Here is a 93,052-nt window from a genome sequence, read left to right as displayed (position 1 = left end):
GGAGATTTCTCCCTTCGGTCGAAATGACAAATATTGCGGATAAGTATTGTTTGTCGTGCAGTTCTGTCATTTCGAGGAACGAGAAATCTTCGCAAGCAACTCCATTTCAGTGGGTATAAAACTTTGTCGAGTTTCTAACGGAGATTTCTCCTTCGTCGAAATGACAAATGCTGCAGTTGAGTATTGTTTGCAGGATGATTTTCTCTTTGGTTAAAATGACAAATGTGAAAGCATCATCAGCGAGGTTTGATAAAGAAGCGATGACGTGAAATCAGTTACCTGACTATCAAAAACAATCATCAATGGCGTTCCCCAACGTATAAGGATACGTTCGGTCAGTCGTGATTGGCATGTAAGCAGTCACGGGTAGGGTGCTGTAAAGGAAGCTTTAGGTTAGGTACGCCAAATTTGAGGTATTTTCATCATCAAACGGGTCATTAGATGTGTCTATTTGTATTGCTGAGGTATAATTTATGCGGCCATACGCCATTGATGCCTGCCGTAACCTAAATGACAGATGACAGAACCTAAAAAATAGATGATGGAATCTCATAGAAGTAACCTCATAAAAAAAACCTTCTGAAATTTAACTTCCGGAAGGTTCTTTATTGTTATTGAATTTCTTTTTCAGGAGGATTTTCTGTTTTAGCAGTACCTGATTTCTTAAAGAACTGTGCCAGTTCGTTTACCTTCACCTGAAAACCAGCGGCTTTTGTGCCGACTTTGTATTTACTGAAATCATAATCGGTAAGTGCGGCCTGATAACAATCGAAATCGTGCAGGATTTTATTGTTCTTAAGGCTGCTGGCCAGGCTTTCTAAACGTGCGATTATACTTTGAACAAATTCTCTCGAGTCCACATCGTTCTGAAATTCGACCCAGTCAATATCGGGACTGCTCAAGGCAGGCTGATTGGTTCTGAAATCTTTTACCTTGTTGATTACAAGTTTGTTTTGCTCGTTTACACTACCGTACTTCGTTCGCTCTTCGGGTGTAAGATTCTTGAATTTTGCGGCAAGAGAACCTTCAATAGTGGCCAGAGCGTTTGCTACAATAGTTTTTTCCTGTGATGTGTAGTGCAGGGAATTTAAATTTTCGATTGCCATAGTTTATGGTTTTAATTAAAAATAATTGAAACAGTAAACTAAAGGTCAATTAAGGAATTGAACAGCCTTAAAAAGGCATATTTATAATAAAATAGGACAAATTAGCAAGATTTAGCAATTATTTGAAAAAACTATCCAGTAAAATCTGGTATTTTCTTCCTACCGGAATAATTTCATTATTACACATCGTTAAGGTTTTGAAAGTGGTAGTGGTCACTTTATTGATGTTTACAATATAAGAACGATGTACCTGAAGAAAATTAGCGCTGTCTATTTCTGCCGAATGCTCGAGAGCGAACCGTAAATAATGAGTGGCAGATTGAGCCTCGCGCTATAGAGTTTCATATAATTGCCAAGGCTTTCGATATACAGAATGTCACTCAGAAGAATATCCGTCATTTGGCCGTTTACACGTTGCGAAAGTATTTTTCCGTTAGGTGTAGTCCCTTTTTTAATCGTATTTCCGGAAAAGTAAATCTTGGCTTTTTCGATGGCTTTGGCAAACTTATCAAACGAAATAGGTTTAAGTAAATAATCGATCGCATCGTTTTGGTAAGCCGAAAGAGCGTAGTCAGAGTATGCCGTCGTGACAATCGTAAGCGGGCGATTGGGCTGTAATTCCATCAATTCAACCCCCGAAATTACGGGCATATTGATATCCAGAAAAATAATATCGTAGTTGTTTTCGTTGAGCATTTTTACCGCTTCCATTCCGCTGAAGGCACTTCCGGAATGTTCCAGTTCGTCGAACTTCGAAATGTGCGATGCGAGCGCCTTGTGTGCCGGCGATTCGTCATCTATTATGAGACAGCGGTAGGTAAGTGCCATATGTTTAATTTTACAATAAAGGTATTTTTTTCTTTTTTACAGCTCAGTTCATGTTTTAGTCCGTACACTTCAAGGCGCCTTTTCAGGTTTTCGATTCCAATTCCGGTGCTTGAAAGCCGCGAACCGGAATCCAGATAATTGTTTTTTATGGTAAAAGATAAATTCTGACATTTTACCTTCAAATCAATATGGATAAAAGGTTCCGGCATTTCTGCCGAAAATTTCACGGCATTTTCTACCAAAGGCAAGAAGAACAAGGGCGGAATATCGATGCTGTCAACAGCGCCTTCAAAATTTTGGGTAATCACAAGCCTTTCATTTCTAAAAGTATAATACTCCACATATTTTTTAATAAAATCGATTTCTTCGTTTAAGAAAACATAATCTTTTTTAGTAGCTTCAATCTGATAGCGCAGCATGTCTGAGAGATTCAGTATTCTGTCCGGCACCTTATCAGGATCAGAAAGCGATTCTCCGTACAAATTATTCATGGCATTCAGCAGAAAATGCGGATTGAGCTGTTGTTTTAAAAAGGAAAGTTCCGACTTGAAGTTCATAATATCTTTGTCGGTTTGCGAAAACTTATTTATAATCAGCGCATGAAGTATGTAGAGGAACGTTCCGTTGCAGATTAACGATAAAATAGACAATGTTTTAATACGTCCAAGGCCTACGTAATCAAAATAATAGCTCATGAAAATGTAATATCCAATCCAGAACGTGAGATAAAACAGCCAAAAAAGCCTGACTCTTTTCTTAAAAAGAAATTTTTTAAGGATGAAAAGATTGCTAAATAATATTCCGAGATAGATTGGAATATATCCGATGCAGATATTCTGCAGCAAAAGAAAACTGTCTCTACCTTTATAATTAATTTCATCATAAATGCAGACAAAAATAATTCCGATAACAAGCGTACTTATGATGAGGTTCCGGATGAAAAAGTTCTGATAAATTTTAAGAATTGTCATAACGGCAAAATTAGGGTAATATTATAGTTTATAGGTATTTGTCTGGTGAAAATTATACGAACGCCATTGGTATAAATAATACGCCACTGGTATAATTATGCTGTTATAATAAAAGGATCTCCATTACTTTTGATCCAGGGTTTCAATCAGCAATCCCGGGAACAATTAAATTTTAAGCCAATTTATGAGAGCAAAAATCATTTCTGTATTATTCGTCTGTACATCGTTGCAAATTATGGCTCAGGAAAAAGAACCGGGTATGAAAACTTTTGCTAAAGCAATAACCGACAAATTCCCGACCACCCGGACTTTTGATGTACAATACGAACAATTAGGCCCGGCCAATTATGATTCGGAGCTTTTTGGGAATGATTTGGAAAGAGGCAGAATTGAAAGCCATAGCCGACTAAAAGCAGCATTTAATATGCCGTTTTACGTATCTGATTCGAAGCGCTTTATTTTAACAGCTTCGCTTCGTTATAAATATGAAACCTACAATTTCGGAACTATTTACAATTATAATACAGCGACATCCTACACCAGGAATCAGCAGGATTTTCATTACCTCGCTGCGGCTGTAAGTGCGACCTATATGTCTACACTTTTTAAGAAGCCTATTATTTACAACGCAACCGCTACGGTAGACGGAAACGAGGAGAATGTGCAACGGGTAAAAGGTTTTGCAACGGCCAGTTTGGTGCTTAAAAGAACGGCCAGTACAACTATAACCATTGGAGCGCTGGCCATGTTAGATCCTTCTGCTATTATCCCGGTTACACCGCTTTTTACGTATAACCATAAGTTCGAAAATTCGAAATGGGATATTGATTTTATTCTTCCGCAGCGTTTGCTGTTCAGGAGGGAGCTTTTAGAAAATGGAAGAATTTCCTTAGGAACGGAGTTAAATTCAGAAAATTTTTACTTAAATTTAAATACCTCAAATTTAAAAGGAATTTATGAGTTAAACCAGCTGGAACTAAAATCGGGTATTACTTATGAATATCACTTCTCACCAAAGGTAATTGGCATGATAAAAGGCGGCGTGAATAACGTTTTAAGCACCAGAATTACCGAAAAGGGAGAGCGCACCAATCGATATGTTTACGATCATAAAGAAGACACCCAGGGGTATTTTAGATTCGGAATATCGTACAACCCTTTTTAGAAAATTAGAATTACGGTTTTTTAGTACTTAAAATAATTGATTATGGCAGTTGAGGTTTTTAAAACAAATGTTCAGAGAGAACTGGACAAAAATTATATCATTGCGGTTATCCAGACTCAGTTTCCACATTATAAAGTCAATTTTGACCTGGAGGACTGTGACAAAATCTTAAGAGTTGAGGGTGTTGCATTAGAACCCAAAAACATAATAGACTATGTCAACTGCCTGGGTTATATCTGTGTGCCTTTAGAATAATATTTATAGCATACCGGAGGTATTTTTCCTGGTCAAAATCAGGGGAAAATACCCGTTTTTATATAAAAGATTAATGATACTTTTGCTGTCATAATTTCTTCACCATACGTTACATTCAAGCCAGAAAAAGGCTTCCAATAAATTATTATATGATTAGTTTTATCCTTTCGGTTGTATTGTTATTATTGAATCAGTTTTAAAAAAGAACGGTTTCTTCCGGATAATAAATTTCCGGACTTTTTCAGTATTGAGAATGTTTGTTCTGTTTATGCGCATAATTTTTTAAATTTGTGCTCTTATGAAAAAAGCGTACTCCCTCTTTGACTTTTCGCAAAAGGTTAATTATAAAAATGAAATTTTAGCAGGGCTAACCGTAGCCATGACCATGATTCCCGAATCCTTATCGTTCGCCATTCTGGCTGGTTTTCCTCCGTTGGTTGGTTTATACGCTGCTTTTATTGCCGGTTTGGTTACCGCTGTTTTTGGCGGCAGACCCGGAATGATTTCGGGTGGGGCAGGAGCAACGGTAATTGTTCTGATCGCCCTGATGAAATCGCATGGAATTGAATATGTGTTTGCAGCGGTCGCACTCGGTGGAATCGTACAAATCTGTATCGGACTTTTTAAACTCGGAAAATTTATCAGACTGGTGCCGCAGCCCGTCATGTTTGGTTTTGTAAACGGACTTGCTGTTGTTATTTTTATGTCGCAGCTGGAACAATTTAAAACGGTTGTAAACGGGCAGGTTTCCTGGCTACAGGGCACACCGCTTTACATTATGTTGGGTTTGGTTGGTTTGACAGTGGGTATTGTTCTTCTTTTTCCTAAAATTACAAAAACAGTTCCGGCTTCTTTGGTTGCCATAATGGTGGTTTTCGCTATTGTACTTTTGTTTCATATTGATACCAAAACAGTAGAAGATATTGCTTCTGTTCAGGGTGGATTTCCGCCTTTTCATATTCCCAATATTCCTTTTTCTTTTGATACGCTTAAAGTAATATTTCCGTATTCGGTAATCGTTGCAGCTGTTGGTTTAACAGAAGGGCTGCTAACCTTAAATCTGGTGGACGAAATTACGGGAACCCGCGGAAACAGCAATCGGGAATGTATTGCCCAGGGAAGTTCGAATATCTTAAACGGTTTCTTCTTTGGAATGGGCGGCTGCCCGATGATTGCACAGACACTGGTGAATCTTTCGGCAGGTTCGAGAGCCAGACTTTCCGGAATAATTGCGTCACTGACCATTTTGATCATCATACTTTTTGGTGCTCCGGTAATCGGAAAATTACCAATGGCGGCTTTGGTTGGGGTGATGATGATGGTGGCAATAACGACTTTCGAATGGGCAAGTTTCAGGATTATAAATAAGATGCCCAAACATGATATTTTTGTTGGAATATTGGTTGCCCTCATTACAATTCTGCTGCATAATCTGGCCTTGGCGGTATTAATTGGAGTTATTATTTCGGCATTGGTTTTTGCCTGGGAAAGTGCCAAAAGAATTCGCGCAAGACATTTCACGGATGAAGAAGGTGTAAAACACTATGAAATTTACGGGCCTTTATTCTTCGGTTCAATAGCTGCTTTTATGGAAAAATTCGATATTCAGAACGATCCCGGTCACGTGATTATTGATTTTAAAGAAAGCCGTATAGCCGATATGTCTGCTATTGAAGCTTTGAATAATCTGACGAAAAAATACAGTCAGTTAAACAAAACGGTCGAACTGACGCATTTGAGCCCTGATTGCATCCTGCTGCTCAAAAATGCCGAAGCAGTAATTAAGGTAAATGTAATTGAAGATCCGACTTATAAAGTGGTGAGTTAGATAATGAGATAATTTGTCAAGGAGATAATTAGAAAATTTTAAACATTATCTCATTTTCTCATTATCTAATTTCCTCATTAACCCCTCCACTTCGCTGAACTTTCCGTCCACTTCATCTATTTTCAATCCTAAGATATGGGCGATTAAAGGATAAACCGAAACGTTCTGAAAAGATCTGACTTCTTTATTCACTTTAAAAGCAGGGCCTTTTGCGTAAAAAATAGCCTGCATGTCTTTGTTTTTATTGTCGTATCCGTGTGTTCCTCCTTTTATCTTTTGGTCTTTATCATTTACTAAACTATATCCTTTCTCGGCTTCAATAACAAAATCATGCACCCGCGGATTCGTGCCATAGTGCAATCTTTTGGGCAATTTTCCGGCTCTCCATAATTTGATATGCGGTACTTTTTTTAAAGCTGCTGCGATGGAATCCTGACAACCGGGTTTGGCCTGCAAGCTCATAATCGGATTAATAACGGCTTTGTACCCTAACCATTCGGGTTTTAGATAGTCTAAAATGGCAACCTTTTTAGCATTGCTGATATCGGCCATTCCGTGATCGGAAACGATGATTAAATTGATTTGTTTCCCGATAGGCAACTGATCCAGTTTTGAAGACAATTGTCCCATAATAGAATCCATCTGAATGATTACTTTTTTGTTTTCAGCAGAAAGCGGACCAAAGTCGTGTCCGGTATGATCGGGCTGGTCAAAGTATAAAGTAATCAGATGAGGTCTTTGTTTTTCAGGAAGCTGCAGCCATTTTATTACGGTGTCCATTCGGCTTTCGTACGATACTTTATCGTCATACTTTTTGTAAATACCAGGTCTTTTCTGATCGGTATTTGATCCCGGCCAGAAAAAAGAAGCTGTTTTTACTCCTTGTTGTTCGGCAACATTCCAAATGGGGTTTCCGCCATAAAATCGGGAATCATTTTTAGCATTCGATGATAAGGAGAAGGATTCGTTAAGTTGAGCATCATAAAAAACGTTATTAATAATACCATGATGATCCGGATACAGTCCTGTTACTATAGAATAATGATTCGGAAAAGTTTTACTTGGATAGGAAGGTTTCATTGATTTTGCATGAACACCCTCTTTGGCAATTTTATCAAGATTCTGAAGTTTGAAATGTTTGGCATAATCCCAACGAAATCCATCCATTGAAACTAAGACTACGTAAGTGTCTTTATTGGTCTGGGCATGTGAAAAAGTGGTAAGAAGTAAAAATGTAAAAAGGAACAGGTGAGTAGTGAATTTTCTCATTTTGTAATTTAATAGAGCTGCAAAGATATTTAAATAGTCGCAGTTTATAGTCTCAGTCGCAGTTTTGCAATCATTAAATTTTTGTAAACAGTTACTGCGGCTGCGACTGAGACTGCAACTGATAAAAAAACGCCAAACAGCAATTTGCTATTTGGCGTTTTATAAAGTAAGAAGTGAAGAACGATTACATCATTCCCGGCATACCGCCACCCATTGGCATTCCGCCTCCGTTTTCTTCTTTAATATCAATTAAGGCACACTCTGTAGTTAAGATCATTCCCGCAACAGAAGCAGCATTTTCTAACGCTACACGAGTTACTTTTTTAGGATCGATAATTCCTGCTTTAAGCATGTCTACATATTCGTCAGTTTTGGCATTGTATCCAAAGTCACCAGAACCTTCACCTACTTTTGCTACCACTACAGAACCTTCAAGACCTGCATTTTCAACAATAGTTCTTAACGGAGATTCAACAGCACGCGCTACAATCTGGATTCCGGTTGCTTCGTCAGCGTTATCGGCTTTAAGGTCTGCTAATGCAGCTTTAGCTCTTAAAAGGGCTACACCACCACCAGCAACGATTCCTTCTTCAACAGCAGCACGAGTTGCGTGTAAAGCATCGTCAACTCTGTCTTTTTTCTCTTTCATTTCAACTTCAGAAGCAGCACCAACATAAAGAACAGCAACACCACCGGCTAATTTAGCCAAACGCTCCTGTAATTTTTCTTTATCATAATCAGATGTTGTAGTTTCCATCTGACCTTTAATTTGGTTTACTCTGTTTTTGATGATATCAGCTTCACCAGCACCACTTACAATTGTAGTGTTGTCTTTATCGATAGAAACTCTTTTTGCAGTTCCTAACATTTCAATTGTAGTGTTTTCTAAAGTGTATCCTCTTTCTTCAGAAATTACAGTACCACCCGTTAAGATGGCAATATCTTCTAACATTGCTTTTCTTCTGTCTCCAAAACCAGGAGCTTTTACAGCAGCAATTTTAAGAGCACCTCTTAATTTATTTACTACAAGAGTAGACAGCGCTTCTCCGTCAACATCTTCAGCAATAATCAATAATGGTTTTCCTGATTGTGCAACCGGCTCTAAAACTGGTAGTAATTCTTTTAAAGAAGATACTTTTTTGTCGTATAATAAGATGTATGGAGAGTCTAATTCAACTTCCATTTTCTCCGGATTTGTAACGAAATATGGGGAAAGATATCCTCTGTCAAACTGCATTCCTTCAACAACATCAACGTAAGTATCTGTTCCTTTAGCCTCTTCAACAGTAATTACCCCTTCTTTACCTACTTTAGCGAAAGCAGTAGCGATCAAATCACCAATCACTTCGTCATTGTTTGCAGAGATAGAAGCAATTTGTTTGATTTTATCAGAATCACTTCCAACAACTTTAGCTTGTTTTGCAAGGTCAGCAACGATAGCTTCAACTGCTTTATCGATACCGCGTTTCAAGTCCATTGGATTTGCTCCTGCAGCAACGTTTTTCAAACCTTCTTTTACAATCGCCTGAGCTAAAACTGTAGCAGTTGTAGTTCCGTCTCCTGCTAAGTCATTGGTTTTAGAAGCAACTTCCTTCACCATTTGTGCACCCATATTTTCTAATGGGTCTTTTAATTCGATTTCTTTTGCAACCGAAACTCCATCTTTGGTAACTGTTGGTCCACCAAATGATTTTCCGATAATTACGTTACGACCTTTTGGTCCAAGAGTTACTTTTACAGCATTTGCCAATGCATCAACACCACGTTTTAATCCGTCACGTGCTTCAATATCAAATTTTATATCTTTTGCCATTCTATTTTTGCTTTAGGCAGGAGGCTTTAAGCTTTAGGCTTTTCCTACTGCTGAATTAGTATTTGTTTTTAATTTGTAAATTTTGCTTTGAGCTTTTTCAAAAGCCTGCAGCTTATAGCTTACAGCAATTTTAGATTATCGCTAAGATATCATCCTCACGCATGATCAGATAATCAGTTCCTTCCAGTTTTAATTCTGTTCCGGCATATTTACCATATAAAACAGTATCGCCAACTTTCACGGTCATGGTGTGATCTTTAGATCCATTTCCTACGGCTACTACAGTTCCTTTTTGTGGTTTCTCTTTGGCAGTGTCCGGAATGAAAATTCCTGAAGCAGTTTTGGTTTCAGCTGCTACAGGCTCAATAAGTACGCGGTCTGAAAGCGGTTTAATATTTAAAGCCATAATTTTATATTATATTAGGTTATACTTTTTTAACGTTCATTAAACTTTCAGAAATTGTGCCATGCTCAAAAAACTGACATTATTTCCTAAAAAAAATGCCAGCTTTGACAGGCTGGCATCTTAATTTTATATCAAAAATATTATTTTGCTGCTGGAGCTGCCGGAGCAGGAGTTCCTTGTGCCGGAGCTGCAGGCGTAGTCGCAGGTGCTTCCGTTTTTTCAATAAGTTTAGAATCTGTATCACTTAATGATCCTGTAAAGCTTAAGCTTGAAAGTAAGATTAATGCAATAAGGATAGTAGCCAACGTCCAGGTACTTTTGTCTAAAAAGTCTGTTGTTTTTTGTACTCCACCTAACATTTGAGTTCCGCTGATAGTAGAAGACAATCCGCCTCCTTTAGGGTTTTGAACCATGATTACTACGATCAATAGAAAGCAAACTATTGTGATTAAAACTAAAAAAATTGAAAATGTGCTCATTGTTTAATTATTATTGTTATTTTGTTGTAAAATCTTTATATCCGAAATACGGTCTGCAAAGAAACTAATTTTTTCTGGATATTTCAAAATTAATATTTCATATGCTTGTATCGCTTTTGTATATTTTTTTTGTTCCAGATATACACGCGCCAAAGTTTCGGTCATTAAATACGAATTGTCCTCGTTTTTGTTGGGGTCCAGCATTACTGTTGGAACAATTGCAGTTGGTTTTATAGGCGGAATTTTCGGATTCGTTTGTATAAATTTATTAATAATCTCTGCTTTTTTCTTTTTTTCTTCTTCAATTGACTCCGTTTCTTCTGTTTCAGCAACAGGCTGAGTTATGGGTTCAGGAGCTTTTTCGGCTTCTTTTACCTTTTCTTTATTTTCTGCAGGACCTTCTTTTGTTCTGTCAATAGGTTCTGTTCGGGCTAGTTGCAGCCATTCCTGGAAAGAATGTTTTTCATTAACAGAAAAATCCAAAGGTTTTCCGATTTCCAGATTTTCCTCGGCATTTTTTACTGTTTCAGAAACTTCAACTTCTTTTGGTACTTCAGTTTCTTTTAAATCTTCAAAAACAACTGTTGTAGCTTGTTTTATAGAATTATATACGGATTCTTCAATCGGTTCAACACGGATATCGGGAGTTTGTTCTCTTTCTTCCTCTATAATTGGTTCTTCCGTAACAATTGGGGTTTCTTCTTCTTCAGAAGCAGACACCGGCTGTTCTACAAAAGAATCAATTGTAATCTCTTCCACTATAATTGGTTCTTCCGTAACAATTGGGGTTTCTTCTACAGAAGTTGAAGCTGGCTGTTCCACAAAAGAATCAATTGTAATCTCTTCTACTCTAATTGGTTCTTCCGTAACAGTTGGGGTTTCTTCTACAGATGTTGAAGCTGGCTGTTCCACAAAAGAATCAATTGTAATCTCTTCTACTCTAATTGGTTCTTCCGTAACAATTGGAGTTTCTTCTTCTACAGAAGTAGGTACTGACTGTTCTACGAAAGAATCGATTGTAATTTCTTCGACTGTAATGGGTTCTTCAATAACAATTGGAACTTCTTCTTTGACAGCAGGAGAAACGATTTGTTCTACAAAAGAGTCTAAAGTGATTTCTTCGATTGCTATTGGTTCTTCTATAAAAACTGGAACTTCTTCTTTTACAGGAGTCAGAACAGGTTGCTCAACAACAACATCAACTGGTTTTTCTTCTGGTTTTTTATGTTCTTCAAAAACTACTGTTGTGGCTTCTCTTATAGAAGACAAAATAGATTGTTCGATCGGATCAATTCTTATTGCAGGAACCTTCTGGATTTCAGGTATTACAACTTCACTTTCAAAAACAGTAATGTTCAAAAGGTCTTTGAGTTTTTGATCGTAATACTCATTTTGAATAGAGACAAAGGTTTCAGAAGTGATAAAGTCAAATAATACGGAACGATCTGTAGTATGAGCTGCCGTAACTTTTAAAGCATAATTATACTTAAAACTATTCTGATTGTAAAGTCCTTTTAATCGCAATGCTCTGGCACTTTGAAAATAAGGAAATTCATTCAGAACATTGCCTAATGCTTCCGTTTGCTTTTCAGTAATAGCATCGGGTTTGTTTATTAGGTGTGTATAATCAGTTACATTCATTTTTGTTTGTTTAATCGTTTATTCGTTTCATTGTTCAATCGTTTGCAAACCGCTTAACGATTTAACAAATCAACATTTTACCATTTAGCCAATGAATCGTTAAAGATATCCTGGGTAATTCTGTCGTAAATCTCTTTAATGGCAGCATTCAGGGAAGAACCTACAAGTTGTTGTGTGCCCGGATAATCTTTATAGAATTCAAATGTTTTTTCGAAATCATCAGATTCCTTGTTCTTATTGGTAAATCTCACCATAATACGGATCGTCAAACGGTTTTGAGCCGCCTGCTGATCTGCAGTCGCTGTCATTGGAGTTGTTCTGTAGTCTACGATTTCTCCTTCATAAACCAAGTCTCCGCCATTGCTGACTAAGTTTAAATTCGTTTGATTCTGAATTAAATCCTGCAGTGCCAAAGTAAAATCCCTGTCGATTCCCGGCTCGATCAAATCGGCATTATTCTGGAAAAAGTTAACCTGAAACGTTTTTGCATCAATTTTCCCTGTTCCTGTAAAGTTATAAACAGAGCAGCCACTTAGCATAAAGAGGCTTATTAAGGCTAATAAAGAATATATTTTTTTCATAAATTGTTGGGGTAATAAAAATTCCAATTTTTTAAATTGCTGCGCCAGTTCGCTAGCGCTCGGGTCCAAATTCCAATTTTAAGAATTGCATTGCAATTCTCCGGTGTTGGGTTTAGTTCCAATTTTTTTCAAATATAGCAATTTGGAATTTGGAATTTATCCCGAGGGCTTCAGGGTTGGAATTTTCTATTAGAGATCGAATTGTTTAATTTTTCGGTATAAAGTTCGTTCTGAAATCCCTAGTTCATCGGCAGCAGCTTTACGTTTTCCTTTATTTTTTTCTAATGATTTTTTGATCATTTCGATTTCTTTTTGTTCCAGGCGTAAAATTTCTTCTTCCTCGATTGTTTCGGCATCCAGATAATTGTTATCATCCTGTATGTGATAATTATCTTCGCGGGTTGCCGGGGCCATGACGGCTGTTCCTGGCTCTTCTTCAAAATCTATTTCGCTCTCATTTTCCTGTGAACCGTATATTTTCTGAATCAGGTTAGGGTTGATATCCTGTACTTTCGAAGAACCGTTTTTCATTAATTCTAAAGTCAGTTTTTTCAAATCATTCAAATCACTTTTCATGTCAAAAAGAACCTTATATAAGATGTCTCTTTCTGTGCTAAAATCGCTTTCTTTTTTCTTATCATTGATTACAGAAGGCAAACTGCTTCCTTCAGTTGGTAAATAAGATTGCAAGGTTGCCAGGGAAATATCGCGATTGGTTTCTAAAACCGAAATTTGTTCCGCCACATTTCGCAACTGACGAATATTTCCGTTCCATCTGAATTTTTGCAGGAGCAGCACCGCATTGTCGTCCAGTCTCAAGGGCGGCATTTTGTATTTGTGTGCAAAATCGGCCACAAATTTTCGAAATAACAAATGAATGTCTTCATTTCTTTCGCGCAGCGGTGGCAATGTAATTTCGACAGTAGTCAGACGATAGTACAAATCCTCACGGAATTTTCCTTTTTCGATGGCATTGAATAAATTGACATTGGTTGCGGCTACGATTCTCACATTCGTTTTCTGAACCTGAGACGAACCTACTTTTATAAATTCTCCGTTCTCCAGTACACGAAGTAAACGAACCTGGGTTGTTAAAGGCAATTCACCTACTTCATCCAGGAAAATTGTTCCGCCGTCAGCCACTTCAAAATATCCTTCGCGTGTGCTGGTTGCACCTGTAAAAGCACCTTTTTCGTGACCAAATAGTTCACTGTCAATTGTTCCTTCCGGAATGGCTCCACAGTTTACTGCAATATATTTACCATGCTTTCTGTGTGAAAGCGAATGAATGATTCTCGGAATATTTTCTTTACCAACACCACTTTCACCGGTTACCATTACCGAAATATCAGTAGGAGCAACCTGAATGGCTTTTTCTATGGCGCGGTTTAATTTCGGGTCATTCCCGATAATCTCAAAACGTTGTTTTATTGCCTGAACTGTTTCCATGTGTTTTTTGTTTCAAGTTTTTATTAAACTCTGGCTTATATTTTTGTTTCAGGTTTCAAGTTTCAGGTTCTTTGCTTAACCTGAAACTTGAAACTTGAAACAATTTTAATTCATGCTGCTCAGTCCAACAGCTTCTCCTTTTAAGGTTCCACTGGTACAGCTTGTGATTTTTACATTTACGAAATCACCAATTTTATAATGCTCCTTTGGAAAAACCACCGTAATACTTTGTGAATTTCTTCCTGAGAATTCCTCTGTTGATTTTTTAGAAACTTTCTCGACTAAAACTTCAACCGTCTGACCCACAAATTCTTCGCTTCTGAACCAGGCGTGTTTTTGTTGTAAGTCGACAATTTCCTGCAATCTTCTGGCTTTGGTTTCTTCCGGAACATCATCTTCCATTTTTCTTCCGGCCAAAGTTCCGGGACGTTCCGAATACGAATACATATAACCGAAATTATATTTCACATATTCCATCAGACTCATGGTGTCCTGGTGATCCTGCTCTGTTTCTGTTGGGAAACCGGCAATCATATCTTGTGAAATCGAAGCATTCGGAATAATAGATCTGATTTTGTCAATCAACGTCAAATATTCTTCACGAGTGTGCAGACGATTCATTTCTTTTAAAATTCGGTCACTTCCGGACTGAACAGGCAAGTGTATATGTTTACAGATATTCGGGTATTTTGCAATAACATGCAAGATGCTTTCGTGCATATCCTGCGGATTAGAAGTCGAAAATCGGATGCGCATTTTAGGAAAACCAACAGCAACCATTTCTAGTAACTGATCGAAATCAACAGCAGTTGCTTTTTGCATGTCGGAAGCATTTACAAAATCCTTTTTCAGGCCGCCTCCGTACCAAAGGTAACTGTCAACGTTTTGTCCTAAAAGTGTAATTTCCTTAAAACCTTTGTCCCATAAATCCTGAATTTCCTTCATGATACTTTGTGGCTCACGGCTGCGTTCACGACCACGTGTAAAAGGTACAACGCAAAACGTACACATATTATCGCAACCACGGGTGATGGAAACCAAAGCTGTAATTCCATTGCTCATTAAACGAACAGGCGAAATATCACCGTACGTTTCTTCTTTCGATAAAATTACGTTAATTGCGTCGCGGCCTTCTTCAACTTCCGCCAGTAAATTGGGTAAATCTTTGTACGCATCAGGTCCTACCACAAGATCGACTATTTTTTCTTCCTCCAGAAACTGACTTTTCAGACGTTCGGCCATACAGCCCAAAACGCCCACTTTCATTTTCGGATTAATACGTTTTACGGCATTATATTTCTCCAGACGCTTACGAATGGTTTGTTCAGCCTTATCGCGGATTGAACAGGTATTAACCAGCACCAGATCGGCTTCTTCTAAAACTGAAGTTGTATTGTAGCCGCCTTCGTATAAAATGGAAGCTACGACTTCACTGTCCGAAAAATTCATCGCACAGCCGTAACTTTCTATAAAAAGCTTTTTAGTATTCTCAGGTTTATTTTCTAAAACAAGATTTTCACCTTGCTTACTTTCTTCAATAATCTTTTCCATTGCGTAATTTCAAAGTGCAAAGATAACGCAAAACCTATAAAGATGACAAGATGTCAGATAAAGAATTAACAATGTTTTCAGAAATGTTGATAGATTTTTAATACAGGTAATTTTAGAGTTCAGGTTTGAGATTTGTTGGGAAAAGTTTTCTTTTCTTTCAATGTTTGTTCTTATTCTGTACTTCTAAAGTGAAGATGTAATTTAGGTTATGGGATTTTAAGTGTTAAAAAAAGCACATTTCCGGAGTATAAACCTTTAAAGGTTATACCTATATATATTATCGACAGGTTTACAGATAAATCTGTAATTTTTAGAAACATATTATCAAAATACTTCAAAAATGCATAAGCAAGGTTGATATTTAAAAAAAATAGATACTTTTGTTGCAGAAATATAGAACAATGGCAAAGAATTTAGTAATAGTGGAATCACCTGCAAAGGCGAAAACGATAGAGAAGTTTCTAGGAAGTGATTTTCAGGTTGAGTCAAGTTATGGACACATAGCCGATTTACCGTCAAAAGAAATAGGAGTAGATGTAGAAAATGGATTTAAACCTAAATATGAAGTTTCTCCGGATAAAAAAGCCTTAGTAAGTAAACTGAAAGCACTATCTAAAAATGCCGAAATGGTTTGGCTGGCAAGTGATGAGGACCGCGAGGGGGAAGCTATTTCATGGCATCTTGCGGAAGAATTAAAACTGGATACTAAAAAAACCAAAAGAATTGTTTTTCACGAAATCACCAAAAGTGCCATTCTTAAAGCAATCGAAAATCCAAGAGAAATCGATTATAATTTGGTAAATGCCCAACAGGCGCGTCGTGTTTTAGACCGTTTAGTGGGGTATGAATTATCACCTGTTTTATGGAGAAAGATTAAAGGCGGTTTGTCTGCTGGCCGTGTGCAATCTGTTTCTGTTCGTTTAATTGTGGAAAGAGAACGTGAAATTCAGAATTTTAATGCAGTTGCGAGTTATTCCGTTGTGGCAGAATTTGTTAATGAAGCCGGAAAAGCATTCAAAGCCAAATTACCAAAAAACTTTACGACTAAAAAAGAAGCCGAAGATTTCTTAACACAAAATATCGGTTCTATATATAAGGTAGCGGATTTAGAAACCAAGCCTACCAAAAAATCTCCAACAGCACCTTTTACGACGTCGACTTTGCAACAGGAAGCGGCCAGAAAATTGTATTTGCCCGTTGGAATCACGATGCAGTTAGCACAACGTTTATATGAAGCCGGACTTATCACTTATATGAGAACGGATAGTGTAAACCTTTCTAAAGATGCTATGGATGCTGCAGAAGCTGAAATTATAAAATCATACGGAAAAGAATTCTCTAAGCCCCGAACTTTTGCTACTAAAAGTAAAGGAGCACAAGAGGCTCACGAAGCAATTCGTCCGACAGACATGTCGCGTCACACTGTAAATATTGATCGTGATCAGGCACGTTTATATGATTTGATCTGGAAAAGGACATTGGCATCTCAAATGAGTGATGCGCAACTGGAAAGAACAAACGTAAAAATTGAAGCCAATAATCACGGTGAAATTTTTACTGCTTCCGGAGAAGTTTTACTTTTTGAAGGTTTCTTAAAAGTATACTTAGAAGGACATGATGATGACGAGGAAGAGCAGGAAGGGATGCTTCCGGCCTTAAAAGTAAATGAAAAATTAGCCAATAATTATATTACGGCTACCGAAAGATATTCAAGACCACCGGCACGTTATACAGAAGCTTCGCTGGTAAAAAAGTTAGAAGAATTAGGAATTGGCCGTCCGTCTACGTATGCACCAACTATTTCGACTATCATCAACAGGAATTATGTTGAAAAAGGAACTCTTGAAGGTCAGGAACGCAACTATACGCAACTTACTTTGCAAAACAGTAAGGTTGGAGAAAAGCTGTTGAAAGAAAATACAGGTTCTGATAAAGGAAAATTGGTTCCAACGGATATCGGTACTATCGTTACAGATTTCCTTGTTAAGAATTTTGGAAACATCCTTGATTATAATTTTACAGCAAAAGTAGAACAGGATTTTGATGAAATTGCAGAAGGGAATATTGACTGGGCGACCATGATGCAGGAATTCTACGATAAATTCCACCCGAATGTAAAAGAAGTTGAGGCTAATGCTGAACGTGAAAGCGGTGAAAGAATTTTAGGGAAGGATGCTGACGGAAGACAGGTTTCTGTTCGTTTAGGAAAATTCGGGCCAATGGCTCAAATTGGAGAAGCAGATGATGAAGATAAAAAATTCGCCAGCTTAATGTCGGATCAGAATATCGGAAACATCACCTTAGAAGACGCACTTAATTTGTTTTTATTGCCGAAGAGTTTAGGGGAATATAAAGGAGAAGAAGTAGAGGTAAGTAATGGTCGTTACGGCCCTTATATACGTCACGGAAGTGCTTTTATTTCTTTGCCGAAAGGAGAAGATCCTTTGGGTGTCTCTAAAGAAAGAGCACAGGAACTGATTGACGAAAAAGCACTTGCAGATGCGCCAATTGCAGTTTATAAAGGAGAAGGAGTTCAGAAAGGTGTGGGGCGTTTTGGTCCATTCATCAAATGGAACGGCCTTTTTGTAAACGTAAGTAAAAAATACAATTTTGATAATTTATCCCAATCTGATGTTGAAGAACTGATTGAGGATAAATTGCAGAAAAATATAGATAAAGTACTCCATAATTGGGAGGATGAAGGGATTTTGGTTGAAAAAGCACGTTGGGGCCGCTCGGTTATTACAAAAGGTAAAATCAAAATTGAACTGAGTAAAGATGTTGATGCTACAAAGCTGACATTGGAAGAAGTTCAGGAAATGATCGCCAAAAAAACACCGGCTAAGAAAACACCAGCGAAAAAAGCAACAACAACTAAAAAAGCCCCAGCTAAAAAAACAGCTGCTAAAAAGAAATAAAAAATGGAATTTGATTTTCTAGAACAAGTTAATGATGGAATTTTAAAATTCATTAGTTCGTTGTCTTCTCAGGAATTGGGCAGTAAAGTTGTTTTTCATACACAGGACCAGTTTCCTGATATTAGTAAAATTACGATCGCAATTGTTGGAGTTTTAGAGGATCGACGCAATACAGATGGTTTCAATGAAGTAAATCTGAATGCGGTCCGAAAGAAATTTTACGGTATGTTCCCCGGTAACTGGGATGCGTCAATTGCCGATTTGGGAGATATACTTGCAGGAGATTCAGTAGAGGATACTTATTTTGCACTTAAGAAAGTAACAGCTGCTTTGATTAAGAATAAAGTAATTCCGATAGTTCTGGGAGGTTCACAGGATCTGACCTATGCTTTGTACCGTGCCTATGATGATTTAGAGCAGATGGTAAATATGGTTTCGGTAGATAATAAATTTGATTTTGGTAAAGAGAATGAACTGGTTTCGGCTAATTCCTATTTAACAAAAATCATAATTGACGAACCTAATAACCTGTTTAACTATTGTAATATCGGTTATCAGACCTATTACAATTCTCAGGAAGAGATTGATTTAATTGAAAAGCTGTTTTTTGATGCCTACCGTTTAGGAGAGATTTCGAATAAAATTGCACTGGCGGAACCGGTTTTCAGGGATGCGGATTTGGTTAGTATTGATTTGAATTCGGTAAAGTCTTCAGATTCAGGAAATAATGTTTCTTTTGAGCCTAATGGTTTTAATGGAAAAGAGATTTGTTCTTTGGCGAGATATGCCGGTATCAGTGATAAAGTTTCCTCATTTGGGATATTTAATCATAATAGTACCGTACAGGAATCAGGTATTATTGCTCAGATCGTCTGGTATTTTATAGAGGGGTACCATTATCGTTCCAAAGAATATCCATTTGGAAGCAGGGCCAATTATTTAAAATATATTGTTCCTTTAGAAGAGGAAGAATTAATTTTTTATAAAAGTGATAAAACAGATCGTTGGTGGATAGAAATTCCTTACGAATCTAACGGCCATAATAAACTGAAAAGAAATACGTTATTACCATGTTCTTATGACGAATATTTGCTCGCTTGTAACCAAGAGCTACCGGAAAGATGGTGGAAAGCGCAGCGAAAAAATGCTTTGTAGAAGGAAATTTTAACAGAAATCAGAATTTTTCAAAATTATTAAAAAAAAGTTAAAAAATATTAGTAAGAAAAGAAGTATATATTATAAAATTTAACGTTTTACGTCGATTTTTTAAGTTAGTTTATCGACAAAATATTTTTTTTTTATTTTATTTAACATTATTTTTGAACGGTGAAATAAATTACGTGAGTAGTATTGTTTTTTAGCTAAATAATAAATACGTTTACGGACTTATAATAATGAATAGATAATCCCAAATTTATATGAAGAAGTTTATTGCATTTGCAGCAATGTTAACCCTAGTTATTGGCTGTGGAAAATCAGGTGATAAAGGTGAGTTAGTTGGTGTTACAGGAGGAAAATGGCATCCTGAAAAACCTTATGGAATGACATTGGTTCCAGGTGGATCTTTTATTATGGGTAAATCAGATGCTGATTTGGCTAATGTAGAAGATGCTCCAACTAAAACAGTAACGGTACGTTCCTTTTATATGGACGAAACTGAAATTACAAACAGCGAGTATCGTCAATTTGTGGAATGGGTAAAAGATTCTACAATGAGAGTTCGTTTGGCTATCTTAGCTGATGAGACAGGGCAAAAAGGAGCAGGTGACGCTAAAGGTAAAAAAGCAGGTAGTATTGCTGATTATGCATTTAACGATTCAGATCCTGAAAAAATGACTGCGTATGACAAATACATGTATGATAACTATTATAGTGTAGGTACTGCAGATGATCCTTATGCAGGAAGAAAATTAAACAAAAAAGTAAAGTTAATCAAAGATACTAAAGCATATCCGGATGAGTATTATACGGAAGTAATGGATTCTATGTATTTGCCAATTGAAGAATCATATAATGGTTTAAGAACAATTGATGTAAATAAATTGAAATTCCGTTATTCCTGGATGGATATTCAGGCTGCTGCAAAAGCGAAAGTTGGAAAAAGAAAAGATTTCGTTAAAACGGAGCAGGTTAGTGTTTATCCTGACACAACAGTTTGGATTAAAGATTTCGCTTACTCTTATAATGAGCCAATGCATAATGACTATTTCTGGCATAAAGCTTACGGAGATTATCCTGTAGTTGGTGTTACGTGGAAACAGGCAAAAGCATTTTGTGCCTGGAGAACTTTAAATAAAAACAGTTATATCAAATCTAAGAAAAAAGGACGTGACTTAGTAAATGCTTTCAGATTGCCAACAGAGGCAGAATGGGAGTATGCTGCAAGAGGAGGTCTGGAATCAGCTACTTACCCTTGGGGAGGTCCTTACACTAAGAGTGACAGAGGATGTTTCCTTGCCAACTTCAAACCAAGCAGAGGAGATTATGCTGCAGATGAGGCTTTATACACAGTTGAAGCAAAATCTTACGATGTAAACGGTTATGGTTTATACAACATGGCTGGTAACGTTTCAGAATGGACAGATTCAGCTTATAATCCAAATGCTTACGAATATGTTTCAACAATGAATCCAAACGTAATTGATGGAAACAATCAAAGAAAAGTAGTGCGTGGAGGATCCTGGAAAGATGTTGCTTACTTCCTTCAGGTTAGTACTCGTGATCACGAATATGCGGATTCAGCAAGAAGTTATATTGGTTTCAGAACTGTACAAGATTACATGGGAACTCAAGTAACCGGAAACAGAAAAAAGTAAATTATATTAAATTCAATAACCAAATCAAATCTATTTCAAATTAAAACCTAAAAAAAAAAGTATTATGGCATTATTAAGTAAAAAAGCAATGAATTTCGCTTATGGTATGGGAGCGGCAGTGGTAATCGTTGGAGCATTATTCAAAATTACGCACTTTGAACTTGGACCATTAACTGGTACAGTTATGCTTTCAGTGGGATTATTAACTGAGGCATTAATTTTTGCTCTTTCTGCTTTCGAACCTGTTGATGAAGAGTTGGACTGGACTCTTGTGTACCCTGAATTAGCTAACGGTCAAGCCAGAACAAAAGCTGACAAAAAAGAAACCCCTTCTGATGCTCAAGGATTATTGTCTCAAAAGTTAGACGTAATGTTAAAAGAAGCTAAAATTGACGGAGAATTAATGTCAAGTTTAGGAAACAGTATTAAAAATTTCGAATCAGCTGCTAAAGGAATTGCTCCTACTGTAGATTCTATCGCTTCTACTAAAAAATACAGCGAAGAATTATCAATGGCTGCTGCTCAAATGGAATCATTAAACAGCTTGTACAAAGTACAATTGGAAAGCGCTGCAAGAAATGCTGACGCTAACAAAGAAATCGCTGATAATGCATCTAAATTAAAAGAACAAATGCAATCAATGACTGCAAACATTGCTTCTTTGAACAATGTTTACGGTGGTATGCTTTCTGCAATGAGTAACAAAGGATAATTAGTTTTTAACTATTATAGTAAATTTATTAATAAGAACTAATTAGAAAAAAATGGCAGGAGGAAAATTAACCCCTAGACAGAAGATGATTAACCTAATGTACTTGGTTTTCATCGCAATGTTAGCAATGAATGTATCGAAAGAAGTAATTTCTGCTTTTGGTCTGATGAACGAAAAGTTTGAAAGTGCAAATACGAATTCAACTGAAACAAATGCAAGTTTATTGATGTCTTTAGATCAAAAAGCTGCTGAAGCAAAAGGAGAATTTGCTATTGCTGCAGTTACTGCTCACAAAGTTGAAACAATCTCAAAAGAATTTTATGATTATATAGCTACTCTAAAAGCTCAGTCTATCAAAGGTTTCGAAGTAGAGAAAGAAACTGGAAAATTACCTTACGAGGCAATGGACAGAGGTGATAATATCGATGACTGGTTTACAGGAGACGGTTACACTAAAAAAGGTAACGAAATTATCGCTAAAATCGAAAAGTACAAAGCAGATATGAAAACTGCTTTAACTGATCCTAAAAATAAATATGGTAATATCATTTCAGAGATTGAAAAGAAATTTGATGTTTCTGATGTAAAAAACAAAGAAGGTATAAAAGAAAAATACTTAGCTTACCACTTTAAAGGTTTCCCTGCAATTGCATCAGCTGCAAAGCTTTCAGCTTGGCAAAATGACGTTAGAAAAGCTGAAACTGATGTTTATAACAGTGCTTTAGGAAAAGCGGCTGTTGCTGCTGCATCTTACAGTAATTATCAGGCGATTGTTGTTTTAGATAAAAATGCTTATTTCCAAGGAGAAAAAGTAACTGGTAAAGTAGTTTTAGGTCGTTATGACGAAAACACAAAACCAACTTCATTCCAAGGTCCGGGGCAAATCGTAAACGGACAAGCTGTTATCTCATTAACTGCAGGTGGTGTTGGAGAGCAGGACATTAATGGTCAATTTACATTCCTTGAAGATGGAAAAAACATCCCTCTTAAATTTGCTGGGAAGTATGTTGTTGTACCAAGACCAAACTCTGCTACAATCTCTGCTGATAAAATGAATGTTGTTTACAGAGGTGTTGTTAACCCAATCTCTGTTTCATTTGCTGGTGTTGATGCTAACAAAATTGTTGCAAGTGCTCCGGGATTAGCTTCTGCTGGTAAACCAGGTAAATATAACATGAGCCCGGGTCAAGGTACTGAAGCTACTATTTCTGTAACTGGTACTTTACCAAACGGAGATAAAGTTACAGATAAGAAAACGTTCAGAATTAAAGGTATTCCTGGACCAACAGGAACAATTAGAGGTGAGATGGGTGTTGTTAAAGGGCCAAAATCGAACTTGGAAATTGCTACAATTGGTGCTAAATTACTTGATTTTGACTTTGAAGTTGGTTTAGATGTTGTTGGATTTAACCTTAAAGTTACCGGACAGCCTACAGTTGTAGTTACTGGTAACAGATTAAATGCACAATGTAAACAAATACTTTCAAGAGCAGGTAAAGGAGATCAGGTTACTATTTCTGAAATTAAAACTAAACTTGTTGGAGCTGGTAGTTACTTATTACCAAGAACTGCTCCGGTAATTTATGAAATACAATAATAAAGTAGGTAAAACTACGTTCAATATCTTATAATGATATCATGATGAAAGTAAGAAATTTTTTAATAGCTATTGTTTCTATCGCCGGAGGTTTTGCTTCTAATGCGCAATCGAATTTGCTTAATGCAAAAACACCAGAACAGATAGGACTTAAAACTCCTGCACAGCTTATCTCAGATAATGATAAACCTTTGGCTTATGGTTATGTGGATGATAGAGATGTATTGATGGGAAAAACTACTTGGGAGATCATTGATTTGAATGAAAAAATCAATTTTCCATTGTACTTTCCAGTAGACACAGCTAATATTGGTTCTGACAGACGTTCTCTTTATGATGTTTTGACGAAAGCTATGAAAAATGGCAAAATAACTGAAGTTTATTCTGATAGTTATTTCAATACTAAAAAATCTTTGAAAGACATCCAGGGATCATTATCACGTATCGATACAACAGATGCAGGTAGAGAATTAATTAACCAATACCCGGACGACTACAAAACTCACGTTGTGAAGAAAAAAGTAGTTACTGGTACTGGTAAAAAGAAAGTAGTAACTTATGTTGATGAAACTGTTGGTGCTACCAGAACTGTTCCTGCTGAATTTATTTTGAAGCAAGATCTTACTTCTGCAGATGTTACGCAGTATAAAATTAAAGGATACTGGTATTTTGACAAACGTCAAAGTGAACTGAAATATCGTTTACTTGGAATTTGTCCTGTAACTCCGGACGTTTATACAATGAACAGTGATGAAAAGGATTATATTGAGTTGTTCTGGATTTTCTATCCAAATTCAAGAGAAGCGTTGCACGAAGCAAAAGCTTTTAATGACAACAATTCAGCTCTTCCAATTTCATTCGATCAGATTTTGAACTCAAGACGTTTTAATGCTGTTGTCTACAAAGAAGAAAACTTGTACGGAGATCGTGAGATCAAAGAATACATGAAAGATAACGCGCAGAATCAGTTGTTAGAATCAGAAAGAGTAAAAGAGAAGATTCGTAACTTCGAGCAGGATATGTGGAACTACTAAGTTTCTAAATTTACATTATAACAAAAACTCTTACTACCTTTGTAGTAAGAGTTTTTTTATTTTACCTATTACTATGATTGATTATCTCATTATCGGATCCGGATTGGCCGGGATTTCTTTTGCAGAAGTTGCTCTTAAAAACAATAAAACTATTTTAGTTGTTGATAATAAATCTCAAAATTCATCGAGAGTAGCGGGAGGTTTGTACAATCCTGTTATTTTAAAACGCTTTAGTGAAGTGTGGAAAGCACAGGAACAATTGGTGCTAATGAATGATTTTTACAATCAGATTGAAGATAAATTGCAGACGAAGTTTAATTTTAAATTGCCGATTTTAAGAAAGTTCTTCTCTGTCGAAGAACAGAATAATTGGTTTGCTGCTTCCGACAAGAAAAACCTGGCGCCCTTTTTATCTACCAAACTCATTACCAAAAAATACAATAGTATTGATTCTCCTTATGATTATGGAGAAGTACTGCATACAGGATATGTCGACACTGCTTTGTTGTTAGATAAGTATACAGCATATTTAAAAGAAAATGAATTATTGCTAGAAGAGTCTTTCCATAGTGCGTTGATAGAATTTTTTGATTACGGAATTCAATATAAAAATATTCAGGCGCGTCACATTATTTTTGTCGAAGGTTTTGGCCTGCATAAAAACCCGTTTTTCAATTATTTGCCATTAGATGGTACAAAAGGAGAGCTATTTATAATAAAAGCTCCGGAGTTAGACCTGGATCTTATTGTCAATACAAGCGTCTTTATATTGCCACTGGGTGATAATCTGTTTAAAGTGGGTGCTACTTACAATTGGCAGGATAAAACAGCTGTACCTACTGAGGAAGGAAAGCAGGAGTTAACGGATCGAATTAAAGAAATTATCACTTGCGATTTCGAAATCGTAAAGCATTTTGGCGGAGTTCGTCCCACTGTTAAAGACAGAAGGCCGTTAATTGGAACACATCACGAGCGTAAATCACTTCATATTCTTAACGGATTAGGAACCCGCGGTGTAATGTTGGGACCTGCAATGGCGAAAGCCCTTTTTGATAAGATTGAAAACGAAATTCCTTTAGATCTTGAAATCGACATTTGGCGATTTCATAAAAGATATTTAAAGACCCTTATTTCTGACCGGCCGTAGGATCATAAGAAACGAACATATTAATATATAAATTTCTGGAGAGTCTTAATACAAATGGAAACAGTACAATCAGACTGATTACTATTATTAAAAACGATTTTTCGATTGTAGTTTTGAAAAAGACAAATGAAATAATGAAAGCTGCGATTCCGACAGCTACATTTAATCCATAACTCACATACATTGCTCCGTAAAAGAAGGAAGGTTCAATCTGATATTTTAATCCACAATGGCTGCAATTTTCGTTCATTTTGAGAACTTTAGTCAAATGAAGCGGATTTTTGTCTGAATACATACTTTCATTTTGACATTTTGGACAACTTCCTGTTAAAATACTATTTAGTTTGGATCCTTTTTTTAACATTTGCAAAAAATTAAATTACCCATTGAGTTGGGAGTGTAAATTTACACAATCAATTAGTTATAAAATAACAATACATGCTTAATATACATAATTTATCGGTTTCTTTTGGGGGTACATATTTATTCGAAGAAGTTACTTTTCGTTTAGGTGCGGGAGACCGTGTTGGACTTGTCGGGAAAAATGGTGCCGGAAAATCTACCATGCTTAAAATCCTTGCGGGTGATTTTAAACCGGACTCCGGGCAGATTGCTACCGAAAAAGAAGTCAGAATGGGATTCTTGCGTCAGGATATTGATTTTGAACAGGGAAGAACCGTTTTGGAAGAAGCTTATGAAGCCTTTACTGATATTAAAATTGTTGAAAAAAAATTAGCACATATCAATCATCAATTGGTCACCAGAACCGATTATGAAAGTGAAGAATACAGTCAGATCATTGAAGACCTTTCTGAGTATACCCATCGTTTTGAACTTTTAGGAGGTTATAATTATGTAGGTGATACCGAGAAAATTCTTTTAGGATTAGGTTTTAAAAGAGAAGTGTTCAATAATCAGACCGAGACCTTTTCGGGTGGCTGGAGAATGCGTATCGAATTGGCGAAACTATTATTACAGGCAAATGATGTATTGCTTCTGGATGAACCTACGAATCACTTAGATATTGAGAGTATCATTTGGCTGGAGAGTTTTCTTCGTAATTATCCCGGAGTTGTGGTAATTGTATCGCACGATAAAATGTTTTTAGATAACGTAACCAATCGTACTATCGAAATTTCATTAGGAAAAGCTTACGATTTTAATAAACCGTATTCCCAGTATTTGGAATTGCGTCATGAGATTCGCGAAAAGCAATTAGCAACTCAGAAAAATCAGGCCAAAAAGATTGAGGAAACAGAGAAATTAATCGAGAAATTCCGTGCAAAAGCGTCTAAAGCTTCGATGGCACAATCGTTAATTAAAAAATTAGATAAAGTAGAAAGAATTGAAGTTGATGAAGACGATAATTCGGTTATGAATATTTCTTTTCCAGTTTCAAAAGAGCCGGGAAGAGTAGTAGTAGAAGCTGATCATGTAACAAAATCATACGGAGATAAAACCATTCTGAAAGATATTAATCTATTGGTGGAACGTGGAAGCAAAATTGCTTTTGTGGGACAGAATGGTCAGGGTAAATCAACTTTTATCAAAGCGATTGTAAACGAATTCGAATATCAGGGAAGCATCAAACTGGGACACAATGTTCAGTTAGGGTATTTTGCCCAAAATCAGGCGGAATATCTGGATGGCGAAATTACGCTGCTTCAGACGATGGAAGATGCAGCAATGGATACCAATCGTTCAAAGGTTCGTGATATGCTTGGATCGTTTTTATTCCGCGGTGATGATGTAGAGAAAAAAGTAAAAGTATTATCCGGAGGCGAACGTAACCGTTTGGCGCTTTGTAAATTATTGCTGCAGCCGATCAATGTTTTACTGATGGATGAGCCTACGAATCACCTGGATATTAAATCTAAGAACGTTTTAAAGGCCGCTCTTCAAAAATTCGGCGGAACTTTACTATTGGTGTCGCACGACAGAGATTTCCTTCAGGGAATGTCTAATATCGTTTATGAATTCAAAGATCAGAAAATCAAAGAATATTTAGGAGATATTAATTATTTCCTGGAACAGCGCAATATGGAAAACATGCGTGAAGTCGAGAAAAAAGATGTTGCCAAAGCTGCTGCTCCAAAAGAAAGCAATAAAGTTTCTTACGAAGACCAGAAAAAAGGCAAAGCACTTCAGAACAAATTGAGCAAAATTGAAAGTCAGATCAAGCAATTAGAAAGAGACATTCAGCATGACGATAAGATGCTGGCTTCCAATTATGACAAACATATCGAAGACGCGTCATTCTTTACCGCTTACAATAAGAAAAAAGCAGATCTTGAACAATTTTTACTGGATTGGGAGATCGTTCAGGAGGAAATAGATAACGCTAATTTGTAAAAAAGTTGTCAGCCGCAGTCTCGCTTTTTACTTTTTTAAAATAATATTCATTCTATAAACCTTTGCCAAAGTTTTGGACTTTCGGCAAAGGTTTTTTTAGTCTTAAATTACTACGTTTTACAGTTTACATCCCACATTTTACAAAAAATCAAAACTACTTGATAATTCCAATCGATTTGGAGTGCATGATGGCTTCGCTGCTGTCTTTAAAGTAACAAACGGAAACATCCAGTGATTCCATGTTTTTGAGGATAGTTTTAGTCGTTTCCTTTTGACTTTTACCGGTTTGTCTGATATAGACAGCCGTTACGGTTACAGGGAATATTTTGCAAATCCGTTCGTACAGAACAGGATCGTGTTGCGAGTCATCTCCCAATAAAACATATTTAAGATTGGGATAAAATTCTAAAACATGCTTTATTTTGTCAAACTTATGATCGTGATTTCCTCTTCCGCTCATAAAAAAATCAGTAATGCCTCTCTTAATGTCTTTCAATAAGATTACCGCTCTCGGTAATTGGTGAATTTTGGTGAATTTTATAATGAAATTGTACAAATTCCATTCGCTGCTTGAGATATAAAAAAAAGCATTTTCTTCTTCCTTATTATTTCTTCCGGCAGAACTCAAAGCCTGATAATGCGGAACAACATCTTTAAAAACTTTTCTGTCGTTGACGTTTTTAAACAAAAGAATATATATTTTTTTGAAGAAATTATGCGTGTGAGAAATCAGAAAAGTATCATCAATGTCAGAGATAATGCCGAGATTTCCCTTGTGAGGCCTGATAAAACTTCCTTTTGAAATAATCACTTCAGAATTGTATTTGAGACTGACTTCATATTCCATCCATCCAAAATTAAATTCTTCTTCAAGTGGAATACAAAATTTAAAATAGCCATCGTCTAATGTTTTGGTGTGGATTTCCTTATCGCCGTATTTGAGATAAATATCAAAATTCTGAATGGTTTTTATTCGAAACTGATTAATTACGGAAGTAGCATTTTTAAAGTTTTTCTTCTGAAAATCATAATCGTACATTCTTTTAAAAACATGCCCCATTACAATTAATTCTTGTTCATTAGCATAACCGCGATATAATTGTAGGATTGGTTTCATTAATTGTGTATTTTTATAAATGTTGTAAATTAATTATTTTAATCGGTTTTAAAAATTAAATTTTGAAAAAGAATATCATTTTTGTTGTAAATCCTATTTCCGGAGATCGGGATAAATCCGATTTAATCGATGCTGTGCATGAGTTTTCGATTACCCATAATTTCAATCTGGTTGTTCATGAGACAACCGGCGAGCAGGATATAAAAGCAATTCATCGACTTTACGATGAGTTTGATCCGGAAAGAATTATTGTAGCCGGCGGGGATGGTACTATAAAAATGGTCGCCGAAGCAATGGAGCAGCATGATGTTGTTATTGGTATTCTGCCGGCTGGCTCTGCCAACGGGCTGTCTGTAGATTTAAATTTACCCGGTACCATAGAAGAGAACCTGAAAATTGCATTTTTAAATTCTTATATAGAAATGGATATGATTTGCATTAACGGCAAAAAAAGCATCCACCTGAGTGACATTGGTATTAATGCCGATCTGGTTAAAAATTATGAAGAAAGTGATCTGAGAGGATTTTGGGGTTATGCCCTGCAGGCCTATACGACGCTGGTAGATTCTAATGAGCCTTTTGTGGCAACGATCACGGCAAATAAAGAAACTATTCAGCATACGGCAAGAATGATCGTAATTGCGAACTCGCAGAAATACGGAACCGGAGTTACAATCAATCCGAATGGAGCTGTAAACGATGGGAAATTTGAATTGGTAATTTTAAAAAGCCTGGATTTATTATTACTCGGAAAAATCATTACCGGAAATATGCCAATTGATTCGGATGATATTGTGATTATCTCCACTGATAAAGCCACTATTGAAACCAATTATGCGGTTAACTTCCAGATTGACGGCGAGTATTGCGGCGCTCAGAACCTTTTAGAAATTCATATTCTGCATAAACAAATGAAGATTGCGGTTCCTTGATTGGAGTTTGTAGTCTTGGTTTACAGTCTCAGTCTCAGTCTCAGTCTCAGTCTCAGTCTCAGTTTGCAGTGACAGTTTACAGTCTCAGTTTAGAACTAACTATTGGTTACAGTTGTTCTTTGAATGGGTTTCGCTCTTTCCAGTCGGTTTTGGGTTCTAGATAATTAAACAGTTTGGCAATGTTGTGATTGATCAAGGCGTTGCTGTGCGTAATTAATCCGTACATTTTTTGTGGTTTTGCGCCTACCGAACTTTTGATTTCCAGTGCCGTTCGTGCAAAAACTATTTGGGAAAATCCCTGATTGATCGAATAGGCAATCATGTCGTACAGCATATTGAGGTATAACATTTTATCGCGCTGAATAGTTTCATCATAACCTAAAAAATAAGTATCCATTACGGTTCCGTTTTTGATGAGCGTATTGAAACCAATAAGTTTTTCATCCAGAAAATAGCCATAAAACAGGAAATCTTCTTTCATTATTTCCTTAAAAAAACTAAAGTGATTGCGCGCCAGGAAAAAAGTATTGAAAGGGGCATTTTTAGCTACATGAAAATACAAATCGTAAATAACGTCTTCATACTGTTTAATTTCAGTCAAAGACATTTTTTGTTTTTTAATCCCTTCGGCTTTTTTTCGGGCACGTTTGTACTGATCCCGATATTTTTTTGACAATGCATCAATGTAATCCTGTTCCGATTTCCAGTTTTTATTGATTTCAAAAATCATATTAGGTTGAGTCGAAAATGTATAATTGTTTTTAAATTCAGCTTGTAATGGCTCAATTTGTGAAGCAGTAAAATCTTTTATACTTGTAATGTGCACTTTCTTTCCGCTTTTTTTCAGGTCTTTCTTGAGCTGGTTAATTGCTTTATGAAGCGTCTGAATTGCTTTAGACTGCTTTACAGACGGATCAAAAGAAAAGGCATTTTGTCCCGTCAGCATATTGTTGCCAACGAATAATACATGCGAAGCGAAATTTTTAAAAGCAAAATTACGAACAGAAGTCTTTAAACACTGATCGCGCTCTCCAAAGGAATCCAGTTTCTCTGCAAATAAAAATTGAGTTACGACAATTCCGGCCAGTTTCTCTTCATTAAAAATTCCAATAAAATGACAAATCATATTTACCGGAGAAGAGTTTTCCAGTACTTCGAGATATTCCCTGGTCAGGAAAATGTTTTCTGCAGCAAGCGAATTCCATTCTAAAGGCAGTAAGGAAACGCGATTGTAAATTTGGAAAGAATAAGTTGTATTCAAAAGTGAAGCTAATTTGTTCAAAATTAGATAATATTTGTAATACTTAAGCGGGTTTAAGTTATTATTAAGAAAAACCCGTTTGAGTTTTTGTTGTCAAACGGGTTTGTAGTATGATATTTAGGCAAATCCGCAGATGATGCCGCCCATCAGAGTCAGAGTTACCATCCAGAATCCTGCATGAATAAAAATGTATTTCCATGATTTTCTTTCAAATAAGGCATTAATTCCAATTACAGGAAAAGCAAAAAACAGGCCTGAGATAAAACCGTGCAGGGCACCATGTTTAAAAGTACGGTATGCTGTTCCGTAATCTGCCATAAAAGCGGCGAAGGAAGGTTTTGCACTTTCAACTAACGGAGGTCCGCCAACCATTCCGATTGCTCCGGACTGATGAATTGTCAGCGACATTAGGGTCATCGTAATCATTAAAGAAAAAATGTACGTGAAACCGAAAATCTTAAGCATATTACCCGTTTTGAGCTGGTCCTGGGTAAGGTTGTTTTCTCTCATCCAGATGGTTCCGAAAACACTCGGATGATACCAGATAAATCCGACTACAAGTGTTACAAGTCCGGCAAGTAGTAATGCAATAAAGTTAAATTCCATAATATGAGGTTTTTAGGATTAGTTGTTCAAATTTAATCAAAAAAACAGAAACTTTCGTTTTTAGCTGTAAGTAGTATAAGTAATGTTAAATATTTACTTATCAACAGTTTATCGACATTCTGTGTATTATAGCCGTAAAATGTATAATTTTACCCTGAAAACAAATCCCCAAATCTGTTATGAAAAGTTTTATCACTCTTTTTTTAGCACTTGTTTTTTCTAATACTATTTTTGCTGATACTGTTTCTGATAAAGAAAAAGATGCCCTTATTAAATTGTACCATGCTACAAATGGATCACAATGGAAAATAAAATGGGATTTATCATCTTCAGTATCAACCTGGTATGGAGTAACAGCTGAAAATGAAAAAGTAGTCGGGCTTAATTTAGCCAACAATAATCTGCAGGGAGAATTACCCGGTGCATTTTATGATTTAGTGAATTTAGTTGCTGTCGATTTGCATAAAAATAATCTGAAAGGGCAGCTTTCTAATACGATTCACAACCTGAAGGAACTTGAAGTTTTTGATGTTTCGATTAATCAGTTATCCGGAACATTGCCGGTTTCTATCTGCGAATTAAAAAAACTCAAAGATTTAGCGCTTTTTGAGAATAAAATTTCAGGCGAATTGCCTCCGGAGATTGGCAAATTAGGAAGCTTAGAAACACTATCGCTGTTTGACAATGAAATACAAGGACAGTTGCCCGTTTCCTTATATAAAATCAGGACCCTGAGAGTACTGCTTTTGAATAATAATAAGATGTCAGGAAATCTAAGTAGTGAAGTGCTAAATTTTTCTGCTCTCGAAAATCTAAGTTTGTTTGATAATAGCTTTGAAGGTGAAATTCCCAAAGGGTTGGAGAAACTGCATCATTTATCGGAAATGAATCTTTCGTATAATAAATTTAAGGGAGTTGTTTCTAAAAATCTGGCACTATTAGATGCGCTGAATATGACTATGTTTGATGAAAACGGAAATCCGGTTTTATTGCAGATTAATACTGAAAAAGAAACTACAATTGTTACCCAAAATTAATCGTGCTTATGAATGAAAATTACTCTCGTTAACAAAGTTGATTAAATATATTTAGTTAATTACTGAAAACCGTACTTCGTTACGGTTTTTTTTATGGCTTTTTTTGAAGGGATTCCCGTTTTATTAAAAGTTGTGCATTGAAAATCCTTTTTTAAAATAATTTTTGAACTAACTTTGTGCCGATTTAATAATTATACATCAGTCTGAATAGGAATTTGATTTTTTTTCATAACTTTATTATTCAATTCAGCAGTAGCGTGCCGAAGTGCCGAAATAATTAATTTTAACTTTTTAATCCTAAAATTATGGTAGTACAGTATAAAGGAGAACAATACGGAAAGTCTACAACGTTTACGATACGAATTATTGGAAATAACCTTTCAAAAAGCAGTTCTAATTACCAGATCGATTTACTGGTAGGGGACAAACAAATCCCTACTTTTACAACAGCAATTCACCAAAGTTTGTCCAATTGCCTGAAAGAAATCTATTTGTTTAGAAAGTATAACGGAATCAAATTTGACGCTTCTTCAGAAAAGATCGCTTCTAAACTGGTGCCTTACGATCAGGTTTTATACAACTATAATAAATACGCTTTGTTTGTGGCTTAAGGCTTTTGCATCGAAAAAAATAAAAAGAGAGACTGTTTGTAAAGGCAGTCTTTTTTTATGCCTGATTTTGAAGAACAGCATCAATTTTCTACTGAAAAGAAAAGCCCCTGATTACTTCGAATAGTACTTAAATTATGAAAAGCCAAAACAAAAAAAGCTTCAGATTTCTCCGAAGCTTTAATTACTAATCCTAAAAGGACAATCTGTGAACTAATTGAAGCAGGATTTAAAAATAATTGTTGGTTGTATGGTGGTACTTATTCGTATTTTAAATGTTTCAGGATATCTGCTCTCGTTGCCTGATACGCTCTTGACAAGACAATTAATAAGGTCAGTGCCAATAAAAGGGCAAATCCGGAAACGAAGGGAAACAGCTCTATGTTGATTCTATAAGCAAAATTTTCGAGCCATTTGGTCAGCAAATAATAAACGGGGAAAGCTGCTATTAAAAACCCGATGATACAATACAAAACATATTGTCCGGAGAGTTCTTTCAGTAAAACATTCGTTTCGGCGCCCAGGGTTTTTCTGATCGCGATTTCCTTCATTCGCCTTTGGATAGAGTAAGACGCCAAAGCAAGCAATCCGAAAAGAGCAATCAGGATCACGACCACATTCAGCAGCGAAAATAAGTTCTTTTGCTTTACATAGGACTCGTAGGTTCTGGCATATTGTTTATCAATAAAATCATACTTAAACGGATATTCGGTATCGACTTTTGTTTTCCAGAATTGCTCTATATCGGCAATTGAATTTTCGATATTATCTGATTTTAGTTTTACGTATACAAGATTGATTCCGTCAGCCATATCTAAAGTCTTGATGTGATAAAAGGTCATTGGCGGAACATGAGCTTCCGGACTTAACAAATTAAAATCTTTGACTACACCAACAATTTTCATCTTTTGATTCCCAATTCTGATTTCCTGATTGATGGGGTCTTTGAGTTTCATTAGTTTTTGCGATGTTTCATTGATCAGAACAGAATTCAGGGTGTCTGAAGCCAATTTCGGACTTAGGTTCCGGCCTTTTACTATTTTTATTTTCAGCAGGTCCAGCAACCCGTAATCTAAGCCAATTGCGGTTTGTTTAAAGAGTTCTTCTTTGTACCAAACCGGCCATAAATCATCGGTAGTGCCATCAAAAGAGAGCAGGCCTGTAGCTACTTGATCTACACCTTTTATTTTTGATAATTCTTGTTTTATGGTAGTGTATCGATTGAAAATCTTTTGGCCAATTTCATCTCCTTCATAATAAGAAGAGGGAAGGTTTAATGAAATTGCCAGCACCTGATCGCCTTTAAAACCTAAATCTTTATGACTTAAATACTTTATTTGTTCATAGACAATGTTAGAACCAATGATGAAAAAGGCAGCAATTGCAAACTGAAAAATCAACATTCCGTTTCGCAGCCAGATACCATTTTTACTTCTTTCAAAATTGCCTTTCAATACTTTCATACTTTCAAAATTTGAAACATAAAACGCCGGAAAAATTCCTGCAGCTACAATAGTAAAAATGAAAATTAAGATAACCTGCAGGTAAAACTGTCCGCCAATAATCATTAGATTTTTGCCTAAAAAGTTATTGTAGCAGGGAAGGGTTAATTCTGCAATTACCAACGCCAGCAAAATGGAAAAAGAAGTAATTAAAAGGGTTTCAAAAATAAACTGGAAAATAATATCTTTTCCTGAAGCTCCCAGAATTTTACGAATACCGACTTCCTTGGCGCGTTTTATCGCATTCGCAGTAGCCATATTGATATAATTGACAATGGACAAAATGAGAATCAAAACAGACAAACCGGCCATAATGAGTAAAAACTGATAATTGCCTCTTCCTTCCGGATATCCGTCAACGATAGAATGCAATCGGGCCTGGGAAAGTGGTTCCATAAAAATTTTAAAGCGACCGATCTTTTTCTCCATTTCTGCGGGCGACATTCCGGCTTCTTTGGAGCTTTTTACAATGATTTCATCGTAGTATACTTTTTCCAGCATTCTTCTGGTGACGTCCACTTTGGAAGGATCTTTTATTTTTAGCAGTATTTTTAAAACAAAAAGGCCTCTGTTTTTATTGAGATCTACCAAATCCTTCATGTGGTTAACAATGACATTGGGAGCAATAGAGGAATTTCCCGGAATGCGATAAACGGCACGAACGGTAAACATCGTGTTCCAGCACTTTATTTGTTTGCCAATCGGATTTTCGTCATTGAATATTCTTTTGGCCATATCTTCAGAAAGCGCAATGCTTGTTCCGTCTTTTAATGCTGAAGCGGCATTTCCCTGTATGATCTGAAAAGGAAAAAGAGAAAAGAAGCCATTTTCTACATTGATGATTTTATCTGCAAATTCTTTTTTCCCTTTGTAAATAATTTTATCCTTTTGATACCAATTGTCTGCGTAAACGATGGTTGTCACATTAGGATCACTTTCCAGATGTGCTTTTAGACGTACTGAATTTTCAGCTACAGCCGGCATGTCACTTAATTGAACTACTACCTGATAAACGTTGTCTTTTTCAGGGTTCCATGCATTATAACTGTGTTCGTCATTCCAGTACAGTAAAGCAAAAATTAATCCTGTAATTCCGATGGATAATCCTAAAACATTCAAAATCGAAAAAATCTTGTTGTTTTTAATATGGTATATAAATATGTTGATCCAGTTTTTGAGCATGTTATTCGTATTTTAAATAATGTAAAACATCAACTTTTGTTACCTGATAGGCTTTTGCCAAAACGATGGTCAGTGTCAGCAATAATAAAGACACCAGGGCGATGATAAACGGCAGCAGCGGAATGTCGATTCGGAAAGCGAAATTTTCGAGCCATTTTTGTAATAACAGATAGGCCGGAATAATTCCGATCACAAAACCAATCAGACAATAGAGCACATATTGTCCGGACAATTCGCGGAGTAAAATAGAGGTTTCTGCACCTAGTGTTTTCCGAATGGCGATCTCGCGTAATCTTCTTTCCATTGAAAAAGACGCTAAAGCAAATAATCCGAAAACGGCAATCAGAATAACGATTACATTTAAGAGCGCAAATAAATCTCTCTGGTCTTCGTATTTTTTATACGTTCTGGCGAAGTTTTTATCTACAAAATTATACTCAAAAGGATAATCGGGATCTACTTTTTCGGACCAGAATTTATTCAGATCAGTAATAGTCTGAGGTACATTCCGGGACGAGATCTTGATAAAAACATGGCGTACATCATCTTTAATTTCACTCACATTTTTTGTGGTCAGATGATAGAAAATCATAGGCAATATATCACTCTCCAGTCCAAAATAATTAAAGTCCTTAACAACACCCACTATTTTGAATTTTCGATCTCTCCAGTCAATTATTTTGTTCAGCGGCTGATTTTCCCCAATTGCCTTAAGAGCGGCTTCGTTCAGTAAGACAGAAGAAATCGTATCAGAAGAAAAGGCAGGACCCAGGCCTCTTCCTTTGCTTAGTTTTATACCTAAAACATCCAGCGTTCCAAAATCAATTCCCATTTCCTGAATCATGATCGCCTTACTGCTTTTATAAGTAAAACTCGACCAGGAATTGTCACGCGTTCCCATAGAGAATAAGGCTCCCGAAACGGCTTCAATACCCTTAATTTTAAGGGCTTCCTGTTGTACTGTTTTATATCTTTCGTATGGACTGATTCCTTTTTTTGCTTTAAAAACAATGTCCAGAACCTGCGCTCCTTTAAAACCTAAGTCTTTGGCGGCCATATAATTTACCTGTTTGTAGACGATAAAAGATCCGGTGATAAAAAAGGCAGCTATTGCAAATTGTAAAATCAGCATTCCGTTGCGCAGCCAGATTCCTTTTTTACTACGGGAAAAATTTCCTTTCAGCACTTTTAAAACTTCAAAATTGGAAACATATACCGCTGGCAAAACTCCGGAAACAAAAATGACTATCAGGGAAATCAGTATTAACTCAATGTAAAACTGAGCCCCGATCAGCAATAGGTTTTTATTTAAAAAGGAATTGTAATAAGGAAGTACAATTTCGACAACTACCAAGGCCAGCAGCACAGAAAAAAAAGTAAGTAAGGCCGTTTCAAATACAAACTGAGCAATAATTTGTCCTTTTCCCGCGCCGGTAATCTTTCTTACACCTACTTCTTTAGCTCTTTTTATGGCATTGGCCGTAGCCAGATTGATATAATTTACTATAGAAAGCAATAAGATTAAGATCGATAAGCTCATTGAAATCAGGAGAAACTGCCTATTTCCGTTTTCTTCCGGGAAAACATAATTTCCGTTATAAAGTCTTGCTTCCGGTAAAGGCAATAAAACAGCTTTAATGAGATCTCCATACGTTTTTACATATTCTTCAAGGGATAATCCGGCTTCTTTTGCCTGTACTTTGGCATTCTTCTCAATATAAATGTCATCCAGGATCTTGATGATCGAGGCAGTTACTTTCGGATTTTTTATTTTTAGCATTAATCCATAACTATAGCCCCATTGCCCTTTGTTTTTTTCTAATTCATCTTCAATGGTGCTTGTAACCGCTTCGGGCATCACGGAAGATTTTTCAGTGATTTGATAGACACCCCGAACGGTAAAGAGCCGATCGAGATGTTTTACAAGTTTGCCCATCGGGTTTTCATTTCCGAATAAACGCAAAGCAGTTTCCTCAGAAAGGGCAATGCTGCTGTTATCCTGAATGGCGGTTTTTCCATTTCCGTAAATAAATTTGAAAGGGAAGAAGGAGAAAAAATTACGCTGCGCCGAAAAGATCTTATTGACTAATTCTTTTTTTCCGTTATAGATTATTGTTTCTTTAGCATAATTGGTAGTAAAGTAACAGTAACTTTCTAAATCAGAAGAAATTGCTTTTAAGGCTGGTGCCGTTGCCGCTGGATTTACCGTCCAGATGCTTCCGCCTCCCATATCATTTAAGACAGCATATACGTTGTCTTTTTCAGGATTCCATTGGTCGTAGGAGTGCTCTTCATTCCAATACAGAATGGCAAAAATTAATGTGGAAATTCCAATACTCAGCCCCAAAACATTCAAAGCGGTAAACAGCTTGTTGTTTTTGGTGTGGTAAATAAAAACGTTTATCCAATTTTTCAGCATGATCCTAGTGGTTAGAATTGGTTACCAAAACATCTACATTTCTATGATTCAGTTTTTCAGAAAGAATAATTCCGTCTTTCATTAAAATTGTTTTTTGAGAAAAAGAAGCATCATAGTCAGAGTGCGTTACCATCAAAATCGTAGCGCCGTTGGTATGCAGATTCGTTAGTAATTCCATTACTTCGTTTCCGTTTTTACTGTCCAGGTTTCCCGTAGGTTCATCGGCAAGAATTATTTTCGGATCATTGATCAGGGCTCTGGCCACCGCGACACGCTGTTGTTGTCCTCCGGAAAGTTGCTGCGGATAATGTTTCAGCCGGTGCGCAATATTTAATTTCGTCGCAATTTCATGCACTTTTGTTTTTCTTTCCGAAGAAGGAACATTATTGTAAATCAGTGGCAATTCGATATTGTCATAAACCGATAATTCATCAATTAAATTGAAATTCTGAAAAATAAATCCAATGTTCTCTTTTCTGGCTTTCGATTTCAATTTCTCCTTTAATCCAATCATTTCCCGGCCAAGCAACAAATAACTGCCAGCTGAAGCGCTGTCCAATAATCCGACAATATTTAATAAAGTGGATTTTCCGCTTCCGGACGGACCCATAATTGAAACAAAATCACCCTGATTAATCGTTAATGAAATTTCTGCTAATGCGTTGGTTTCGATTTCTTCTGTTCTGAAAATTTTGGAAAGTTTTTTAATAGTGATCATAATTGCTGTTTTTTGATTGGATTGATTTCGTAATAATCTTAGTTTTCGAAGTAAAAGAACCATGTCTGAAAATTAAGATAATTAACCATTTTTTAAAGCTATTTATTTTGTTATTTTTACTTTTGAAAGGGGTTAATAATGAATGATTTATCAGGACTAATGTGATTTCCGTGCCAAAAAATTAAACATTATAACTGCCTTATTTTTAAAATCTTAGTATTTGAAAAAAAGAGCCACTGTCCATAATTGGACACCTTTCGTCCAAAACCGAACAAAAATGAAAAAGACCAATGCTTCAATATTAATTATAGACGATCAGGAAGACATCCTTTTTGCGTCGAAATTGTATCTGAAAAAGTATTTTGAGACCATTTATACGCTCAATAATCCCAAAAACATCGTCGAATTACTGGCCAAAAATACTATTGATGTTGTTTTGCTTGACATGAATTACAGGATTGGTTTTGAGGACGGCAAAGAAGGTTTATATCTATTGAAGGAAATAAAAACCCTTTCTCCAAAAACCGTTGTTATTTTAATGACCGCTTTCGGAAAAGTCGAAACTGCCGTTGAAGGCCTGAAAAACGGTGCGTTTGATTATATTCTAAAACCCTGGGAAAATATAAAATTGCTGGAATCGGTCAAACAAGCCGTTGATAAAAGTCGTAAAGAACAGAAAAAAGACAGGAATACTGAAATTAAGGATGAGTTTTTTACAGGCCATTCGCCTATTATAAAAAAAGCCTATTCACTGGCAGACAAAGTAGCCAAAACCGATGCCAACGTTTTAATACTGGGTGAAAACGGAACGGGAAAATTTGTACTGGCCCATCATATTTACAGCCAGTCAGAACGAAAAAACCAGCCTTTTATCGCAGTTGATTTAGGTTCTTTGAATGCCAATATTTTCGAAAGCGAATTGTTCGGTTATGCCAAAGGTGCTTTTACAGACGCCAAAATCGATACTCCGGGACGTTTTGAAATGGCGCAGAACGGAACTATTTTTTTAGATGAAATCGGAAATGTGCCACTGCATCTGCAATCGAAACTGCTGCAGGTGATTCAAAGTAAAATGGTGACCAGACTGGGCGAATCAAAACCAAGGCCTTTGAATGTAAGGATTATCACCGCAACCAATTTAAACCTGAAACTGGAAGTGGCAGATAAAAATTTCAGGGAAGATTTGTATTATCGCATCAATACGATGGAAATTGTACTGCCTCCTTTGCGCGAGCGGAATGAAGACAAAATTCCACTGGCAGCCTATCTTCTTGAAAAAATGATCGAAAAATACGGAAGGGACGAAATCACTTTTGATCCTAAAGTGCCGGAACAAATTGAAAAACACGCATGGAACGGAAACATCCGTGAAATGGAAAACAAAATAGAGCGGGCGGTTATTCTCTGTGAAAACAATATCATTACAATTGCAGATTTAGATCTGGAGCAGATCACGGAATATGAAGACAATCCGGATGATATTCAGCTTTCTACGGTTGAGAAAGCAACTGTTGAAAGAGCCTTACTAAAAAACAACAACAATATCAGTAAAACGGCCGAAGAACTGGGATTGTCACGAGGTTCGCTGTACCGCCGTTTAGAAAAATATAACATCAGCACGAACTAATATGCTTAAATCGTTAAAAACATACAACCTTATTTTCCTGAGACTGCTTTTGATTCTGACGGGGATTGAATTTTCGCTGTACCTGCACAAAATCAAATTTGTTTTTGCGCCTGTTTTTGGTTTTCTGATTGTTCTCTTTCTGCTCATTGAATTGTATTTTTATGTAAAGAGCCTTATTATGGTGTACGACAAAACCATTTCTTCAATCATACAAAATGATTTCACCTCGGATTTTTCCCGGTATCAATCGAATCAGAATGATCTTTTTAAACTCTATGCTATTTTAAAGAGTAAACAAAACGAACAGGTTTCGCGAGATATTATTTATACGTCGATTTTAAACAATATTGAGACCGGAATTATTATTCTGAGAAAAGAAGACAACGAATGGAATGTTTTTTTGATGAACGATTATTTCTCGAAACATTTTGATGTGCCAAAAGTTTCCAAATGGAAATTGCTTAAAAGTCAGCTGCCGTCTTTATGTGAAGTCATCGAGGAACAGGATTTTCAGGAAATCAAAACGTCATTAGAAATCCGTGTCAATGAGCGAAATGCGCAGACATTCGTCATGCAGACTTCGAGAACAGAAATCTGCGAATTGGATTATTTCATCGTTTTGCTGGATTCCATTCAGAATGTAGTCGAGAAAAAAGAAAAAGAAGCCTGGGTCAATTTGATGAAAGTAATTTCGCATGAGCTTTTAAATTCTATCACGCCCATTCGTTCGATTTCCCAAAACCTGCAGGAACTGGTCGAACAGGATTCGATTTCATCCGATGATCTGGAAGACATCAAAGAAGGTGTCGGAACGATGCTGAGGCGAAGTGATCTCCTGCAGAAATTTGTAGAAGGGTACCGGAAATTAGCCATGTTGCCTTCACCCAAAAAAGAAAAAATAGAACTGGGGAAACTCATTGAGAACTGTTTTCAGGTCATGAATCCGTTATTCAAAAACAAACAGATAAAAGTCCTTAATACCATTTTATTTAATCATTTGCTTCTGGTCGACCATCAGCAAATCGAGCAGGTGCTGATCAATCTTTTAACCAATTCCATGCACGCTTTGGAAGACCGGGAAGACAAACAAATTACAATTGCTGCTGAAGTCAAGGAAAACAGGGTTTTTATAAAAATTACCGATAACGGAAACGGAATTGATCCTGAGATCGAAAATAAAATATTCCTTCCGTTTTTCACAACCCGAAAAGAAGGTGCCGGAATTGGCTTGACGCTTTCCAAAAGTATCATTGAAGCGCATGGCGGTTATCTTGATTTTAGAAATCACGAGGATAAAACAACTTTCGTGATTTGTCTGATTGAGGAATAATTTTGTGGATCAATCCCATACAGTTTGTCATTTCGACGAAGGAGAAATCACATTCGTAATTCTACAAAGATTGGCGACTTTAGTTACGGAGTTTCTAGTGCGATTTACTTCGTCTGTTCGCTATCGGGTCTCTTTACGTCGAAGTGACAATGTCGGTAAACCAAAACATAGCAGCCCTGCTCACATCATTTTTCCTTCTTTCGCATATTCCTTTTTAATGCCCTGAATAAGGTGATGGAGATTAATGCTTTCGTTTTCGTCTTCTAATGTTCGCAGGCAGGCGTATTGAATGATGTTGACAATATTTGCACCGGTAATGTCGTATTTTTTTGAAAGCTCGTTAAGATTGACGTCTTCAGCAATTTTAATTCCTTTAGGCAGGTTGTTCTCCCAAAGCTGTAAACGTTCTCCAGACGAAGGCACTTCAAACTCAATGATAGACTGAAATCTTCGGGTGAAAGCCGTATCAATATTCGTTTTAAAATTAGAAGCCAGAATAACCAGTCCGGGATGATTTTCGATACGCTGCAGCAAATACGAAACTTCCTGATTGGCGTATTTATCGTGTGCGTCCCTGACGTTGGTTCTTTTTCCGAAAACGGCATCGGCTTCATCAAAAAAGAGAATCCAGTCTTTGTCAGCCGCTTTGTCAAAAAGAGAAGAAAGGTTTTTCTCGGTTTCCCCGATGTATTTCGAAATCACCATAGACAAATCAATTCGGTACACGTCTCTTTTGGTATATTTTCCCAGAAGTGAAGCCGTAAGCGTTTTTCCGGTTCCGGGTGCGCCGTAAAACATGACTCTGAAACCCGGTTTTATCTTGGCTTTCATGTCCCATTCGTGAAGCAGAATCTCGTTGAATTTGAGCCAGGTTTCGATTTCCCTGATGTTATTTAGCGTAGTAGTATTGAGCACCAAATCGTCCCATTCCAGTGAAGTTTCTATCAATTGTGCCGGAAAGACACTGCTGAGCTGCGGTTTTAAAATTTTTCCGGTGATGAATTTTTCGATGTATTCGTCTTCTAAAATCAGCAGACCGCTCAGTTTCGGCTCGCCATTCGGAACGGAATCTATTTTGATGATTCCTTTATGGTAAAGAAAGGACTGATTGTGCAGGTAATTATAGAACAGAATTCGGTTGTCCAGATCATTTCCGCCAACTAAAAACTGAGCCGTTTCACCAGTTGGTAAAATGCCACGGTGGTTTTTCGTTTTGATGCCGCCAAATTCAGGCAATTCGCCGCCATTGGGTAAATATTCGGCAATAACCGAACTCAGGAAATCCGGTTTTACATGCGGAGCAAGCGCCAGTCCCAATAAAAGAATATCGATTTCAGTCAGACTGTTTTCAATGATGAACTCGTTGATAAATCCGGTTGAATCGATTTGATTCAAAACCGGTTTTTCCATTGGGTTTTCGACCTGAAAAAGGGTGTCCAGCTGAAATGCGAATTGGTTTTTTAAGTAAGTGAATACATTTTCCATTTTATACTACTAAGGATTCAATTGAAAAAAAATCTATTTTGGATTGTTTATAATTCCTGATTCTGTTCATGACCGCGTTTCCGTTATGAGAACCATCAGAATTGGTATTGCCTTCAATAGTCTCAATCAGATCTCCATGAACAGCAGTTACAATTCCGGTATGAAACCAGTCGTTTGTTGTTTTCTGAATCAGAAATACATCTGCCGGTTTTATCAAAGCCGGATTGGTTCGTGCCGTTTGAAAGCGGGTCAATAGTTTTTTCTGAATACCGGTTACGCCAACTGTATCACAGCTGTAGGTTAACGGCATCAGCGTTTTGAAGTTTTTTCCCTGAACAGAAGCCGCCTGGTCAATGATGGCCTGAACAAATCCCATGCACCAAAACCAGTCTGTTCCTTCGTGATTGTCCATGTAACTTCGTACCCAAGGTCCGCTATTACTTTGATTGTTGATTACCAGTTCGAAAGGGTGATTTTTAAGATGGCTTTTGGCTGTATTCACAATCAAATCTCTCAAATTATTGCCAGGTATGGGGTCTTCGAAAGCTTTCTTAAGAGGAGCTGCCAATACATCGAATACTTTTTGATCTACAGTTCCTGTTTGGGACAGGCCGTTGAATTTTTGAAAATTCAGTACGGCTTTTTCTGTGGCCGGTCCAAAATCGCCGTCGATACCCGTTGCAGTTCCTGCGTTTGGGTTTTGAGTGGCAAATAAATTAAGCCAGGACTGAATTTTTTCAATGTCTTTTTTGTTATTATTTAGCCCTTTTCTTTGTTGAGTGGCTTTAATAAGCAGTTCTTTTTGGTAGAATGTTTTTTGCATGACTAAAGTTTTTTGAATTATATCAATTAATTATATGATCAAGATCCTTCTTAATTTTAGTCAGGATTTCAGGAGAAAATAATTCTGACCATGATTCTATTGATTCTTTAATACCTGCCAGAAGTCCTTCGTGTTTATCTAAAGAAAGATTTATATTCGTAAACAGGTATTGCCAACCCCAAAAACCTTTTGTGTAAATTAATTTTTCAATGTATTCTGTTATATTGATCTTCATAGGAACAGGTTCGTAACCTTCTCTGAAAATCCATAAGTTGGGTGTTATTGTTTTACCGGATACTTCAAGGCAAACGCAATGAACATTATCTTTTTCGAAATAATCAAATATTTTCAGATTTTTATAAAATGCAACATCCTTATCTGGAGTTTGCTTTCCCCATATTTCATTTTCCCATAAATTATCATTATTTCCCAGGACCATTTTATAAAAAGGGAGTATGTTAACATATCCTTCCAGTGATTTTTGTTTGACAGGATTGTATTTCCATTCTAATTTAAGACCGTCAAATTCTGAATAGAATTTTTTGACTTCTTCAGAGATTACAAGTGAAAATTCTTCCGAATAATCGGTAAAATCTTCTTCTTTGATTCCAATTCCTTTTTCAAAAGTTACATCGGAAATGTTCGGATTCTCTTTTAATTCAGAAATAAACTGTTCTGTTTTTTTTAAATAATTTTCCATAAGTTCTAATATCCAATTAATTTGTTTGCAGCTACGGCGGCTCTAAACCAAGCCTCTAAAGTTCCTCCCTGTTGGGTATTCGCGGTTTTGAATGCATTTGAATTAGTAAGTTCTGCCCATGTCTGGTAATTTGCGGCTCCTCTGGCATTAACCCAATTTCTAAAAACTGTTCTTGATGGAGCTCCGGAAATGTTTTTTAACTCCAAATCCCAATAACGGGCAGGAACATCGTTTATTGAAGGTATTGTACTGCTGGAGCCCATAGGATCCGGTTTGCTGACCGGGAATACATTATTATAAAGCACTCCGCCAACTCTTGCCCATTCTCCAGAATCATTTTTTTCTTTAAATCCATAACTTACTCTTATTCCTTCAGCAAAATCTGTAAAACCGGCTTCTGATCGATAAGAAGTGACTTCTGCTCTATACCATAAGACTCTATTTTCAGAATGGACTAAATTAACAGCATTTTGTTCTGCCTGATTGTACATCATACCGTTCTCTGATTTTTTTCCCGGCGTTACATTACCGGTATCATTACCTGGTCCACCTAAATCAAAGTGCAAAAGATGTAACCTTACATAAATATCATCATAATCACTAATAGTTTTTATATGGCTGGCCCATCCTAAAGGTTCTGCGGTAACCCTTGGCGGTTTTTTGCTTTCGTTTTTAGTTAATGGATCTGCTTCTGAAAAACTTGCACGGCCTCCACTGCCTCCAACGACTACATGTGTGTCAGGTAATTTTCCTCCAGTGGCTATTCCGGTAATGACCAGGAAAGGTACTATTTCGTTGAATTTAGTATTTAATTGATTTTGTAAATCAGTTTTTCTGGATTGATCCGTTTCTGTAGTTAATAAGTTTTTTATTCTGAGAATGTCATTATTATATATAGTAGTCGCACTATTTAAAGCTCCTTGTTTTCTTGCCTTTGTAGTTGGATTTGTTATTGCAGTAATCTCAGTTTGTTTATTTGTCAAAAATATTGAAAAAGGCATTTCTTCACTTGCTACCCACATTTGTGGTATTCCTCCAACTGCTCTTAAAAATAAATTATGACTCTCACCATCTGCATTAAATTGTTTCCTCAGACCTAACCAATCAAGGATAGCATCTCTTACACTGCCACCCAAAGCCATTGCTCTATCCAACAATGCCATTCCCGTATCCACAGCCTTATTCACTAACCAGGTCAGTGCTTCATCAACCATTTGACGGACAGAAACAATCATTTCACCAACCCTTGCGCCAATTCCGGAAAGTCCGACCTGATTGGCCAGGAACCCGATTACAATTGGCATCGCCTGCCCCATAGTTCTTTCGAGATAATTGGCAGCGGTAGTTACATTTCCTTTTGCGATATCGGCTACACCATTGACAAAGGAGTTGACTACTTCCAGCATTTCACGCAGGTATTTTATAAAACTCTGAATGGCACTGTATAAAGCCATTGCCCCGTTGATCACTGCCATAATTCCGGTGGGGTCTAACATGCTCAGCAGTCGCGCAGTGATGCGGTTGACGATGCGTTCCATGATAAAGTTTTTCACGGCATCAAGAACGGTATTCCATAAATTACTGAGCTGTTCCTGAATTTTATCCCAAATCGCCGCCATACCGCGTTCCTGAACATCTTTGATGAAGGTCCAGATGCCTTCAAGCGTATTGATCATTCCACGGATTCGGGCTACACGGGCAGGACCAATTCTGGGATGGGCAGCCAGTTTCTCCCATATTTTTTCCATGGAGATTCCCAGCACTTCAAGTACCCATGAAATCACCCCTTTTAAAGTAAAATCGGTTAAAACAGGAATATTGGCATCTTTCAATTCACTCATTAACCAGCCTGTAACACCGTCGATTAAATGGGTTACAATATTGTCAAAGAACTGAACAAATCCCTGTTTGATGGCACGCAGTATATTTTTAAGGAAACCAATCGGATCTTTTTTGATGTCATCGATTGCCTGCATGGCCCGGGTTATGATATTTCCGATGAGGTCGAACGGGAAATTCATGATCTCGAGTATGGCCACAATCACAATTCGCACGATTTCTGCCACAAAAGCAATAAGGCGTCCGATAGGTTCTCCGAATTTTTCAATAATACGAACAAAGGCATCAAGAGGATGAATAAGATCATCGATTGTAAACGAGTTCCACAGATCGGTAAAGAGCTGAATAATAGCGGCAGGTGTCATGTTTAAAGTCGCAACAGCTGCTTCAATCTCGCCTGCAATTCGGGCTATGGCGCCCGTTTCAACCATTTGGGCATATTGTTCTTCGCCACCGTCCATCAGGCTCATAAAACCTCTGATGAGATTTGGAATGGATCGCTCAACCGTTTCGTTGGTGAAAGGATCCCGTCCTATAATTACTTTTACAAGGGAGTAACCTCTTACGGTTGCCGCCTGAGAAGACAGCCATCCTAATAAGGACTCTTTTACAAGTTCCAATACTTTGAGTGCCACGCCTGAGGCAAAATCCCAAACTCTTTGCAGGAATCCTCCCGCCTGAGCTGCAAGTGTCGAAAGATTATCGGCAATGTTGGCCAGATTGGAAGGCTGAATGGCATCCCAGGCTGAAGTGATGAGCCCGCGAAGTTCGCCTAACAACGAAGTGAAAGTTCCGACCTGAGTGTCCAGCCAGTCGGCCGTTTTTTGAAGCGTGCCTTTTTCACGCATTTGTTCCAGTTCGGTTTGCTTGTCGATCAGGATTAAGAAATCTTCTAATATTTCTACCGTTGTGGCATTTACTTCTTCGTCTCGTAACGGATCGTATTTGATTATTTTTTTGATTAATGACCAGGCTTTGTTTTCTGCCAGTATAGGTTCTGCCACACCAATCAATGCTTCTTTTATCCAGGTAATTACCTGATCTACCGTGGCGCTTACAAAAGAAGTTATTCTGTTCACTAATTCGTTGAATTTTTCAGTAACCAAATCAATGATATCGGTGTAAGGAAAGGATACTTCGTCCCAGACTTTTTCAACCAGATCTAAAATACTGTCGATGGTTAATCCGAGTTCGCCTAATTTTCCTTCAACCCAGTCAAAAACCTGCTGCAGTATTCCATATTCCTGAAGTTTGTCGAATATGGCTGTTCCAAAAGGAACAAGTCCCATTAATCCTTCTACCAGGTTAATAGGGGTTCGTTCTACATCCACCTCGCGTAAGGGATCATAACCGATAATAACGGTGAAAAGCGTGTAACCGGGAATGTGTCGTGCTTCATTGATGATCCAGTCGGGAACTAAATCCAGGAACGAACCCTGAATCATTTCGGGAGCAGGGGAGATCGTCGGCTCTGGTTTTTTTCTGATGGCTGCCCCTTGCTGAACCGTATGGGTTAATTCGTGCGCAAGCAGGTGCTTGCCCGATTGTGAGTTGGGATTGTATTTTCCTTCGTTAAAATAAATATTGTTTCCGGTGGCAAAGGCTTGCGCGCCCAATTGCTTGTTCATCTGAACGGCGGCGGAGTCATTGTGAATGCGGACATTGCTGAAATCGGCTCCAATACCGGATTCCATTTCGGTTTTTACTTTTCCGGACAGGGGAGAACCACCGCCTTTACTGCTGTTTAAAGTATTTTCAAGATTAGAAGTGTCAGAAGGATTGGCATCTGCACCCGCGCTCATCTGAAGTTCTTTTTCGTCGTCTTTAGCCTGGATTTCCTCTTCTTCTTTGGCCTGGATTTCTTTTTCCGGTTTTGGCTGGATCACTGCTTTAGCGGCTACAGTATTAGTGCTGTTTTCTGCTTTTGGCTGTACTACGGGCGGAGTTACAGTTTCTGCCAATGGCTTTTGCTGTATTTCTGTCTTTTTTTCTTCTTTGGATTTTTCGTCTTTTTTCTGAACCTCTTCTTCCGTTTTAGTCTGGATTTCAGGTTTAAGTTCCACTTTTTTTGTGGGAACCGTTTCTGTTTTTTTGACTTCCTTTTTGTTTTGTGGCGGCTCTTCTTTTTGCTGAACCTTATTTTCAGGTTTATTCTGAATTACTGTTTTTGGTTTAGAAAAATCTTTATTGATTTCACGCTTTTCCGGTTTTTTAGCATCCAGCTTGTTCTGGATTGGATTCTCTTTTAGCTGGACCACCGGAGTGATGGTTTCGGCTACTGTTTTTTGCTGAATTTCCTGGTTTTGATCTTCTTGTTTTTGTACCTCTTCGGCCAGTTTCTTTTGTACTACTGATGAAGGGGAAAAGAAGGTTTCCATATTTGCCGTTTTTTTATTGGCGATTACATGGTCTGCTACCCGGTCTGCCTCGGCCTCATGTTTGTCGTTGGATTTTCCGATATTTAATTTTGCCTGTACCCCAAAAAAAGCGTCCGGCCCCTTATCCTGATGAGAGGAGGAGTGCGGAGAACTTGCTTTTGTTTTGGGTGAAAAGGATGACATTCTTTATCAATATTAAATTGGAATTATACTTGTTTTTGGAATTTCATTAACTCCTATTCTCTTAAATTCTAAAAAGGTTTCTACGTCCTGACTGGTTTCCGAATAAAAAACAATCCACAATCCTTCTTTAAATACCGTTATGTTACTTAAAGACAAAACATACGGACTCGTACTGGTCGCCGGAACTATGGCATAATTTTCTTTTTGAGTGTCAATTTTTGATTTTACAGTCTCTATCGATTGGTTACTTTCCCGGCTTATTTTATTTCTAAAGGCCAACAGCTCTTTTTTATCATGAAAAATAAGAACCAGAATTTCCTCTTTTAAAATTTTGCTGTTCTTAGTATTGATATGTACTTCTTTTAAACTAGGAAAAACAGCTAACACACCTTCAACTCTAAGCGATTGTGACAGGGACGAATCAGCTTTTATGGATAAAGGGTTTGAGTTGTTTTTATAAATCGTGTCACATCCCAGTAAAAAGCAACACATCAAACAGAAAACAGTTGCAAATCCCAAAATTTTAAACTCCCAATTTTTAAATTCCAATTGATCGGCTTGTTTTAAAATTGGAATTTGGAATTTATTCTTATTGAAATTTAGAATTACTAATTTCATAATTGCTGAATTTTTAAAATTGACCACTTCTCATTTCATTTATAAAGGGCTGCAGCGCAGCACCGGAAGCACGTCCTCCTCCGCCATTTAGGGATTTGTAATAATCTTCACATATGGAGGCCTGCTGTTCTCTGTTGAATTCATTAAAATGGGCATGTTTAAAGGTTCCGTCACTATTCATATAATTGTAACCTTCGCCAAAAGCCTGTGCATGTATCGCCTGCGCCATGTATACCGATCCTGCGTGCTCATATTGTGCCACATGTGACAATTCGTGAACCATGGTTGCGGTGTCTTCTCCCGGTGCCGCATGAATGATATGCGCTGTGGTTACGGCTCTGTAGCCTCCTCCGGAAAAATAACCGGAAATGTACGCTACCAGAGAACCTTCATCTACATAGACCTGATCGTACGGAATCATTCCTGCCGGATGAACTTGCAGCGAAGCATTTATTTCTACATCGGTTAATTTTCGCATTCTGAAGATCAGTCCCCATATCAGCTGTAATATTTCAAAGATTCCAAGTAAATCGATAATGTATAATAAAAGTTTTCCTGCCCAGGTAAGTCCGCCCAACACGCCGTCCCATATCCAGGAGGCAAAACCTTTTATTCCCTGCCATGCCCAGACTGCTGCGCCAACGATACCGTTCCAGCCCCATTGGGCAAAGCCGGAAATACCTTTCCCTAGCCAGCCCAAAGTTCCTGTTAAGGCATTCCAGAGTTTGGACAGGCTTGGTGCCGTAATAAAATCGACAGCCCAGTCATACCCGGCAGCTACACCCTCTAAGATCCAGTTTGCTGCTCCCGATATACCGCTTCCCAACCAGCTAAAGACACCTTTTACACCTTCCCATAAATGTCCGGCGGCAGCACTCAGTCCGTCCCAGGCCCAGCCTAATACGCCAGTTATTGCGTCCCAGCCATGAACAAGTATTCTCCATAATCGGGATGGAATATTAGAAATGAAGGACCAGACATTGTTGCCCAGAAGACATAGTTTTTCCCATAAAACAGTACCAATCACTTTAATGATCTCCCAGGCTTTACTTCCAAACCACTTAATTCCGTCCCAGACATAAGAGGCCGCACCCGATAACCAATTGAGCGCATCGCTTCCTAAGGATTTCATACCCTCCCAGACAGCAGTCGCCTGATCTCCGAGGTAAGTAGTAGCCGTATCCCAGGCCGCGCTTACATCACTGGCAAAACCAGAGACCGCCTCCGAAGCTGCCCCGGTTGCGGCATTCCAGCCTTCACTTACAGTATCGGCAAAACCGGAGGCTGCCTCCGAAACGGCTCCGGTTGCCGCATCCCAGCCGTCACTTACGGTATCTGTTGCGCTGTCCCAGGCATCGCCAAGCCAGCTTCTTTGTATTGGAGTCTGTTCTTTCTTTTGAACATTAGAACCTTGTTGTACGGTATGGGTAAGCTCATGTGCGAGCAAATGTTTGCCTTGTTTGCTGTCGGCATCGTATTTTCCGGAGTTAAAATAAATATCATTTCCGTTCGTAAAAGCCTGAGCACCTAAGTCCTGACTCATTTGCATGGCATTGCTGTCGGTATGGATGCGAACCTGACTGAAATCGGTTCCGAAACCGGATTCCATTTCGCTTTTTACCCCTTTAACAAGAGGTGATCCGCCGCCTTTACTGCTTTTTAGATTGTTTTCTATTTTGGTGTCATTTACAGTAGATTCACCAGTATTTGATTTTTTCTGAACAGGCTTCTTTTTATCTTCTTCTTTTTCTTTGCCTTTTTTTTGTATCTTTTTATCTTCGTCTTTATCTGCTTTCTTTTGTATTTTCTTTTTATCGTCCTCTTTTTCCTTACCCTTTTTTTGTGCTTTTTTATCTTCGTCTTTATCCGCCTTCTTTTGAATTTTCTTTTTATCGTCTTCTTTTTCCTTGCCCTTTTTTTGTACTTTTTTGTCCTCTTCCTTATCGGCCTTTTTTTGTACTTTCTTTTTGTCTTCCTCTTTTTCCTTGCCTTTTTTCTGTACCGGTTTTTCTTTCTCTAAATCTTGTTTCTGAACGGTGGATATAGTTTCGGAAATTGGTTTTTTCTGTACGCCTTCTCCTTTGGATTGTATTAATCCGCCACCTTTTTGTTTGTTCACTACCTTATCGGCAACATTATCTGCTTCTACCTCATATTTGTCTCCCACGGTACCAGTCGTTAGTTTTTTTTGGATTTTGGGTCCAAAAAAAGGAGATGAGGTGTGATTGTCCGGCTTTTTATTTTCTAAAGTTCTCATAACTTTATGGTTTTACAATTTGAAACAAATAAGTATTCTTGTTAACCTCAACGGGGTTAATTTTTTCTCAAACAACCTATGCTACCATAGTTTTAGCGTTAGCTTCTTCTTTCGGGATGATCTGATGTTTTTCTAATTCAATCTTTATTTGGGCATACCAGTACGGAAATATTTTAAACAGTCGGTGTTCAATTTCGTCTGTAATGTCTTTTTTGTACTTTTTAATGCCGAAGAGATGGCTATACCCCATTTCATTGGCATAGACGCTTTGCTCCATTATGTTTCTTCCTTTCAGAAGTAGTGTAGGTGTAATGTTATTATGGTCTAATATAGAAGCGAGATTGTATTGTTCGATTACAATACATGGTTCAAATCCTTGTTCTTTTAAGGGAGTAAATTCTTCGCGATGTGCTGTAAAAATTTCTTCCAGCTCATAGTAGGCGTTTACAAATTTCCTGCAAAGCGTGAGATCATTAAAACCCAGTACTCCACAACTATACGAGTGTCCTAAATTGGAATGCCAATAGGGTAAATGCTGCGTATATTGGTTAAAAAAATCAATTTGTTTTTTATAGTGCATTTCATATCCGCATTCTTTTCGTTCCAGGATAATACTATCGAAACTAAAATCGATTTTTCTTTTTATAAATACATCCGTATCCAGATGAACGAATGGTCTGGTCTGTTTTTCGATGGCATGAATTTTAGATTTCATCCAGAGTTCCTTATTTTTTTCATTACTCACTCTGGTAACTCTGCAGGGCAGCATGTATAAAAATTTATAAGCCGTTTCATCTGCATAAAGTTCAATGTCCTTGTACCAAAGATGACTGTATAAAACACTCAAAGCCGTCATGTAGATGGTTTCCTTCAGTTTATTGCCCATCTGCCAGCGGTTATTGATCAGCGGAAAAGCATCCAGACTGTATATAATTCTTGGTTCTTCTTTCATAAAATTATTTTTTAAGTGTTTGGAGCAGCTGCTTTTCTTCTAAATAGGAAATGTTGTTGTATAACGAAGCCTTTTTACTGTGTTTGTAAAGCCTTTTCCACTCGTATTTATGACCCATCGCCTGTGAGGTTACTTCCGGTAACTGCGTATTATGAAATACTTTCATCTCATTAAAAGTGGCATGCCAGACCATTCTGCCCAGTAAGGGTGATTGCGTGAGTTGTATTTTGGAAAAAATTCTTTTGTAATAATCCGTGTGAACATTCTTATTATTGACAAAGAATTCCGAGACTAAAACTTCCCCGACATTTATATTATAAAACCTGCTGAAATACCTTGTTATTCCATCCTGTTCTTCAATAGGCAATAAATCCTCTTCATTTTCATAAATAATATCGATATCATTTACGGGCATATCATAATAACTGCGGAGATTGATATAATCTGCAATTCCGCCTACAAACGCAATTTTTGACAAATCGAGTTTTTCAAAAATATTTTTAAGAGCCTGTTGCTGCTCATAGAAAATGTTTTTTTCATCTTCTTTCAGGAATGTTTTTTCTTCGGTATCCATATTTTTTAAAATTACCAGTCCACAAAAATTACTTTGTTTTTCCATGCCAGTTTTACAATTCCTAAATTCCAGGTAATCTTATCCAGCAGGATGTCCTGTGTTTTTCTTTCGACAAGGATTTTAGGATTATCTCCGGTCAGGATTATTTTCCCGGGTCTTTGTAAATATTCGTTTTGTAATAAGGCGACAGAGGAGTTTTTCATAACAGGCCAGTGGTCTAAAGCCGCCCGAAGCATTTCATTACTATGTTTTTTTAATTCTTCAGACAGTATGATGTTTCTGTTAATGGTTTGGCTGAGAGGAATGTTGCATAATAATTTTTCGAACAGCATTTCATTTTCATAATCCTGTTCTTTCGCTGTGGCGATATAATGTAAAAGATGTGCTGCAACTTCCGGATACTTTATCGTATTGTCTTTGTTCAGTAATTCACAATTCACAAAAAGCTGTTTCAAAAAGGGATGAATCAGTATCAGTCCCGCATTGTTTACATAATGATTGGAAGGAATTTCAGGAACTATTTCTTCCTTTAAAAATAAAGCAGAATCCAAAATTTCAGCCTCTTGGGTTTCTTTAGTATTGAATACCGAATTCATTTCTAAATCCTTTTGAGTACCGGACGCCGGAGCTTCATCGGTTTTAGAATTGGATTGTAACGGTGTGTTGCTGTTTTTTTGAAGTATTTCTAACGCTTTTTGTTCCAGAATGGTGGTTGTCGTCAGGATTTCCTGAGTAAGATTACCCAGTATTTCTAAAACAGATCTGTTGCTGATTTGTGCGTTGAGGTGTTCTAAAACAAATTTTGTCTCGTATTTTCGAACAGCTTCAAAAGAAGTAATCAGGAGAAGTAATTTCTCTTTGATACTACTTTCGGTATGCTTCAATAATTGGGACAGGATGATATCCCAGATTAGATTTCGCTGATGCAATCCTGTCTTAGATTGCGAAAGAACAGCCGTCATATTGGCTTTAATCCTGTCGATATTTTTCGAGGCCGTTTCTTCGGGAGCTGATGCTAAAAGAAATGTGTTTTTTAGAATGGTGTAAATCTGGTCATCCGATAATTGTTTTATAAAGCGGATTCTGATGGATCGGCTCTCTAGTGCAGTTCGTAATTTGAAGCCAAACGTTTTATCGCTGATCATTTTTTCAAATGGATCAGCTGCTGTCAGGTTTGACCTGCTTTTTGAATCAGCCCACCAGGAATGGGATCCGGTTTCTAAAAAACAGAAAAACTCATTGAGGCTTTTTTCTTTATTATCAATGAATTGGTACTGTTTCGTATCAGGAAAGCCCTGTTCCATTTGTTTCTCAATTTGTTTTTGAAATTGATTGATAATTTCGAGTTTTATAATTTCGAAATCAAAAGCAGCAGCAATAGAAAGATCCATGTTTAATTTTTCTATCTGAAGACTGCGGAAGGACATTTTTTTATCAAGCGTATCAAAATACGTTTCTAAAATAGGAAGCAGCTCGTCTTTTAGAAACGTGTCCAGATGGTCTTTGAGGTAATACGCGTTTTCTTTGGAAGGCGTATTCACCTCAACAAATAATTTATTGATAATATGTCGGTTAGCAGCCTGCACCTAGCTTAAATTACTGGATTGTGATTGGATGGCGTCCAAAATATACTGGGTGCCTTTAAACGAAACCATCAGGCCTGACAGGAATTTTTTTAATGTTCCGTTAGGATCGGTATTGTACTTCATTTTCACAAAACCTTTTAACAGCGTATCCATGCGGGTTGTAATCGCTGTAATCTGTTTTTCGAATGCTGTAAAGTTTTCTTTCTTCTGACATTTCAAGATCGTGTAAAACAGTTCGATATGACTTTCGGTGATAAAACTCAGTGCAGTTCTTTCGGAATCGATTTTAGTATTTCGTACAGCCAGTAATAAATTCTCGTAAATACTGTCTCTGAACATTTCGCTTAACTGACCATTAAAATCGCCATTGATGTATTCATTTGTATTTTCACCAACAGTGTTAAATTGATTTTCAATTTCGGTTAGGAGACCAATAGTTTCTTTACTATATGCATTTGCTTCAGGCTGCTGTTTGATATCTTCAAAACCCGGAAGTGTTTTTTTGATAAACAGCGCGGCATTTTTCGGGCAGGTATTTACAGGAACCCTTTCTATGAGGATTACTTCTTTTGCATCTGTACTTTCACCGCATCTTTTATTCATTGCCGTAAGTGATACGGTTATAGATCCGGTGTTATATTTAGAGACAGAGCGTATTATGGGGTCTTTAGATTCTGTTTCTATTACTTCTCCCGAAATATCCCATGTATATATTTCCGCATCTGTAGCATTATTGGTAAGTGTAAGATCATCCTCTTTTATGGCATAATTGAAGCGTGCTAGCGGCGGATTTTGTATGGTAATGACAAGATCTGTAGGTTTGCCATTTGCCAGTATAATGACTTTGTCTACATTTTCAGGAACATCATAACCAATAAAAACATACTGGCCTGAATCATCCTGAGATACACCGTCACCACTTAAGATTACCTTGTTTTTGGATTCGATGGTAAGAACATATGGGGTATCGTCATTTCTGCAGATGTATTTACTTTCAATGCTCACTTTAATATCCGTAATCTCAAAAGTTACCGAATGGTTCACCTGAAAACTGCAATTTCCATTGTCCCCGATAGCGGTTACCGGAAAACTATAGCTGTCTTTAGCCGGTACTTCATAGGTATAAATATGCTGAATTTTTGTCTCTGTAGTAGTGATGCTATCGGTTCCGTCACCAAAATTCCAAACGTATTTCATGCCTTCCTGATTTTCTCCGGTAATGGTAAAATCGGCCGTAACTTCATTCGTTTTCTCTGATTTGGTGATTACAATGGTGAAATCAAATTTTGGTTTTCTGAAAATGGTTACTTCACATTTTGTGTCAAGATTATTAACCGTAAAAGTTATTGTTTTTCCAATGAGTTCTTCGCTGACCAGCTTCGGATCAAAAACAAATTCACCATATTGATTTTTGGTAACTCCTCCGCTTAAATCTTCGTCTATATCGGCCTTTACAAATCCTCCGGTTGGTGTTACATGAAACGGATAATACGGAGTTGCTTCATCAAAACAAAGTTTGTCTACCGGTAATGACAGCGCTATGAAATTATCATCGCAGCACAAATAAGGCAGCGTAAAGTCGGCTATGATTGGATTTAATACAACAGATTCGCCATTATCGCCTTCCTTTTCAAAATCACCTGCAAGGGAATTGCCTCGTGGAAATTCATACGGATAACCATAGCCATAATAATACGGATACTGGTTGTATTCGCCTTCAATATAAATCATGACAAAGGTGCCTCCGGGTGCTACACCTGCTTTATGTTCGTATCCATGATTTTTGTTCAGGTAGTAAGAAGTAAAATTTTCAATAACTTCCTGTGCTTCATAGGCATTGATGCCCAGTACCACGACATTAAATCCTAAGCCGTTCTGACGTCTGATATCCTGAATAATTTTTAAGGCCTCTTTGTAGTTCTTGCCGTGATGTCCTTCAATTCTGTAAAAATCAGAGTCTGCAACCACTTCCAGCGGACGTTTTGTGTTTAAAAAATTGTCGTGATAACTTCTGTTGCTGCGTTGTTTTCCAATAGCTGTTTTTTCGTAATCCCAAAGTTCAATAAGGTGATTTCCCACATTATTATAAAACGGAATCGCTTTTTTACCTAAAACACCTAATTCAAAACTGGGTGTTATTTTTATCGCATTGTAATTCACATTATAGTTGGCCAACAGTTGTACACAGCGTTTTATAAGGCTGTACAATTGCTGCAGGTCCGTGCTTTTTCCGTAGCAGATTTTAATTTCCTTGCCTTCCAGATCGATAACAAATTCGGCAACCGTACCTTCTGCACCCGGTTCCAAAAGCGGGTCATAGGGTAAACGATCGTTGGCTGTACTCAGGTTTTGACCTGTGAGTAAAGGTGATTTGTAAAAAGCATGTCGGTACTCAAAACAAGGCCCGCTTTTTAATACTTCTCCTAACATTAAGTGTTTGGGGAACGATTTGAGGTCCGGGCAGCAAAATTCGCCATCCATAGCAGACAATAAGAGTTTTATCTCCTTGTACGTATCAATTAAATCGTTGAGAAGATCGTATCGGTATTGAAAATCCGGAGGGACATTCGCATCGTTAAAACTATAGATTTCGCCCAGATTTTTTTTAATAGAAGCCAGCATTAGCGGCATTTGCAGACCATTCAATAGTATTTCAAAACCATCACGCAGTTTGTTAACCACATTGTTTTTAAAGAGACCCTTGGTGAATTTCTTTTTAACTTCATTGTAATTGATGAAATTTTCAGGCTGCAGTACGATACGGTTGGATATGACGTCCGGTAATTTATAGTACAGGTTAGCGAAATTGGCGGCCGTAATAATTGTATCGTGGCTGTTAATTTGTGTGGCAACATCCTTACTAACCAATAATGCCTTGTGATTGCCAATAATTTCCAATCCCTGATTATCACACGAAAGGCTGACACAGAGATCCAGATCTTTTTCATACGATTCGATATACAATAACACTACAGCATCATTTACATCTAATCCTGTATTGTCTTTCAGATATTGTATCGGGAAAGTATTGGCATTATCGAGCGCTTGCTGTTCAAACGTTAAGAGTTCGAAGATTTCAAGCTGATCCGTACCGTTATAGAAATAAGGTTTGTATGCGGCCTTTTTATTGTCGTATACTTTATAATGTGTGTATTGTTTGCTTTCAAAATCTATGACTTTTTCACCGTTGGGAATAGTATTATAGAGATGAAAGAGATCACCATCAGTAGATATTCCGCTGCCTTGTGTTATAGAGAGGTTTTTTGCAGCTTCATTATAAGAAACCTGGAAACCGCAAATGATCCCTACGCCACTGAGGCCAATTCTGGAAAGACGGTCCTGATCATCAAAATAATCTACAATCTCGTTAAGATGTCCTTCTGTAAGTACCTGATTTTTTGTAAATTTTCGGTACAGAGTTGTTATGGTTGAAAGTTTTGCTAACATTTTGAATGGTATTTATAGTGATCCTAAATTTGTTTTTCCTAGTATTATTTTTTCGAATTGATTTTCATTTTCGTCGCTGCAATCAAATAGTCTTCCCGTAGGATATAAATTGCTAAGGCTGGATAAGGACTTAATAAAGGGTATAAGTTCTGTTTCCGGTTGTTCCTGGTTCAGTGCCGTTTTAGCAAACAAATAGGCTTTATAAGTGTTTTCCAACTGCAAGAGTTCATTCTCTGCCGGGTTTTCAATTTCATTTTTCCGATGTCCGATCCAGCAGATTTTTGCCAAAACATGTGACGGTAATTCTTCCTTAATTACTTTTTCCATATAATTCCTGAAATCGGTGTTTGCGAAACGCAGGGTGTATCCGGGCAATACAATGCTTACACGATAGGAGTACGGATCTAAAGGTTCGCAGCTTTTGCACTCATCAGTACAAATCGGTAAAAAGGTTGCCGGATTTACCGTAGTCAGATTTACATCCGGACGAAGCATCATATGTTCGACTATAAACATGCCTTCCTCGGTGAAAACTTCTTTCATGAAGTATATTAAATCCAGAATAGACTGTTTTAGTTCCTGTAAAGTGTCATAGTACGTATATCGCTTTGCAATAATGCGGTCGGGATTGTCTTCATCCGTAATTAACGGATTAATGATGTCATACGAATATTTGCCCGAATCGGCCTGATGAATCTGAATGTTATCAATAACTTCAGGATCCGAAATTCCGTTTTTAAAGGCTTCTTCTACATTGTATTCCCGCGTCTGGATAATTTGTAAAACCGCAAAATACAATTCCCTGTTGGCTGCTGAGGTATCATAATACTCATCAGTTGCCGAGAGTATAATATTATTTTCAGTATCCCTGATTCTCCATCGATACACCAGCTGATTGTCGGAATCGGTAAAATGGTATAAATCAACAAAAGAATCTGAAAGGTGTCTTCGGTTGTAATCTTTGATCCCCAGAAGTCTGGAAATCCTCTTTTTTACACCCGAAACATTATCGGTATCCCATAAATTACTGTGCGGTTGCTTGTAATAGTTAAAAGAATTGCCGCGGTTTTTGCTTACGATTTTATAATCTTTCAGAAAGTCTTCTTTGGTTTTTAGGACTACTTCGTCTGTAGCCGTACCGTAAATACTTTTGTTGATGAAAACATATTCGGAAAAACGCTCTGCAAAACGCCCTAAAAGGTGGTCCAGAATATCATTTCTTCTCTCAATGTTATTGTCCAGTTGTTTAAAAAGTATTTCGGTCAGATATGCATCGTTGTTTTCAGGATAATCGCTTACCAGTTCACTAAGTCCGTCGATGTCTTTAATAGCCTGCGTAAAGAATGTTTTGGTGAGATTACCGCTTACCGAAAGCATTTCATTAACCTGACCCAGATGTTTAAAATAGCTGCCCAAAATCTGATCAAAGAATAAAAGATAGCCTTTGAGTTGTTTTGCCTGTGATTTTCGGGCTATTGTAGCTCTGGTAGGCAAACCGGTTTCTCCAATACCATACGTATCCGGAAAATCGTTTTGTATGGTGGTATAGCTGTCTATTTCAAAATAATTGCCGGCAGGTATTTTCAGTTCTTTATTGTGGCTTGAAAAATCGGTCGCCTCGTCTTTTACAGCTTTAATCTCATCAAGATAAACCTGAACCTGCGCTTTGTTGATATTGAGCGGCAGCAAACCTTTGTTATAATTGAAAACACTTTTATAGCATATTACCGGTTTTTGGTATTCCTTGAGACAGAGTAACCATTGATTGGCATCAGGTTCCCCATCGCCGCAATTTCCCAGAGAGATATCTTTGATGGTTATAACGCCCGGAACATTCATTATTAATTTTATAATATCAGACAATCGTACTTCACTGGTGAGTTCCGCTTCCATTAACTCTTTGGTATCTATAAAACCATTTTCCAGAATCGGGCCGTCAAAAATTTCTAAGGAAGAATAGCCTTTCTCTATCATTTGCTGAACCGAATAAAAATTAACGGTAGTCGATAAATAGCCATCCAGTGCCTGTAAGACAAGCGCATGCACCATTTCTTCATCGGCTTGCGTATCGACTTCAATGCTGGCGCAGATTTTTATCGGATATTCCTCTACTTTTATAATATTGATCAGATCCTCGCACAGATTGCGGTTGGCATGGTATTTTGCTCTGATTTTTTCTTTGACACTATTAATTTCGGAAGGCTTTTTGCTTTCAAAATCTACATAAAGATCATACAATCCTTTAAGTTCAAACTGCTTTTTAAAACCTCTCGGAACTTCATTAAAATCTTTATAATCATAAGACAATTCATTATCCTTACAATTGACATAGACTGTTTTTTTATGTTTCGCAGGCCAGCAATTTTTAACGCCGTCAATATCGATAAACAGTTTTCTGTAATCGAGCGCCGTCACCGGACTGGTAGGCAATACTTCCGAGGCTTTAAAAAACTGCGAAGCAATCCCTTTGCTCTTGTCATCGGAAGCCAGAATATTTTCGATAGGAAGATCCATTCGCATTCCAAGATCGGTTATGGCGTAGCAAAGCATCTCCAGCATCGTTATACCCGGATCGTGCGAGTTAAAATCAGTCCATAATTTGCCCCCAAGATCTTCTATATACTGAATACCTTTTTTTCTCAGGTAAAAGAAGTCCAGGTCGTCTCCGGTGGCAACTTTTTTGGGAATAGTGTTATGTGGATTTAATATTGACATGTCTCTGGTGCTTGAATATTAGGGTTTTTACAAGTTTTGATATCGGTAGAAATGATATGGTTTTTTACGGATACAAGAATACGTTTCGGGTTCGATGGCGACACTACCGGTAAAAATTCCAGCGCAGCCTGATAAGCAGGATCATTTACATTTTCGGGTTCCGCAGTATCGTCCAGTTTCGCCATTTCTAATTCTGCCAGATAATCTACATAGTATAATTTTTCGATGTAGTCAATTACAGTGCTTCGGTGCAGTTCAATTCCAAAAAGAATGTCCTGAGAAGTGTCAAATGCCCACGGAGACAAGAATTTTGCGATATCTTCATTGAGCTGTTTTTTATAAAAATTCTCATCATATTCCGGATAGAATCTGACATTTAATTTGACCACCACTTTTTCGTATTCCGGATTTATGACTGCAGCCTCTACATGCATACTGTTTAAGTTGCTGATGTAATTCTGAATCTTATTTAAGGTCGCCGTACTCACTCGCGGCTCATAAATATCAAATACATTTTTGTTGATAATATCCGGAACGACAATAAGCGTTACATCGCCCGGTGAAAGAAAGGAATTGGTGGCATTATTGGTATGGTTCAGGCATTTTACGCGGAATACTTCCGGAAATTCCTGAAGGATCAGATGTTCATAATCCCAAAGTGTTATGGCCCTGTTTTTATGGCGCAGACGCTCGCTTGCACGTTTGTAATACGTATCATCCGATTCCTGGGGTTTTCCGTTAAAAGAATTAAAAGGCTGTGATACACTTTTGATTTGTGTGATACGGCTAATAAGTTTGGAAATCGTTTCGGCAGGCAATCCCTTTTCCAAATGCGACAACTCATTTTCGTTGTTGAAAAATTCGGCTGTAACGACCTGTGTTTTTACATCGATCACTTTGCAGACGGCATCGTACGCTTTATGCATTTTTGCTTTGATCCAGATGAGGTTATCCGGAAATAAAGTATTGGTTTTGGTTGCCTGTTTAGGAATGTTAAACTTCAGGATACCCGACTTTAAAAAATTATCGATGGAATTTCCCAGAATTTCATTTTCAAGATTTTTCCAGTAGTTATCGCAGAGTACAAACCATTCCACTTTTTGTTTCCCGGTAAAGGATTCGGCCAGTGGATTCTCGCTTCCTTCCAGGATCTGAAACAATAAGGCAACCTGCTGTGCTGTTTCTGCCTCGTCAAGTCCGATATAAAATTCGCCTCCATTACAATAATCAGGAACCAGATGGCTTGCAATCGCACTATTTACAGCCAGAACCGCTTTTTGTCTCGCCAGTTTTTTTAAATAAGAATGTTCTTCACTCTGGCCAAAAGGGGCTTCATGAAATAGTTTTATTCGTTCGGTTCGGTATTCTTCTTCGGCTTCATTGGTAAAATCGGTGGTTTCTTCCGCCGTATAATTTAAACTGATCGCTTCTGCAAATGGCGTATAGGCTTCATTTGGAATAAGCGTTTCGGGAATTTTGCTCATGATGGCGAGCGTATATATTTTTGGATACAAAGAATGCAGGAAGGACTGATTTAAAGTCAGTCGAATCGGTCCGCTTTTGTCAATGTCATAGGTATTTCCTGCTACGGAGAATTTGGTTTCATACAGCGTATCTTTCTTTGTAAACAATACGGTGCTGGTATTTTTAGCCTCCCAGTTTTCTTTATTCAATACCGACACAGTCGCTTTAAAATAAGCATCTGAATCTACAATAAGATCCGATGTATTCGAATTTAGTACCAGCTTGCCTTTATCCGGAGTAGTGACCACAATGTTATCTTTCGGCTCTGGATCTTCCGGCTGATTGGCCGATAATTCCTTTACTATTTCTTCCATAAACATTCCCTGGTAAAAAATGTTTTTGCTTATTGTAGTAAGGTATTTGCTTTTGTAAGCGTCATAATGGGTCTGGAAAGAAGTTGGCGTATTTTTCCAATTAATAGTAATGTCAACATTTTTCCATTTTTTCGAAAAGATTTCCGGATAATTGATAAGAAACGAAGAACCTTTAGTGGGTTGTGTCGTAAAAGGGTAGAAAGGTTTGGTCGCATTGAGCAGACCTGTGTCGCTTTCCAGTGCTAAAGATTTAACATCTTTTACATCTACTTTTACCGTAATGTCACTAATGGTTTTGTTGACTAAATTTCGAAACAAAGAATGCCCTTTTTTATTTTCGGTATGAATTAAAAAGCGAACAACAGGCTGCGTAACGGAGAAAGATTCGCCCAGTATTTTTTGATCATAGTTGACAATGGCAGGAGTATCTTTTGAAACCTGAAAGACAAGTCTTAACTGATTTCCTGAAATACTGGAAGCACCAGCTGCACCATTCAGCTTAAAATCACCCAGCCATTCTTTTTCACCACTGCAAAAAATACTGATAGTATCGGTAAGATCATTTGCCGTAAAGGGGCCGGATTTAAAAGTAAAGACTTCTTCAAAATTGATGGTGATGTCAATATTTCTTTCCCCTTCCTGTAATGCCAATAACGGAGAAGCGATTGCAAAACCCAGTTTGGCAGCTTTCAGTTCCGTATATTTTTTTTCAGCAGACGTATATCCGAATGGCAGCCAGTATTTTGATTCCTCTTTAAGGCTTTCTCCATATCCGTCAAGGGAATTAGCCACTTCACTGGATTTTATTTCTCCCAGATTAATGTCATTATATACACTTTTAAGTTGTATGATCTGCGCTTTATTAGCAATGAGTTCTTCGGTGGTTTTATAAATAAGTTTGTTTCCTTCAGCATCTTTTCCGGCATCTAATTGCGTTTGTGGTGCAATTCGTTCTTCGGTACTTTTTTTGGCCAATTCAAAAATGATATGCACTTTATCGGCTTTTGCCGGAAGTTTTCCGATTTGTAAAATGTCTTTATAAAAGAAATCCAGGTGTTTTTTTGTAATTAAATTAAAGCGTGTCTGAGATAATTCCAATAGTTTTAAGAAACATACAAAAAGGGTCATGTGAGGGGTTAGCGTACCTTCAAATTCGATGCTGCTAAGGGTTTTGGATATGTTTTGTTTTAAAACATTATAAGGTTTGTCTTTTCTGTACGGGATATCTTTTGGCAAGCCAAAATGATCAAAAATCTCCTGCCAGTTACCGGCTGCATTTTCGCTATCGTTGGTTTCAAAGAAATTAACTTGTTTGGCGAAATTATAGGTAAAAAGCAACCAGTCTTCCATATCAAAGTCATGGAGCTTCAGATTGTCGGGATCGAGAATAGTATTCAGGCGATCGCCCTGATCTGTGCCATTTCTTTTAAATAATATATCGTTTGTATGGTCGCTGTTGTTACACATAATACTATTAAATATTAACCCTGTTGGGTATTATTCATTAAACGTTTCATTAAAAACTTAGAAGCATAGCTTTACTTTTTTTTCGCAGACCGCAATTTTTTGCCACGCCCGAAAGCTATCAGGACAAAGGATTTAAATGGATTAAAAATCTGCCTGATCTGCTAAATCTGCGGGAAAAAATTACTCTCGCAGATTTGGCAGATTTTGGAGATAAAAAAATCATTCTCATCTCTTTAATTTGTGGCGAAATATTTTAGCATATATTTTGCCTTATGAATTGTCACCCTGAGCGGAGTCAAAGGGCGCTCCAATTGGTACTTGGGCTTCGACTTCGCTCAGCCTGACAATTCGACTTCGCTCAGCCTGACAAATATTGAGTTGCTCAGCCAGCCAGATAGTGATCAAAAAGAATTATCAACCCAAAACTCCTAACTCATAACCCAAAACTCATAACTCATAACTCACAACTCAATACTAAATATTAGTTCCCTCTTCTATATAAAAAGGATAAACCATATTAGTTCTTGAATTGGTTGCCCTTATTTTATAATCTAAAACCACTAACAACTCCCCATTGAGATCATCTCCCTGGCTGATGTCGATTTTCTCCACATCAATACGGGGCTCGTGGTACAAAATGGCGGTCTTTATTAATTCAGATACAAAGGTTTTTAGTGTTCTGTTCAGCGGATTAAAAAGAAGTTCATCCATATTGCAGCCATATTTAGGCAGCATAATGCGTTCTCCTATTTTGGTTGACAATAAAATTTCGAGACTGCTCTTGATGTCTTCCTCATCAGAAATCATTACAACAGATTTTGTTGTTTTCTTAAATTCGGGTGGAAAACTCCATCCGGTTCCCAAAAAAGCTTGTTCACTTTCCATAATTAACCAATTAAAACAGTTGCTAATCCCGCTACTATTGTTCCGCCATGTGCGGTTGAATCTCCCATTCTGGCTGCAGGTTTCCCGCCAATCAAAACCGTTGATGAGCCCATTGCAATGCTGTCGGGCGGACCGCTGCAGGTGGCCATATCGCCAACACAGGCTGCCGGAACTCCGCCAATTAAAACCGTGGGTACGCCGGCAGGTAAAATCGGACCTCCAACATGCGGAACGGTTGCGGTTACCATTGGGCAGACATGCATATCTGAAACTCTTGCGGCTGGTGCTCCCATGATGCTAATTTATTTGTACAATACTTCCTTTTAAGATGGCAGTGGCTCCGGAGGATACTTCCGCACCTGCACTTCCTTCTGCCTTAAATTGTGCGGAGGCACTGATTGAAACATTGGTTCCTTCAATTTTGACATCTCCGGTCGCTTTTATTTCGATGTTTCCGGCACTTTCCATTTTGATGCCCTTGCTGTCGATCGTGATCACGTTCGAATTTTCATCTTCGATAATAATGACCCCTTTGTCTTCATCAAGCGTGATTTTTTTCCCGGCAGGAGTTTCAATTCCGATTGATTTTTTTTCATCGTCAAACAAAACCTTCATTTCGCTGCGGGTTACAATTCCTTTTTGATGATTCGCATCGGCAGCTGTTATCGGGGCAGGTTTTCCGCTGCTGTGCAGCATGCCCAAAACAATGGCATTATTCGGATCTTCATTGATAAAACCGATGATTACTTCATCTTCAATTTCAGGCCTGAAAAAAATCCCTCTGTTTTCTCCTGCATCCGGAGAAGCTACGCGGCACCAGATCCCTTGTTCTTCATTGTTGATGATGGGAATCTTTACTAAAATCCGGTCCTCACCATTGGGATCACTTTCGAGTTGCGTTACAATTCCGGTGTGAAGCCCTTTTATAGCGGGAATGATTCCGGAACCGGTGGGCGTATGAATGTCAAATGTTTCAGAAAACCATTCCGGATTCAATCCGAATTGTGCATCAATGGTCCAGTTTCCTGCTGCTATTTCATGAAAAACTCCGGTGATGTACGCCTTTCCGTTAAACCGGTCACCAACGCCTTCGAGCATAATGATCGTGTTGGGTTTTACGGCAGGGATTCCCTGAAACTTTACTCTTCCGCGGATTTTGGATAATTGCTGAAAGAGCAATTTGGCATCGGCCCAATCCTGAAGTTCCACATCAGATATATTGCCGCCATGACGCAACTCCAGGTTTTCCAATTCGATTGTTCCGGCCAGATCTGATGGCGATAAATTTCCGTTTAAGGAAATAGCCGGATCAGTCGCTTCAATTTCAACCAATTCCTGATTGCTGTAATCCCAACTGTACGAAGACACTTTTGCAAATTGATTCCTGGCATCTATTTCAGCATCAAAATCCAATAAACTGGATCCGAAGGTTACCGTTTCAACAGCTGCTGCTGTTATATTGGGTTTGCTGATGGTGATTTTACCATTCTCCACAAAACAAAGTTTGCCGTTGGCCTGCGCCCGTGACACTATAAAATCCCAGTCGGAGGTATTGTACTGAACCAGTTCTTTATGACTGAAATTCGTGGCTTCTACCTCTTTTTCCAATCCGTAAGCATCAATGATTTCCTCAAAGGCTTCGCTGTCTTTTACATCATAGAAATATTTGCTTTTTCTGCCGATCGTAAGTTTTACAGCTTCGTCTTTGCATTCGATAATCAACAAAGAGGCACCGCTTTTTATTTTGATCGAATGTTTGATGACAATGCCTTTGTAAATCGTTTCTTCATCGTTGTGATAACCGGCCGTTATTTCAATTTTTTTACCCGGAATTAACAGCTCTTCATTGCTTAATTTAAAGTCTCTTTCAGAAGCTTCTCCGTCTGTCAGCACAATTTGGGCCATAGGAATCCGGTTCACCTCATTTTGTACCACAACACTTTTTACCTGATAGGTTTTAGATAACTCTTCTCCCTCAATTAAAATTTTATGCGTTACTAAATCGGCACTTTTACTGGTTTGTATGACTCCGCTGTTGTTCATCAGGATGGTTTTTGTAAGGGTGGAAAAAATAGTTTTTGCCCTGTTTTTAGTTTTCTGAAATTGACAATGTTATTGACCCGGGCGACTTCCAGATAATATTTGGAATCGCCGTAGATCGTAAAGGACATCAGCGGCAAAGTATCACCGTCTGTTACCGTTCTGTAATGCGTTAAATCGGGTGACTTATTGTTTTCTTTGGCAGCCCTTAAATTATCTTCCACAAAACCCTGGAATTTTGCTTTTGCAATCGCCCTGATTGGCGTACCGTCGGGTTTGAAGAGTTTGAATTCCACATTCATTTCGGTCAGTGCGCCTTTAAAGAGCAGGGTTCCCCAGGAAATAATCAGGTAATTGGGCTTGTGTTCGTCACCATTGTAATCCAGGATCACTTTCTTGAATTTCTCAATGTCGTCAATGATTCCATCGTCAGAACTGGCATAGCCGTTAATTACTCCCGACCGGTCAAACACGAAATCGAGTTCCAGATTTTCGGGTAATTTTTTATTGAACTTCGGAGAAACCGTACTCGTGCCGGAAGCCTGAGTTTCATCGGTTTCAATTTTATAATGATAGGTGTACTTTTCCGGATTCATTAAAGTAGAAAATTCACCATCCGCAATTTTGTTGTTAAATTCCGGATCACTATAAGCCACAACTTTAAGTTTTTCTAATTCACCAGCCATATCATCGTTCTTTTTTACGTTCCATAATTTTCATTACCTGTTCCACACATTCGGCTACCGGATCTTCCCCCTTGCTTTTTGAAGCGTCTGCTTTAGCATTTGGTTTTGCTCCTTCATCGACGTTTATCCTGATGTGAAGTTCTTTTATTTCTATCGGCATGACTAACTTTTAATTAAAGTGAAATAATTGTAGGTAAGTTCAAAGTTTTCGACAACGAGCTTACTTTCTTCCGCATTAAAATCCTCAACCGCCCATTTTACAGGGTAGGCATGAACTACATTCCATGAAATCAGGGGCTGATGTTCCTCATCGAGCAATTTGATGGTCAGGTTGACAGGCTTAAACGAAAAGTTTTCGATAGCATCCCGACACCAGTCGATCACGGCAGAATCAATCAGCATTCCCCTCTTTAAAGTCAGGTTTGGATATTTGGTCTTTACCGGAAGTTTATGCTTGAATCGGTTTTCACCACCTTCGGCTATCTCTTCAGTTTCAATATCGACAGATAAACCGGAAACCGATTGAAACTGATGGTCTTTAGTTTGTGAACCAAGACCTTCAAATTCAACTAAAAAGTGAAAACCGACAGGTGGATAATAGTTAGCCATGATTAATCATTTTGAATCGATAAACCTTCATGCACTAATTCCAGCGATTCGATGGCGACTTCGTTTCCGTCGGCTTTTAAATCAGTCGACTGCACTTTGGTGGGCCATGCATTTTTTACTTTCCAGGTAATCACCGGTTCGTGTTCCTCATTCAGCAATTTGATGGTAATGTCCCTTCTTTCGATGGTGTTTAGTTTTACCGTATTCCACCAGGCGTAATATTCATTATCGCTTTTAAAAGTCCCTCTTTTCATCGTAATGTTAGAGAACTTCTGCATACCCGGCATCTTGATTTTGCTGTACTCCGGACTTGCACCCTGACGGTATTCGATCACTTCGGTTTCTACATCTAATCCGGAGACCTCTGTAAAACCTATTTTTGTTCCGCCCCAGTCTACTGAGAAATGAAACTTTGATAATGGATAACTCATGATTTATATTTTTTTAATGTTGATAGTTAAATTAAGATTCCTGCATTTTGTGAGAGAAACGAAGGATGATGAACTCTGCCGGACGAACCACTGCCATTCCGATTTCAATAATCATTCTGCCTTCCAGGATATCCAAAGCCGACATCGTCTGACCCAGTCCAACCCTTACGTAAAAAGCCTGTTCCGGTTTTGCTCCGGCCAAAGCTCCCGCTCTCCACTGAAGGATTAAGAAATTCTCAATCATTGCTCTGACTCTTATCCAGGTATTGGCATCATTAGGTTCAAATACAAATTGTTCGGTTGCTTTCTTGATGGATTCTTCTGCCATGTTAAAGAAGCGTCTCACCGGTACATAACGCCATTCGTTGTCATTACCTGCCAGGGTTCTTGACCCCCAAACCAAGGTCCCTTTACCTGTAAAACTTCTGATGGCGTTGATGGATTTACCGGCTACAGTATCAACATTTAAGTTGTCCTGATCACCATTTGTTATTTTTAGTGTTGGTTTTATCACATAGTTAATACCTACATTGGCAGGAGCTTTCCAAACGCCTCTGTTAGAATCAACACGGGCGTAGATTCCGGCTACGGCGCTGCTTGGAGGCAGTGTAAGAGGAAGCGCTCCGATTTCTGCTTTTATGGCATTGTAAGATTTGTTGTCTAAGCCCTCAATATCACCCAGGTAACGGCCGTTCATGGCACCGTTGTTGGTGTCTTCAGAATTAATAGCATTAATTTCGGTTTTGATATCATTAACCAGTGCAGTTATGGTTTTTCCGGGCACTGGTTTGTTAAAGACGTCCGTTCCAATTGTCAGGGTATCATCCGGTAAATCAAGAATAGAAGCCGGAGCAGAAAATTTAAATAATTTTGCAATCTCAACCACTACATTATCTACCACTGTACCTAATGCTGCAGTTGTTTTGGAAGCAAGTACTTTTGCTCTCAGGTCATCCAGGGCTGTTTTTACACTTTCAATTTTATCAGTACCTTCAAATAAAGTCACAAATTTTGCCAGGGCTGCCACAAGAGGAGCTTCGGCACCGGGATTATCATCTTTAACAGAGGCTATAACCGAATTGGCTGCGTTTTCTACTGTTTTTTTATCGGCAATTAATAAACCTAAATCGGCAGTTAATGTAGTCAGCTTGTCTGCAAACCCATTTTTTAAATTAAGGGCATAATTGGCAGGCCCGGCAGCTACATTAAAACCTGTCGGATTAGGAGAATCTATAAATAAAAGGACATTCGCTATTTTTCCTTCGATAGTATCATCTGCGGGAGTTCCGCCTGCATTACTAATACTGACAATGCTGGAAAGGCTGGTTGGAATTGTTAATAAGGCCTTATCAACATCGTTTGATGCTGTACTTATCGCGTCAGGAACATTCGTGATATGATGGATTAAAATATCATCTTCGTTGTAGCGGTAATCCAATATAGTTTCCAGGTACGGATAGTAAGCAGCGCCGTATTTCAGATAGTCTTTCTCCAGCACGATTTGATCTCTCAAAGCAGCAGCATCATCTTCAATATCATCAGAAGCATAGGTGTCAATGATTGTAAAACGATCCTGCATATCATGGCATTGTGTCAAGGCATCACCATACAGCGCATAAAAATCAGCTTCACTTAAGGCCTTTGCATCCGGAAACAAGATCAGTGTTGGTTCATCTTCCCCTTTTAATAAGTCAAGACCATTTTTTAAGCTTTTTCCATTTAGTAAATCATTAAACAGAACAGTATTTTGATTACCATTCAGATCTTCATATCTGTCGACAGATACAATATAACAAGGTCCGCCGCCATTTGCAAAATACATCTGAAGGGCATAATACATCAAAAAAGGCTTAGGATTGCTGGGTTGATTTACTACAATTTGTCTGTCAGTAAGAACATTGTCAGTGACCACATCTGTAATTTCTACAGCTATAGAATCTTCAGGATACGCGAACCCGAAATACGTTTCATAATCCAGTAAAGAAGTAATTCGGGTAGGAACCCTGTCTAAATCGTTCTCGATTTTTTTAACAGCTTTTTCTGTGTAGCCAATAAAAGCGGGAATTGCTGTTTCGACCTGAGCAACAGAAGGAGGGAACTTTACGATTTCCTCAATATATACGCCAGGTGTTTTGTAAGTTGTTGCCATAATTGATTGTTTTAATTATTAAATAAATATTTCCGAATAATAATCACCATCATTTTTTGTTATTGATTTTACAGATGGATTAGGATATTGAGTGTCTGGTAATTGAGAGGGAGTAAAGTCTGCCGCCGGATCAATTTCAACAAAACCCGAATAGGTTAGGGGCTTGACGGCATTGGTTCTAATTGTGATGGCTGTTTTCCTGTTGATATATCTCCAAAGCGTTTTCCTGTTGTCAAAATGAATCTTAAAATTGGGTGTAATCATTTTGCCCGAATCAGTCACAATGTTTTTTGCAGCAGTATCGGCTTTCATGCTCAGGGACAGGATTCCGAAAACATCTTGTCTTTCTGCGGTATGAAGTTCGGATAGGAATTGCGCTGTTGTTTTTTCAGATACTAAATAGGCATTTGAAATCAGGACATTCTCATTGCTTTTCGAAATGTATTTAAACGTTACCGGCTCAGTGGAAGGCTTGACGTTGCTGAATAAAAACAGTTGATCCGGGACAAATTCCAAATCGGTGTAATTCTCAAACTGATAGTCCTTGACAGACACGATAAAGTCCAGTTTCAAATCAGGAGGAAGACTTATATAGGGATCAGTTTCATCGGCTTCTTTCACTTTAACGTATACCCGGATTCCCGTTTTGGTTGGTTTAAACGCCATTTTGTAGTTTCTTAACCTTGTTTGGGTTTCTACGGTTGGGGTGATAGCGGCAAAGGAATCATAATCGAATTTTTGCAGCATCTTTTCCTTATCCGGTGTCGACATACCGGCATACGTATCTTCACCACTGTTCAGAAAATAATTGTGTAAAAATGTTACTTCAAATAACAATCCGTATGTAAGATTAAAACTCATGATTGCTCTTTTGTTTTGGTTATACCTTTGACCCTGCTGATCAGTTGTCCTTCGCTTTGAGCGATATTGCGTTCAATTTGTATCATGCTCACTTTGTACAAAGCCGACGGAAATTGTTTACCGCCTAACGTTCCCCAGATATAGTTCAGCTCTTCAAAAGTGGGCGTGTAGAGCTCTACCGAGAATCTGAAGTTGTCAATATTGGTCATGGCAACATTATTTCGGTTGTAAATAGTGTTGGCTTGTGTAAAGAGTTTTTTGCCCTGAAAAAAGGCTATGATTTTCGAAATATCATTCAGCGAGTTGATGTATTTATTTCTATTGGCGCTAAAAAGTAAATACAGATTTAAATTAATAACACTGTTTTTATAAATGGTTTTATTGTTTTCAATCGCATGATTCGGAAAGTTCTTTAAGGTAGATTCCTCATCCAGATTGATTAAGGTCAGTGCTACTTTATCTTCTAAATTAGCCGATACGATTTCGTTTTGGGACTCTAAAAAAGCAATATTTTCAGCCACAACGGTTTTATCCAATCCGATTTCGTCGAGATAGTTGTTTACTTGTTCTGTAATTATCTGAATAACTTCAAAAATCATCTTATAATAGGTTTTAATACATTCTATAGTATGGCGAATCAAATAGGTATTTTTATTTTTTAAAATACAATCCCGTTTATGACAGCATAATTTGAATTTGCTAAAGGGATGCGATCTAAGGCTTAGATTTTAAAATAAAGAAGTGGGGGCTTCCGACGTGCTTTCAATTGGTACTAAATCGAGTACTAATTGAATTGTCGAAGTTATACAAAGGAAGAGGTATCAAAAAAGGGGAAAAACACCCTTTTTGTACAGGTTAAAATACTGATTTTTAAATGTTTGTTTGTATAGTGAAGTTTTATTTTCAGGAATATAGGAAGTTAAACAGTTGTAAGACCGTAAGACATTATTCAATAAAAACAAAATGTTCGTTTTTTTAATTTGAGATGAAATATTTTAAATTGCAGCTTTTTTACTAATTCGATTCTGTTATACTTTTGAATTTTCACTTTATAAGTAAGGAGCAAGATTTATTTTCATTGAAGTACGTAATGTTTTTGTAAGTAAACACTTGTTTTATTTTAATAATAGATATCTTTGTCTTGCTAAAATACCTATAAGGGCTAACTTAAAGTCATTATTATGCAAAATGAAAATCAAAAAACATCGCATCAGGATGTAGTGCCATCCGTAGTTCATTTCCTTTCCGACCTTTGGTTTGAAGGAAATTTTAAAGAACAGCCTCTGTATTTGCAGGAAATTTTCGAGTTAATGCTCGAAACCGAATTCGGCAATGATCAGGAGCTCCGACAAAAAATGCTAAGCTGTCTCAGAACCAGCAGGAATCTGGCTGAAACTTTGTCCCCGTTTACAGACAAGCAAATTCAGAAAGCCTGCGTTGCTATTAAAGCTGCGAAAGCAACTTAATTTGTCGGGATTTAAATTTTGCAAATACCACAAAAGCCCCGTTATTGCGGGGCTTTTTTTTTGGTTATGCATTTTCAAGTGTGGGAAAGTTGATTTTATTTTCAGTTTTGCTGTTGTAAAATTTTATTTTGATTTTCATTTTACAACAAAGCTGTTGAAATATTTTTGTTGAATATTTTTTTACAACAAAAGATTTACAACAGAAATTTTTGAAAACATGAAGTTGAGAAAGTTGATTTTAATTTAAATTTTCCAACAATCGGAGTGAGAAGCCGTGCGCTAAACTTAGAAGCACAACATTTCTGTCCTAAACAGCTTCAAAATCTTTTAATAAAAAAGGGTTGCTTTTATGCCCTTATATCCATTTTGATACCTCATTTAGTTAAAAATATTCCTTTTGGTTGATTGAAATATACCGGAAAGAGGGTATTGTGGATGTTTATTTTTTTAGCTTATTTCGTACAATACGATAAGTTTTTATAAAAATAAATCTCACATATGAAAAAAGAAGTCCTGTTTATGATGTTCCTGGTTTCCTTCTTATCAAATGCACAAAGCAATAAAATTGTATTCGAATACGATGCTGCCGGCAATCAGGTAAAAAGATCTTTGTGTTTAAAATGTCCCTCGGCAACGGGCAAAAAAGATCAGACAAAAGAAGTTGAAGCTTTGGCGGAGGAAAAGGGACTACCACTTTCATCGGAAGAGGTTCTTTCTTATTATCCCAATCCGGTCAAAGAAACTTTGTATCTGAAATGGCAACTACAGGAAAATAATGGGGTGACTTCGGTTCAGGTTTTCGCTCTTTCAGGTCAGGTTTTAGGAACCTATCCAGTCGGCTCAGGTGTCAATGAGCTGAACGTCCCTTTTCAAAATTATTCCGCAGGAATCTATGCCATAATGCTGTACTACAGCAATGGTTCTCAAAAAGCTATTAAAATCATCAAACAATAACGATATGAAAAATTTTTATTTTGTCCTTGTTTTTTTAGTTGGCGTATGGGTACATGCCCAGACTGCACCCATTGGTTCATCAATAGAAGTGGGTGTTACCGAAGGTCAGTTAGCAGTGTCTTTAACCGGAGCTGCAAATTATACCATTCCTATTGCGGTACCGCCCGGTATAAACGGAGTAGTACCTCAGATTAGCCTAACCTACAACAGTCAGGGCGGAAACGGCATCGCCGGATATGGGTGGAGTATAGGAGGCATTTCTGCGATTTCCAGAATTCCGTCAACGAAATTTCACGATGGGACTATTGATCCCGTAGACTTTGATGCTTTAGATCGTTTTGCATTGGACGGGCAGCGTTTACTGGTTAAAAACGGCACGAATAAAATATATGGTCTGAACGGCACGGCCTATGAAACGGAAAGCTTTTCGAATATCAAAATTACCTCCTATGGCGTTCATTCTAAAGGAATAAATTATGGACCTGCTTATTTTATTGTAGAATATCCGGATGGTTCGAAGGCGTATTATGGCAGTGCTGCAGATTCCTGCTCCATAACAGACTGGGCCATTACCTATTGGGAAAATCCCCAGGGCGTAAGAATTAGTTATACGTATTTTTTAGCCAATAATACCCTGAATATCTCCACTATTAATTACGGTTCAGGATCAGGGGCGACGCCAATCAATCAAATAAAATTTATTTATAAGCAGAAAGAAAGAGCTGAGCAGGAATATGTGGGTGGTCAGAGTATGCTAAGAAATACTATTTTAGATAAGATCCAGATAACAGGAAATGGTGTGGGGTTTAGAAATTATGCACTCAGTTACGATACTACTTCCTTAGGCTATCAAAGGTTAACTGGTATTACAGAGAAAAATGGAGACAACAGTAAAGAATATAAACCAACAGTGTTTGAATACCATACTGAAGCAGGCGGAGGTGCCCTAAAGGTTAAAAATTCCGGAATACTGGATCTCTCAGGAGTTAGTTTCACAAACGCCGAATATGTTTCGGGTGATTTTGACGGTGATGGCCAGCTGGATCTTATTTTGTATCCTACCAAAGGAGACAATGCAAAAAAGGAGTACAGCCTATATACCGATATTACGACACGAAATGTGAATTTCGGCACCAAACAGTCCGTTGGCTCATTTCAGGAAATTTTTCCGGTAACCTGGCTGGGGTATGATCGTAAAGTAATGCCGGGGCAAGCCTGGGTTGTGGTTAAGGAAAATAGTTTTACCACTTATTTTCAGGGAATTATGGGAATTGTACAATATGATGAAAAGAAGTATGATTTTCCGGTTATAACGTATTTTTCAGAACACCCTTTAAGCTGTGTACAACGTAACAGAAAACCTCGCGAACTTACCGCGCAAATAGCAAAATCTAATTTAAGCGGAGATTTTGACGGAGATGGTATCACCGATATTATTGTTGTCGAAAGAAACACATCCTACTCTTATCTGGGGCCCTGTGATAGTGACGGTCAGGTACTTAATGCCACAAGCACTCATTATGGTACAACTTATTTAGTGAATTTAGATAAGAATGTTACCTCAAATTTTGTAACCGATGCAGGCCGAATCAATGCAGGATCTGTCAGTAAATTAATAGTGGCCGATTTTAACGGAGATGGTAAATCGGATGTCTATGTATTTGATCAGGGAAAGGTTGCTGTTTATGAGCTGAACGATAAAAAACAATTTGAATTATTGTTTGTCAAAACGGACGAAGGGATCGTTTTGGATAAGCAAATTCTCATGGGAGATTATAACGGAGACGGCAAAACAGATTTTGTAATTCCTCAGGCTACTAATACAGATAGCTGGAACTTTTATTTTTCTACAGGAACGACTTTCAGTACATTCAATACGGAGATTGGGCTGGCCTATTATACTTCAAAAGTAGGCTACTATGGTGTTCTTGGCTACCCCTTGGACACCTATAGTCTAAACGAAGGATCTTTTGTAGCAAACGATTTTAATGGCGACGGTAAAACAGATATTTTGTACCAGCAGAACCTTACGGTAGAATATATCCTGTCTGAAAAAAGAAACATTTATGCAAGAAGAGGAGAGTCTCAGGTTACTAAATTGGTTTTGCTTGAAAATACATCCGGTACGGGAAATACAATCACTTTTAATTTGTTGAACACCAATGCGCAGTTTGCAGCGGCAAAAAGATATCCAATTCCCATTTTTACAAACCATAACAAAGTAAATCTAAATCTGGAATATTCCTTAATTAGTGACAACGCTATTCAGTCTTTCAATAGCGCCACAGACCACAGGAAAGATGTACTGTTGGAAAAAGTGACTACAGGCAATGGAGTTACCGAGTCAATTACCTATAGTGCCTTAAAACAGGATCCGTATGAAACCATCTATTCACCGGCACCTTTAACGGAAACCTACCCCAATATTGATATTAAAACCGCTGTTACTTTCAAAGTCGTAAAAATGCTGGAAAAAACCAGTGCTGCAGGTTCTAAAAAACAATCCTTCAATTATTATGGGGCTGTGGCCAATAGTCAGGGATTGGGCTTTTTAGGTTTTCGGGCCGCAATGAGAACCAATTGGTACAAGGACAACTCACAAGTTATCGCTACGATCTCAAGAAATGACGTTGGACTGAGAGGTGCCAATACCGAAAATTATTCGGTATTGGGATTTGTCTCTGCGAATTATCTGTCCGACACCTTCATTACAAAATCGGCGGTTACTTATAATACGGCTGCAGATGCCCTGCAAAGCAATAAGGTATTTAAACTTAAAGCTTTAAAAACAGAACAAGTAAATACTTTGGAAGGTACAGGTACGGAGACGGTTACGGATTATGATGGGTACAACAACCCTCTCAAATCAACAACAGTGGTAAAGGAAGGAAAAACGATTTTACAAAGTACTGTAACTACTATAGCCTATAATGTTCCTTCATCAGCAAATACCTCTTCAGCAACACCTTATATTGTCGGGCAGCCGATCAGTAAAAACCAAAGTATTACCGTTGCCGGAAAAACGATGTCAACCGAAGAACTGTATTCCTATTCCGGGAATCTGCTGACACAGGTTAAAAAGAAAGGAACTAATACAGATTATATAACCGAAGACAACCAATACGATCGCTTTGGCAATATCATCAAAAAGACCATATTGGCAACAGGACTTGCACCGCGTATAACCAGTTATTTGTACGATGCTTCAGGCCGTTTTTTAATCAGAAGTACAGATATAGAAGGCTTGTCTACTAATTTTATTTATAATCAGGGCAACGGATTATTGTTGTCCGAAACAAATCCTTACGGCTTAACCACTTCTTATGACTACGATTCCTGGTTTAAGAAAATCAAAACAACAGATTATCTGGGTAAGAACAATACGTACTCTTATGCGCGCAATGGCGACAAAACCACCATTACCGCAACTGCAGAAGATGGCAGCTCTACAGTGGAAACCTTTGATGATCTTGGCAGAAAAATAAGGGAAGGCAGTAAAAATATTGCGGGAACGTTCTCGTATGTCGATTACGACTATGACATTTACGATCGAAATTATAAAGTAAGTGAACCCTATTTCGGAAACGTTCCAACCCAATGGAACGAAACAAAATATGATATTTACGGCAGGGTCACGGAGCACAGTTCGTTTACCGGAAAGACCACCCGTATCATCTATTCCGGTTTGAGTACCACGGTAAACGACGGTACAAAGTCGAAAACAACGGTTAAGGATGCCATCGGAAATGTAGTAGCTGTCACCGATACTCCGGGAGGTACGATTACCTACACCTATTTCCCAAACGGAAATCTTTACGAATCCAGTTATGCCGGGGTAAAAACCACTATTTCGCAGGATGGCTGGGGAAGAAAAACAGAACTGGTCGATTCCTCTGCGGGTACGTATAGATATGAATACAATGCACTTGGAGAAACTACAAAAGAAACGACTCCCAACGGAACGACCAATTATACACTGGATGCCTTCGGAAAAGTAACGCAAAAAACAATTTTCGGTACGAAAACTGATTCCAAGACGACCTATACTTATGATCCGTCCAGTAAATTGCTGTTGAGCAGTAAATTCGAAGACTTTACTAACGGAGCCCATACCATACTGAATTCGATTATCTACGATGCTTCAAAAAGAATCACCAAAACAACAGAGCAGACGCCTTATGCCGTGTTTACAAAAGAATTCAGCTATGATGGTTTCGGGCGGGTCGCTTCCGAAAAGTCAAGCGCGACGGCAGGAGGAAAGTCAAGTTCCAAAACCATAAAAAACACCTATAAAAACGGAGCGCACTGGCAAATACTGGACAACGATACCAATGCTGTTTTATGGCAGACCAATGCCGTAAACGCAAGAGGGCAACTCACCAGCGCACAAAACGGACCCACTACGGTAACCAATACCTATGGCAGCTCTGGTTTAGTGTCTCAGTTGAAATACGACAGAACTGCCGGCTCTGTCAATATACTGACTTTAAATACGGATTTTGATGCCAAAAAAGGAAATCTGAACAGCCGCACCAATAGTATGTTTAACAGAAATGAAAGTTTTGACTACGATAGCCAGGATCGCCTCACTGACTTTACCAATGGTCAGGGGGTACAGGAGAAACAGGCCTATGATGATCAGGGAAGGATAACACAAAATAATTTAGGAACCTATCAGTACACTCAAAAAGCGAAACCGTATCAGCAGACCTCCATCAATCCGGTGGAAGCAGATGCCTTATCGTATTATGCCAACCGCGAGGGAATTTACAGTGACGGCATGGAAGAAAAGAGCGGTTTCGGATTGGCAAAATACCCGGCTTCAATGGTGTATACGTATGATACTGCAAATGTTCATACGGGTAAAACAGCCCTGAAAATAGCCAATACCACCACAACAGAACAATACCTGCACTCCGATAAATGGATTGCGATTGACAATGCGGTTGCTACTTCCTATACCTATTCGGCATGGGTGTACAGTGACAATCCGCAGGCCGAAATATTCCTGTTCATGAAAAAAGAAAACGAAGCGGGGTATTTCACAGGGATCGATAATGCGGTTTCGGGGATTAAAAAACAATGGACCAAAATTGAAAAAACAGTTCTGGTACCCGCCAATATCAAAAAGCTGAATATCCGTCTGGATAACAATGGCCTGGGCAATGTGTGGTTTGATGATGTTCAGATTCGCAAAACAGGCAATCCGGTTACTGCCGACAGGGAACTGAACATTAGCTGCAATACCTTTAAAAGTCCGGTACAAATAGACGAAACAGGGGTAGATAAAATCAGCTTTACCTACAATGACAGCAACGGCCGAAGTACTATGTTTTATGGAGGTCTGGAGGATGAAATTCTGCTAAGGCCTTTACGAAAATATTATGCAGCCGATGGCAGTATGGAGATTAAGCACAACAGGACAACGGGCACTTTTGAATTCATCACCTACATTGGCGGTGATGGCTACTCAGCACCAATCGTACTCAGAAGCAACGGAACAACATCTGATTATTTATATTTACAACGGGATTACCAGGGATCGATACTATCGATAACCAATCAGGCCGGGGCAGTGATCGAAAAACGCCTGTTTGATGCCTGGGGAAATATTGCAAAGGTACCGGATGGTGCCGGAAATACGCTTACTGGTCTCACCGTTTTAGATCGCGGATACACCGGACACGAGCATTTGCAGAGTGTTGGCCTGATCAATATGAACGGCCGTATCTACGATCCTAAACTGCATCGTTTTTTACAGCCGGATAATTTTGTGCAGGATCCGTTTAATACGCAGAGTTATAACCGATACGGGTATTGCTGGAATAATCCATTGGTTTATACTGATCCTAGTGGGGAAATTGTACCTTTAATCGTAGTTGGTATAATTGTAGTTAGTGCTGCGATTAATGTTTATCAGAACTGGAATGACATAACTGGAGGTACTGGAAAATTCTCAGATATTAACTGGGGTAAATTTGCCGGATTTACAGCATCTGGAGCTATTGCTGGGGCTTTAACGGTATATGGCGGGCCTTATGGAGTAGTTTGGGCTGGTGCAGCGCAGAATTTTTTAAATTCAGCAGTTAAAGGTGATGATTTAATGAGTATTGGAAGAAACACATTAATTGGTGCTGGTACGGGTTTTTTGTCATATGGTATTGGTGTCGGATTTGATAAAGTTCTTCCAGCAGGTATTTTAGGTACAAATACTGTCACAAATTCGATTTTAACTGGAGCAACTAAAGAGGTAGGGTCAAGTTTTGCAGGTAATTTGACAGGTAATATTATGCAGGGAGATAATTTTGAAGATGCATTCAAAAAAGCAACTGATCCTGCGGCTATAGCTAGCAGTTTTGCAAGCGGGGCCTTTGGCGGATATATTTCTTATTCTTCATCAACTACAAACTTATCCTATACAAGATCAGCAACTATGGAATATTTGGAACTTCAGTCAATGCCATATAGGATATTGCCATATCCGGTACTTACAACTACATTTACAATTCAACCTCCAAGATTTCAATTTGTACCACGATCAAGCAGCCCGAGAAATTGGGGGGTCAGACCAAGACTATAGCTATAAACTTATAAAACTATGAAAGAATTCAGTGCTTTAAGCGATCAAACGAAAATATACATATGTTGTATGGTTGTATTTCTTATTTGTAGCAGCTATTATAGCTATAGAAATTACAACAGCATGAACAATCAGCTAAAAATTATACTAATACTCTTAAGTCTTGGATCAATATTTCTAGCTTATGACCGATTTGAAAAAAATAGATCTTTTAATCATCTCATGGGTAATTTTGAAATGACAAGAGGAAAAGTTTTAAAAGTGTTTATTTCAAATAAAACATCATTGCGAGGAGGCTCTGCTCGCAATGATATAACTTATTCTTACTTGGTAGGTAGTGAGCATTATGTTACTAAAAATATAGAGAATGAATACATAGTTATTCCGAATATTACTCCCAAAACCAATTGTGATTACATTGTTATTTATCAAAAAGGCAATCCTAATAATAGTATTTTGCTCCTGAATTATCCCGTGAATTCGTCTGAAGACTTAGAGCGGTACAAAGAAATATTTAAAGATAAAATTCCTGAAGATGCTATTAAACAAGATTAGTATCATTTACAAAGAGGTTATCAAGGATCGATAGTAGCCATAACCAATCAGGCCGGTGCAGTGATCGAAAAACGCCTGTTTGATGCCTGGGGAAATATTGCACAGGTACAGGATGGTGCCGGAAATACGATTACTGGTCTCACCGTTTTAGATCGCGGATACACCGGACACGAACATTTGCAGAGTGTAGGGCTGATCAATATGAACGGCCGTGTCTACGATCCTAAACTGCATCGTTTTTTACAGCCGGATAATTTTGTGCAAGATCCGTATAATACTCAGAGTTATAACCGATACGGGTATTGCTGGAATAATCCTTTAAAATATACGGATCCGAGTGGTGAATGGTTTTGGATGGCTTTTGCTGTTGGGGCAATAGTCGGAGCAGTTTCAGGTGGAGCCGGATATGCTGCACAGGCAATTCAGACAGGTAATTGGAGTTGGGGACAATTCGGTATATCTGTTTTAGGAGGAGCAATCATAGGAGGGGTCAGTGGAGGTTATGCTTCAATGTCTTGTACTGTTACATCAAATGCATTAATAAACGCATTTGCATCGGGTTTGATTGCAGGAATGATGCCTGTTTATGGTGTGCAGGTAGGTGATTGGAGTTTTAGTGTTTCACCAGCGATAGCCTTTGGTACTGGAGGTGCTCCCATTGGTATTGCTGGAGGCGTAGGATATAGTGATGGTAGAAAATGGAGTTTTTCAGTGAATACAACAGCAAGGGTAAGTGCATATACCTTGGGGGGTGGCTTTTCTTATTCTGATGGCACAAATACTTACTCAGCTGGATTTACAAATTTTGGAGGGAAAGATCCACAAAATAATTGGATGGTAGGATATAGTAGCGGAGATTTTAGTTTTAAAATGACAAATGATGCTTTTGTTGGCGGGGATAAAGCAAGAACAGCAGCAGCAGAGATAGGTATTGGAAGTTATTCATACGGTTTTAATTTATATACAACATCACCACCTGATAGTGAATATCATTCAAAAGAACCAAATAGAAAAGGAGGTAATGAGGATTATATCTCTCCAATATGGAGCTCAAGTGCTACTAGCAAGAAAAATCAAGGAAAACCTTTTTATACTTACACTAGTGGCAAAAGAATATTTGCGGGAATGTATATTGGAGTTAGAAGAGGAAATCATATACAAAGATTAGGTTATGATGGGCCAGAAGTACAAGATTTATTTCAAAATGGAATTCATAAAAACGTTGTAAAAGGGCCTTATTTTAATACTAATTTAGGATCATTACCAAGTGTATTTCAACAAAATTTCACATATAATCCATTGACTCTATATTCTAATTAATATGAGAAAGACAATTTATATGCTCATTTTACTATTTATTTCATCTTGTGGAATTGGTCCCGTTAAATGGGAAGGTTTTTCCAATTATGAAAAACCTGTACGGTTTGAAAAATCAGTAAAATTAAAAACAAATGGAGTTTATGTAGTTGACTCTGTAAATGGATATATAAATTCAAAAGAGTGTTATTATCTGTATAATAATGGCCTTTGCTTGCCAAATTCACAGGATAAGAATTTTTGGAAAAATCCAAAATATTATCTGGATGAAGAATATAATCGAATGGTAAAATATCAAGAAAAGTACAAAATAAAACCTGATGTATTTGGTCAATATTCCATTTCAAACGATACAATTTGTTTTCAAGTATTTGGAGCTAATAATAATGAGTTTTTTAGGAGATGGGTTATAGAAGATAAAGGGATAATTGTAAATGATAGTACGATTAAATTATTTTCGTCCTATTCATATTTAAGAAAGATAGAGTTATTAGACAAGCCAAAGACATTACTATTTTATAAAATGGAAATTAAACCTGACAGTACAAAACTATTTTATAAAAATAAAAAATGGTACAAAAAAGGGTTGCATAAAAGCAGGAAGTAATAAATAAATTTTTATTTGAAAATTAGATTCAAAAAAAAAACGCAAGAATCACTAAGCTTAATAAAATAATTATGAAAAAACTCATTATCCTTTTATTACTCATTTCATTTTCATGCAAGATTGGACAAAATGAATATCAAACCAAAAATGAAAACATTACGGTCTATAACATTAATGATCAAGTTCCAATTAATTCAAAAAAAATAAGATCAATTAAGTACAATCGAAATATAATTAAGAAAAATTTGGACTATGATTCATTGATCGAAAAAGCAAAAGAGGAGGCTATAAAAAATAATGGAAATGCAATTAAAATTGTTTACCACAAACCACTAGAAGGTAATCGTAAATCGATACATATTATAAAGTTTGATATTTTAAAAGTAAATTCAAGTCAAATAGATAACAAAAGAGATGTCGATGACTCCATAAAATTTAATGATTATGCCAATATAAATATCTATAGATATGGTGGAGGTTACTTTATTGGTTATGAGTTGCATATCGGTGATTCAGTGGTAAAGATTAGAAACAATTTAAAGATTACTATTAAAGTTAAAAAGGCAGCGAAATATTTAATTTGGGTGAATAATAAAAAGGAAGAAACAGTAGAACTAGACATTCTTTTAGGAAAGGACTATTATATTAAATGCGGCACTAAAGTGGGTTTTTTCGCAGGCATTCCTGAATTTAAAGTAATGGATAATACTTTAGGAAAAAAAGAATTTGATTCTTTTTTTCCTCGCAAGCAGTAGAATATTTAAATGTTTATACTCTCGTACCAGAAGGGTATTTCTAAAATTATTATTCAAGTTGTATTAGCTGAATTGACTAAGTGAAAGATTTTAGTATAATAATCACAATAATATAGAGAAAATGAAGAAGATTTTAATTGTTAGTTTGATCCTGACTTTTATGAGTTGTGGAAGTTACACCATGAGTACTTTTTATGTGAAAAATACTTCAGATAGAGAAGTTAATTTTAGTGCAGCAGTAGTAAAATATAGTCAGATGGGGCCATTTTTGTTAAATGTTCCTTTTACCGTAAAACCAAATGACAGTGTTTTAGCGCGTAAAGTAAAAATGAGAAATGATGTGAGTCCTGAAAATTGGTTTCAAAAATTTGAAATCTTTCCCGTTGATGGCGTAGAATACAATGATCCCAAAGAATCTCAAAATTGGATTAAAACAATAGGAAAGGACGGAAATCCTGTTTATACTTTTAAAATCGTAAAATAATGAAGACAAAAATATTTTTATTTGGAAACTTTTTTTTTCTTTTAACGGCCGTATTTGGACAGGAAAAAGATGATTTTGCAAAACGACTTAAAGCTGTTACTAATCAAACGGCAGTATTTTATAATGTGGATGGAGTTGATTTTTCAAGCCAAACATTTAGTAATGAATTTTCTGAGAAAGGATTAAAAAAAATATACAGAAAGTATTCCATAAAAGAGAGTGATTTAAAGGTTAAAGATGAAAATCTGGCATATAATAATTTATATGTCACAAACACCAGAAAAGTTGCTGAAAATATGGAGCAATTTAATTCTTATTATTTTGTAGAGGATAAAGATAAAAGGGTTACCGTTTTTAGTTTTGGTTATTATGAGAAACCGGATAAAGAATTTGAACACATTTATATAAACCGGATTCTGAATAATGAAATTCCAGATGAGGTTTATGAAGCTACTATAATTGACAGTATTGATTTTGCAGGAAGAAAAATAAAATTGGGAAACAGTTGTTACTGGACTAATGTTAATACGGTTCAATGTCCCTATTATGGAGAAATGAATTGGTCTGTTCATAAAACCCTTGAAAGTGCAAAAAATGCCATTAATAATCAGTTTACTCTAACAAAGAGTGCAAGAGGAGGAAAAGTTATTGCTGAAGAAGAGGTTGATGTAGTATTTGAAGGGAATGAAGCTAAAGCAAAAAGAGTGATATATGGCTTTACAGGAGGTAAATCTTTGCTGGTAGGAATGTCGGGAGGTAAAACGTTGACTATTTATTATGTTGCAAGCAAAGTACGTGAGAATTATGTTAGTTGTTGTATGAGCTTTTGGAATAATGATACCATTACAGAAAATAAATTAGCACCATTATTAGAAAAAGTCATGCAGTTAAAAAAATGATTTATTTGAGCAGACTTCACACAGCAATTTTTAGCTTTTAAAAAAACTTCGGAGAGCCGAATATGAAATTTATTAAAAACAGAATGAACACACCTCAAAAACTTATTCTCTTACGATTACTTCTTTCACCTTTAATTCTACTTATTGCCTGGCAATTGGGTACCAAAGGAGCGGTACTAATTTTATTTCTAATGTATCTGGGTTTAATTAGTGATATTCTGGATGGAATAATTGCCAGAAAACAAAATTGCTCTACTGAAAAATTGCGAAGATTAGATAGTCAGGTCGACATGATATTCTGGGTTTCAATAGGAATAAGTTCATGGTTACTCTATCCTGAATTGATAAGTGAAAACAAATATTATATTTTCACTGTTTTTGCTATGGAAGGATTATGTTATGTAATCAGTATCATAAAATTTCAAAAGGAAACCTGTACGCATGCTTTTTTATCAAAAGTTTGGGGACTTACGCTCTTATTTGCATTTACATCAATGATCGGATTTGGGCATACGGGAATACCTTTTGCCGTTGCAATCATCATGGCTTTTATTTCCCATGCAGATGTTATTCTGATTATTTTGATATTACCAAAGTGGCAACATGATATTCCCAGTTCTTATCACGCCTATTTAATTAGACGTGGAATCGGATTTAAAAAAAATCGTTTTTTTAATAGTTAACTATTTTACTCAGTATTACGAATTAGTATAAAAACAAAAAGCTCCAGATTTCTCTGAAGCTTTGTCTTAGTAGGGGAAGCAGTCAAATAGCTAACCATTTTACAGGGAATTTTTATAAAGCTGCAGCAAGATTTTACTTTTTTTTAGCTTGAATGATAAACTTTAAATTTCACTTTTCTTTTTCGTGTATATTGAAAAGTTAAGTGTTATGTTTGTTCACAGTTCAGCGAAAAATTAAAAAGATGTAATGACAGATAAATTAGAGATTAAAGTTCCTGAAAAACTATATGGGCTTGATCATTTACGGGCTTTAGCTATTATTTTAGTTTTCTTTTTTCATTATTATATTCTAAGTGACGGAGAACCCGAATGGCTTCCTGATGTAGCTTCATTTGGTTGGACAGGAGTTGATTTGTTTTTTGTGTTAAGCGGATTTTTAATTTCTTCTCAACTATTTCTACAAATTAAAAAAGGGCAATTAATTTCATTTAAAGTTTTTTTCATCAAACGATTTTTTAGAATTGTTCCTGCATTTTTAGCAACAGTTGGCATTTATTTTTGCTTCCCGTATTTCAGAGAAAAAGAAGCACTACCTGCAATTTGGAGATTTCTTACTTTTACTCAGAATTTTAATCTTAATTTAAAGGACTACGGAACATTTTCACATTGCTGGTCGCTATGTGTAGAAGAACATTTTTATCTTTTTTTGCCAATTATTTTAATATTTCTACAGACTTCAAAACTGTTCTCTAAATCATATTGGCTATTAATAGGCTTATTTTTATTCGGATTTGCGATTAGATTTTATAGTTTTAATCAGTGGTATCTGCCGAAAATTGGTGAACAAAATAGTTGGATGTACTGGTATAAATTTATTTACTATCCGACTTACAATCGCTTAGACGGACTTTTAGTTGGTGTTTCTATTGCAGGACTTTATCAATTTTCACCAGATGTATGGATTAAACTTTCAAAATATGGGAATCAATTTATTCTATTAAGTTTATGTATTTTGACAGCTGCTTATTTTTTGTGTGAAGACTTACTGACTTTCAAGGCATCTGTTTTTGGATTTCCATTAATTGCACTTGGCTTTGGTTTTATGGTGGCAGGTTCGATTAGTCCTACTAGCTTTTTATATAAAATGAATTCAAAAATCACAACGCTTATAGCTCATCTTTCTTTTTCAATTTATTTGACACATAAAGGAATAATTCATACAACCCACCAGCTATTAAAAGATTATGAAATAGAGAATAATGTAATGCTTCTAATTTGTATAATTACTTGTGTTTTAGGAGCCTACATTCTTCACTTGACAATAGAAAAACCATTTATGAAAATAAGGAACAAAACCATAAAAGAAATATGAATGTTATTCATTAAATGTATGTAAAAACAGTCAACGGATTATTTCTTTATAAGAACCTGTAAGCATCATAAAAAAATCCTTATTCTTTTTTTGAATAAGGATTTTTAGTTTAATTATTTAAGCTTTCTAATTTTTGGTCCCAACCATGGTAAAAAAAGCGATGAAATTATTAAGTTTTAGAAAAAGAAATAACCAACAGATAATTGAAACACTCCGTTTTTATTTTTACTCGAAGAATTATCTAAATTATTAATATCTGTTAGTCCCAGATTATATCTTGCACCAAAATTAAGTCCATTGTCAAGTTTATAGCCTAAGCCAAAATTAACACCAAAATCAAAAGTATTAAACGAATCTTTTACATCAGTCTTATCATTTTTAGCAGAAAGTAAAAAACCTATTTGTGGTCCGGCTTCAAGACTCAATCCTTTTGTTAAATAATATTTTCCCATTAAAGGAATGTTCAGATAATTTAAAGCAATTGTATTATCATTGAAACTATATCCCTGACCAGAATACATTAATTCAGGTTGAAAGGAAAATTTATCGGAAACGGGAATTTCTGATAAAACACCAAAATTAAATGATGTTACGACATCAATACCCTCGGTATTATCTCCGCTGACAGAGGCAAAGTTTAAACCTCCTTTAGCACCAAATTTAATTTTTTGGGCATTAACATTTGTAAATCCTAAAACTGTAACTACAGCTAGTACTAAAAATTTTTTCATAAAAAGTGTTTTGAATTATTTAAATCCAAAATTCGCATAAGAAAAATTAGAAAAGGTTTCAAAAGCTTAAAAATGTATAAATCGGTACTTATTTGGGGGTATTTTTATATTCATTTGGTGTCTGACCGGTAACTTTTTTAAAGGCCTTATAAAAAGTCGTTTTTGAAGTAAAGCCAGATTCTAATCCCATCGCCAGCAAATTATAGTTCTCATATTCAGAATTTGAGATCATCTCCTTGACAGTTTCAACCCGATAGTTATTGATGTAATTGGCAAAGTTATCTCCTGTTATCGTGTTTATAATTTGTGAAACATATCCCGCGCTTATGCCTAATTTTTCAGCAACTTTTTCTCTGTTTAATGTACTGTCCGTATAAATGTGCTGATCTTTGCAAAGAAGTTCCAGTTTTTGAAAATAAAGATTATCTGCCGTGATAGATTCCCTATATTCTTCAGGTTTGTTATTTTCTACAATTTGCAGAGGGGTATAGGAAAGAGCTAAATCTTTATTTAGAAAATTGAAAATAGCATCTTTGTTTTTGGCAAGTTTGTATTTGTAAATGCCTATATAAGCTGTCCAATGAATGATGAATGTTGCAGATAAAGCCAGGACGCTCATCGTAGAAGAAATGTCATATTGAAGAAATAAGCCTGCCAGACAAGTAATAAGCCAGGCAAATAGCAGTGAAGAAACAATTGTTAATAAGGTAATTGTCCATTTTTTTTCCTGTGAATCTTTTAAATGTCTTATCATAAAATGAGAGTAAAGCGGCAGGAATGGGATGAATGTAACGGCTAAAATAAGTTGAATCAGACCAAGTATTTTGATCAGACCGATGCCTGACTCAGGAATAGTATAAATTCCTGCAACACGATCAAGATCGTATGTAATGTTAAGGAAAGCGGAATAGGCAAATGGAATAAAACACAAATAAAATTTTTGTTTGCTTTTTACAGTATCATCAGTCCGGTTTATGATAAACAGGAATAGGAAAGCAGGTATTAGAAATACCCACTCGATGTGGTCAATAAAGCGTAGAAAAGGATAGGGAGTAAAGGCACCTTCAATCTCAAAAACATGATTCAGTAAAATAATTGAAAGTGTAAATAGTAAATATGCCAGATATTTATTTGAATTACTATTGAATAAGGAAGACTTTAAAATAATTAAGCCTAAGATTATTCCCTGAAAAATCGCAATATTTAAAAGTGTTGTGTAAATCAATTTTTTAAGATAAAAGTTGTTTCTAGGATTTGTTTTGGGATATCATGGTAACAGGTCACTCTTTAAAACATAGCTTATTTCATACGGATTGATAAGGCGAATTTATAGTAATACTGATAACTTTCTTAAGGGATTAAGAAATGATTAACTAAAATGACCCGCTCCCCGAAGAGTTCTCATGAAAGCTGTTAGAATGTCTTCGGACTTTGCACCCGCAATCTAAATCAGACATTGTTTTGTAAATTTAAATAAATGAAAAAAGCTCCGGATATAAGTCCAAAAGCTAAGATTTTAAAACAAAAAAGCTCCAGATTTCTCTGAAGCTTTTGTCTTAGTAGCGGGAAACATTCAAATATCTAACCAATTTATAAATGATTTTCATGAAGTTTTAGACGCTTTTAAAAAATATATAAATACTGTAATTAGACTTTTTAATTAAATGTTTAAAATTGTTCGTACTTAAATATTTTAAAATCGATAGCCAACATTCAACATAATTTTATTGACAATATTATGGTCTGTTTTATTTGCATTAAATAAAAGAGCACCGTAACCCATATTGGCTTCAATAAGAAATCCGCCTTTACTGACCCATTTCCAGCCTAAACCTGCACCAAGAGCAAAATCAGTGACATCAGGATTCTCGGTAAATATTGAATGGTCATCAGAATTGTATATTTTTTTTCCATCGATTGAGGTCAGCATCCCAAATCCTTCAACAAAAAAACCAGCAGCATATTTTTTACCGAAATATCTTCTGTAATAAGGCGAAACAGAATAATTCAAATCATCATTTATATTGTTACTAAACACGTATGTAGAAGTAATCCCTAGGGATGATTTTTATTTAAATGTCTTTCAAAAGTTACCTGAATTGTCCCATTCAGAAGTCCAAGTGCATTGAACGTAATTTCATTATTTTTCTCATACAAATTGTCGTTTATTTCATTTTGTGCACTGGCCAGAAATGCAGAAAATAGCATTATAACAGATAAAATTTTTTTCATAAAAAGTTAGTTAATTTATTTGATGTCAAACTTCACTTAAGTAAGAATAACTAAGGTGCCAAAAACTTAAAATTGTATAAATCGGTACTTATTTATTAGAATTTCGATACTCATTTGGTGTTTGACCGGTAGCTTTTTTAAAAGCTTTGTAAAAAGTAGTTTTTGAAGTAAAACCTGATTCTAGTCCCATAGTCAATAGATTATAATTTTCATATTCAGAATTTAAAATCATTTCTTTGACTGCTTCTATTCGATATTGATTGATGTAATTAGCAAAATTATCTCCGGTTGTTGTATTTACTATCTGAGAAAGGTAACCAGCACTTATGCCTAATTTTTCAGCGATTTTTTCTCTGTTCAATGTACAATCGGTATAAATATGATGATCCTTGCAAAGAAGATCAAGTTTTTGAAAGTAAAGATTATCGGATGTAATAGATTCTTTATTTTCTTCTTTCTCATCGTTGTCAATAAGTAAATTATTATTAGGAACTAATAATTCATTTTTTAAGAATTTTTGAATTCCATCTTTGTTGTTTGCTAGGTTATATTTATAAATGCCGATATAGGCAGTCCAATGAATTAGAAATGTTCCAAATAATGCTAGCATTTTCAAAACATAGGAGATGTCATATTGAAAAACTAATCCAATGAATAGGGTGGCATCCCAAGAAAACAAGAGTGCAGCAAAGATTGACCACAAGATATTAAGCCATCTTTTTTCCGGTAAATTTTTCGAATACTTTAGTAATCTATATGAATAGAACAGCATCACAGGGATGAATGTTAAGACTACAAGATATTCAATCAGATCAAGTATATCGATTATTCTATTTGCAAAATTTGGAAACTTAAAAAGACCCAAAACAACATCAAGGTCATGCGTTATATTAAGGATGGCTGAATATCCAAAGGGGACAAATAGCAATAGTGTTTTTTTATTATTTTTTGTAGTATGATCAACACGACGTAAAATAAAAATAAAAAGAAAAACGGGAAGAAGAAATGCCCATTCAACGTCGTCAAGAAGACGTAGAAAAGGTATCGAATTGTATGCTCCCCCCATATCCAGCACAAGATTCAATAAAAGTATTGAAAGAGTAAATATCGCGTAAGCCAAATATTTATTAGATGAACTATTGAATAATGACGATCTTAAAATAATTAAGCCTAAAATTATTCCTTGAAAAATCGCAATGTTTATTAGTGTTAAGTAAATCAAAGTTAAATTTGCAGCTAATATTTTAAAGGGCTTTGTCCGGATTTCGAGAACGAATTTAAATTAACTCTGAAAATTTCCTTACCTAATTAAGAAATGATTAACTAAAAATGAACTTTTACATCGTGGAAATAAATTTTTTTGAATTCCTCAAATAGATTAAAACAAAAAAAGCTCCAGATTTCTCTGAAGCTTTGTCTTAGTAGCCCTAACGGGACAATTCTCGAACCATTTTCTGGATGATTTAAGAAAAATAGACATTATTACATATTAAATTTTGTAATTCAAACCATACTATTAGATTACTCAATTATTGCAAATAACGTTTAATTATTTTTTCACTAGAGAATGCCCAAACTACATTGTTTTTATATGAAATATTTTTGATTGGTTGATCATGAGTGTACTCGAGGGTCCA

The 93,052-nt window shown here is 37.0% G+C and carries 73 protein-coding genes; 27 read left to right on the top strand and 46 right to left on the bottom strand.

Going from position 1 to position 93,052, the window contains the following annotated elements; genetic code table 11:
* Positions 1-611: 611 nt before the first annotated feature.
* The 4 genes from EV142_RS20300 to EV142_RS20290 form a co-directional block, all read right to left on the bottom strand.
* Positions 612-1,106, bottom strand: a complete 495-nt coding sequence (locus tag EV142_RS20300) for a hypothetical protein (protein WP_132037674.1) — start codon at positions 1,104-1,106, stop codon at positions 612-614.
* Positions 1,107-1,224: 118 nt separating this feature from the next.
* Entirely contained in the window at positions 1,225-1,332 is a 108-nt protein-coding gene (locus EV142_RS24485) for a hypothetical protein (protein WP_238698648.1), read from the bottom strand.
* A gap of 44 nt (positions 1,333-1,376) precedes the next feature.
* Positions 1,377-1,934 (bottom strand): LytR/AlgR family response regulator transcription factor, encoded by a 558-nt coding sequence (locus tag EV142_RS20295; protein WP_238698606.1) that lies wholly within the window; start codon positions 1,932-1,934, stop codon positions 1,377-1,379.
* The gene (locus EV142_RS20290; protein WP_132037673.1) at positions 1,907-2,905 is read right to left on the bottom strand and encodes a sensor histidine kinase; all 999 of its coding nucleotides are present in this window, start codon (positions 2,903-2,905) and stop codon (positions 1,907-1,909) included. The genes EV142_RS20295 and EV142_RS20290 overlap by 28 nt, the downstream gene beginning before the upstream one ends.
* A 184-nt stretch (positions 2,906-3,089) precedes the next feature.
* On the opposite strand from EV142_RS20290, the gene EV142_RS20285 reads away from it, so the two are divergent.
* From EV142_RS20285 to EV142_RS20275, 3 genes are all read left to right on the top strand, one after another.
* Complete coding sequence (locus EV142_RS20285) at positions 3,090-4,070, top strand: hypothetical protein (RefSeq protein WP_132037672.1); 981 nt, start codon at positions 3,090-3,092, stop codon at positions 4,068-4,070.
* Between the two features lie 42 nt (positions 4,071-4,112).
* Positions 4,113-4,325 (top strand): hypothetical protein, encoded by a 213-nt coding sequence (locus EV142_RS20280; protein ID WP_132037671.1) that lies wholly within the window; start codon positions 4,113-4,115, stop codon positions 4,323-4,325.
* A 298-nt stretch (positions 4,326-4,623) separates the two neighbouring features.
* Positions 4,624-6,153, top strand: coding sequence for a SulP family inorganic anion transporter (locus EV142_RS20275; RefSeq protein ID WP_132037670.1), 1,530 nt, complete (start codon positions 4,624-4,626; stop codon positions 6,151-6,153).
* Positions 6,154-6,198: 45 nt separating this feature from the next.
* Here EV142_RS20275 and EV142_RS20270 read toward each other — a convergent pair whose 3' ends face one another.
* The 8 genes from EV142_RS20270 to miaB all read right to left on the bottom strand — a co-directional run bounded on the left by EV142_RS20270 (position 6,199) and on the right by miaB (position 15,342).
* Positions 6,199-7,422 (bottom strand): alkaline phosphatase family protein, encoded by a 1,224-nt coding sequence (locus EV142_RS20270; RefSeq protein WP_132037669.1) that lies wholly within the window; start codon positions 7,420-7,422, stop codon positions 6,199-6,201.
* A 184-nt stretch (positions 7,423-7,606) separates the two neighbouring features.
* The gene (groL, locus tag EV142_RS20265; RefSeq protein ID WP_132037668.1) at positions 7,607-9,235 is read right to left on the bottom strand and encodes a chaperonin GroEL; all 1,629 of its coding nucleotides are present in this window, start codon (positions 9,233-9,235) and stop codon (positions 7,607-7,609) included.
* 130 nt (positions 9,236-9,365) lie between these two features.
* A complete protein-coding gene (locus EV142_RS20260; RefSeq protein ID WP_012023920.1) occupies positions 9,366-9,641 on the bottom strand; it encodes a co-chaperone GroES in 276 nt (91 codons plus the stop codon).
* A 140-nt stretch (positions 9,642-9,781) separates the two neighbouring features.
* A complete protein-coding gene (secG, locus tag EV142_RS20255) occupies positions 9,782-10,120 on the bottom strand; it encodes a preprotein translocase subunit SecG (RefSeq protein ID WP_132037667.1) in 339 nt (112 codons plus the stop codon).
* Positions 10,121-10,123: 3 nt separating this feature from the next.
* On the bottom strand, positions 10,124-11,761 hold the full coding sequence (locus tag EV142_RS20250; protein WP_132037666.1) for a tetratricopeptide repeat protein: 1,638 nt from the start codon (positions 11,759-11,761) through the stop codon (positions 10,124-10,126).
* Positions 11,762-11,838: 77 nt separating this feature from the next.
* Positions 11,839-12,342 (bottom strand): LptE family protein, encoded by a 504-nt coding sequence (locus EV142_RS20245; RefSeq protein ID WP_132037665.1) that lies wholly within the window; start codon positions 12,340-12,342, stop codon positions 11,839-11,841.
* Between the two features lie 189 nt (positions 12,343-12,531).
* The gene (locus EV142_RS20240) at positions 12,532-13,791 is read right to left on the bottom strand and encodes a sigma 54-interacting transcriptional regulator (protein WP_132037664.1); all 1,260 of its coding nucleotides are present in this window, start codon (positions 13,789-13,791) and stop codon (positions 12,532-12,534) included.
* 105 nt (positions 13,792-13,896) lie between these two features.
* A complete protein-coding gene (gene miaB, locus EV142_RS20235) occupies positions 13,897-15,342 on the bottom strand; it encodes a tRNA (N6-isopentenyl adenosine(37)-C2)-methylthiotransferase MiaB (protein ID WP_132037663.1) in 1,446 nt (481 codons plus the stop codon).
* A 401-nt stretch (positions 15,343-15,743) separates the two neighbouring features.
* On the opposite strand from miaB, the gene topA reads away from it, so the two are divergent.
* From topA to EV142_RS20200, 7 genes are all read left to right on the top strand, one after another.
* Positions 15,744-18,260: a type I DNA topoisomerase gene (topA, locus tag EV142_RS20230; protein ID WP_132037662.1), complete on the top strand. Its 2,517-nt coding sequence runs from the start codon at positions 15,744-15,746 to the stop codon at positions 18,258-18,260.
* 3 nt (positions 18,261-18,263) lie between these two features.
* Positions 18,264-19,415: a formimidoylglutamase gene (locus EV142_RS20225; protein WP_132037661.1), complete on the top strand. Its 1,152-nt coding sequence runs from the start codon at positions 18,264-18,266 to the stop codon at positions 19,413-19,415.
* Positions 19,416-19,678: 263 nt separating this feature from the next.
* Positions 19,679-21,076 (top strand): T9SS ring complex lipoprotein PorK/GldK, encoded by a 1,398-nt coding sequence (gene porK / locus EV142_RS20220; RefSeq protein WP_127339416.1) that lies wholly within the window; start codon positions 19,679-19,681, stop codon positions 21,074-21,076.
* A gap of 64 nt (positions 21,077-21,140) precedes the next feature.
* Positions 21,141-21,788, top strand: a complete 648-nt coding sequence (gene porL, locus EV142_RS20215) for a type IX secretion system motor protein PorL/GldL (protein WP_132037660.1) — start codon at positions 21,141-21,143, stop codon at positions 21,786-21,788.
* A 52-nt stretch (positions 21,789-21,840) separates the two neighbouring features.
* A complete protein-coding gene (gene porM, locus EV142_RS20210) occupies positions 21,841-23,385 on the top strand; it encodes a type IX secretion system motor protein PorM/GldM (RefSeq protein WP_132037659.1) in 1,545 nt (514 codons plus the stop codon).
* Positions 23,386-23,429: 44 nt separating this feature from the next.
* Positions 23,430-24,419 (top strand): type IX secretion system ring subunit PorN/GldN, encoded by a 990-nt coding sequence (gene porN / locus EV142_RS20205; protein ID WP_132037780.1) that lies wholly within the window; start codon positions 23,430-23,432, stop codon positions 24,417-24,419.
* Between the two features lie 73 nt (positions 24,420-24,492).
* A complete protein-coding gene (locus tag EV142_RS20200) occupies positions 24,493-25,566 on the top strand; it encodes an NAD(P)/FAD-dependent oxidoreductase (protein WP_132037658.1) in 1,074 nt (357 codons plus the stop codon).
* Here EV142_RS20200 and EV142_RS20195 read toward each other — a convergent pair.
* Positions 25,547-25,930, bottom strand: a complete 384-nt coding sequence (locus EV142_RS20195) for a DUF983 domain-containing protein (protein WP_132037657.1) — start codon at positions 25,928-25,930, stop codon at positions 25,547-25,549. The genes EV142_RS20200 and EV142_RS20195 overlap by 20 nt on opposite strands.
* A gap of 74 nt (positions 25,931-26,004) precedes the next feature.
* On the opposite strand from EV142_RS20195, the gene EV142_RS20190 reads away from it, so the two are divergent.
* Entirely contained in the window at positions 26,005-27,918 is a 1,914-nt protein-coding gene (locus EV142_RS20190; RefSeq protein WP_132037656.1) for an ABC-F family ATP-binding cassette domain-containing protein, read from the top strand.
* A 154-nt stretch (positions 27,919-28,072) separates the two neighbouring features.
* Here the strand turns inward: EV142_RS20190 and EV142_RS20185 are convergent, their stop codons facing one another.
* Positions 28,073-29,035, bottom strand: coding sequence for an App1 family protein (locus EV142_RS20185; RefSeq protein WP_132037655.1), 963 nt, complete (start codon positions 29,033-29,035; stop codon positions 28,073-28,075).
* A gap of 62 nt (positions 29,036-29,097) precedes the next feature.
* Here EV142_RS20185 and EV142_RS20180 point away from each other — a divergent pair, with 62 nt between their 5' ends.
* Positions 29,098-29,967, top strand: coding sequence for a diacylglycerol/lipid kinase family protein (locus EV142_RS20180; RefSeq protein ID WP_132037654.1), 870 nt, complete (start codon positions 29,098-29,100; stop codon positions 29,965-29,967).
* 106 nt (positions 29,968-30,073) lie between these two features.
* Here EV142_RS20180 and EV142_RS20175 read toward each other — a convergent pair whose 3' ends face one another.
* Together EV142_RS20175 and EV142_RS20170 are read right to left on the bottom strand one after the other, a co-directional pair.
* Positions 30,074-31,228: a GNAT family N-acetyltransferase gene (locus EV142_RS20175; RefSeq protein WP_132037779.1), complete on the bottom strand. Its 1,155-nt coding sequence runs from the start codon at positions 31,226-31,228 to the stop codon at positions 30,074-30,076.
* Between the two features lie 117 nt (positions 31,229-31,345).
* Entirely contained in the window at positions 31,346-31,834 is a 489-nt protein-coding gene (locus EV142_RS20170; protein WP_132037653.1) for a DUF1761 domain-containing protein, read from the bottom strand.
* Between the two features lie 179 nt (positions 31,835-32,013).
* On the opposite strand from EV142_RS20170, the gene EV142_RS20165 reads away from it, so the two are divergent.
* Positions 32,014-32,871, top strand: coding sequence for a leucine-rich repeat domain-containing protein (locus EV142_RS20165; RefSeq protein ID WP_132037652.1), 858 nt, complete (start codon positions 32,014-32,016; stop codon positions 32,869-32,871).
* A gap of 305 nt (positions 32,872-33,176) precedes the next feature.
* Positions 33,177-33,482, top strand: coding sequence for a hypothetical protein (locus EV142_RS20160; protein WP_132037651.1), 306 nt, complete (start codon positions 33,177-33,179; stop codon positions 33,480-33,482).
* Positions 33,483-33,739: 257 nt separating this feature from the next.
* Here EV142_RS20160 and EV142_RS20155 read toward each other — a convergent pair whose 3' ends face one another.
* Genes EV142_RS20155 through EV142_RS20145 form a run of 3 tightly spaced genes read right to left on the bottom strand, consistent with a single transcriptional unit; the run spans position 33,740 to position 39,300 of the window.
* On the bottom strand, positions 33,740-36,163 hold the full coding sequence (locus tag EV142_RS20155) for an ABC transporter permease (RefSeq protein WP_132037650.1): 2,424 nt from the start codon (positions 36,161-36,163) through the stop codon (positions 33,740-33,742).
* 1 nt (position 36,164) lies between these two features.
* On the bottom strand, positions 36,165-38,582 hold the full coding sequence (locus EV142_RS20150) for an ABC transporter permease (RefSeq protein WP_132037649.1): 2,418 nt from the start codon (positions 38,580-38,582) through the stop codon (positions 36,165-36,167).
* A gap of 4 nt (positions 38,583-38,586) precedes the next feature.
* Entirely contained in the window at positions 38,587-39,300 is a 714-nt protein-coding gene (locus tag EV142_RS20145; protein ID WP_132037648.1) for an ABC transporter ATP-binding protein, read from the bottom strand.
* Between the two features lie 277 nt (positions 39,301-39,577).
* Between EV142_RS20145 and EV142_RS20140 the strand changes: the two genes are divergently transcribed.
* Positions 39,578-40,927, top strand: a complete 1,350-nt coding sequence (locus EV142_RS20140) for a sigma-54-dependent transcriptional regulator (protein WP_132037647.1) — start codon at positions 39,578-39,580, stop codon at positions 40,925-40,927.
* A gap of 1 nt (position 40,928) precedes the next feature.
* Positions 40,929-42,257 (top strand): sensor histidine kinase, encoded by a 1,329-nt coding sequence (locus tag EV142_RS20135; RefSeq protein ID WP_132037646.1) that lies wholly within the window; start codon positions 40,929-40,931, stop codon positions 42,255-42,257.
* 180 nt (positions 42,258-42,437) lie between these two features.
* Here the strand turns inward: EV142_RS20135 and EV142_RS20130 are convergent, their stop codons facing one another.
* The 22 genes from EV142_RS20130 to EV142_RS20030 all read right to left on the bottom strand — a co-directional run bounded on the left by EV142_RS20130 (position 42,438) and on the right by EV142_RS20030 (position 73,379).
* On the bottom strand, positions 42,438-43,742 hold the full coding sequence (locus tag EV142_RS20130) for an ATP-binding protein (RefSeq protein ID WP_132037645.1): 1,305 nt from the start codon (positions 43,740-43,742) through the stop codon (positions 42,438-42,440).
* Position 43,743: 1 nt separating this feature from the next.
* A complete protein-coding gene (locus tag EV142_RS20125) occupies positions 43,744-44,565 on the bottom strand; it encodes a peptidoglycan-binding domain-containing protein (protein ID WP_132037644.1) in 822 nt (273 codons plus the stop codon).
* Between the two features lie 22 nt (positions 44,566-44,587).
* Positions 44,588-45,265 (bottom strand): hypothetical protein, encoded by a 678-nt coding sequence (locus EV142_RS20120; RefSeq protein WP_132037643.1) that lies wholly within the window; start codon positions 45,263-45,265, stop codon positions 44,588-44,590.
* Positions 45,266-45,270: 5 nt separating this feature from the next.
* Positions 45,271-49,665: an eCIS core domain-containing protein gene (locus EV142_RS20115; RefSeq protein WP_238698604.1), complete on the bottom strand. Its 4,395-nt coding sequence runs from the start codon at positions 49,663-49,665 to the stop codon at positions 45,271-45,273.
* A gap of 12 nt (positions 49,666-49,677) precedes the next feature.
* On the bottom strand, positions 49,678-50,283 hold the full coding sequence (locus EV142_RS20110) for a hypothetical protein (protein ID WP_132037642.1): 606 nt from the start codon (positions 50,281-50,283) through the stop codon (positions 49,678-49,680).
* Between the two features lie 13 nt (positions 50,284-50,296).
* Entirely contained in the window at positions 50,297-52,540 is a 2,244-nt protein-coding gene (locus EV142_RS20105; protein WP_132037641.1) for an eCIS core domain-containing protein, read from the bottom strand.
* 76 nt (positions 52,541-52,616) lie between these two features.
* Entirely contained in the window at positions 52,617-53,492 is an 876-nt protein-coding gene (locus tag EV142_RS20100; RefSeq protein WP_132037640.1) for a DUF6734 family protein, read from the bottom strand.
* A 4-nt stretch (positions 53,493-53,496) separates the two neighbouring features.
* Positions 53,497-54,066 carry a hypothetical protein gene (locus EV142_RS20095; protein WP_132037639.1) on the bottom strand — a complete coding sequence of 190 codons (570 nt, stop codon included), beginning with the start codon at positions 54,064-54,066 and terminating at the stop codon, positions 53,497-53,499.
* Positions 54,067-54,077: 11 nt separating this feature from the next.
* Positions 54,078-55,652 carry a contractile injection system tape measure protein gene (locus EV142_RS20090; RefSeq protein WP_262710742.1) on the bottom strand — a complete coding sequence of 525 codons (1,575 nt, stop codon included), beginning with the start codon at positions 55,650-55,652 and terminating at the stop codon, positions 54,078-54,080.
* A complete protein-coding gene (locus EV142_RS20085; RefSeq protein ID WP_132037637.1) occupies positions 55,653-59,099 on the bottom strand; it encodes a PKD domain-containing protein in 3,447 nt (1,148 codons plus the stop codon).
* Positions 59,100-59,111: 12 nt separating this feature from the next.
* Positions 59,112-61,814, bottom strand: a complete 2,703-nt coding sequence (locus EV142_RS20080; RefSeq protein ID WP_132037636.1) for a hypothetical protein — start codon at positions 61,812-61,814, stop codon at positions 59,112-59,114.
* Entirely contained in the window at positions 61,802-65,119 is a 3,318-nt protein-coding gene (locus EV142_RS20075) for a baseplate J/gp47 family protein (RefSeq protein WP_132037635.1), read from the bottom strand. Before EV142_RS20075 ends, EV142_RS20080 begins: the two co-directional genes overlap by 13 nt.
* A 474-nt stretch (positions 65,120-65,593) precedes the next feature.
* Positions 65,594-66,004, bottom strand: coding sequence for a GPW/gp25 family protein (locus tag EV142_RS20070; protein WP_132037634.1), 411 nt, complete (start codon positions 66,002-66,004; stop codon positions 65,594-65,596).
* A gap of 2 nt (positions 66,005-66,006) precedes the next feature.
* Positions 66,007-66,297 (bottom strand): PAAR domain-containing protein, encoded by a 291-nt coding sequence (locus EV142_RS20065; protein WP_127339440.1) that lies wholly within the window; start codon positions 66,295-66,297, stop codon positions 66,007-66,009.
* 4 nt (positions 66,298-66,301) lie between these two features.
* Complete coding sequence (gene vgrG / locus EV142_RS20060) at positions 66,302-68,047, bottom strand: type VI secretion system tip protein VgrG (protein ID WP_132037633.1); 1,746 nt, start codon at positions 68,045-68,047, stop codon at positions 66,302-66,304.
* Entirely contained in the window at positions 68,047-68,730 is a 684-nt protein-coding gene (locus EV142_RS20055; RefSeq protein WP_132037632.1) for a CIS tube protein, read from the bottom strand. The genes vgrG and EV142_RS20055 overlap by 1 nt, the downstream gene beginning before the upstream one ends.
* Position 68,731: 1 nt before the next feature.
* A complete protein-coding gene (locus tag EV142_RS24175) occupies positions 68,732-68,890 on the bottom strand; it encodes a DUF5908 family protein (RefSeq protein ID WP_164502544.1) in 159 nt (52 codons plus the stop codon).
* Between the two features lie 2 nt (positions 68,891-68,892).
* Positions 68,893-69,339, bottom strand: coding sequence for a phage tail protein (locus EV142_RS20050; RefSeq protein WP_132037631.1), 447 nt, complete (start codon positions 69,337-69,339; stop codon positions 68,893-68,895).
* 2 nt (positions 69,340-69,341) lie between these two features.
* Positions 69,342-69,770, bottom strand: coding sequence for a phage tail protein (locus tag EV142_RS20045; protein WP_132037630.1), 429 nt, complete (start codon positions 69,768-69,770; stop codon positions 69,342-69,344).
* A gap of 31 nt (positions 69,771-69,801) precedes the next feature.
* Entirely contained in the window at positions 69,802-71,919 is a 2,118-nt protein-coding gene (locus tag EV142_RS20040; RefSeq protein ID WP_132037629.1) for a phage tail sheath C-terminal domain-containing protein, read from the bottom strand.
* 18 nt (positions 71,920-71,937) lie between these two features.
* Positions 71,938-72,780 carry a hypothetical protein gene (locus tag EV142_RS20035; RefSeq protein ID WP_132037628.1) on the bottom strand — a complete coding sequence of 281 codons (843 nt, stop codon included), beginning with the start codon at positions 72,778-72,780 and terminating at the stop codon, positions 71,938-71,940.
* The gene (locus tag EV142_RS20030; RefSeq protein WP_132037627.1) at positions 72,777-73,379 is read right to left on the bottom strand and encodes a DUF4255 domain-containing protein; all 603 of its coding nucleotides are present in this window, start codon (positions 73,377-73,379) and stop codon (positions 72,777-72,779) included. Before EV142_RS20030 ends, EV142_RS20035 begins: the two co-directional genes overlap by 4 nt.
* Positions 73,380-73,961: 582 nt before the next feature.
* Here EV142_RS20030 and EV142_RS20025 point away from each other — a divergent pair.
* From EV142_RS20025 to EV142_RS19975, 11 genes are all read left to right on the top strand, one after another.
* Entirely contained in the window at positions 73,962-74,246 is a 285-nt protein-coding gene (locus EV142_RS20025) for a hypothetical protein (protein ID WP_132037626.1), read from the top strand.
* A 498-nt stretch (positions 74,247-74,744) separates the two neighbouring features.
* Entirely contained in the window at positions 74,745-75,200 is a 456-nt protein-coding gene (locus tag EV142_RS20020; RefSeq protein ID WP_238698602.1) for a T9SS type A sorting domain-containing protein, read from the top strand.
* Positions 75,201-75,204: 4 nt separating this feature from the next.
* Positions 75,205-81,780 (top strand): RHS repeat-associated core domain-containing protein, encoded by a 6,576-nt coding sequence (locus EV142_RS20015; protein WP_158286354.1) that lies wholly within the window; start codon positions 75,205-75,207, stop codon positions 81,778-81,780.
* A gap of 18 nt (positions 81,781-81,798) precedes the next feature.
* Positions 81,799-82,335, top strand: coding sequence for a hypothetical protein (locus tag EV142_RS20010; protein ID WP_132037624.1), 537 nt, complete (start codon positions 81,799-81,801; stop codon positions 82,333-82,335).
* 60 nt (positions 82,336-82,395) lie between these two features.
* Positions 82,396-83,655: a polymorphic toxin type 23 domain-containing protein gene (locus EV142_RS20005; protein WP_132037623.1), complete on the top strand. Its 1,260-nt coding sequence runs from the start codon at positions 82,396-82,398 to the stop codon at positions 83,653-83,655.
* A gap of 1 nt (position 83,656) precedes the next feature.
* On the top strand, positions 83,657-84,259 hold the full coding sequence (locus EV142_RS20000; RefSeq protein WP_132037622.1) for a hypothetical protein: 603 nt from the start codon (positions 83,657-83,659) through the stop codon (positions 84,257-84,259).
* A gap of 71 nt (positions 84,260-84,330) precedes the next feature.
* Positions 84,331-85,014 (top strand): hypothetical protein, encoded by a 684-nt coding sequence (locus tag EV142_RS19995; protein ID WP_132037621.1) that lies wholly within the window; start codon positions 84,331-84,333, stop codon positions 85,012-85,014.
* 121 nt (positions 85,015-85,135) lie between these two features.
* Positions 85,136-85,498 carry a hypothetical protein gene (locus EV142_RS19990; protein WP_132037620.1) on the top strand — a complete coding sequence of 121 codons (363 nt, stop codon included), beginning with the start codon at positions 85,136-85,138 and terminating at the stop codon, positions 85,496-85,498.
* Positions 85,498-86,397 (top strand): hypothetical protein, encoded by a 900-nt coding sequence (locus tag EV142_RS19985; RefSeq protein WP_132037619.1) that lies wholly within the window; start codon positions 85,498-85,500, stop codon positions 86,395-86,397. Before EV142_RS19990 ends, EV142_RS19985 begins: the two co-directional genes overlap by 1 nt.
* Before the next feature lie 83 nt (positions 86,398-86,480).
* Positions 86,481-87,080, top strand: a complete 600-nt coding sequence (locus EV142_RS19980) for a CDP-alcohol phosphatidyltransferase family protein (RefSeq protein ID WP_132037618.1) — start codon at positions 86,481-86,483, stop codon at positions 87,078-87,080.
* Between the two features lie 247 nt (positions 87,081-87,327).
* Positions 87,328-88,452 carry an acyltransferase family protein gene (locus tag EV142_RS19975; RefSeq protein ID WP_132037617.1) on the top strand — a complete coding sequence of 375 codons (1,125 nt, stop codon included), beginning with the start codon at positions 87,328-87,330 and terminating at the stop codon, positions 88,450-88,452.
* 176 nt (positions 88,453-88,628) lie between these two features.
* Here EV142_RS19975 and EV142_RS19970 read toward each other — a convergent pair whose 3' ends face one another.
* From EV142_RS19970 to EV142_RS19955, 5 genes are all read right to left on the bottom strand, one after another.
* Positions 88,629-89,183, bottom strand: coding sequence for a porin family protein (locus tag EV142_RS19970; protein WP_132037616.1), 555 nt, complete (start codon positions 89,181-89,183; stop codon positions 88,629-88,631).
* Between the two features lie 88 nt (positions 89,184-89,271).
* Complete coding sequence (locus EV142_RS19965) at positions 89,272-90,408, bottom strand: helix-turn-helix domain-containing protein (RefSeq protein ID WP_132037615.1); 1,137 nt, start codon at positions 90,406-90,408, stop codon at positions 89,272-89,274.
* A 468-nt stretch (positions 90,409-90,876) separates the two neighbouring features.
* A complete protein-coding gene (locus EV142_RS24480) occupies positions 90,877-91,194 on the bottom strand; it encodes a hypothetical protein (RefSeq protein ID WP_244606817.1) in 318 nt (105 codons plus the stop codon).
* A gap of 44 nt (positions 91,195-91,238) precedes the next feature.
* On the bottom strand, positions 91,239-91,415 hold the full coding sequence (locus EV142_RS24475; protein ID WP_238698600.1) for a hypothetical protein: 177 nt from the start codon (positions 91,413-91,415) through the stop codon (positions 91,239-91,241).
* Positions 91,416-91,503: 88 nt separating this feature from the next.
* Entirely contained in the window at positions 91,504-92,535 is a 1,032-nt protein-coding gene (locus EV142_RS19955; RefSeq protein WP_238698597.1) for a helix-turn-helix domain-containing protein, read from the bottom strand.
* Positions 92,536-93,052: the final 517 nt, after the last annotated feature.

Source organism: Flavobacterium circumlabens (genome assembly GCF_004345565.1).
In the GTDB taxonomy this organism is placed as follows: domain Bacteria; phylum Bacteroidota; class Bacteroidia; order Flavobacteriales; family Flavobacteriaceae; genus Flavobacterium; species Flavobacterium circumlabens.
Note: the sequence above shows the minus strand (reverse complement) of the source record. Positions and strands in the feature narration are given on the sequence as shown.

Bases quoted from the DNA above. Each gene is read 5' to 3' on its own strand.
- EV142_RS20245 (WP_132037665.1), bottom strand. From the start codon at position 12,342: ATGAAAAAAATATATTCTTTATTAGCCTTAATAAGCCTCTTTATGCTA.
- EV142_RS20275 (WP_132037670.1), top strand. From the start codon at position 4,624: ATGAAAAAAGCGTACTCCCTCTTTGACTTTTCGCAAAAGGTTAATTAT.
- secG (WP_132037667.1), bottom strand. From the start codon at position 10,120: ATGAGCACATTTTCAATTTTTTTAGTTTTAATCACAATAGTTTGCTTT.
- EV142_RS20185 (WP_132037655.1), bottom strand. From the start codon at position 29,035: ATGAAACCAATCCTACAATTATATCGCGGTTATGCTAATGAACAAGAA.
- EV142_RS20025 (WP_132037626.1), top strand. From the start codon at position 73,962: ATGCAAAATGAAAATCAAAAAACATCGCATCAGGATGTAGTGCCATCC.
- EV142_RS20115 (WP_238698604.1), bottom strand. From the start codon at position 49,665: ATGTCATCCTTTTCACCCAAAACAAAAGCAAGTTCTCCGCACTCCTCC.
- porM (WP_132037659.1), top strand. From the start codon at position 21,841: ATGGCAGGAGGAAAATTAACCCCTAGACAGAAGATGATTAACCTAATG.
- EV142_RS20110 (WP_132037642.1), bottom strand. From the start codon at position 50,283: ATGAAATTAGTAATTCTAAATTTCAATAAGAATAAATTCCAAATTCCA.
- EV142_RS20070 (WP_132037634.1), bottom strand. From the start codon at position 66,004: ATGGAAAGTGAACAAGCTTTTTTGGGAACCGGATGGAGTTTTCCACCC.
- EV142_RS19975 (WP_132037617.1), top strand. From the start codon at position 87,328: ATGACAGATAAATTAGAGATTAAAGTTCCTGAAAAACTATATGGGCTT.
- EV142_RS19985 (WP_132037619.1), top strand. From the start codon at position 85,498: ATGAAGACAAAAATATTTTTATTTGGAAACTTTTTTTTTCTTTTAACG.
- EV142_RS20295 (WP_238698606.1), bottom strand. From the start codon at position 1,934: ATGGCACTTACCTACCGCTGTCTCATAATAGATGACGAATCGCCGGCA.
- EV142_RS20035 (WP_132037628.1), bottom strand. From the start codon at position 72,780: ATGAGTTTTAATCTTACATACGGATTGTTATTTGAAGTAACATTTTTA.
- EV142_RS20155 (WP_132037650.1), bottom strand. From the start codon at position 36,163: ATGCTCAAAAACTGGATCAACATATTTATATACCATATTAAAAACAAC.
- porL (WP_132037660.1), top strand. From the start codon at position 21,141: ATGGCATTATTAAGTAAAAAAGCAATGAATTTCGCTTATGGTATGGGA.
- EV142_RS19990 (WP_132037620.1), top strand. From the start codon at position 85,136: ATGAAGAAGATTTTAATTGTTAGTTTGATCCTGACTTTTATGAGTTGT.
- EV142_RS20050 (WP_132037631.1), bottom strand. From the start codon at position 69,339: ATGGCTAACTATTATCCACCTGTCGGTTTTCACTTTTTAGTTGAATTT.
- EV142_RS20040 (WP_132037629.1), bottom strand. From the start codon at position 71,919: ATGGCAACAACTTACAAAACACCTGGCGTATATATTGAGGAAATCGTA.
- EV142_RS20280 (WP_132037671.1), top strand. From the start codon at position 4,113: ATGGCAGTTGAGGTTTTTAAAACAAATGTTCAGAGAGAACTGGACAAA.
- vgrG (WP_132037633.1), bottom strand. From the start codon at position 68,047: ATGAACAACAGCGGAGTCATACAAACCAGTAAAAGTGCCGATTTAGTA.
- EV142_RS20085 (WP_132037637.1), bottom strand. From the start codon at position 59,099: ATGTTAGCAAAACTTTCAACCATAACAACTCTGTACCGAAAATTTACA.
- EV142_RS19995 (WP_132037621.1), top strand. From the start codon at position 84,331: ATGAAAAAACTCATTATCCTTTTATTACTCATTTCATTTTCATGCAAG.
- EV142_RS20135 (WP_132037646.1), top strand. From the start codon at position 40,929: ATGCTTAAATCGTTAAAAACATACAACCTTATTTTCCTGAGACTGCTT.
- EV142_RS20165 (WP_132037652.1), top strand. From the start codon at position 32,014: ATGAAAAGTTTTATCACTCTTTTTTTAGCACTTGTTTTTTCTAATACT.
- EV142_RS20200 (WP_132037658.1), top strand. From the start codon at position 24,493: ATGATTGATTATCTCATTATCGGATCCGGATTGGCCGGGATTTCTTTT.
- EV142_RS20000 (WP_132037622.1), top strand. From the start codon at position 83,657: ATGAGAAAGACAATTTATATGCTCATTTTACTATTTATTTCATCTTGT.
- EV142_RS20015 (WP_158286354.1), top strand. From the start codon at position 75,205: ATGAAAAATTTTTATTTTGTCCTTGTTTTTTTAGTTGGCGTATGGGTA.
- EV142_RS20285 (WP_132037672.1), top strand. From the start codon at position 3,090: ATGAGAGCAAAAATCATTTCTGTATTATTCGTCTGTACATCGTTGCAA.
- groL (WP_132037668.1), bottom strand. From the start codon at position 9,235: ATGGCAAAAGATATAAAATTTGATATTGAAGCACGTGACGGATTAAAA.
- EV142_RS20225 (WP_132037661.1), top strand. From the start codon at position 18,264: ATGGAATTTGATTTTCTAGAACAAGTTAATGATGGAATTTTAAAATTC.
- EV142_RS20260 (WP_012023920.1), bottom strand. From the start codon at position 9,641: ATGGCTTTAAATATTAAACCGCTTTCAGACCGCGTACTTATTGAGCCT.
- EV142_RS20170 (WP_132037653.1), bottom strand. From the start codon at position 31,834: ATGGAATTTAACTTTATTGCATTACTACTTGCCGGACTTGTAACACTT.
- EV142_RS19970 (WP_132037616.1), bottom strand. From the start codon at position 89,183: ATGAAAAAATTTTTAGTACTAGCTGTAGTTACAGTTTTAGGATTTACA.
- EV142_RS20100 (WP_132037640.1), bottom strand. From the start codon at position 53,492: ATGAAAGAAGAACCAAGAATTATATACAGTCTGGATGCTTTTCCGCTG.
- EV142_RS20045 (WP_132037630.1), bottom strand. From the start codon at position 69,770: ATGAGTTATCCATTATCAAAGTTTCATTTCTCAGTAGACTGGGGCGGA.
- EV142_RS20290 (WP_132037673.1), bottom strand. From the start codon at position 2,905: ATGACAATTCTTAAAATTTATCAGAACTTTTTCATCCGGAACCTCATC.
- EV142_RS20065 (WP_127339440.1), bottom strand. From the start codon at position 66,297: ATGGGAGCACCAGCCGCAAGAGTTTCAGATATGCATGTCTGCCCAATG.
- EV142_RS20055 (WP_132037632.1), bottom strand. From the start codon at position 68,730: ATGGCTGGTGAATTAGAAAAACTTAAAGTTGTGGCTTATAGTGATCCG.
- EV142_RS20150 (WP_132037649.1), bottom strand. From the start codon at position 38,582: ATGCTGAAAAATTGGATAAACGTTTTTATTTACCACACCAAAAACAAC.
- EV142_RS20145 (WP_132037648.1), bottom strand. From the start codon at position 39,300: ATGATCACTATTAAAAAACTTTCCAAAATTTTCAGAACAGAAGAAATC.
- EV142_RS20010 (WP_132037624.1), top strand. From the start codon at position 81,799: ATGAAAGAATTCAGTGCTTTAAGCGATCAAACGAAAATATACATATGT.
- EV142_RS20125 (WP_132037644.1), bottom strand. From the start codon at position 44,565: ATGCAAAAAACATTCTACCAAAAAGAACTGCTTATTAAAGCCACTCAA.
- EV142_RS20105 (WP_132037641.1), bottom strand. From the start codon at position 52,540: ATGAGAACTTTAGAAAATAAAAAGCCGGACAATCACACCTCATCTCCT.
- EV142_RS20240 (WP_132037664.1), bottom strand. From the start codon at position 13,791: ATGGAAACAGTTCAGGCAATAAAACAACGTTTTGAGATTATCGGGAAT.
- EV142_RS20020 (WP_238698602.1), top strand. From the start codon at position 74,745: ATGAAAAAAGAAGTCCTGTTTATGATGTTCCTGGTTTCCTTCTTATCA.
- porN (WP_132037780.1), top strand. From the start codon at position 23,430: ATGAAAGTAAGAAATTTTTTAATAGCTATTGTTTCTATCGCCGGAGGT.
- EV142_RS20130 (WP_132037645.1), bottom strand. From the start codon at position 43,742: ATGGAAAATGTATTCACTTACTTAAAAAACCAATTCGCATTTCAGCTG.
- EV142_RS20195 (WP_132037657.1), bottom strand. From the start codon at position 25,930: ATGTTAAAAAAAGGATCCAAACTAAATAGTATTTTAACAGGAAGTTGT.
- EV142_RS20300 (WP_132037674.1), bottom strand. From the start codon at position 1,106: ATGGCAATCGAAAATTTAAATTCCCTGCACTACACATCACAGGAAAAA.
- EV142_RS20140 (WP_132037647.1), top strand. From the start codon at position 39,578: ATGAAAAAGACCAATGCTTCAATATTAATTATAGACGATCAGGAAGAC.
- EV142_RS20075 (WP_132037635.1), bottom strand. From the start codon at position 65,119: ATGTGTAACAACAGCGACCATACAAACGATATATTATTTAAAAGAAAT.
- topA (WP_132037662.1), top strand. From the start codon at position 15,744: ATGGCAAAGAATTTAGTAATAGTGGAATCACCTGCAAAGGCGAAAACG.
- EV142_RS19980 (WP_132037618.1), top strand. From the start codon at position 86,481: ATGAACACACCTCAAAAACTTATTCTCTTACGATTACTTCTTTCACCT.
- porK (WP_127339416.1), top strand. From the start codon at position 19,679: ATGAAGAAGTTTATTGCATTTGCAGCAATGTTAACCCTAGTTATTGGC.
- EV142_RS24175 (WP_164502544.1), bottom strand. From the start codon at position 68,890: ATGCCGATAGAAATAAAAGAACTTCACATCAGGATAAACGTCGATGAA.
- EV142_RS20250 (WP_132037666.1), bottom strand. From the start codon at position 11,761: ATGAATGTAACTGATTATACACACCTAATAAACAAACCCGATGCTATT.
- EV142_RS20270 (WP_132037669.1), bottom strand. From the start codon at position 7,422: ATGAGAAAATTCACTACTCACCTGTTCCTTTTTACATTTTTACTTCTT.
- EV142_RS24475 (WP_238698600.1), bottom strand. From the start codon at position 91,415: ATGAAAAAAATTTTATCTGTTATAATGCTATTTTCTGCATTTCTGGCC.
- EV142_RS20095 (WP_132037639.1), bottom strand. From the start codon at position 54,066: ATGGATACCGAAGAAAAAACATTCCTGAAAGAAGATGAAAAAAACATT.
- EV142_RS20120 (WP_132037643.1), bottom strand. From the start codon at position 45,265: ATGGAAAATTATTTAAAAAAAACAGAACAGTTTATTTCTGAATTAAAA.
- EV142_RS20160 (WP_132037651.1), top strand. From the start codon at position 33,177: ATGGTAGTACAGTATAAAGGAGAACAATACGGAAAGTCTACAACGTTT.
- miaB (WP_132037663.1), bottom strand. From the start codon at position 15,342: ATGGAAAAGATTATTGAAGAAAGTAAGCAAGGTGAAAATCTTGTTTTA.
- EV142_RS20030 (WP_132037627.1), bottom strand. From the start codon at position 73,379: ATGATTTTTGAAGTTATTCAGATAATTACAGAACAAGTAAACAACTAT.
- EV142_RS20190 (WP_132037656.1), top strand. From the start codon at position 26,005: ATGCTTAATATACATAATTTATCGGTTTCTTTTGGGGGTACATATTTA.
- EV142_RS20080 (WP_132037636.1), bottom strand. From the start codon at position 61,814: ATGTCAATATTAAATCCACATAACACTATTCCCAAAAAAGTTGCCACC.